This is a genomic window from Marinobacter sp. JSM 1782161 (assembly GCF_011421605.1).
GTDB classification, from domain to species: domain Bacteria; phylum Pseudomonadota; class Gammaproteobacteria; order Pseudomonadales; family Oleiphilaceae; genus Marinobacter_A; species Marinobacter_A bohaiensis.
The window spans coordinates 56,413-171,755 of sequence record NZ_WSSA01000002.1; the positions used below are offsets into that span (position 1 = coordinate 56,413).

The following is a 115,343-nucleotide window of genomic DNA, read 5'->3' on the forward strand; positions in this document are numbered from 1 at the left end:
CGGTTAAACGTGGCCTGCCGATGGTGTTGCCGTCGTCAGACGTGCGGAACAACCGGGATCTGGTATCGGAAATACGCGGCCAGTTCATGGATAGCCTGCGCGCCGAAGCCAGCGGCTATTCCCACAACCTGATGACGGTGGTGAACATCAGCCGGCGCGGCTCGTCCTGGGAGGCCCGCTGGTTGCTGGAAGGCCCTGCTTTCTCCGAGACTGGCGAGATTCGCGGTGAGCCATCGTCGGAAGCGGTCGCCGTGGCGGTGGTCGACGCCTGGTCGGACCTGCTGGCAGACCGTTATTCGGTGGATGCCGGGCAGGTTTCCGAGTCGCAGCGCGTGGATCTGGTGATTGACGACATAGCCACCGTTGAGGACTACGGGGCGGTCATGTCCTCCCTGCAGCGGATGACACCGGTGGTCTCCGCCGGCCCCGTGCAGGCCAGCGTTGATGAAACCACCATGCGAGTGGCGTTTTCCGGTGAGCTTTCGGTCCTGAAGGAATACATCGCGCTGGATAAGCGCTTCGAACCTGTGGCCGGTGAGGTCGAGGCGGTAGGGGTGGCGTCGCAGCCCTCCCAATCCGCAGCCGACACGTCTGCCTCGACAGTCGGTCAGGCGCCGGATGCAGGGCAGCAGCCGGAAGCCGCTGAAAATCCGACCGCGTCCACCGAGGCGGCACCGCAAGAGGGCGATCAGCCCGCCGGTGACCAGGGCGCTGACGTCGGCCTGAACTACCGGCCAGCGGCATCCGATGCAGAGAGCGCGGATGCCGGTTCGGACCAGGACTTCGAGTCCCTGTACCCCGTGCTGCACTATCGCTGGGTCGGCGATGGGGCGGCGCAGGCAGCGGCTGAATGAGCAGGTGGGCACCCAGGTGAGGGAGATCAACCGCTGGCGCTGGATTCCCAACGCGCTGACGTTTCTCCGGTTGCTGCTGATAGTCCCGTTTGCGATTGCCCTGTATCATGAAGAGTACAGGACGGCGCTGCTGGTATTCGTGGTGGCGGCGTTGTCCGATGGCTTTGATGGCTTCCTGGCGCGTCAGTTCGACTGGAAATCGCGCGTGGGGGCCATCGCGGATCCACTGGCGGACAAGGGACTGTTGATAACCGCTTACCTGATTCTTACGCTGACTGGCATCCTGCCGGTGTGGCTTTTCGTGCTGGTGCTGGGGCGGGATCTCCTGATCGTTGGCGGAGCGCTGGCCTTTCACTATTTCATCGGTCGCTTCGAGATGGCACCAAGTCTCCTGGGCAAGCTCAATACGCTGGTCCAGATTGCGGTGGTGCTGGCGATTGTCGTTTACCAGGCCGGCCTGCCAATGCCGGCCTGGGCACTGCCATGCGGCATTTGGCTGGTTACCGCCACCGCGGTCATCAGCGGCCTTCATTACACTCTGGTTTGGGCGCGTCGGGCATGGCAGGCAACTCACTAGACGGTTCACAATTGACACTCGGTGTCCGTCTGCGCGACGACGCCACATTCGCGAACTACCTGGGGCAGCGCAATGCCTTGCCGGCCCGTAAACTCCAGGCCTTGTCAGAAGACGCCAATCTACCGGTGATCGTCGTCTGCGGTGACAGTGGCACTGGAAAGAGCCACCTGTTGCAGGCAGTCTGCCACCACGCCGAGGATCTTGGGCTCAAGGCGCTGTGCCTTAACCTGAAAGAGCTGATGCCGATCGGTCCGCGGGCGCTGCAGGGCATGGAGGCCTTTGCCCGGGTCTGCCTGGACGATATTGAGGCCGTGCTGGGCGATCCGCACTGGGAAGAGGCGCTGTTCCACCTGTTCAACCGCATGCTGGACAACGGCCATCAGTTGATCATTGCGGCCGGATCGCCGCCTGGGCAGCTCAAGGTGGATCTCAAGGATCTGGCATCCCGCTTGCAGCATGGCGTGGTGCTGCAGTTGGGACTGCCGCGCGACGAGGATCGCCTGCTGATCCTCGGTACCCGGGCCGAACGTCGGGGCCTGGTGCTGCCCGACGATGTCAGCCGTTTTATCCTGCGTCGCGCATCGCGACATACCGGAGAGTTGCTGTCGATCCTCGAGCGCCTGGACGAGCGTTCGCTGCGGGAACAGCGCCGCCTGACCATTCCGTTCGTGAAAGCCGTCATGGGGTGGTAGCGCGCACGTCCTTTTGCACGTCAACCGCGCCGGCACCGTGAACCGCCGGCGCGCACAACAAAAGGGAAGGGCATCATGAGACGCGTCGTATTCAACCAGAAAGGTGGTGTCGGGAAATCCAGTATTACCTGTAACCTGGCGGCGATCAGCGCCGCCGAAGGAAAGCGTACCCTGGTGGTGGATCTGGATCCCCAGGGCAACTCGACCCAGTATTTGCTCGGCAAGCCGGCGGCGGACCTCAAGGACACGGTGGCCGATCTGCTTGAACAGACGGTTTCCTTTTCGGTCTTTAATCGCCGGCCCGATGAGTTTGTCCACGCCACCGGTTTTTCCAATCTCTTCGTGATGCCCTCCAGCCCCGAGCTGGATTACCTGGAGCGCAAACTCGAAGCCAAACACAAGATCTACAAGCTGCGGGAGGCCCTGAAGAAGCTGGGCGAGAATTTCGACGAAATCTACGTCGACACGGCGCCGGCGCTGGATTTCTACACCCGCTCGGCGCTGATCGCCGCCCAGCGTTGCCTGATTCCCTTTGACTGCGATGATTTCTCCCGGCAAGCGCTGTACAACATCCTCGGCGAAATCCAGGATCTGCAGGAAGATCACAACCCCGACCTGATCGTCGAAGGCATCATTGCCAACCAGTTCCAGCCCCGCGCCTCACTGCCCAGGCGCCTGGTGCAGGAGCTGGTGGAGGAAGGCTTGCCCATCCTCGGGGTGCGTTTATCGGCGTCCGTTAAAATGAGAGAATCCCACCAGGCGCGACAGCCGCTGGTGCATTATGCGCCCAGGCACAACCTGACGCGTCAGTACCAGGATCTTTACCGCCTGCTCAATGGCGAGAAGGTGGACGTTGAACCCCTTTGACGGGGCGGAGTAACGCATTGACCAAGCAAGCTGAAACCGCCGCCGCGCACGTCGCGGACGGCCTGCTCACCATCGAAGTGGAACTGCGCCGGCTGGAGTACTGGGAGTACCAGCCGCCATCCCCGGAAGCGCTGCAAAGCGCCCAGCCTTTCTGCGTCGACACCCTGACCTTTCCCCAGTGGCTGCAGTTCATTTTCCTGCCGCGCATGAAGGATCTCATTGAGGCGGACAGGGACCTGCCGGCGGTATCGGGTATTGCGCCGATGGCGGAGGAATTTTTCCGCAAAGAGAGCGTGTCCGGCCGTGTCCTGATCAACGAACTGGCGCGGATTGACTCGATCCTGTCCGGCCAGCGCTGACCCCTTCCCATCTCTCCGACAGGGGAATTAGCCGTCGCTGCCTTTCTGTCGGCCGTCTTCCGGCATGCTGATGGAGTAATGATCCTCCGGCAGCAGGCGGCGTCCCTTGCGCACATCCCTGAACAGCTCGCCCAGGCCGGAACTGGGTAGGGGCGGACACAGTCGATGTCCCTGCAAAAGGTGGCAGCCGGCGCCGCGCAGGAACGCGTCTTCTTCCGCCGTTTCCACACCGGAGGCCGCCACCTTCAGGGAAAGCTGGCGCGCCAGGTTGATCAGGGTGTGTACGATGGCTGCCGTGTTTTCCTCGATCGGGGCCTGTTGCAACAGATCCGGATCGATCTTGACCTGGTCGAATGGCAGATCCCGCAGCAGTTTCAGTGACGACAGACCGCTACCGAAGCGATCCAGCACCAGGCCGATGCCGAGCGTGCGCAGCCGATCCAGCGTTTTTGCGGTTTCCTCAAGTCGATCACTGAGAGCTCGCTCGTCGATTTCCAGGGCCAGCAGGCTCGGGTCCAGGTGTGTGTCCTGGATGATGCGATGCAGCCGGGACGCCAGTTGCGGGTGATTGTACTGACGCGACGACAGATTGATGTTGACCGTGACCGGCGTTGGGCTCATCTCCTGGATGGCCCGGGATTGCAGGCAGGCGTTGTGACAGACCCACTCGCCCAGTTGCTGGAGCTGTCCGGTCTGCTCGGCGACATCGAGGAAATCCTGTGGCGTCAGCAGGCCGCGGGTTGGATGATTCCAGCGCAGCAGGGCTTCCAGCGCCACCACGCGCCCGTCGCGGACGTTGATGATGGGCTGGTAGTAGAGGTCCAGTTGGCCAACGCGGATCGCCTCGCGTAATTCCCGCTCCAGATCCATCTGGCGCTGCATTTCCTCGTTCATGTCCTGGCTGAAGAACTGGATGTTGTTGCGGCCGGCCTTCTTGGCGCGGTACATCGCCATATCGGCGTTCTTGAGCAGGTCGTCGTAGGTCTTGCCGTCGACCGGCGCCAGGGTGATGCCAATGCTGGAGGTGATGACCAGTTCGCCACTCGGTACGCGAACGGGCTCTGTGATCGCCGACAGGATGCTGCGGGCCACTTTTTCGCACCCTTCGGCGCCGTTGACCTGATTCAGCAGGATGGCGAACTCGTCGCCCCCCAACCGGGCGATGGTGTCTTCCTGGCGCACGTTGCGTTGCAGGCGGCGGGCCAGTTCCTGCAGCAGCTCGTCGCCGGCGTCGTGGCCCAGGGTGTCGTTGATGCGTTTGAAGTGATCCACATCCAGCGCGATCAGGGCGCAGTAATGGCCGTGGCGCAGTGCGCTGGTGATGGCCTGCCGGCAGCGGTCCTCGAACAGGCGCCGGTTGGCCGTGTCCGTCAGGACGTCGTAATGCGCCAGGTAGTGAAGCTGGTTCTGGGTTTCGCGGATCTCGGAGATGTCCTGGCCAATCAGGATGATGTGCGCCGGCGCTTCTTCATCTTCTTCGTGCAGGCGGTTTAGGTTCCATAGCAGCGTGTGGCTGGTGCCGTCGAAGCTGTTGACCTGGGTTTCGATCTGATCGCGGTCCAGGCCTGTGTGCAGGACCTTGGTCATCTTCCAGGCCAGCTCGTCACGCTGTTCCGGCGGGATAAACGTGTCAAGCAGGTTGCGGTCCAGGGCTTCGTCACGGCTGTAGCCGAACAGCGACTCGGCGGCGCTGTTCCACTGGCGGATAAGGTTGTCCTGGTCCACCACGATGATCGGGTTGCTGGTGTTCTCGAACAGGGCCCGGAAATGCCGGGACGAGCGTCGGAAGGATTTCTCCGCCTGTTCGCGAATGAAGATCTCGTCCTTGAGTTCGAAGTTGGTGAGCTGGAGCTCGCGGGTGCGCTCCTCGACCGTGGATTCGAGGCTGTTCTCCACGCGCTCGCGGTCGGCCAGCAGGACCCGCAGGTAGCAGGTGGTACCGGCGATGGCCAGGATCAGGGTTTCCCCCAGCAGGACTTCCATGCCGCGGGGCATATCGGCGCTGCCCAGCAGGAAAACGCTGGCCAGCGCCGCAAAGGTGGCCAGGGTAATGGCCAGCATGCTGCCGCCCAGGGAAAAGCGCGTCGCCGACCAGGTCATCAGCGGCAGCAGCAGGGTCAGTGCCTGCAGGGCGTTGTGCAGGGTGAGCCCGAGGATGAAGAGCAGGCCGGCCAGCCACAGCAGCCATTCCAGGGGGCGTTGGAACAGACGTGCAACCAATGGCTCTCGCACCAGGCTTAGCAGCAGCGGTGTCACGGTCAGACAGCCCAGGCTGTGGGCAAACCAGGCGAACAGCAGGACTTCGTTCAGCGGCGGGCTGTCCGGAGTGGCGTTGAGCGACGCCAGATAGGTCACCGGCAGGGCTGCGGCGACAGACCCCAGGGTGATGGCGCCGAGCAGCCAGAGGAAGCCAATGTAGTCCGACAGCGGGTTGTGGCTGCGGGACATCTTCCAGAACACCCAGTACGCCAGCCCCGGCGCAAGGCAATAGGAAAGCAGGTTGGCCGCCAGCGTGTTGATGGTGTCGTTATTGGTGGCCCCGGTCAGGTAACCGGTCGCCAGGGCGGACACGATCAGGCCAACGAAGACCGGGAGCGCTGAACTCCGGAATCGCAGGACGAGCAGGGCCAGGGCAAAACCGGACGGCAGCCAGATCGCGGGCACTGGCGTGACGCCCGACGGCAGTTGAATGCAGACGACAGCAAGCGCGACGACGGCCGCTGCAATCAGCAAGTTAGCCAGCAGGGTCCGGGCGGACTCGGCCAAACGAGCTGGTGCGTTCAATTGAAACCCTTCCCTGGTAAGTAACGGGTCCAGGCAAGCTGGGGCCGTGGGGCGGTGCGAAAGCAGGCCGTCCATTCCCTGGCTGCCCGGCGTCCATTACATTTCATACGGTTTTACAATTTACTCACACGTCTCCAAGCTTACTCCGAATTGCATGGGTTGATACACGCTTACGGTTACCGACTGTAAGCCCGGAGTAGCGGGACGCGATGTGTCACAAGCATGCTACATGTTCAGGCGCAAGGAAAGATCGACGGCCTTCAAATCTTTGGTCAATGTGCCCAGTGAAATGTAGTCGACACCGGTTTCGGCGATGGGGACGAGGGTGGTTTCAGTGATGCCGCCGGAGGCTTCGATGCGTGCCCGGCCGTTGTTTTCGGCCACGGCAGTGCGCATGTCGTCGAGGGAGAACTCATCGAGCATGACGATGTCGGCGCGGGCATCAAGGGCCTGGCGGAATTCGTCCAGGTTCTCGGTTTCCACTTCCACCGGGCGACCCGGGGCGATCCGGTGGGCCTCTGCGACGGCATTGGCGATGGAGCCGCAGGCGGCGATGTGGTTCTCCTTGATCAGGAAGGCGTCGTAGAGTCCGATGCGATGATTGTGGCAGCCGCCGCAGGTGACCGCGTACTTCTGCGCAAGGCGCAGGCCGGGCAGGGTTTTGCGAGTGTCGAGCAGGCGCACGGAGGTGTGGGCAACCCGGTCGGCGTAATGGCGGCAGCGGGTGGCCACGCCGGACAGCGATTGCAGCCAGTTCAGGGCGCAGCGTTCTGCCGTCAGCAGGCTGCGGGCATTCCCCTCGGCGGTAAACAGGGTGTCGTCTGCCGTTACCCGGTCACCGTCCTGGCAGGCCCAGGTCAGCGTGACCGTTGGATCCACCTGGCGGAACACTTCCTCGACCCACTCACGCCCGGCGATCACGGCTTCCTCGCGAGTAATGACCCGGGCCGACGCCGTCACATCCGCGGGAATCAGGCGGGCCGTGATATCGCCGCTGCCGATATCTTCCTGCAGGCTCAGGGCAACGGCCTGGGCTCGGGCGGAATTGAGCTGGGCGGGATCAGGGATGGTCATGGGCTCGGGCTCCGGTTATAGGCTGCGGTTCTCGGGGCCGGCCTGGGCCGGGCGTCCGGAAAAGCGGAGTTTAATGGCTCGGCCGGACCGCGCCAAGGTTGATTTTCGCCGCCGGCCCCGTGTTGGCGCAAACGTGAGGCCGGGTGACCGAAAGCGTCAACCTGCGATCGCGACGTTAATGAGTTGCGATTACAACTGATTGAAACGGCGGCAGAATCGTTTGAAAGTGTGACGTGGTTTGGGTCGTCACAATTGGTGACAAAACCTGACACAAGATGACGCGGTTTCCGCCTATGATGCCAGAGTGGATGTAAACTCATGTGAAATGGGCCGTTTGCAATCGTCAGCCAGGACGATGGCATACAGCCAGGTGCTCGGAGGCAGTCGTCATGGTCAGTGACAATCGCGTTGTGGATCTGCGCAAGGCATCCGGAGAACGTTCGTTCTCGTTGCCTGCATCGCTGATCCGGCTGCGTGACTATTCCGGGCAGTCCCTGCGCACGCAGCTCTCGGAATTCTTCGACAGTGCCGACGATGCCCTGTTCGACCTGGCCGACAAGGCCGGTTCCAATCAGGATCAATCCGCCTACTTCGATGCCATGCGCGAACTGCGCCTGCGCCGCAAGGCGATGTCCCTGTCAATCCAGCAGTGGGTGGCCCGGGCTTTCAATGAAATGGGCTCGTTCGATCCGCGCCCCCGCTCCTCCGGCCTCACGGAAATTGATCAGGAGGCTCTCAGTCTGGTCGATCACGGTGATCACGAGCAGCAAGTGGCCATCGACAACCTGATCAACAAGCTGCGTAACCGGCACCAGGAGCTGATCCGCATGCTGGTACACCGTTTCCAGCACTTGGTCCCCGCGGCAAAGCTTGAAGACCGGCATATGCCGCTCAGTCCGGAAGTGATCTGCAGCGGTCTGCAGGAAGCCTGCAACGATCTCGATATCGATATCCGCGCCAAGCTGGTGGTGCTCAAGCTGTTCGACAAGCTGTTTATTCATCGGCTCGACAGTCTTTACCGCGATGCCAACGAGCTGCTGATCAAGCAGGGCGTGTTGCCGGACATGAAGCGCCCGCCGGTGGGCGCACCGATGAAGAAACGACCGGCGCCCAAGGCCTCGGCGTCGGCTCCGCAACAGACCGACGCCGAAGAGCCCTCCACCCGGCCGGATGGTTTTCCTCCCGTCGAGGGCGACCATCAGGCGACGTTTTCCGAGCTGTCGGCCCTGCTGCACACCCAGCAGGGCAGTGCCCAGGCTGACAGTAGCGCCGGTGCGGGCTCGGATATGACGACGACGGAGCTGATGCGCCAACTGGCGCAGCTCCAGAGCCGGTATGACGTCTACGATGCGGAGCACGGCCAGGAGGAAACCACCGGCGGAGGCAATCTGACCCGGCAGGTGGAAACGATGCTCGCCCGCAAGGGACAGGCCATGGCGTCGTTGAACCAGGTGGACGCCGATGTGGTCAACCTGGTGACCATGCTGTTCGATTTCATCCTCGAAGACCGGCAACTGCCGCAGGCCATGAAGATGGTGATCGGGCGCCTGCAGATCCCGATCCTCAAGGTGGCACTGCTGGACCGGAGCTTCTTCAACCGGGGCGGCCACCCGGCGCGTAAGCTGCTCAACGAGCTGGCCATGGCGGGCATCGGCTGGACCGAGAAAGCGGCCGGTCAGCGTGATCCGCTGCGCGAAAAGATCGAGGCGGTGGTGGATCGTCTAGTCGGTGACTTTACCGACAATGTCGAACTGTTCTCCGAGCTGCTGGCGGAATTCAGTCACTTCATGGACCTTGACCGGCGCCGCCGAGAGCTGGTCGAGCAGCGGCTGCGTGACGCCGAAGAAGGCCGCGCCCGGCAGGAGCGCGCCCGTGAGGCGGCCCGCCTGGTGCTGGAGCCGCTGCAGTCCGGTCGCCAGCTTCCTGAAGTGGTTCATACCATCCTGGGCGAGCCCTGGATGAAAGTGTTGCAGTTCCTCTACTTGCGCGAAGGTGAGGGCAGCGATGCCTGGACCCATTCGGTCGAGCTGGCCCGGGAACTGGTGTGGAGTGTTGATCCTGCTCCGGTGACCGATGAAACCCGCGCCCAACTGCTGCGTCGCATCCCGTCCATCGTGGACAACCTGCGCAAATCCCTGCATTCCATTTCCTGGGACCCGTTCGCCAGCGATGCCCTGATTCGGGATCTGGAGCTGGCCCATGTGGATATCCTGCAGCAGCTGGCGTTGCAGTCTCCGGTAGCGGCTCCGGTCGACACGCCGGAACCGCCGGTTGATGCGTCAGTGGCTGAGGCTGTCGCCGAGTTCCAGGCGCCTCAGGTCAGCGAGCCGACGGAGCCGGCACCGGTTGCCGAGGCCGCGAATACCCCGGAGGCGCCTCGGGCGCCGGTTGCTCCGGCAGCGGAAGAAACAGTCGGGACCGAGCATGCCGATGTTGATCCGCGCTGGCAGGACATGGCTCAGAAGCTGCGGGTGGGTTCCTGGGTGGAGTTGCTCAACGACGGCCAGAAGAGCCGCTGTAAGCTGGCCGCGGTGATCAAGGCGACCGGCAAGTTCATTTTCGTTAACCGCAATGGTGCGAAGGTCAAGGAATACACCCTGGAAGATGTGGCCCAGGCGCTTTCCACGGGGGAAGTCAGCATGCTCGATGATGGCCTGATCTTCGACCGGGCGCTGGAATCGATCATCGACAACCTGCGCCATAACCGCCGGGACTGACGGTGTTCCGGGTAGCCGCCTTTGCCCGGTGGGCGGCACTTCGTTGCTTTGTGCATGAATCGACGTAGAATGGCGGACCGGATTTCGGTTTCCTCCTGAACAAGCGATGGATGCATTTTGACTGCCCGGTCCCGTAACCAAACCTTCCAGATTGACGATGCCGGCTGGCTCGTCGACGTTGAACACTGCCCGTCGCCCAACTTCGGGCCCCGTCCTCCCGAGCGCCCCATCTCGCTTCTGGTGGTCCATAACATCAGCCTGCCGCCGGGCCGGTTTGGTGGAGACGCCATCGAGCGCTTTTTCTGCAACCAGCTGGACGCGGCGGAGCATCCTTATTTCCAGGAAATCCGCGACCTGCGTGTATCGGCCCACGCTCTGGTGCGCCGTGACGGCACCTGCGTGCAGTTCGTGTCCTTTCAGGATCGGGCCTGGCACGCCGGGCGCTCGAGTTTTATCGGCGAAGACGAATGTAACGACTTCAGTATCGGCATCGAGCTGGAAGGCACCGATGACTTGCCCTACGAAGCCGGACAATACCGGACGCTGGCGGCTCTTGCCCAGGCGATCCGGACGCGCTGGCCGGCGGTGACCCCTGAGCGCATGACGGGCCACTGCGACATCGCGCCCGGTCGCAAGACGGACCCGGGGCCGGCGTTCGACTGGTCGCATTTCCGGCTGTGCCTGGCGGATGCGGTCCCTCCGGCCGGAGACTCCTGCTGATGGGGTTTGTCATTCTGCTGGTGGCCTATGTGATGCGGCGGTTTCTCGACAGCTCTCCCCGCGAAGGGGCGGAAGGCTGGCTGCGCCGGGCGCTGGCCCGATTCCCCGGGGTGGCGGCGGGCCGTGAGGCGCGCGCAGGGCTTGGCCTGGCATTGCTGGTTCTGCTGGTGGTCGCGGTGGCTGTGTTGAATATCGCACTGCAACGAAGCCCGGTGTGGCCGCTGACCTGGTTGCTCGACCTGGTCGTGCTGCTGGCTATGATGGGTGTGCCGGGCTGGCGTAATCCGCTGGGGGCCTATGGCGAAGCCTGGCGCCGTGGGGATGCCCAGGCCGCCTGGCACCACGTCAATCATCTGCTTCCAGCGCCGGAGCGCGGGTTGGCGACGGAGCCGCGGGAACTGCATCGACTGCTGGCGCGCCAATTTGTGGCGGTGGTGTTCGAGCGTTATTTCCTGGTGATTTTCTGGTACGTGCTGGCCGGCCCGGCGGGCGCCGTCGGTGCGCGCCTGGCGGTGGCCCTGCGGGATCACTGGCCACATCCGGCCGGCCGTGAAACCTTTGCCCGCTTCGTTTTCCCGATTGCCTGGATTCCGGCGCGCCTGCTCAGCATCAGCTTCGGTGTGGCGGGTGATCTGGCGGGCTGGATGGGCGGTGCCGGACGGCGCATCCTGTCACCCGGTATGGCCGCGGCCGACCTATTGTTCGATAGCGCCAATCGGGCGTTGTCGAGCTATTCGCTTGACCCGGACCGCTTCGCCCGGACGCACCCGGACGAGTGGCAGGACTACGGTGAGCGCAGCCTGCGCGCGGTACGCGACCTGATGAACCGCAGTCTGTTCGTGTGGATCTGTGCCCTGGCATTGCTGGCCATTGGCGGGGTGTTTACGTAAAACCGGTGCCGGCCTGTCATGGCCTGAAGAAAAACGATAAAACTCAACTTTATCGAACGCCGGCCGATAATAACCATAACGACGCTATCTCGCGGCTGCCGACACCCAGCACGTTAAGAAGCGTGACATAACAAAAAACAAGAACCCTGGCTGTGGATTGGCCAGCACGCGTGTTAGAGGGGGAACGTGTGAGTCAACTGCTGTATCCTGCCGTCGCGCTGATGAACCGGTTGCCGATGATCTATAAGTTCGGCCTCATCAGTGTCCTGTTCCTGCTGCCGATTGGCGGCCTGTCCTACCTGCTGGTCAGCCAGCTCAACCAGTCCATCGCCGCCATCAGTGAAGAGGCGGAAGGATTGACGCAACTGGACCGTGTTAATGCGCTGGTCCGTGCCGCGTACGACTACCGTGACTACCGCGCCGTTGGCAAGGTGCGCAATGATGACGCGTTCCTGTCCATGAGTGATGAAGCCGCACAGCGGATTGACGGGACCCTCGAGGCGCTGCAGGCGTCCCGGCCCGGATTCGACCACAACGGCGCCTGGAATGCGCAGGTCGCTGCGGTGGGCGAGGCGTGGCAGCAGCTCCGACAGGAAGACATTTTCCAGAGCAACATCGATCCCCAGATTGGTTACTACCAGGAATTCGTGCAGAAGACCCGGGCGCTGCTGGAATCGACGCTGAAGGTGTCCGGTCTGGCCCGGGATGCCGATCCGGACAACCAGATGCTGCTGCAGCTGGCCGCCAACTCGGTCCATGATTCGGCCAGCCTTGAGGGGCGAGTGCGCGCCTTCGGTATCTACGCGCTGGATCAGGGCACCGTGGGCTATGCCCTGGCCGATGTGATGAACGGTCTTTTCGACGAGCTTACGAGTCTCAACAGCCGCATTGAGTCGGAATTCCAGGTCGCGGTTGGCGCGTCCCCGGTCCTGAAGCAGCATGCCGACGCGATTGATTCGGTGGTGCAGAGCAGCGTCGCGGTGCGCGATGGACTGGATGTGAACGTCATTACGCCGTACCGGCTGGAAATGTCCTGGCAGGACTTTGATGCCCTGGTGTCGCCTGAGATCGAGCGTCATTTTGCCCTGCAGGATACTCTGTTCAGCATCGTGCGCGGCAATCTCGAGGCGCGGCTGGCGGATGAAACCGGGCAGCGCCTGACGATCTTCCTGGTGCTGGGAGCGCTGCTCCTGGTGGTGGTCTATCTCTACCTGGGTTTCTTCCTGTCGGTGCGCACGGCGATCAACCGGTTTGGCGCGGCGGCCCGACAGGTGGCCGCAGGTGACATGACCGCTCAGATCCAGCTGGATAACCGTGACGAGCTGGGCGCCCTGACCGGCGAATTCAATAACATGACCCGGCACATGGCGGAGTTGGTGCGTTCGGTCAGCCGCACCACCGGTGACGTGGATGGCCAGGCGGCCCGGGTGAACGACAGCGCCAGCGCCAACAGCGAGGCGGTGACCCGACAGATGGCGGAAACCGACCAGATTTCCGACGCCATGCAGCAGATGGTGGGCACGGTGCAGGAAGTGGCGGAAAGCGCCCAGCGCGCGTCGGACTCGGCCGGTCACGCCGAGAAGGACGCGGAAACCGGTCGTCAGGTGGTCGCCGAAACCGTCGACACGATCCATACGCTGGCTCATGAAATCCGTGGGGCCGTGGACGTGATCAACCGCGTCAGCCAGGACAGCGACAGCATCAGCCAGGTGCTGGTGGAGATCAAGGCGATTGCCGAGCAAACCAACCTGCTGGCCCTGAACGCCGCCATCGAGGCGGCCCGCGCCGGGGAGCAGGGGCGCGGTTTCGCGGTGGTGGCGGATGAGGTGCGCTCCCTTTCCCGGCGCACGCACCGTTCGACGGAGGACATCGAAGAAATGATTGGTCGCCTGCAGGGCGGTGTGCGTGAGGCGGTGAGCGCCATGACCAACAGCCATGAGGTGACCGATGCCACCGTGGCCAAATCCTCGGAAGTCACCGATGCCCTGGAGAAGATTCTGGCGGGGATTTCCACCATCGTGGATATGAGCCACCAGATCGCCCAGGCGTCCGAAGAGCAGTCGGCGGTGGCTAAGAACATCAACACCAACGTCGAGCAGATCACCGACCTGGGCCATCGTACCGCCGGCAATGCGCAGGAAACGCTGTCGGCGGCGCAGGAAATGTCAGGCCTGACCGGCGAGCTGCGCCGGCTGGTGGCGTCTTTCCGGGTGTGAGCGCCGCCGTCCGTCCGGGCGGCGCGCCAAGCGGTCAGTCTTTGGGTTTATCCGGGGAAGGGGACCAGAGTACCTCCTCGCCGCCATTGCGGCGGGCGAGGATGCGGGCAAACACGAACAGCAGGTCCGACAACCGGTTCAGGTAGCGGCGCGAAGCGTCGTTGATGGAATCTTCGTGCCCAAGGGCCACCACCACCCGCTCGCCGCGGCGGCAGATGGCGCGGGCCAGATGACAGTGTGCGGCGTCGCGCCGACCGCCGGGCAGGATGAAGTTTTTCAGCGGCGGTAAGGCTTCATTCCATTCGTCCAGCGTGTTTTCCAGCCACTCGATGTGGCCGTCGCCGATCATGTGGCTGCCCGGTATGGCGAACTCGCCGCCCAGGTCGAACAGATGGTGTTGGATCTGGCGCAGCAGCGTCGCCAGTTCGGCCTCCCCGTCCAGTTCTTCAATCAGCACGCCGATCTGGCAGTTCAGTTCGTCGACGGTGCCCATGGCGTCCACCCGTTGGGCGTTCTTGGCAATGCGGCTGCCGTCCGCCAGCCCGGTGGAGCCGTCGTCCCCGGTCTTCGTATAGATCTTGGAAAGTCGGTAACCCATGAATCCTGTCCTCGTCAGAGTGCTTTTACGGCGTCGGCCAGGGCTTCGTTGACCGGAGCGGCCAGCCCGGCGGCGGCCGAAGCCCGGGCGACGAACCCGTTCATCATGTCTATTTCGGTGCTTCGTCCGGCGCGCACGTCCTGGCGCATTGACGAGCTGTTGGCCGCCGTGCGCCGGGCCACGTCCCGCACCTGCTGTTCCAGCGCTGTCGGGCTGGCGTGGCGCCCCTCGTGCTGCATCAACGCGCTCACCTCGCGACACACCGCGCCGATGCCTTCCTCGAAGTAGGGCGTTCCCAGGATCTCACCGTTGGGGCAGTCGAGCAGGGCGGTAAACGGGTTGATGCCGGCGTTGATCGCCAGTTTCTGCCACAGTCGCGCCTCAACATCCGGGTCGACGTCCAGGCGCAGGCCGCATGGAGTCAGCAACTGGCGCACGGTATCTACGCTGGCGCGACCGGAATCGTTCAGTCCACCCAGCCAGGTGGTGCCGCGACCGGCGTGGACCAGATGGCCTTCCGGTGCGATGTAGGCGCCCTCGGTGGTGGACGCGGCCAGCACCGGGTGGTGGGGCCCGAAACGGTCCCGGATTGTCTGTTGGCTGCCCATGCCGTTCTGGAAGAGAACCAGTGGAAGGTGCGCGGGGAGATCGGCCTGAAGCCGCTCAACCGCGGCCTCGGCGTCTGGCGCCTTGGTCATGACCAGGGCGGCCGAGAGCGACTGCAGGTGATCCCAGAGGGGAATGGAGACGTGGCGCTGGACGCCGTCGGTGTCCGTCATCAGATAGCTGACGGTGTCGCCCGGCGAGCGGCGGGTGGCAAAGACCACGGGCCGAGTGGGCTGCAGATGGGCCGCCCAGGTGCGGCCCATGGCGCCGGCGCCGATGATCAGGATCGGGGAAACGGTCGATTCGGTCATCGGGCGCCGGCTCCAGCGGTTTTACATGGCTTCGATCTTGCCGCGCTGGTCCTGCAGGCGGGTGAGACTGCTTTCGGCGTCGGCCAGCTTGGCTTTCTCTTTCTCCACCACTTCGGCCGGGGCCTTGGCGGTGAAGCTCTCGTTGCCCAGCTTGCCCTCCAGGCGCTTGATGTCCTTGCCGATGCGTTCCAGCTCTTTGTCCAGGCGAGCCAGTTCGGCGTCCTTGTCGATCAGGCCGGCCATGGGCACCAGCACTTCCATCTCGCCCACCAGTTGGGTGGCGGACATGGGGGCCTCTTCGTCGCCCAGCCAGGTCAGGTTCTCCAGCTTGGCCAGGGAGACCAGGAAGCTGCGGTTCTTCTCCATGCGCTGGTGGTCGGCGTCCGGGCCGCGCAGCAGTACTGGAATCCGCTTGGCGGGTGAGATGTTCATCTCGCCACGGATATTGCGCACAGCGACGATGGCGCCTTTGAGCCATTCGATGTCCGCTTCGGCATCCGCATCGATCCGGCTCTCTTCGGCCTGCGGGTAGGGCTGCAGCATGATGGTGTCGCCCGACTTGCCGGCCAGCGGCGCCACGCGCTGCCAGATTTCCTCGGTAATGTAAGGAATGATCGGGTGCGCCATGCGCAACACGGCTTCGAGTACGCGCACGAGGGTGCGGCGGGTGCCGCGCTTGGCTTCGGCGGAGGCGTTGTCGTCGGTCAGTACCGGCTTGGACAGCTCCAGGTACCAGTCGCAGTACTCGTTCCAGATGAACTCGTAGATGGCGTAGGCGGCGAGGTCGAAGCGGTACTGGTCCAGGTGGCGGGTCACTTCTTTCTCGCAGGTCTGCAGGGCGCTGATGATCCAGCGGTCCGCCAGGGACAGTTCCACCGGCTCGTCGTTGGTGCCGCAGTCCTCGCCTTCGGTGTTCATCAGCACATAGCGGGCGGCGTTCCACAGCTTGTTGCAGAAGTTGCGGTAGCCTTCCAGGCGCTTCATGTCCCAGTTGATGTCGCGGCCGGTGGTGGCCAGGGACGCCAGGGTGAAGCGCAGCGCGTCGGTGCCGTGGGCGCTGATGCCTTCCGGGAATTCTTTCTTGGTGCGCTTGGCGATCTTCTGCGCCAGCTGCGGCTGCATCATGTTGCCGGTGCGCTTGTCCAGCAGGTCTTCCAGGGAGATGCCGTCCATCATGTCCAGCGGGTCGAGGACGTTGCCCTTCGACTTGGACATCTTGTTGCCCTGTTCGTCGCGGATCAGGCCGGTGACGTAAACGGTCTTGAACGGCACCTGCGGCTGGCCGTTCTCGTCCTTCATGAAGTGCATGGTCATCATGATCATCCGGGCGACCCAGAAGAAGATGATGTCGAAGCCGGTGACCAGCACGTCGGTGGGGTGGAACGTGGCCAGGCGCTCGCTGTCTTCCGGCCAGCCCAGGGTACCGAAGGTCCACAGGGCGGAGCTGAACCAGGTGTCGAGGACGTCGGCGTCCTGCTCCAGGTTGAGGTCGGCGGCCAGGCTGTATTTCTCGCGCACAGACGCTTCGTCGCGGCCTACATAGATGTTGCCCTCGGCGTCGTACCAGGCCGGGATGCGGTGGCCCCACCAGAGCTGGCGGGAAATGCACCAGTCCTGGATGTCGCGCATCCAGGAGAAGTACATGTTCTCGTAGTTTTTGGGCACGAACTCAATGCGACCGTCTTCCACCGCTTCGATGGCCGGCTTGGCCAGGGTCTTGGCGTCGGCGAACCATTGGTCGGTCAGCATCGGCTCGATGATCAGGCCGGAACGGTCGCCGCGCGGCACGCTCAGCACGTGGTCTTCCACCTGATGCAGCAGGCCGTCGGTGTCCAGGTCAGCGACGATCTGCTTGCGGGCGTCCTCGCGGGACAGGCCGGCGTAGGCGGAGGGCAGGGCGCCGCTGATGTCGGTGTTGGCGGTGCCGTCGCTGTTGAAGACTTCGCCCTCGGCGCGGATATCGGCATCCGGCGTCATCACGTTGATCATCGGCAGTTCATGGCGCTTGCCGACGGCGTAGTCGTTGAAATCGTGGGCCGGGGTGATCTTCACGCAGCCGGAGCCTTTTTCCGGATCGGCGTGCTCGTCGGCGATGATGGGGATCTCACGGTTGACCAGGGGCAGCATGACGGTCTTGCCGATCAGATGCTGGTAGCGCTCGTCGGACGGATGCACGGCGACCGCGGTGTCGCCCAGCAGGGTTTCCGGGCGGGTGGTGGCGACCACCAGGTGGTCCTTACCGTCGCGGGTTGTCTCACCGTGGGCCAGCGGGTAGCGCAGGTGCCAGAAGTGGCCCTTCTCTTCCTTGTTCTCCACCTCCAGGTCGGAGATGGCGGTGTGCAGTTTCGGGTCCCAGTTGACCAGGCGCTTGCCGCGGTAGATCAGGCCCTCGTCGTACAGGCGGATAAAGACTTCCTGGACCGCCTTGTAGAAGCCGTCGTCCATGGTGAAGCGCTCGTGATCCCAGTCCACCGAGTTACCCAGGCGGCGCATCTGGCGGGTGATGGTCCCGCCGGATTCCTCTTTCCAGTCCCAGATACGCTTGATGAACTCGTCGCGGCCCAGGTCGTGGCGGTTCTTGTCCTCTTCCACGGCCAGTTTGCGCTCGACCACCATCTGCGTGGCGATGCCCGCGTGGTCGGAGCCTACCTGCCAGAGCGTGTTGCGGCCCTGCATGCGGCGGAACCGGGTCAGGGTGTCCATGATGGTGTGCTGGAACGCATGGCCCATGTGCAGGCTGCCGGTGACATTGGGCGGCGGGATCATGATGCAGTAGGAGTCGCCTTCGCCCTGCGGACGGAAGTAACCCTTCTGCTCCCAGTTCTGGTACCACTGACGCTCAATATTCTCGGGCTGGTAGGTCTTTTCCATGAAGGTATCTGCTTAATGCCTGGTTAAACGTGAGGGACGTGATTATACATGGCGCGGAACATCCGGGCGAACCCTGGCAGGGTGCCCGGAGGACGCGTAGCCGCGGGGCCTAGTGCCCCGTCTGGTTGCTTCCTGCGGCGCGCCGGGCGTCGTGCACGCGGGCTTCGATGCCCAGCTCGCGCAGCTGGCGGAAATGGGTGCGGGCCTGGTTCAGGGTGGCGGCGTCGGAACTGGCGATCAGGGCCAGACGCTGGAAGCGGTCGGCGTGGGCTGGCAGGGTATTGCCCAGCACGATCACCGTGTCCCAGTCATCCGGCGACGGGTGGTCCGTCATCAAGCCGACCCGCTCCGGGCAGGGATCCGCGCTGCGCGCCAGGCGCCGGTGCGGCAGGAAACTCTCCGGACTGTACTGCCAGAGCATGGTGTCCGCGGCCTCCAGCTGTTCGCCCGGGTTGCACACCAGGCCGATCCGGTCGCCCTGCTTCCACGCTTTCTCCGTCAGGCGGGCGGCGTAGAGCAGGCGCGCGGATTCGGTGTCCTGGGGCAGCAGGTAGAACCAGTGCCGGCCTTGCGGCCGGCCGGATGGATCAGCCGACATTGGACAGCAGGTAGTCGACCAGCAGCGGCACCGGACGACCGGTGGCGCCTTTCTCCTTGCCGGACAGCCAGGCCGTTCCGGCGATGTCCAGGTGCGCCCAGCGGTACTGCTTGGTGAAGCGCGACAGGAAGCACGCCGCGGTGATGGAGCCGGCCGGGCGTCCGCCGATGTTCTGCATGTCGGCGAAGTTGCTGTCCAACTGCGCCTGGTAAGCGTCCCAGATGGGCAGCTGCCACGCCCGGTCACCGGTGGTCTGGCCGGATTGCAGCAGGCGCTGCGCCAGTTCGTCGTCGTTGCTGAACAGGCCAGTGGTTTCCTTGCCCAGGGCGATGATGCAGGCCCCGGTCAGGGTGGCCAGGTCGACCACGGTTGCCGGGTTGTACTTGCCGGCGTAGGTCAGGGCGTCGCACAGTACCAGGCGGCCCTCGGCGTCGGTGTTGAGGATTTCGATGGTCTGGCCGGACATGGAGGTGACGATGTCGCCTGGACGGGTCGCGCCGCCCCCCGGCATGTTCTCTGCGGCCGCCACGATGGCCACCACGTTGATGGCCGGCTTGATCTCGGCAATCGCACGCATGGCCCCAAAGACACCGGCGGCCCCGCCCATGTCGTATTTCATCTCGTCCATGCCTTCGCCGGGTTTGAGGCTGATGCCGCCGGAGTCAAAGGTGATGCCTTTGCCTACCAGTACGTGCGGCTTCTCTTTGGCCTTGCCGCCGCGGTATTCCATCACGATCAGCTTGGCCGGCTGGTCGCTGCCGGCGGAAACGGACAGCAGGCTGTTCATGCCCAGCTTCTTCATTTGCTTCTCGTCGAGGATCTCGGTCTTGATGACGTCGTGTTCCTTGGCGAGGTTCGTCGCCTGTTCCGCCAGCCAGGTCGGGTGGCAGACGTTGGGCGGGGTGTTGCCCAGATCGCGGGTAAAGTTCATGCCGTGGCCGACGGCTTCGCCGGTGGCCAGCGCGGCCTTGAGGGCTTTGTTGTTGGCCGAGGTCGTCACGGAGACCCGGTTCAGCGCCGGCGCGGTGGTCTTGCTGCTCTTGAACTCACCGAATCGGTATTGCTGTTCCTCGCAGACACGGGCGATCAGGCTGACGCGCCAGGCTTCGTCGCGGTCCCGGACATCATTGTCCGCCAGGGCGACCAGGGCGTGTTTGGCGGGGGAGTCCTGCAGCTTGGCAAACGCTGTGTTCAGCAGCTTGCGGAAGCCCAGTGGGTCCTGGGGCGCATCGCTGCCGCTGCCGACGACCAGGAGGCGTTTCCAGGGCTGCTCCTTGAGCGGCAGCATCAGGTTGCTGCCCGCTTTGCCAGAGATATCCCCGTTCTTCTGCAAATCCTTGATCTGGCCATTGAGAGCCGCGTCGGCGGCGGAGGTGGAGGCCGGCCAGTCGCCTTTCTCGGGAACGGACACGACCAGGCAGTCGGCTTTGATGTCGGTCAGGGATTTGCTGTTCAGGGTGTATTTCATGGCAGCTCCGTTTGGTTGATTCTGCATCGGTCGTCGGCTCGGCGACGACGGTAAGGGCGTGGCACCGGCGGCATCCTGTGGCCGCCCGAAAGGCCCCAAGTGTACGTTATGGCTGTCGCCATTGGCTACGCCGGCCCGTGCGGTCCGGATTGCGCTGTGGCTGGCCGGCAGCCTGTCATTCGCCTTCAAGGTTATCTAGAATAGCGCGGGTTCGTAGGGAACCTCCATCCGCTCAGTTTGGGAAGGACATTTTGGGCATCATCTTCCGCTACCTGACCCGCCAGGTCATCGTCAGTATGCTGGCGGTTTCCGGGGTCCTGCTGCTCGTGTTCATGAGTGGCCGTTTCATCAAATACCTGGCCGACGCGGCCGCCGGCGAGCTGGCCGGCGACGTGCTGTTCGCCATCATGGGCTACCGTTTTCCCGGATTCCTGGAGCTGATCCTTCCGCTGGGGCTGTTCATCGGCATCCTGCTGGCGTACGGCCGGATGTATCTCGACAGTGAGATGAGCGTGCTGTTTGCCTGTGGCGTCAGTGATCGCCAGGTGCTGGCCCAGACCATGGTGGCCAGCGTGGTGGTGATGATCATCGTGGGCGCCATGAGTCTCTACGTTTCCCCCTGGGGCATGCAGAAGGTGCAGGACATCATCAACCAGCAGCGCCAGGCGACCGAATTCGAGCTTCTGTCACCGGGCCGCTTCCAGAGCCTGTCGTCCGGTGACCGGGTGACCTACGTCGAAGGGCTGACCAGCGACCGCAAGGAGCTGGTCGGCGTGTTCATTGCAGAATTTGCCGAGGACGGTTCCGGGCTCACCATGACCACCGCGGAATCCGGTTCCCAATACGTGGACGAGAATACCGGTAGCCGCTTCCTGGTGCTGGAGGACGGGCAGCGTTTCGAGGGCAACCCCGGACAGCTCGATTACAAGGTGACGTCCTTCGACGCCTACGGCCTCAAGATCACCGGGCCGGAGTCCTACCGCAAGAAGAGTGACGAGGAAGCCCTCTCCACGCTCGAGCTGATGAACTCGGACGATCCGGAGTTGCGGGCGCTGTTTCATTGGCGCCTGTCGCTGCCATTGATCGTGCCCATCGTGACCTTGCTGGCGGTCCGGCTCAGTCGGGTCAATCCCCGACAGGGGCGCTTCTTCCATCTGTTGCCGGCCATGATGATCTACATCGTGTACCTGGGGCTGCTGATCGTGGCGCGGGATGCCCTGGCCAAGCAGCAGGTGCCCGAGTGGCTGGGACTAACCTGGGTGCACGTGATCTTCCTGTGTATTGCCCTGTGGCTGCAGTTCGGTCCCGACTGGCTGCGTAAGCGGCGCCTGCAGAAAGAGGGGGCCGCCCATGCGTAAGCTGGATCGCTACATCATCAAGACCGTGGGTGGAGCCACCATCCTGGTCATGGTGGTTGTGCTGTCGCTGGACCTGATTTTCGGCTACATCGGTGAGCTGGACGACACCGAAAACAATTACCAGGCGCTGGAAGCGCTGCTGTACATCATCATGACCCTGCCTCGGCGAATCTATGACTATCTGCCGCTGGGGGCCTTTATGGGCTGCCTGATCGGGCTGGGCGCCCTGGCCAGTACGTCCGAACTGGTGGTGATCCGCGCCGCCGGGGTGTCGCTGCGCCGGATTGTCTGGTCGGCGATGAAACCGACGATCGTGGTGGTCATTCTCGGGCTGGCGCTGGGCGAGTTCGTGGCCCCGCATTTCGAGCGTATGGCCCAGAGCCAGAAAGCCGTGGCCACGGGCGCCGGCAGCAACGTGGCGTCGGCGGAGGGGTTATGGCACCGGGAGGGGGATACCTTTATCCATGTCAATGCCGTTCAGCCCGATGGCGTGTTGCACGGCTTGTCGCTGTTCCGTTTCGACGACGACCGCTGGCTGATGTCGGCGACGTTCGCCAAGCAGGCGCACTACCAGGGCGATCACTGGAATCTCGAGGATACCGTGACCACGCACCTCACGCGTGACGGCACCACCCGCGATACGGCCCCGCAAATTCGCTGGGATTCGGAGCTGTCGCCCGATGTTCTGAGCGTGTTGATCGTCAAGCCGGAGGACCTGTCCATCAGCGGCCTGTATACCTACGGCACCTATCTTGATGAGCAGGGCCTGAGTTCCGGCAACTACTGGCTGGCGTTCTGGAAGAAGGTGCTGGGGCCATTGGCGACGGCCGTGATGGTGCTGGTGGCGATTTCCTTCGTGTTCGGGCCGTTGCGCTCGGTGACCATGGGCTTCCGGGTGTTTACCGGCATCATCGTGGGGCTGCTGTTCAAGTACGCCCAGGACCTGCTGGGACCCATGAGCCTGGTTTTCGGGTTCAGTCCGATCATTGCGATCGCCGCGCCCATTGTCGTCAGCGCCGTTGTGGGCGCCATCCTCATGCGACGGGCGGGATAGCGCTCTCCAGGCCGTCAGGCTTTGCGGTCTGACGGCCTGGGCACCGTCACCACCCGGCTTTCCGACGCGCGGTCGGTCCAGCTGCGGTTCTCGCTGTCCCACAGCATCCAAAGATATCCGAGCCCGCCGATCAGCCAGCTGAGCCAGCCCGTCAGGTAGCGCAGCAGCGCCTGATACCAGCGAATCGACGTGCCGTCGGCATTCTCGATCCTTACCCGCCATACCTGCATGCCGAGCGTCTGCCCCGTACGGGTCCAGAAGTAGCCGAAGAACACGAAAAGGGTGACGAACAGGACCGATGTGAGCAGCGGGTCCGACGACAGCCGGCCCGATTCCGCCAGGGCCTTGTATTCCTCGAAACCGATGACCCAGGCCGCCAGCATGGTGTAGGCCCAACTGGTGACGATCAGCACCGCGATGCAGATGAGACCGTCGTAGATCATGGCCAGCAGCCGTTTGACCAGACTGGCGGGCGGCAGGAGTTCGTCGGTGGCATGGAAACGCTGGGGCATGTGTGGACTCCGAATCGGGCGCCATGGCGTTGAGGCTTATGCGTGAAGGACCTGTGGCACGTCGTCAGTATACCCAAACATTCCTAAAGATTGAGGTGTCCGGGCCGCTAAGGAGGAACAGGTGCGGCGGGTGACCAGGCCCGCTACGGGATGACTCGCGGGAGGCCTTATGATCGATTCCATCAGAAGCGGCGGTGCTGATTACCTGGGTCGTCAGCCGCGCCAGGACGGTGCCACCGGCGGTAAGCCGGGCAGCGAGCGGGCAGGCCGGAGTGCGCCTGGCGAATCGAGCGTGCGCACGCCCCAGGATGCCATCGATGTGTTGCGGGCACGTCTTGACCAGCGGCTCCAGGCGGCTATGTCGAGCGGCCGCGACACGGGTGCCTCGGGCCGGACCGCGTCGTCGTCATTCGAGCCGCCCAGCGCCGCTGATGTGGCCGGGCGGGTGCTCGGCTTTGTGCAGAGCCGGTTGCAGCAGGAGGCCGACGCGGGTGCCGACAGCGAGCGCCTGTCCAGTTTGATGGAGCAGGCCCGGGCGGGCGTCGAGCAGGGCTTTGCCGAGGCTCGCGAGCAGATCGAGGCGCTGGGCATGATGAGCGACGACCTGTCAGCGGGCATCGACGACAGTTTTTCCCGCATCCAGCAAGGGCTCGACCAGCTATCCAAGCGCTTCCTGAACGAGCCGGGTGCTACCCCGGCGTCGCAGGTCTCAGCCAGTCGGGTGGAGGCCGCATCCCGCGACCAGTTGGCGTTCGAGGTGCGAACCCGGGATGGCGATGTGGTGACGGTGCGGATGGATGAGCAGCGTTACGCCGGTGTCAGTCAGGCGTCGGTGACGTCGGACGCAGGGCGTGCCAGCCAGTCTTCAAGTGTCAGTCTGTTCGCCGGGAGCTATCAGTTTGCCGTGGAAGGCGAGTTGGACGACGGCGAGCGAGCGGCTCTGACGGAGCTTTTCGAGGATGTTCAGTCCGTGGCCGGACGCTTCTTCGACGGCGATATCCAGTCCGCCTTCAGCGCGGCCCAGTCACTCGGGCTGGACGGAGAGGAACTGGCCAGCTTCAGCCTGAACCTGAGTTCGAGCCGCACGGTGAGCGCTTCTGCCTATGAGTCCGTTGCCGGCGAGACGTCGGCCGCCAGCCGGTTGCGCCCACTCGCCGGGCTGGCCGGTGAAGTGCAGGACCTGGCTCGCCAGGCCAGCGGGCAGGGTGTCGATGGCGCCTCATTGGCAAGTTTAATGGACCAGATTGTCTCGGACCTCGACGCCAGTGCTTCCCGGCCGCTTGAATCCGACACTGCTGACCTTATGAATGAGTTCTGGAAGGCCATAATTGGCGGGCTGGAATCAGGCGCCGACGATTCGGATTCCTGAACCCGACGCGGGTCGCATCTTCCTGACGAGACAGCCCTAACGCCGCCTTCCGGGCGGCGTTTCTCGTTTTTTACACCCTGCGGCTGTGCTAGAGTAGCGGCCTTATGTATGGCGTTTCCGCCGGCCTGGAGGTCTGTCTGATTTCGGGTGGCCAGGCTGGCTCCATTTTCGAACTGAATTTCTGACGAGGCGATCAGGACACGGCTATGAAAACCGCAGTACTGCGAAAGACTTTTCTGGAATACTTCCAGCAGCGGGGGCATGAGATTGTTCCCAGCAGCTCTCTGGTTCCCCATGACGACCCGACCCTGCTGTTCACCAATGCGGGCATGAACCAGTTCAAGGACGTATTCCTGGGCCGTGAAGACCGTGGCTATACCCGTGCTACCAGTTCCCAGCGCTGCGTTCGCGCCGGTGGTAAGCACAACGATCTGGAGAACGTTGGCTACACCGCCCGTCATCACACCTTCTTCGAAATGCTGGGCAACTTCAGCTTCGGCGATTATTTCAAGCAGGAAGCCATCGAATTCGCCTGGAATTTCCTGACCGGCGACGACTGGCTGGGGCTGCCCAAGGAAAAGCTGCTGGTCACCGTCTACGCCTCGGACGACGAAGCCTACCGCATCTGGAACGAAGGCATGGGAGTGCCGGCGGACCGGATCATCCGCATTGGCGACAACAAGGGTGCGGAATACGCTTCCGATAACTTCTGGCAGATGGGCGACACCGGTCCCTGCGGCCCCTGTACCGAGATCTTCTACGACCACGGCCCGGAAATCGCCGGCGGCCCTCCCGGCTCCCCGGAAGAGGACGGCGACCGTTTCATCGAGATCTGGAACGTGGTTTTCATGCAGTTCAATCGCACCGCCGACGGCGAAATGCAGCCGCTGCCCAAACCGTCCGTGGACACCGGCATGGGGCTCGAGCGGATTACTGCGGTTCTGCAGGGCGTGCACAGCAACTACGAAATCGACCTGTTCCAGGACCTGCTCAAGGCGGCGTCTGACATCCTGGGGGGCATTGATACCGAGGAAGCCTCCCTGCGGGTGGTGGCGGACCACATCCGTTCCTGCGCGTTCCTGATTGCTGACGGCGTGATGCCGTCCAACGAAGGGCGTGGCTTCGTGCTGCGCCGGATCATTCGCCGCGCGGCCCGTCACGGCAACAAGCTGGGTGCTCGTGAGCCTTTCTTCTACAAGCTGACTGCGGCCCTGGTTGAGCTGATGGGCGAGGCCTATCCGGAGCTGGTGCGCACCCAGGCCCAGATCGAGAAGGTGTTGCTGCAGGAAGAAGAGCAGTTTGCCCGTACCCTGGACAAGGGATTGCGACTGCTGGAACAGGACATCGAGCGCCTGGAAAGCTCAGAGATTCCGGGGCGGACCATTTTCACCCTGTACGATACCTACGGCTTCCCGGTAGACCTGACCAACGACATCGCCCGCGAGCGTGGGCTGACCCTGGACTACGCCGGTTACGAGGCGGCCATGGAAGAGCAGCGTGAGCGTGCCCGTGCCGCCTCCAAGTTCGGCATCGACTACAACGCCACCGCCAACCTCGAAGGCAGCACGGAGTTTACCGGCTACGAGCGCATCGATGGCCACGAGAAGATTCGTACGGTCCTGGTGGGAGGCGAGGAAGCCAATGCCCAGGCCGGCGATGAGGCCGTGGTGGTCCTTGAGCGCACGCCGTTCTACGCCGAATCCGGCGGCCAGGTGGGCGACACCGGTCTGCTGACCTGGAGCGGTGGCCGCTTCCAGGTGAGCGATACCCGGAAAGAAGGCAGCAACCATCTGCACATCGGGACGGTGATCGAGGGCGAACTGTTCCCCGGACTGGAAGTGGACGCTCGCATTGACCACGGCCGCCGCCAGGCCATTGCCCTGAACCATTCGGCGACGCATCTGTTGCACGCCGCGCTGCGTAATGTCCTGGGCGATCACGTCACCCAGAAGGGCTCGCTGGTCGAGGCCGAGCGCCTGCGTTTTGACTTCTCGCATTTCGAGGCGGTCACTCCGGAGCAGCTCAAGATCATCGAAGCCCAGGTGAACGACCAGATCCTGGCGAACGAGGCGGTGGAGATCGAGGTCACCGATATGGAGCGGGCCGAAGCCAAGGGCGCCATGGCGCTGTTCGGCGAGAAGTACGGCGACGAGGTGCGGGTCCTGTCGATGGGGCGCGACAACTTTTCCGTCGAACTCTGCGGTGGCACCCACGTCTCCCGCACCGGGGATATCGGCGCGTTCCGCATCGTCTCCGAGAGCGGTATTTCCTCCGGCGTACGCCGCATTGAGGCGGTGACCGGTAAGGGCGCGCTGGCCTGGATGGACGACATTGACGCCCGCCTGGGCAAGGTTGCCGGGCTGGTACGCGGTACGCGTGACAGTGTTGTCGAAAAAGTCGAATCCGCGCTGGAGCGCAATCGCCAGCTGGAGAAAGAGCTGGAGCAGCTCAAGGCCAAGCTGGCCAGCTCGGCCGGTTCCGACCTGGCGGGCTCGGCTGTCGACGTGAACGGTCTGAAGGTCGTGGCCTCCGAGCTGGAAGGCGCTGATCGCAAGGCGTTGATGGATACGGCCGACCAGCTCAAGAACAAGCTGGGGTCTGCGGTGGTGGTTCTGGCTGCGAAAGAGGGCGACAAAGTGACGCTGGTGGCCGGCGTGACCAAGGATGCGACCGACCGGGTTCGTGCCGGCGACATCATGAAGAAACTCGCCGCAGCCGTGGACGGCAAGGGCGGTGGCCGGCCCGATATGGCCCAGGGTGGCGGTTCCAGCCCGGACAAGCTGCCTGGAGCGCTGTCCCAGGTGAGCGGTTGGGTCGAGGAGGCTACCAGCCGCTGAGTCGCCGACAACACGGTCGTGGGCGCTGTGGAGCCTTGGAAACAGTATCCTGCGGCCTGAAGTCCCTTTATAATCGCCGCGCTGTGTCTGGTGTCCCTGAACGCTGGTAGCAGCGCGGCATTTGGTTGGAAAACCCGGTCTGACAGCTTGAAATAAGGAAGACGATGGCACTTCTGGTCCAGAAATTTGGCGGTACATCCGTGGGCACCATCGAGCGGATCAATGCAGTGGCCGAACGCGTCGCCCGGTTCCGAAGAGAAGGGCACGACATTGTAGTGGTGGTGTCGGCGATGAGTGGCGAGACCAACCGTCTGATCGGCCTTGCCCAGGAAATGATGGAAGAGCCGACGCCCCGGGAACTGGATGTCCTGGTCTCTACCGGAGAGCAGGTCACCATTGCGCTGCTGTCGATGGCCCTGCAGAAGTATGGGCAGGATGCGCGCTCCTACACCGGTTCCCAGGTTCGCATCGTGACCGATAACGCGCACACCAAGGCGCGTATCCAGAGCATCGACGAGGCGCGCATGCGCTCCGACCTGGATCACGGTCGCGTGGTGGTGGTCGCCGGGTTTCAGGGTGTGGACGGTGACGGCAATATCACCACTCTGGGGCGGGGCGGCTCCGACACCACGGCGGTGGCCCTGGCCGCTGCCCTGAAGGCGGACGAGTGCCAGATCTATACTGATGTAGACGGGGTCTATACCACCGACCCCCGAGTCGTGGACAGCGCTCGCCGCCTGGAGCGGATCACGTTCGAGGAAATGATCGAGATGGCCAGTCTCGGTTCCAAGGTCCTGCAGATCCGGGCGGTCGAGTTTGCGGGCAAGTACAACGTCCCATTGCGTGTCCTGTCGAGCTTCGGGGAAGGCGAGGGGACTCTGATTACGCTTGATGAAGAGGGTGACATGGAACAACCGGTTGTTTCCGGCATTGCGTTTAACCGGGATGAGGCGAAACTGACGATTTCCGGCGTACCTGATACACCGGGCAGTGCGCTGCGTATACTCAAACCAATCAGCGATGCCAATGTCGAAGTGGACATGATTGTCCAGAACGTCAGTGCTGACAATCGCACGGATTTCACCTTCACGGTCCACCGCAACGATTACAAACGGGCCCGGGCGATCCTGGAAAACATCGCCAATGAGCTTTCGGCCCGCGAGGTCAGCGGTGACAGCAAGATCGCCAAAGTCAGCATCGTCGGTGTCGGAATGCGTTCGCACGCCGGCGTTGCGACGCGGATGTTCGAGTCGCTCTCCAACGAGGGCATCAACATCCAGATGATATCCACGTCCGAGATCAAGATCTCCGTGGTCATCGATGAGAAGTACCTCGAGTTGGCTGTTCGGGCGCTGCACAGTGCCTTCGAGCTTCAGCGACAGGATCAGGAAGCCTGACCGGGCAAAGCAAAGCGCCGGTCTGGTCTGGAGTGACAAGGGAACGATTCGGGGCTTAGGCCCTCTCAGGGATTGCCCTTACGGACAATTGCGAGTGTCGAAAACCGCGTCGTCCCGCTATAAAGATAGTTAAGTAATAGTTGAAAGTCGGAACAGGTAGCTCTGGAGAGAAGGAGTAAAGGACATGTTGATTTTGACCCGCCGCGTTGGCGAGACCCTGATGGTTGGCGATGAAGTGACCGTCACGGTTCTGGGGGTAAAAGGCAACCAGGTTCGGATCGGCGTTAACGCACCGAAAGAGGTGGCCGTACACCGTGAAGAAATCTATCAGCGCATCCAGAAGGAAAAGACGGACCCGGATGAAACCGAATCAGGCAACATCTGAATGGCAATAACCCGCCGCAACACCAGGGCGGGTTTTTTGTGCGTATTCTGCTGTCATTGATCACTCACTAAACAGGTTGGCGCGATAGTTGGGTAGTCAGTAATCAATCTCGAAAATGATTGAAATCGATCCCGAAAAAATTCCCGTCAACCCTATGAAAACAGAAAAATTGTGGTACTATACGCCGCGTTCTCAAGGAGAGGTGGGTGAGTGGCTGAAACCAGCTCCCTGCTAAGGAGCCATACGCATTGCGCGTATCGAGGGTTCGAATCCCTCCCTCTCCGCCATTTCCATTTCTGGAAATAAAAGAGAGCAAGCATCCTTGAAGGATGCGTTGATAAGTGTTTCAATGCGCGCCCGCTGTTCAGAGCGGATTCGCTCTTAGGAAGAGCACTTATTGCTTGAATGAGTTTTGATACGCGGCTGTAGCTCAGCTGGATAGAGTACCTGGCTACGAACCAGGCGGTCGGAGGTTCGAATCCTCCCAGCCGCGCCACTTATTCAGGATCGATATTTCGTAACCGCCGAGCAAGCGGTGTCGAAGAGTCGAAAGGGATTTGAGCCGAAAGAGGTTCAACCAAAGCACGCAAAGCGTGCCGAGGAACGTCGGAGCGGTAGCGACGACGACCCTGAAGGGGCGAGGTCGAAGACCCGAGTCATCCTCCCCTGGCAGCGACTGCCAAACTGGATACGAAAGTTTCAAGCGGCTGTAGCTCAGCTGGATAGAGTACCTGGCTACGAACCAGGCGGTCGGAGGTTCGAATCCTCCCAGCCGCGCCATATCAAACAAAGAACCCCGCCGAGTGCGGGGTTTTTTGTTTGTGTAGCGCAGAGTTCCGACGGGATTCGAACCGATAAGAGGTTCGACCGGAGCGTGCCGCGCACGCGTAGGAACGTCGGAGCCTGCGACGACGGCCCGGAGGGCAGGGCCGAAGGCCCGAAGTCATCCTCCCAGCCGCGCCATATCAAACAAAGAGCCCCGCCGAGTGTGGGGTTTTTTGTTTGTGTAGCGCAGAGTTTCGACGGGATTCGAACCGATAAGAGGTTCGACCGGAGCGTGCCGCGCACGCGTAGGAACGTCGGAGCTTGCGACGACGGCCCGGAGGGCAGGGCCGAAGGCCCGAAGTCTCCCGGCCGCGCCATATCAAACGAAGAGCCCCGCCCAGCGTTGCATGGCTCGATCCGCTTCTCCCCAGGCGCAGCCCTTTTCGAGGTGTGCGTCCACCTGTCCCGGCTGCTTGAATTCGGCCGCCTTTCCCTGCTTTCGGCGGCCAGGATGACCGGCATTCGGCTGCTCGATGGACCCCTCGCCGGGTATTTTTCGTTTTTATACAGAGAATCAGTAAGCTGAATGCGCTCGGGCAGGCCGCCAGCCGCGCGGGTTTGCGGCGCTGGCTACGGGTTTGTGCGGATTGCCTTGGTTGCTGGGGTGCGGGGAAAGCGGTAAATTACGCAGGATTTTGCCTTCCGAATTGTAAGCAGCGGCATCTATCGTGCCGGCTGCTGTCGGAAAAAAATCCGCACAATAAGGTAGCACTCCATGAATGACTTGATGACCAAGGCCGTCGAGCTGATGGTTGCCGGCATGGGATTTGTTTTTGTCTTTCTGATAATCCTGGTGTTCGCGACCACCTTGATGTCCAAGGTTGTGGCCCGGCTGGCGCCACCCGAACCGGCTACGCCTGCACGATCCCCACGTGCCAAACCTTCTCAGCCAACATCAGTGGACCCTGATACGGCCGAAGCCATTAAACAGGCTGTTGCGAAATTCCGGTCCCGCCACAAGCGGTGACCCATAAACGATTAGAAACTTCAGAAAGAAGGCTGACACGATGACAGATACAAAAAAACCACTGGGGATTACCGATGTCATCCTGCGTGATGCGCATCAATCCCTGCTGGCCACCCGGATGCGACTGGACGACATGCTGCCCATCGCCGAGAAGCTGGATCAGGTGGGCTTCTGGTCCCTGGAATCCTGGGGTGGCGCCACCTTCGATTCATGCATTCGCTACCTGGGTGAGGATCCCTGGGAGCGCATCCGCGAACTCAAGAAAGCCATGCCCAACACGCCGCAGCAGATGCTCCTGCGTGGCCAGAACCTGCTGGGCTACCGCCACTACGCCGACGACGTGGTCAAGCGCTTCAGCGAACGTGCCGCCGAAAATGGCGTCGACGTGTTCCGTATCTTTGACGCGATGAACGACCCGCGCAACCTGGAAACCGCCATCAAGGCCGTGCGTGAGATGGGCAAGCATGCCCAGGGTACTATTTCCTACACCGTGAGCCCGGTCCATACCATCGACATGTGGGTCGATCTGGCCAAGGAAATCGAGTCCATGGGCGCCGATTCCATCGCCATCAAGGACATGGCGGGGCTGCTCAAGCCATACACGGCCTACGAGCTGGTCACCAAGCTGAAGAAGGCGCTGTCCGTGCCCGTGCACATGCAGTGTCATGCCACGACCGGTATGTCCACCGCGACGGCGCTCAAGGCGGCGGAAGCCGGTATCGACAACGTCGACACCGCGATTTCCTCGATGAGCATGACCTACGGTCACTCGCCCACCGAATCCGTGGTGGCCATCCTGGAAGGCACCGAGCGTGACACCGGCCTCGATATCCATCTGCTCGAAGAGATCGCCGGCTATTTCCGTGAGGTGCGCAAGAAGTACGCGAAATTCGAAGGCAGCCTGCGCGGCGTTGATTCCCGCATTCTGACCGCCCAGGTGCCGGGTGGCATGCTGACCAACATGGAAAACCAGCTGCGCGAGCAGAACGCCTCGGACAAGTTCGATGACGTTCTCGCCGAGATTCCCAAGGTGCGCGAAGACCTGGGCTTCATCCCGCTGGTGACGCCCACTTCCCAGATTGTTGGCACCCAGGCGGTGCTCAACGTGCTGACGGGCGAGCGTTACAAGTCGATCTCCAAGGAGACCGCGGCGGTCCTGAAAGGCGAATACGGTTCCGCGCCGGCGCCTTACAACAAGGAGCTGCAGGAGCGCGTTCTGGAAGGCAAGGACCCGGTCACCTGCCGTCCGGCGGATCTGCTTGAGCCCGAAATGGACAAGTTGGCCGACGAACTGAAGAAACTGGCTGAAGAAAAGGGTATCAAGCTCGCGGCGGACACCGTCGACGACGTGCTGACCTACGCCCTGTTCCCGCAGATCGGCCTGAAATTCCTGGAAAACCGGGGCAACGCCGATGCGTTCGAGCCGGCTCCGACGGCTGAAGACGCCGCAGCCGCTGCGGCCCCGGCGAAAGCATCCGGTCCGGAAACCTACACCGTCAACGTCAACGGCAAGGACTACGTGGTTGCGGTTGAGGCCGGCGGTGAGATCAGCCAGATCCAGTCCCAGGGTGGCGGCGCAGCACCGGCCGCAGGCGCTCCGGCGGCGGCACCCACAGGCGGTGGCGAGCCGGTTCCGGCGCCGCTGGGCGGCAACATCTTCAAGGTACTGGTGTCCCCGGGTCAGGCCGTGGAAGAAGGTGACGTGATGATCATTCTGGAAGCCATGAAAATGGAAACAGAAGTGCGCGCACCCAAGGCCGGTACCATCGGCGAAGTCTTCATCAAGGTTGGTGATGCCGTCGCCGTCGGCGATGAAATGCTGACAATCGCATAAGGGCCAGCATTCCATGGATAAAATGATGACACTATGGACAGGGAGTGGCCTGTTCAACCTGAGTATTGGTCAGGCGGCGATGATCGTCGTTGGCCTTCTGCTGCTGTTCCTTGCGATTCGCAAGGGCTTTGAGCCGCTGCTGCTGGTGCCGATTGGCTTCGGCGGTATCCTGGCGAATATCCCGGAGGCGGGGCTGGCCCTGTCTGCGGCGGAAAACGCGATCCACGTCGCACGCCCCGAGACACTGGCGGCTCTGGCCAGTGCCCTGAACGTGCCGTATGAGGCCGCGCAGAGCGTAACGCCGGACGTGCTGCAGGCGTTCAAGCTGGCCTATAAGGAAGCGAGCCATTCGATGGTTGCGGCGGCAAACGCCGTAGCGCAGGACCAGGGCTACTCCAACGGCATGCTTTACAACTTCTACACCGTGGCGATTGCCAGTGGTGTGGCGCCTCTGCTGATTTTCATGGGCGTTGGGGCGATGACGGATTTCGGCCCTCTGCTGGCCAACCCGAAGACCCTGCTGCTGGGCGCCGCCGCCCAGTTCGGCATCTTCGGCACCGTCATCGGTGCGGCGCTGCTGGATGGCTCGGGCGTTATGGATTTCACGATCCTCGAAGCGGCTGCCATCGGTATCATCGGCGGTGCCGACGGCCCGACCTCGATCTACGTCTCCAGCATTCTGGCCCCGCATCTGCTGGGTGCAATCGCGGTAGCCGCCTACTCGTACATGGCGCTGGTGCCGATGATCCAGCCGCCCATCATGAAGGCCTTGACGTCCCAGAAGGAACGGGCCATCAAGATGAGCCAGCTGCGTCATGTCAGCAAGCAGGAAAAGATCGTGTTCCCGATCGTTGTCCTGATCCTGGTGGTGCTGTTCCTGCCGGACGCAGCGCCGCTGCTGGGCATGTTCTGCTTCGGTAACCTGATGCGCGAGTGCGGTGTGGTGGAGCGTCTGAGCGATACCGCGCAGAACGCGCTGATCAACATCGTGACCATCGTGCTGGGGCTGTCCGTCGGCTCCAAGCTGGGTGCCGACAAGTTCCTGGACCTGCAGACCCTGGGTATTCTCGCACTGGGTATGGTGGCGTTCTGTATCGGTACCGCGTGTGGTGTGTTGATGGCCAAGGCAATGAACGCCTTCACCAAGGAGCAGATCAACCCGTTGATCGGTTCCGCCGGTGTCTCGGCGGTGCCCATGGCGGCGCGGGTCTCCAACAAGGTGGGCCTCGACGCCAACCCGCACAACTTCCTGCTGATGCACGCGATGGGCCCGAACGTGGCCGGCGTGATCGGTTCGGCCGTTGCTGCGGGCGTGATGATCAAGCTGCTCGGCTGATCCTCCCGCCGTTCGTTCCAGAAAGCCCCGCCCTGGCGGGGCTTTTCTGTTTCAGGGGCAGCGGTTCGGAGGCGCGCCGTGTGCGAACCGGCGGGCGGTTGTCTGAGGGGTTATCGGAAGTCCCGCGAATGGATCTTCAGTGTGCCCAGCAGGTGGCTGAGATCGGTCAGCTTGCCGGCCATCACATGCACGATATCGCCTTCCCGTTCCAGCACTCCCTTGACGTGCAGCAGCCGTGCCTTGAGCAGTGGCTGGCGCTGTTGGCGTGCGGTGTTGAGCCAGACCACGACGTTGGTGTTCCCCGTTTCATCCTCCAGCGTCACGAAGGTCACGCCCTTGCCGGAGCCGGGCCGCTGGCGGCCGGTGACCAGCCCCGCAACGTGCACCGGGCGCCCGCTGGTTTCGGCTTTCAGGCTGTCGGTGGTGTGGCAGTGACGCAGGTGCCCCTGTTCCCGTAGCAGGGCCAGCGGATGGCGCTGCAGGGTCAGCCCCTGGCTGTCGTAGTCCTCCAGGATGTTCTGGCCTTCCGAAGGCTCGGGCATGCGCACGCGGTCGCCAGGGACGGCGGGGGCTGACCCGTGCTCCGGTGAGATGCGGTAGGCCGGCGCATCCTCCTGCGCGAATAATGGCGCCGGAGCGTCGTATTCGAGGATATCCCAGCGAGCCTGGTGGCGGTTGTCGCTGAAGCCCTGCAGGGCGCCGGCGCTGGCCAGGCACTCCAGGTCCCGGTTGTCGAGGCCGGCCCGGTGGCGGATCTGCTCGATGGACGCGTAGCCGGCTGCCGGACGCGCGTCGACCAGCCGATGAGCTCCTGCCTGGCTGAGGCCCTTTACGATCCGCAGGCCCAGACGCAGATGCTTGTAGCCGTGTTCCAGGGTGTGATCCCAGTGGCTGTGGTTGACGTCGATAGGCTGAACCGGCACACGGTGACGTCGGGCGTCCTGGATCAACTGCGACGGTGAGTAGAATCCCATTGGCTGGCTGTTGAGCAGCGCGCAATAAAAGATGGGTGCATGGTGTCGTTTGATCCAGGCGGACACGTAAACCAGCAGGGCGAAGCTGGCGGCATGGGATTCCGGGAAGCCGTAGCCGCCGAAGCCGCTCAGTTGCGTGTAGATTTTTTCGGCAAAGGTATCGGTGTGGCCCTTGGCGCGCATGCCGTTGATCAGCTTCTCCCTGAACGGGGTGAGATCCCCGTCGGATTTCCAGGCGGCCATGGCCCGGCGTAGCTTGTCGGCCTCGCTGCCGGAGAAGTCCGCCGCCACCATGGCCAGCTTGATGGCCTGCTCCTGGAAGATGGGGACGCCCTCGGTTCGCTTGAGGACGGCTTCGATCTCCGGGTCCTGGCCGTAGTCGGGGTCTTCCAGCCTGTTCCGGCGCTTCAGGAAGGGATGCACCATATCCCCCTGGATCGGGCCCGGGCGGACGATGGCGACCTGGATGACCAGGTCGTAGTATGTTCGCGGCCTGAGCCGGGGCAGCATGTTGATCTGGGCGCGGGACTCCACCTGGAAAACGCCGATGCTGTCGCCGCTGCAGAGCATGTCGTACACCCGCTTGTCTTCCGTGGGGATGTCGGCCATTCCGAGTGCGCGATCCGTCTTGCGGCCAATCAGGTCGAGCGCCTTGCGTATGGCGGACAGCATGCCCAGCGCCAGCACGTCCACCTTCATCAGGTTCAGGCTTTCCAGATCTTCCTTGTCCCACTGGATTACCGTGCGGTCCGGCATGCTGGCGTTTTCGACCGGCACCAGCTCCGCCAGGGCTCCCTCGCTGATAACGAAACCGCCCACATGCTGGGACAGGTGGCGGGGAAACCCGATCAGCGTCTTCACCAGCGTCAGGAACTGTTCCACAGCCCGTGCGGATTTCGCCAGGCCTTTCTGCAGCAGTTGTTCCCGCCAGTCCTGTTCCCGGTCGCGCCAGTCCACGTTGCCAATCATCTGTTCCAGCAGGTGCAGGTCGAAACCCAGCGCCTTGCCCACATCGCGGATGGCGCTGCGCTGACGGTAGCGGATCACGGTGGCCGCCAGGGCGGCGCGCTCGCGGCCGTAGCGCCGGTAGATGTACTGGATCACTTCCTCGCGCCGCTCGTGCTCGAAGTCCACGTCGATGTCCGGCGGCTCGTCCCGGTCCGCTGAGATGAAGCGCTCGAAGAGGAGTTCCACCTGTGACGGATCGACGGCGGTGATGCCCAGGCAGTAGCAGACCACGGAGTTGGCGGATGACCCGCGGCCCTGGCACAGGATGCCCTGGCGTCGGGCGAACGCCACGATGTCGTGGATGGTCAGGAAGTAGGGCTCGTAGGCTTTCTCCCGGATCAGCGTCAGCTCTTTCTCCACCAGCGCCCGCTTGTCCGCGGGAATACCGTCGGGGAAGCGCCAGCGAATGCCACGCTCGGTGAGTTCGCGCAGGTAGCTTTGCGGTGTATGGCCCTCCGGTACCACCTCCGGTGGATACTGGTAGCGCAGCTCGGCGGGGCTGAAGGTGCACTGGTCGGCAATGATCCGGCTCTGCTCGATCCAGGCGTCCGGGAACAGTTTGCGCAGGGTATCGATCGGACGCAGGTAGCGCTCGCCGTTGGCAAACAGGCGATGCCCCGCCTCGGCGACGGTGCAGCCGTGGCGTACGGCGGTCAGCACATCCTGCAGCGGTTGCCGGCCGCGCTGGTGCATGTGGACGTTGCCGGTGGCCACGACCGGCAGGTCCAGGCGACGGGCCAACTGGTGCCAGCCGGTCATGTTGTCTTCATCGCGGTCGGTCAGGGGGCGCTCGGCCATGATCCAGAGGCGGTCGGGGAAGTGTTGTTTCAGCCAGCGACCGACGTCGAGCTCGTTGGAGTCCACCACCGGCGCGGCTCCCCACAGGGCCAGGCACTCGTCCAGGGGGTGGGTGTCCAGATCGTCCCCGAGGAGCGTGTAGTGCCCTTTCTCGGCGCGGCGCCGGGCGCTGGTGATCAATTGGCAGAGCTGGCCGTAGCCGGTGCGGGTGCGGGCCAGCAGGACCAGCAGGCCGTCCGGCGATTGCAGGCGGAACTCGCTGCCGGTGATCAGCTTGACCGGGCTGTCCTTCAGGGCGGCAAAAGCGCGCGGCATGCCGGCCACCGAGCATTCGTCGGTGATGGCCAGCGCCCGGTAGCCGAGGCGGGCGGCTTCCCCGGCCAGTTCGTGCGGATGGGAAGCGCCGCGCAGGAAGCTGAAGTTGCTCAGGCAGTGGAGTTCCGCGTAGCTCATGGTTTTACCCGAACCAGCCGTGGATGAACCAGCCGCCGGTCACGTCCCGGAACAGCCAGCCGGTCTGGCCGCTGTGCAGCCGGGCGATGTAATAGTCGCGTTGGACGCGCTCGCCGTCCCACCAGCCGGCGCTGATGCGTTCGGGGCCGGCCAGCCAGAGTTGCGGCATTTCCTGTAGCGGCTGGGGCGCACGCAACAGCCACAGCGGTCGGCGTGGCAGGTCGCTGGCTGTTGCCGCCATGGCCCGCATTGGAGACGCGGTCCAGGCCTGCTCGGGGCGGTGGTCGGCCCGCAGGGTCGGCCGATGCAGGGCGTCTTCTCCCAGGCGCGCCTGCAGCCGGCTGAGCAGGTGCTGGCGGGCTTCGTCGCGGGCGTTGGGAGTGTCGCCGAACAGGTCGTCGCCGGTCGGCGCTTCCCGCCCGATAAAGCGCCGCACCTTGAGGGACAGGCCAATGGCTGGCGCCTCCAGGGTGTGCCGGTCCAGTTTCAGGTGCGCCAGGTCGAGAAAGGCGCTGGCACGGTGTTCCGGCGCGGTGGAGCGAAGCGGCAGAGAGGTGACCGGCTGACTGCGGTGACGGATTTCCAGTTGCAGTGTGTCGGTGTGCTGCTGGCGCCAGCGCAACTCCGTTTCCAGTTCCTGCAGGGCGCGCTGCAGGGGAAAGAGCAGGCCGCTGCTGTGTTCCACATCCTCGGCGAAATCCAGGCGGCGGTGAAAGTAGGGTGGGGGTTGCCAGTCTGACTGCGGATCAGCGGCCCGCCCCTCGATCTTCTGCAGCATCAGGCAGGTCTCCGGTCCCAGGCGCCGGGCCAGCTCCCGATCAGGCAGGGTGAGCACCTGCCCCAGAGTGTGCAGGCCCATGCGCTGCAGGCGTTCGATGGTTCGCTCGTCCAGGTCGGTGTGGCCGATGTCTAGGCTATCCAGGGAGTGCCGCAGGCGCCGGGTGTCATCGGTGCAGTGCCCGCTGTTGCTGCGCGCCAGTAGGCGGGCGCCCAGGGGCGTGCTACCGCAGGCCAGCTGGGCACTCAGGTGGCGTCGGCCCAGCTCCGCTTCCAGGGTGCGCCACAGATTGTCCAGGCCGCCGTGCAGGCGACGCAGGCTGCCGGCCTCGACCAGGAGGCCGTCCGGTGGGTAGAGGCTGATGCGGGCGGCCTGGCGGTAGAGCCAGGCAGCTTGCTGCTCCAGAACCCGGGCCTGCTCTTCCATGTCGGCGGGAATCAGTTGCAGGCCGTCCGCCAGGGCGCTGGCGGTCTGGGGGCTCTGGCCAATCGTTACGCCCGCCCGGGCGGCTTCCGGGTTGAGCTGGGTGACCCGTGGCGGGTATCCGCTGACCAGTGCCATGGGGCGGGGCGAGGTCTCGCTCTGGCTGAAATGCTCCAGCAACAGGTGGGGAAAGTGCAGGTAAAGCCACAGCATGCCGGATCTCAGTGCGGTTGGGGCCAGGGGCCGCGGATGACGTTGCCAGGCAGGGCTTCGGCATCCTGTGCCGGAGCCACTGGCGCCAGGGGCAGGGTGAGGCCGTCGACGGGCCAGCCGCCACGGCGTTTGAGGATATTCGCCTGCAACTGGCCGTTCGCCAGGGGGGTCAGCTGCAGGCGCAGGGCAGCGGGGGAGGACTGGTCGGCATAGCGCGCGTCCCGGAACAGGACGCACAGATTATCGCCCGCTTCGGCGGCCAACTGGATTCGGCGGATGTCGCTGCGCCTGGCGGTATCGAGCCAGATCATGGCCAGGCCGGTGGTGTGCGAGCGCAGGCAGTTCTCCAGGGCCCAGAGCCGGTCCTCCCGGCTTTGGGTCTGCATACTCACCACCTGGTTCAGCTCCACCTGCGCCCGGGCCAGGGCCGGTGCGTAGGGTGTGTGGGGCGGGTCGATCCAGAATACGGTCTGCCCGGCACGGGACAGGCGGCACAGGGCCGGCAGCAGCAGGCGCAGTTCGCCAATGCCGGGGGCGGGGGTCAGGCATTCAATCAGGGCGCCACGGGGCCAACCGCCGCCGGGCAGTTGCGCGTCGAGCGCGGCAAAGCCGGTGCTCTCCGCTGCCGCACCCAGGACCTGCTGGTGGCGGCTGGCCTGCCAGATGCGGGCGTTGTCGAGTAGCTGGTCGAGGATCTCGCGCATGCGTGTCTCTCTGCGATACTGTTTATTTATACAGTATAGGTTGAGGGTGGTCGTTTGCAAAGAGTGGGATGGCTTGCAAGGGGGTTGACCTGTTTCGGGGTGGGGCGCAGGCTGTGACTGACCATTCCGGACCAAGGAGGAAGTCATGTCAGAGTTGAAATCCGAGTCCTGCGAAGCCTGTCGTGCCGATGCGCCCGAGGTCACCGGCAAGGAGCTCGATACCCTCAGCGCCGACCTGCCGGATTGGGTGGTGGTGACCCGGGATGGCGAGCGGCAGCTTGAGCGGGTATTCCGCTTCAGGAATTTCGCCGAGGCATTGGCGTTCACCAACAAGGTGGGCGAGTTGGCCGAGTCGGAGGGGCATCATCCGGCCCTGCTGACCGAGTACGGCAAGGTCACGGTTCACTGGTGGACCCACAAGATCGGCGGCCTGCATCGCAACGACTTCATCATGGCCGCTCGTACCGACGACCTGGCGCACTGAGTCTCGGTAATTCCCGCCGGACCGGTGGCTTACGCCGGCCCGGACAATCCGTTATCATGCGGCGTTTCGCTGGAAAGCGGCCGTGCCGCCGTTTTCCGTCTCCGAGATTGAATGAGAGGCTGCCTGCGGGCTTCCGGCGGCGGCCTTTCCGGATGGCTGTGATAACGCATGGAACATACATATCGTCTGGTGATTTCCTGTCCTGACCGGGTTGGCATCGTGGCCAAGGTCAGTAACTTCCTGACTACCTACAACGGCTGGATCACCGAGGCCAGCCACCACGCCGACAACCAGGCCGGCTGGTTCTTTATGCGGCACGAGATCAAGGCCAGTTCCATTCCCTTCGGCCTGGATCAGTTCCGCGCCGCCTTCGAGCCGATTGCCCGGGAATTCGACATGACCTGGCATGTGGCGGATTCCGCCGAGCCCAAGAAGGTTGTGCTGATGTGCTCCAAGGAGTCTCACTGTCTGGCGGACCTGCTGCACCGCTGGCACAGCAAGGAGCTGAACGCGGAAATCGTGGCGGTGATCTCCAACCACGACGACCTGCGCCGCATGGTGGAGTGGCACGATATTCCCTATCACCACGTACCGGTGACCAGGGACAACAAGCCCGAAGCCTTCGCCGAGGTGAATAATCTGTTCGCCCACTACGGCGCGGATGTGATCGTGCTGGCCCGCTACATGCAGATCCTGCCGCCGGAGGTGTGCGAGCAGTACGCCGGCAAGGTGATCAATATCCATCACAGCTTCCTGCCGTCGTTCGCCGGCGCGCGTCCTTACCACCAGGCTTACAGTCGCGGGGTCAAGCTGATTGGCGCCACCTGCCACTACGTGACCCAGGACCTGGACGAGGGGCCAATCATCGAGCAGGACGTCATTCGCGTCAGCCACAGCGACACCATTGAGGACATGGTGCGACTGGGCAAGGATGTCGAGAAGAATGTGCTGGCCCGAGGCTTGCGTTCGCACATTGAGGACCGCGTCATCACTCACGAGAACAAGACCGTCGTTTTCACCTGAACGCAGGTTTGATCCGGAGGTCGCCCGACCTCCGGAAAGCTGACTTCCTTCCTTCATTTAGACGGCATTTCGATGTCACCCCGGGGCCTCGATTGTGGTATCATCGACGGCTTATAAATCCGCCCTGGGGAGCCTCTCACGTGCGAGAGGGGCCATGTTTCCCCGGCGAATAAAGCAGCGTCCGGCAAGGTCGTTTCCGGTGGCCGAAGAAGCCAGTCCGGAAAGCCAGTGTCCGGGAAGCGGAGCCAATGCCGATTCCCGCAAGGACGACTTCCAGCAAACGCAAAGGAATCCTTCTCGATGGGTGAATTAGCCAAAGAGATCCTGCCCGTAAATATTGAAGACGAGCTGAAACAGTCCTATCTCGATTACGCCATGAGCGTGATCGTCGGGCGGGCCCTGCCCGATGTCCGCGACGGCCTCAAGCCGGTTCACCGTCGTGTCCTGTTCGCGATGTCGGAGCTGAACAACGACTGGAACAAGGCCTACAAGAAATCCGCCCGTGTGGTGGGTGACGTCATCGGTAAATACCACCCGCATGGCGATTCCGCGGTTTACGACACCATCGTGCGGATGGCTCAGCCGTTTTCCATGCGCTACCCGCTGGTAGACGGCCAGGGTAACTTTGGCTCCATCGACGGTGATAACGCGGCGGCCATGCGTTACACCGAGATCCGCATGGAGAAGATTGCGCACTCGCTGCTGGCGGATCTGGACAAGGAAACCGTCGACTTCGTACCCAACTACGACGGCACCGAGCAGATTCCCGACGTCCTGCCGACCCGTGTGCCCAACCTGCTGGTCAACGGTTCCTCCGGCATTGCCGTAGGCATGGCGACCAACATTCCGCCGCACAACCTGAAAGAAGTGGTCAGCGGCTGCCTGGCGCTGATGGATAACCCGGATATCACCATCGATGAGCTGATGGAATACATCCCGGGGCCGGATTTCCCGACCGAAGGCATCATCAACGGCCGTGCCGGCATCATCGAGGCCTACCGCACCGGTCGCGGTCGCATCTATATCCGTGCCCGCCACGAGATCGAGGTGATCGACAAGAAGACCGGTCGCGAGGCCATCATCATCACCCAGCTGCCGTACCAGCTTAACAAGGCCCGTCTGATCGAGAAGATCGCCGAGCTGGTCAAGGAGAAGCGCGTCGAGGGCATCTCCGAGCTGCGCGACGAGTCCAACAAGGAAGGCATCCGCGTGGTAATTGAGCTGCGCCGGGGCGAGAACGCCGAGGTGGTGGTCAACAACCTGTTTGCCCACACCCAGATGGAAACCGTGTTCGGCATCAACATGGTGGCGCTGATCAACGGCGAGCCGAAGATCCTCAACCTGAAGGAAATCCTGGAAGCGTTTGTCCGTCACCGGCGCGAAGTGGTTACCCGCCGGACCATCTACGAACTGCGCAAGGCCCGTGAGCGCGGCCACATCCTGGAAGGTCTCACGGTTGCACTGGCCAACATCGACGAAGTCATCGAGCTGATCAAGCAGTCCCCGTCCGCGGCGGAAGCCAAGGAAAAGCTGCTGGCCAAAGGCTGGCAGCCGGGGCAGGTGTCCGACATGCTCGAACGCGCCGGTCAGGACGCCTGTCGTCCGGACGATCTGCCGGAGATCTTCGGCATGCGCGACGGGATCTACCACCTGTCGCCGGAGCAGGCCCAGGCCATTCTGGACCTGCGCCTGCACCGCCTGACCGGTCTGGAAACCGAGAAGCTGCAGAACGAATACAAGGAAATCCTCGACAAGATCGCCGAGCTGATCCACATCCTCAGCGAGCCGGCGCGCCTGATGGAAGTCATTCAGGAAGAGCTGGAAGCCATCGTGTCCGAGTTCGGCGACGAGCGCCGCACCGAGATCACCAGCTCCCGCCGCGACCTGACCATCGCCGATCTGATCGACGAGGAAGACCTGGTGGTGACCATCTCCCACAACGGTTACGCCAAGACCCAGCCGGTGGAGGCTTACCAGGCCCAGCGCCGTGGTGGCCGTGGCCGCTCCTCGACCGCGATGAAGGAAGAGGATTTCATCGAGAAGCTGCTGGTCGCCAACTCCCACGACACCATCCTGTGTTTCACCAACAAGGGTAAGGTGTACTGGCTGCGGGTGTTCGAGATTCCCCAGGCCAGCCGCGGGGCGCGGGGCCGGCCGATGGTCAACATTCTGCCGCTGGACGAGGATGAGCGTGTCACCACCTTCCTGCCGGTGCGCGATTATCCGGAAGACCATTACGTGCTGATGGCGACCTCCGCCGGTGTGGTCAAGAAGACCCCGCTGCCGAACTTCTCGCGCCCGCGCAGCAGTGGCCTGATTGCCCTGTCCCTGGACGAGGGCGACACCCTGATCGGCGCGGCCATTACCGCCGGCGAGTCCGAGGTCATGCTGTTCTCCTCCGCCGGCAAGGCCGTGCGTTTCCAGGAAGAGCAGGTGCGCGCAATGGGTCGGACTGCGCGCGGTGTGCGTGGTATCAAGATGCCTGAGGGCCACCGCGTGGTGTCTCTGATCATTCCGGAAGAAGACGGCATGATCCTGACCGCCAGTGAAAACGGCTATGGCAAGCGCACCCAGCTGGAAGAATTCCCGGCCTACAGTCGTGGCAGCCAGGGCGTCATCGCCATGCAGTGTTCCGAGCGTAACGGTAACCTGGTGTCGGCGACCCAGGTGTTCGAAGGCGATGAGATGATGCTGATCTCCGACAAGGGCACCCTGGTGCGCTCCAGCACCGGTGAGGTTTCCCTGCTGAGCCGGAACACCCAGGGTGTACGCCTGATCCGTCTGGCCCAGGAAGACGAGCGCCTGGTGGCGGTTCAGCGCATCGCCGAAAGCGACGATGAAAGCGAAGAGGGTGAGGGCGATGAAGGCGCCGCGGAAGAAGGCGCGACCGACGCGCCGGAAACCGGAGGCGATGCGGACTGACGGTCCGCATTCCCAGTAACGAGGAGAGAGCAGGCGGTAATGAGCAGAGCGTATAACTTCTGTGCGGGCCCGGCGACCTTGCCGGAAGAGGTCCTCCGGCAGGCCCGGGAGGAAATGCTGGACTGGCAGGGCACCGGCATGTCGGTGATGGAAATGAGTCACCGCAGCGACGAGTTTGTCGCGATTGCCGAGACCGCCGAGCAGGATCTCCGGGAACTGGCGGGCGTGTCCGACGACTACGCGGTGCTGTTCATGCAGGGCGGCGCCAGCAGTCAGTTCGCCACCGTGCCGCTCAATCTGTTGGGCGAGAAGTCGAGCGCCGACTACGTCAACACCGGCATCTGGTCGAAGAAGGCCATCGCCGAAGCCCGGCGCTTTGCCGATGTAAACGTAGCGGCTTCCAGCGAAGCGCAGGGGTTTACGACGATTCCCGGTCAGGCCGAGTGGCAGACCCGCCCGGACGCCGCCTATCTGCATTACACGCCAAACGAAACCATCGGTGGGCTGGAGTATGACTTCGTCCCCGAGTCCGGCGGCGTGCCGCTGGTGGCGGATATGTCCTCTACCATGCTGTCGCGGCCGGTGGATATCTCGAAGTTCGGCCTGATCTATGCCGGCGCCCAGAAAAACATCGGACCGTCCGGTCTGGTGGTGGTGATTATCCGCAAGGACCTGCTGGGGCATGCCCGTCCCGGTACGCCGACCATGCTGGATTACAAGACCATCGCTGACAACGGCTCCATGTACAACACGCCGGCGACCTATTCCTGGTACCTGGCGGGGCTGGTGTTCAAATGGCTCAAGGCCCAGGGCGGTGTGGCCGCCATGGGCGAAATCAATCAGCGCAAGGCTCGCAAGCTGTACGATTTCATCGACACCAGCGACTTCTACGCCAACCCGATCGAGCCGCGCTTCCGATCCTGGATGAACGTGCCGTTCACTCTGGCGGACGATGGGCTCAACGCCGAGTTCCTCAAAGGCGCCGAGGCGCGCTCCCTGCTGAACCTCAAGGGGCATCGCAGCGTGGGCGGCATGCGGGCATCCATCTACAACGCCATGCCCGAAGCGGGCGTTGACGCGCTGATCGACTACATGACGGCGTTCGAGAAGGAGCGGGGCTGATTATGAGCGATGAACAGACCCGGCTGGCGGAGCTGCGCGAGCGCATCGACAGCATCGACAAGCAGATCATGGCGCTGATCAGCGCCCGCGCCGAGTGCGCCCAGGAAGTCGCCCACGTGAAAACGGCGGCGCGTCCGGACGAGGACGTTTTCTTCTATCGACCCGAGCGCGAAGCGCAGATCCTGCGCCGGATCAAGGAAGACAATCCGGGACCGCTGCCGGGCGAAGAGATGGCACGACTGTTCCGCGAGATCATGTCAGCCTGTCTGGGGCTGGAAAAGCCCATGCACATCGCGTTTCTCGGCCCCGAAGGCACCTTCACCCAGGCAGCGGCGCTCAAGCATTTCGGGCACTCCGTGGTCAGTGTGCCGCTGCCGGCGATCGACGACGTCTTCCGCGAAGTGGAATCCGGCGAGGCTCATTACGGTGTGGTGCCGGTGGAGAATTCCACCGAGGGCATGATCAATCACACCCTGGATATGTTCATGGCGTCGCCGCTCAAGATCTGTGGCGAGGTGCAGCTCCGTATCCATCATCACCTGCTGACCGGCGCGGAAACAGACGATGGCGCCATCACCCGCATCTACTCGCACCAGCAATCCTTTGCCCAGTGCCGCCAGTGGCTGGACGCTCACTGGAGCGGCGTTGAGCGCGTGGCCGTTAGCAGCAACGCGGAAGCGGCGCGGCGGGCGGCCGAAGAGCCCGGAACGGCGGCGATTGCCGGCGATATGGCGGCTGAGCTGTACGGGTTACGCAAACTGGCGGGCACCATTGAGGATCGTCCGGACAACACGACCCGCTTCCTGATCATCGGGCGGGAAGAGGTCGGCCCCAGCGGCCAGGACAAATCCTCCATCCTGGTGTCCATGCGTAACAAACCGGGCGCCCTGTACGAGCTGCTGGAACCGTTCCACCGTCACGGCCTGAGTCTGACTCGGATTGAAACCCGGCCCTCCCCGAGCGGCACCTGGGCGTACGTGTTTTACATCGATTTCGAGGCGCACGCCGACGATCCGCGGGTGCAGGCCGTGCTGCGGGAAATCGATGCCGGCGCAGTGGAACTCAAGCGTCTGGGGTCTTACCCCATCGGCGTGCTTTAGGGGTGATCCGGTGACGGGCGGTCCGTGGTGGCTGCCTGAGTGGTAAAAAGTTAGAGCAGGAGTGAGCATGTCGATCGATTTCAAATCCCTGGCCGTTCCCGGCGTGCGGGCCCTGAGCCCCTACCAGCCGGGCAAGCCGATCGAGGAAGTGGCCCGGGAGTTGGGGCTGGCGCCGTCCGAGATCATCAAGCTGGCCAGTAACGAGAATCCGCTGGGCCCTAGTGCCAAGGCCCTGGCGGCGGCGAAGGCCGCGCTCGATGACATGTGCCTGTATCCCGACGGCAACGGCTTTATTCTCAAGCAGAAGCTGGCCGAACGCCTGTCCGTGTCGACCGACCAACTGACTCTCGGCAACGGCTCCAACGATGTGCTGGAGCTGGTGATTCGCGCCTTTGCCGGTCCCGGCGACGAAGTGGTGTTCTCCCAGTACGCGTTTGCGGTTTACCCGATTTCCACCCAGGCGGTGGGTGCCACAGGCATCAGCGTGCCCGCCCGAAACTGGGGGCACGACCTGGACGCCATGGCGGCGGCCATCACCGACAGGACACGGATCGTGTTCGTTGCCAACCCCAACAACCCCACCGGCACGGCGCTGGGGCAGGCGGCGATTGAATCCTTCCTGAACCGGGTGCCGGAACATGTCGTCGTGGTTCTGGATGAGGCCTACGGCGAGTACTTTGAAGGGGATGAGTTCCCCGACGGCGCTTCCATGCTGCCGCGCCATCCCAACCTGGTCGTTGCGCGCACTTTCTCCAAGGCCTGGGGGCTGGCGGCGCTGCGGGTGGGGTATGCGGTGTCCTCGGCGGACATTGCCGATGTCATCAACCGCGTGCGCCAGGCGTTCAATGTGGATACGGTGGCCCTGTCCGCCGCCACCGCGGTGTTGGACGACGACGATTACCTGCAGCGTTCACGTGAGGTGAACCGGGTCGGGCTGCGTCAGTTGGCAGAGGGATTCGAAAAACTGGGGCTGGCATACATCCCGTCCAGCGGCAACTTCATCGCCGTGGATGTGGGGCGTGACGCCGAGTCCGTGTTCCAGGGGCTGCTGCGTCATGGCGTGATCGTGCGCCCGATCGGTGGCTATGGCATGCCCAACCACCTGCGGATTTCCGTCGGTCTGGCGGATGAGAATGCCCGTTGTCTGGACGCCCTGAAACAGGTGCTGGAGTCCGCCGATGGCTGACCCGACGACCCCGGCCTCAAGTGCTGCGCCGCTGTTCCGGCGCATGGCCGTCATTGGGCTGGGGCTGATTGGCGGCTCCCTGGCCAGGGCGGCGCGTGAGCAGGGGCTGGTGGCCGAAGTGGTCGGCGCCGATCAGCGGCTCGACGACCTGAAAACCGGAGTGGAACTGGGCGTTATTGATCGCGGGTCACCCACGGCGGCGGAGGCCGTCAAGGGCGCCGATCTGGTGGTGGTCGCCGTTCCCGTGCGCGCCGTGGGCAGCGTACTGGAAGAGATCCGTGATCACCTGGCCGAGGGCGTTGTGCTGACCGACGTCGGCAGCACCAAGAGCAGCTTCGTCCAGGCCGTGCGCGAGGTTTTCGGCTGTTGGCCCAGTTGGGTCATTCCCGGTCATCCCATTGCCGGCTCTGAGAAAAGCGGCATCACGGCTGCGAATCCCGACCTGTTTGCCGCGCACAAGGTGATCCTGACGCCGGACGAACACAGCGATGCCTCTGCGGTCGAACGACTGAGCGGCCTCTGGTCGGCCTGCGGTGCGACCGTGCTGACCATGCCGGTTGAGCGTCACGACGAAGTGCTGGCGGCGACCAGCCATCTGCCGCATCTTATCGCTTTTTCCCTGGTGGATACCCTGGCCGGGGAAGACGATAATCTCGAGATATTCCGCTATGCCGCCGGTGGCTTCCGGGACTTTACCCGCATCGCTGCGAGCGACCCGGTCATGTGGCATGACATCTTTCTTTCGAACCGGGAGGCGGTTCTTAAAGTCATCGATCATTTCTCGGCCGATCTCGAATCGCTGCGGAGTGCGATCGAACAGGGTGACGGCAAGCAGTTACTCCGGGTTTTCAGTCGCGCCAAGGCGGCCCGCGACCACTTCTCCAAAATGCTCTCAGGACAGGCGTACGTAACGACCATGAGCCAGAAACAGGTAACGTTCAAACTCCAGCCCGGCGGTAGCGTCCGGGGCGATATCCGGGTAGCCGGCGACAAATCCATGTCCCACCGCTCCATTATGCTGGGCGCGTTGGCGGACGGTATTACCGAAGTGGACGGCTTCCTCGAAGGTGAGGACAGTCTCGCCACCCTGCAGGCGTTCCGCGACATGGGAGTGACCATCGAGGGTCCGGACCAGGGGCACGTACGCATCCACGGTGTCGGCCTGCACGGGCTGCAGGCCCCGCGTGGATCGCTCTACCTGGGCAACTCCGGCACCGCCATGCGCCTGTTCGCCGGGCTGCTCGCCGGCCAGGCATTCGATACCCAACTGACCGGCGACGAGAGCCTGACCAAGCGCCCCATGAACCGGGTCGCCGATCCGCTGCGTGAGATGGGTGCGGTTATCGACACCGCCGAAGGCGGGCGTCCGCCACTGACGATCAAGGGCGGTCAGGCGCTGCACGGAATTACCTACAACATGCCCATGGCCAGCGCCCAGGTGAAATCCTGCCTGTTGCTGGCGGGGCTCTATGCCGAGGGCGAAACCGCGGTCACCGAGCCGGCGCCGACCCGCGATCACACCGAGCGCATGCTGCAGGGCTTCGGCTATCCGGTGACCCGCGAAGGAGCCACGGCGAAGGTGAGCAGTGGTGGCCAGTTGACCGGCGGGCACATCGACGTGCCGGCGGATATCTCCTCGGCGGCGTTTTTCCTGGTGGCGGCGTCCATCACGCCCGGTGCCGACCTGACCCTGCGTCACGTGGGCATTAATCCCACTCGGGTTGGCGTGATCAATATCCTCAGGCAGATGGGCGCCGACATCCAGCTGGAAAACGAGCGCGAAGTCGGTGGTGAACCGGTCGCCGACTTGCGGGTGCGTTACGCGCCACTGAAAGGCATCCGGATTCCTGAAGATCAGGTCCCGCTGGCCATCGACGAGTTCCCGGTACTGTTTATCGCTGCGGTTTGTGCCGAAGGCGAAACGGTCCTGACCGGCGCCGAGGAGCTGCGCGTCAAGGAGAGCGACCGAATCCAGGTCATGGCGGACGGCCTCGCCGAACTGGGCGTGGCGAGCAGGGTCACTCCGGACGGTATCGAGATTCGCGGTGGTCAGCCCATGCGGGCCGGCACCGTCAACAGTCACGGTGATCACCGCATCGCCATGGCTTTTGCCGTCGCCTCGCTGCGGGCGGAAGGGGAGATCACCATTACCGATTGCGCCAATGTGGCGACCTCGTTCCCGAATTTCGTGGAGCTGGCGCAGGGTGTCGGCATCCAGTTGAAGGTGGAGGCGTCATGACGTCGATCCCGGTTATCACGATCGACGGGCCCAGCGGTTCCGGCAAGGGCACGATCACCCAGATGCTGGCTCGTAAACTGGGTTACCACCTGCTGGATAGTGGTGCTCTGTATCGCTTGACAGCACTCGCGGCGGAGCGTCACGGTGTAAACTATGAGGATGTCGAGGGGCTGGTCCGAGTGGCCGGCTCCCTGGATGTGGCTTTCGAGCCCACTCCGCCCGGCGAGCCGGCGCGGGTGTTGCTCGATGGAGATGACGTGACCGCGGCGATCCGTACCGAGACCTGTGGCGAGAACGCTTCCCGGGTCGCGGTGTTGCAGCCCGTGCGCGATGCGCTTCTGCAGCGTCAGCGGGATTTTCGCAAGGCGCCCGGATTAGTGGCCGATGGCCGCGATATGGGCACGGTGATTTTCCCCGACGCTCCGGTCAAGATCTTCCTGACCGCAAGCGCCGAGGAACGCGCTGAACGACGCTATCAGCAGTTGCTGGAAGCGGGTGTCAGTGTTAGTATTGACGACCTTTTAGAGGAGATACGGGCACGGGATGACCGGGATATGAACCGGGCCAGTGCTCCGCTTAAACCCGCAGAAGATGCGCAAGTCATTGACTCGACGGGATTAAGCATACAAAAGGTGCTGGAAAAGGTAATGGCCGCAAGTGGTCAGGCCTGACCGCACCCTTTTGTCGTTGGAAGCTGAAAATCTGTGTAGTTCGCCAGCCTTTGGCAGGTTTTTGGCCACTTTGAACAGACCGTGTTGCTGGTAGCACGGAGAACACTTGCGTTGATCACATAGGACACATAATGAGCGAGAGCTTTGCGGATCTTTTTGAAGAAAGCCTGAAAGAAATTGACATGCAACCGGGTTCCATTGTCCAGGGAACCGTGGTTGATATCGACAACGACTGGGTCACCGTTAACGCGGGCCTCAAGTCGGAAGGCGCGATTCCTGCCAGCCAGTTCCTGAACGACAAGGGCGAACTGGAAATCCAGATTGGTGACGTTGTCGATGTGGCTCTCGACGCGGTAGAAGACGGTTTCGGTGCAACCCGTCTGTCCCGTGAGAAGGCCAAGCGCGCTGAAGCCTGGAAAGTGCTCGAGAAGAGCTTCGAGGCGGAAGAAGTCGTTAAAGGTGTGATCAATGGCAAGGTTAAAGGCGGCTTTACAGTCGACCTGAGCGGTATCCGTGCCTTCCTGCCGGGCTCCCTGGTTGACGTGCGTCCGGTTCGCGACACGACTCACCTGGAAAACAAAGAGCTTGAGTTCAAGGTCATCAAGCTGGACCAGAAGCGCAACAACGTGGTCGTTTCCCGTCGTGCCGTTCTGGAAGCTGAGAACAGCGCCGAGCGCGAAGCCCTGCTGGAAACCCTGACCGAAGGTCTGGAAATCAAGGGTATCGTCAAGAACCTGACCGACTACGGTGCGTTCGTGGATCTGGGCGGTGTCGATGGCCTGCTGCACATCACCGACATGGCGTGGAAGCGCATCAAGCATCCTAGCGAGATCGTCAACGTGGGTGACGAGATCAACGTCAAGGTGCTCAAGTTTGACCGCGAGCGTAACCGCGTATCCCTGGGTCTGAAGCAACTGGGCGAAGATCCCTGGGTTGATATCAAGGGTCGCTACCCGGAAGGTTCCAAGGTCAACGCGCGCGTGACCAACCTGACCGACTACGGCTGCTTTGCTGAGCTGGAAGAAGGCGTTGAAGGTCTGGTGCACGTGTCCGAAATGGACTGGACCAACAAGAACATCCACCCGTCCAAGGTTGTTCAGGTGGGTGACGAAGTTGAAGTGATGATTCTGGACATCGACGAAGAGCGTCGTCGTATTTCCCTGGGCATCAAGCAGTGCATGTCCAACCCGTGGGAAGACTTCTCCAGCAACTTCAACAAGGGTGACCGCATCACCGGTAAGATCAAGTCCATCACGGACTTTGGTATCTTCATCGGTCTGGATGGCGGCATCGACGGTCTGGTTCACCTGTCCGACATCAGCTGGAACGAAGCCGGTGAAGAAGCCGTTCGCCAGTACAAGAAGGGCGACGAAGTCGAAACCGTTATCCTGTCTGTTGATCCGGAGCGTGAGCGCATTTCCCTGGGCATCAAGCAGCTGGAAAGCGATCCGTTCGCCGAGTTTGTACAGCTGAACGACAAGGGCTCCATCGTCAAGGGCACGGTTACGGCCATCGACGCCAAGTCGGCCACTGTCTCCCTGAACGACGAAGTTGAAGCGGTCCTGAAAGCCTCTGAAATCAGCCGTGACCGCGTTGAAGACGCGCGTAACGTCCTGAACGAAGGCGACGAAGTCGAAGCGAAGATCATCAGCATCGACCGCAAGAACCGCGTCATCAACCTGTCCGTGAAGTCCAAGGACGTTGAAGACGACAAAGCGGCGCTGCAGAGCGTTCGCGAGAAGTCTGCCGAAACCTCAGGTGCCACCACCATCGGTGACCTGATCAAAGAGCAGATGCAGCAGCAGAATGCCAACAAAGAATAATTGGCAGAAGCGCTGAAATAAAAAAACGGGCTGTAACAGCCCGTTTTTTTTGTCTTTTTTTTGGGTTTGGCTAAACTACTGGCAAGGGGAGGGTTCGCTTTGCTGGTTGGCTCTCTCCGGTAACGATCCGTTTCCTGTATTCGGGAGATCGATGGCCGACACTCAGGCGGCGTGCCGCGTTGTTTGTTCGGTGGGTGCGGAAAGGTGAAATCAGGGGATTGCCTTTCGTGCCAGCGATCTTTACGGTGCCGACTGTTGCAGGCAGAAATCCCGATTAAGCAGGTTTCCAGGGGCTGATATCGCGATAAGAATCAGAAGGAAGAGTCATGACAAAGTCTGAGCTGGTAGAGCTGATTGCTTCCAAGCAGACACAGTTGTCCGTGAAAGACGTTGAGTTGGCGGTGAAAACCATTATCGAGCACATGTCCCAGTCGCTGGCCGAAGGGCAGCGTATTGAGATTCGGGGATTCGGCAGCTTTTCGCTGCATCACCGGTCTGCTCGTACCGGCCGCAACCCCAAGACCGGGGATGCTGTGCAGTTACCCGCCAAGCATGTTCCGCATTTCAAGCCGGGCAAGGAATTGCGCGAGCAGGTCAATGACAGCATGAAGAGTGGCTTTTGATCCGGAGCGGGTCTGGCTTGCCTGGCCTTGACCGGGCGGCAGGCTGGTGTCCGATGTCCGGGCATCCGCCCGTTTTGCTGTGCTACTATATGAGCCCCCTCCGGAACGGAAGCTAACCACTCGGGAGCCCCTAGGTATGGCCTGGCTGCAAAAGGTGATCATCGGCCTCGTCGTGATCTTTCTGATCCTCGTCGCGCTGGTTTTTTCCCTGAATAATCAGGTTTCTGTATCACTTAACTTTTTGTTCTTCGAAACGGCAGCCTATGGCATCGCCTTCTGGTTGATCCTTGCCTTCGTGGCGGGCGGTGTGATCGGAATGCTGTTGACGTCCCTGGCCATGCTCCGCTCGTCGGTGAATCGCCGACACCTTCAGAAGAAACTGGACCAGACCGAAAAGCAGCTCGAAAAGGCCAGGCTGGAAGCTGACCGGAATCCCTGATGGAAACAGTGCTTCATTGGCTGCTCCTTGTTATCGCGGTTGCCGCCGGCTGGTTTATGGGGCGCTGGGGCCGCGATGGTCAGGGGGCCGGTGCCCGCATCGACGATGAGGATGCCGTTCGCGACCGCCTCCAGTTCCTGTTTACCAACTATTCCGACCAGGCCATCGAGAACTTTGTGCAGTCGCTGGTGGTCAATCGTGAGACCGTGGGCCTGCATCTGTCGGTGGGCGCGCACTTCCGCCTGAAGGGTGAGACCGAGCGCGCCATTGTTATTCACCAGAACCTGCTGGCCCGCCCTGAGTTGCCCTCCCGCTTTTCCCCGCAAGTCACCTACGAACTGGCCATGGATTACATGACCGCCGGCTTGCTGGATCGGGCGGAGTCCCTGTTCCACCAGCTGCTGGGTAGTCGCGACTACAGTCGGCAGGCTGCCGACCAGCTGATTGAGCTCTACCAGCAGGAGCGTGAGTGGGACAAGGCGCGGCAGGTTGCCAGTACGCTGACCGTGGGCTATCCCGAGGATGAGCTGAAAAAGCGGTTGGCTTACCTGACCTGCGAGCTGGCCGAAGACGCGCTGCGACATGATGACCGCTGGGGGGCGCAAAAGCTGCTCAAGGACGCACTTGAGCACGACCACACCTGCGTGCGCGCCAGTTTTCTGCAGGCGGATATTCAGAAACGTCACGGGAATCTGTCCGAGGTGTCGCAATCCCTGCTCCAGGTGTTTGATCAGAACCCGGCTTTTGGGCCGGAAGCGATCGATCGCCTGATGCGGCAAGCGCGGGAGAAGGGCGATGTGGCGCGGTTGGCGCGTCGCCTGCGCAAGCTCTACCAGCGTTGGCCATCCACCAGTTTGCTGCTGGCGCTGGTGGAGTCGGTCGAGAAAAGCTCCGGGCGACCCGCGGCCATTGAGCTTTTGAGGGAAGAGCTGGAGATTCGTCCGAGTCTGAAGGGGTTGTTGCGGCTGGTTGAGATGGCCGGCTACGAGAAAGGCATGACGACCGATGAAGGTCGCCTGGTCAGTCGGATGGGGCAGCTGCTTCTGTCCAACCGCCCGGTCTATCGGTGCACCAACTGCGGTTTTGAAGGGCGGCAGCTGCACTGGCTGTGTCCCAGTTGCAAGCGCTGGGAAAAAGTCCAGCCCATCCAGGGTGTGGAAGCGGAATAACGGATTCACCCGGCAGGCGTTTCAGGTGCCTGCCAGAGCAAAGATGAGAACGGTTATGAATGAAACGATGGCGGAGCTGGGCCCGCGCATTATTGTTGCCCTGGATTTCCCGGTTCAGGATGACGCCCTGAAGCTGGTCGACCAGTTGGATCCGGGGTTATGCCGGCTGAAGGTTGGCAAGGAAATGTTCACCCGATTTGGGCCCGACTTCGTGCGCCGGCTCCAGGAGCGTGGTTTCGAGGTCTTCCTGGATCTCAAGTTTCACGACATTCCCAATACCGCCTCCGCGGCGGTGGCGGCGGCCGCGGACCTGGGCGTCTGGATGGTCAACGTGCATGCTTCCGGCGGTGAAACCATGATGGCCGCGTGCCGTGAGCGCCTGGAGGGTTTCGGTAAGGATCGGCCGCTGCTGATCGCTGTGACGGTCCTGACCAGCATGACCGCGACTGACCTGCAAGGTCTCGGGATTGCCGAATCGCCGGAGGCGCACGTCTCTCGCCTGGCAGCGATGACCTACAACGCCGGTCTGGATGGCGTGGTGTGCTCGGCCCAGGAGGCCTCTGTGCTGCGTTCAGAGCAGGGCGAGCGCTTCCGGCTGGTAACGCCCGGCATTCGTCCGACGTTTGCCGTACAAGGCGATCAGCGGCGCATCATGACGCCGTCCGATGCCCTGCGTGCCGGAAGCGATTATCTGGTGATCGGTCGGCCGATTACCCAGGCGGGCAACCCGCTGGAGGCTCTGGAAGAGATTCAGGCAGAGATCCGGCTGGCGGAAGAGTAGGTGTGACGAACTCTCCGCTGTCGCTGTCATAAAGAGCGTCCCGGTCGATATGGCCGGGGCGTTTTTGTTTCGGGGGCGTTCGGGCCTGACGGGGTTGATGCCGGTCCTGCAAGCGGGAGGTGTCGCGATGGTCGCGCACAGGTTTCGGGCATAAAAAAAGCCGCTGGTTTCAGCGGCTTTTTGCAATTTGGCTCCCCGAGCTGGGCTCGAACCAGCGACAAACGGATTAACAGTCCGTTGCTCTACCAACTGAGCTATCGGGGAGTGTCATCGGTGACGAGGCGCGTATATTACGGTGGCGCCCCGTCACCGTCAACCCCTTCTGCGACAAACCTTTTATCTTTTTCGGGCCTGTCGCAGATCGGGCTTATCCCAGGGTTTTCTGCAGGCGCTCGATGGCGTTCTGCAGGTTCTCCATGCTGGTGGCGAAACTCAGTCGCATGTGGCCGGGTGCACCGAACGCCGAGCCCGGAACCAGGGCGACGCCCGCTTCCTTGAGCAGCGTTTCGGCCAGCTCGACATCGGTGTTGACGCCGTCACGGGCGTCGATGGCGCCCTGGAAGCTCGGGAATACGTAGAAGGTGCCGTCGCCGGACAGGCATTCCACGCCCTCGATCCCGTTGAGCGCGTCGACCACGTAGTCATGCCGTTCCTTGAACGCCTTGACCATTTCGCCGACGCAGTCCTGCGAGCCATCGAGGGCGGCCTGGGCGGCTGCCTGTGAGATGGAGCTGGGGTTGGAGGTGCTCTGCGACTGGATCTTCTTCATGGCGCCGATGACCTTGGCCGGCCCAGCGGCGTAGCCGATACGCCAGCCGGTCATGGAGTAGGCCTTGGACACCCCGTTCAGCACGAAGGTACGGTCGTACAGTTCCGGCGTGGCGTTGAGGATGTTGCAGAACGGCTTGCCGGTCCAGAGGATCGGCTCGTACATATCGTCCGTCGCAATCATCACCTGCGGGTGCTTCTTCAGCACCTCGCCGATGGCCTGCAGCTCTTCCATCGAGTAGGCCATGCCGCTCGGGTTGGACGGGCTGTTGATGACGAACAGCCGGGTGCGATCGGTAATGGCGTTTTCCAGCTGCTCGGCGGTGATCTTGAAACGGCTCTCGGCGGAGGTTTCCAGGATCACCGGCTTGCCTTCGGCGACCAGTACCATGTCCGGGTAGGACACCCAGTAGGGCGCCGGGATGATGGCTTCGTCACCCGGGTTCAGGGTCGCCAGGGCGAGGTTGAAGAAGCTCTGTTTGCCGCCGCTGGAAACCAGGATCTGGTTGGCTTCGTAGTCGAGGCCGTTGTCGCGCTTGAACTTCTCGATGATCGCTTTCTTCAGACCCGGCGTACCGTCCACAGCGGTGTATTTGGTCTGACCGCCCTTGATGGCTTCGATCGCCGCGGCCTTGATGTGATCAGGCGTGTCAAAGTCCGGCTCACCTGCGCCCAGGCCGATAATGTCCTGACCGGCCGCTCGCAATTCCGCTGCCTTGTTGGTGACAGCCAGGGTCGGTGAGGGCTTGATGGCTTGCACACGGTTCGAGAGTTGAACGTCCAAACTAGCGCTCCTTAAGATGCGTCATGAGTGGCCCGCCCGGCCGCCGGACCCGATTGGCCGGCGTTTGAATTCGGGAAAGCCTGATAAAAGCAAAACGCTATGATGTTACCATGAAGGCGGCATCAGGATAAGTTGATGCCACGTTGGGGCATCTTCGCACACTGCGATTCACTGCATAAGGGGGCAGTCACGCCACATGTTCAAGGTTGAATCCGCTTACCAGCCCGCCGGTGACCAGCCGACCGCGATCGAGGGTCTGGTCGATGGCATCGAATCCGGCCTGGCGCACCAGACGTTGCTGGGGGTGACCGGCTCGGGCAAGACGTTCACCGTCGCCAACGTGGTGGAGCGGGTGCAGCGACCGACCATCGTCATGGCCCACAACAAGACCCTGGCGGCGCAGCTTTACGGCGAGTTCAAGGAGTTCTTCCCCGACAACGCGGTGGAGTACTTCGTCTCCTATTACGACTACTACCAGCCCGAAGCCTACGTGCCTTCGTCGGACACCTTCATCGAGAAGGATGCCTCCATCAACGAGCACATCGAGCAGATGCGGTTGTCCGCCACCAAGGCGTTGCTGGAGCGGTCCGACTCGATCATCGTGGCGACCGTGTCCTCCATCTACGGTCTGGGCGACCCGCAGTCCTATCTAAAGATGATGCTGCATCTGGATCGCGGCGACGAGATCGACCAGCGCTTTATCCTGCGTCGGCTGGCCGAGCTGCAGTACACCCGCAACGACGTCGAGTTCCACCGCGCCAACTACCGGGTCCGCGGTGATGTCATCGATGTATTTCCGGCGGAATCCGAGAAAGAGGCGATCCGCATCGAGCTGTTCGACGACGAGGTGGAAAACCTCAGCTACTTCGACCCGCTGACCGGTGAAATCCTGCGTCGTGTGCCGCGCGTCACCATCTATCCCAAGAGTCACTACGTCACGCCGCGCCAGGTGGTGCTCGACGCGGTGGAGCACATCAAGGTCGAGCTGGACGAGCGCCTCAAGCAGCTGCGCGACAACAACAAGCTGGTGGAAGCCCAGCGCCTGGAAGAGCGGACCCGCTACGACATCGAGATGATGCTGGAGCTGGGCTACTGCAATGGCATCGAGAACTACTCCCGTTACCTGTCCGGGCGCCGGCCGGGGGAGGCCCCGCCGACGCTGTTCGACTACCTGCCGCCCAACGCGCTGCTGGTGGTGGATGAGTCCCACGTCACCATTTCCCAGATCGGCGCCATGTACCGGGGCGACCGTTCGCGCAAGGAAACCCTGGTGGAGTATGGCTTTCGCCTGCCGTCGGCGCTGGATAATCGCCCCATGCGCTTCGACGAGTGGGAGCGGATTGCACCGCAGATGATTTTCGTGTCCGCCACCCCGGCCAACTACGAAGCCGAGCACGCCGGCCAGGTGGTGGAGCAGGTGGTGCGTCCTACCGGCCTGCTGGACCCGGAAATCGAGGTGCGTCCGGCCTCGACCCAAGTGGACGATCTGCTGTCCGAGATCCGCAAGCGCGTGGACGTGGACGAGCGGGTGCTGGTGACTACCCTGACCAAGCGCATGGCCGAGGATCTGACCGACTTCCTGCAGGAGCATGATGTGCGCGTGCGCTACCTGCACTCGGACATCGATACCGTGGAGCGGGTAGAGATCATCCGCGACCTGCGCCGGGGTGAGTTCGACGTGCTGGTGGGGATCAACCTGCTGCGGGAAGGTCTGGACATGCCGGAAGTCTCCCTGGTCGCCATTCTCGACGCCGACAAGGAAGGTTTCCTGCGCTCCGAGCGCTCACTGATCCAGACCATCGGCCGGGCCGCGCGGAACGTGCACGGCAAGGCCATCCTCTACGGGGATAATGTGACCGGCTCCATGCAGCGGGCCATCGATGAGACCGAGCGTCGCCGCGAGAAACAGATGGCCCACAACGAGGAGCACGGGATCACGCCCCAGGGGCTCAACAAGCGGGTCACCGATATCATGGAAGGAGCTCAGGCCGGCGCGCCGGGTCGTCGTCGCGGTTCCGAACGTCCGGGGCAGAAGGCCGCCGAGGAAGCGGAGGAATACCGCATCAAGGCCCATGGCAAGTCGCCGGAGGAGCTGCTCAAGGAGATCGGCAAGTTGGAGGACGACATGTACAAGGCCGCCTCGGACCTGGATTTCGAGCGCGCCGCCCGCCTGCGTGACGAAATCGCCTCGCTCAAGGAAGCCACCATCCGCACCGCCTGATCGCGCATCAGGCGGCTGCCCCGTCCTCCCGCCTGGGGCCGACGATTACCGCGGCCTGCAGGCGCTGGCGATGGCCATAGGCCGCCATCTGGCCAAACACGCTGCGGTCGATCGGCAGGTACTGCTTGTCGGCGATGGTTTCACCGTCCTCGATACAGACTTCCGGGTCGTGCAGGTAGACGAACTGGTCGTCCATCGCGCACACCGCCACCCAGTGCGGCACCCGGCTGCGGTTCAGCTGCCAGGTGCTGACCAGGATGACCGGCACCTCGCCTCGTGACAGGGCCTGTTCGATCACCTCGATGCCGATGGGCTCGTGGTGCAGGGCGATACCGGTCCGCGCCATGTCGTGAATAAACCCTTCGTGGACCAGCTCCAGCACCCGCTTTTTCTCCGGGCTGCGCACCGTATCCCGGAACAGCGGCCCCTCCTTGCTGATGTGGGCAGAGACGTCGAAACCCCGCTGCCACGCTGCCAGGGCCAGGCCGTGGGGCCCGCAACCCCCGTGCCCGGCCAGCATGAAGATGGTGGTGGCCTCGCGCCAGATGCGCAGTTCTTCCAGCGTGGTCAGTTGCCGGTCGGGGCACTGCGCCGCCATCGCCATCATCAGCGCGGCGGGCCCGCAGGTGAAGTCGGTTGTCTGCGGGTAGTAGGGCACCGGCCGCATCCCGGCCGACGGCTCGAAGAACAGGATGCGCCGTTCGAAACGCAGGGCGTTGCCGTGGTCTTCGTAATAGTCGCGATAGGTGCCGAACTGACGGTAGCCCAGCTTGCGGTAGAGTCGAATGGCGCCGGCGTTGTCCTCCCGCACTTCCAGCCGCATGACGATGCGTCCGGCATCCACCGCGGCCTGCTCGCTGGCGCGCACCAGCTGTTCTCCCAGACCCTGGCCGCGGGCTTCGTCGGCCACGGCGATGGAGTAGATGCGGGCCAGCCGCGTGGCCTTGTGCATCAGCACCAGACTGTAGCCCAGCAGGCCGCCGTCGTTTTCGGCTACGAGCAGCCGGTCCCGGGGCATGTCCAGGAAGCGGCGGAAGCTGCGGCGCGAGATCCGGTCGTCGGAGAAGCTGCTATTCTCCAGGGTGACCAGCGCATCCAGGTCGCTGTTTTGGGCGGTGCGGATAACCGTCGTCATGACTCTGGGCAATACCTGTTGGCAACAAATCGGTTGATGATGCAAGCATCTTGCTTGCGCCGCCATTATGGGGCCAGTCCAGGCGTCGGGAAAGGTGCGTGAAATCCGCTATGGGCGGCCGATTGTGCGGTCTCACGAGTCGGCGTATTGTCGCGCTTTCAGGACCGTTTCAGGAAGGAAACCGGTTTATGTCCCGTCTGTTGATTGTTGTCGATCGCACCCGTGACTGGGCTCCGTACTACCCCAGTTCGGATGTGATGACGTTCGACGATTACGTCCAGTTCTCCGCCAATACCAGCCAGCGCGTGCGCGTGATCAACCTGTGCCAGAGTGCCCGCTACCTGAGTCGTGGCTACTACTGTTCCCTGCTGGCGGAGGCGCGCGGGCATCATGTGGTGCCGTCGGTGATGACGCTCAACGATCTGCGCCGCAAATCTCTGTTCTCGCTGGAACTGGATGAGCTGGATCCCAGGGTTCTGCGCTGGCTGGACGACGCCGCCAAGAGCGCCGGCAGCGCGGATCGGATCAAACTCCGGACCTTCTTCGGCAAGTCACAGCACGAGGCCCTCAAGCCTGTGGCCCGCGCCCTGTTCGAACGCTTCCCGTGCCCCATTCTGGAGGTGGTGTTCCGCTTTCGCGGCAACTGGCAGATTGAGTCCATGAAGCCGGCCTCGCCGGCCGATCTGAGTGAAACCGAGCAGGACACGTTCGCCGAGGCGCTGGACCGTTTCAGTAGCGCCCTGTGGCGCAAGCCGCGTTCGCGCCGCACGTACCGTTATGACCTGGCCATGCTGGTGGATCCGGAAGAAAAGCTGCCGCCGAGCGACGGCAAGGCGCTGGAATGCTTTATCAAGGCCGGCCGTAAGCTGGGCATCAACGTGGAAACCATCACCCGCAGGGATTACATGCGCCTGCCGGAATACGACGGCCTGTTTATTCGCGAGACTACATCCATCGACCACCACACTTACCGTTTCGCCCGCAAGGCGGCAGCCGAAGGGCTGGTGGTGATCGACGATCCGGTGTCGATCCTGCGTTGCACCAACAAAGTGTTCCTGGCGGACCTGCTGAAGAACAACAAGGTGCCCACGCCACGCACGCTGATCCTGTCGAAAGACCAGAAGGACAGCGTCGGGCAGGCTATCGAACACCTGGGCTTTCCCATGGTGGTGAAAATCCCCGATGGCGCCTTTTCCCGGGGCGTGATGCGGGCGGAAAACGAAGCGCAGTTGCAGGGCGCCCTGAAAACGCTGTTCCGGCAGTCGGCGCTGGTGCTGGCGCAGGAATACCTTTACACGGACTACGACTGGCGTATCGGTGTGCTCGGTGGGCGCGCCATCTTCGCCTGCAAGTACTACATGGTGAAGGGCCACTGGCAGATCTACAGCCACGGCGACAACCAGCAGTTCGACAGCGGCGACTTCGATACCCTGCCAACCTACGAAGTGCCGCGAAATGTGATCCAGGCGGCCCTGAACGCCACGCGCCTGATCGGCGACGGCCTGTATGGGGTGGACATCAAGCAGTCGGGCAATCGGGTGGCGGTAATCGAGGTGAATGACAACCCGAACATCGACGCCGGCGTTGAGGACCGTTTCCTCGGGGGCGAGCTTTACACGCTGGTGATGCAGGAGTTCCTGTCGCGCATGGAGGCGCGGCGCCGGGCCTGATTCTATTCCTCGCCCTGCGACCCGTGACGCTTGGTTGAAGGCACCCAGACGCGTACGTCTCCCAGCCAGGACAGGTGGGTCGCGGCCTGCTTGAGCCGGCCGGGTGTCACCGGCTGGCCCAGGTTGTCCGGGTTGTGAACGTACACTTCGACGGAGACGTGCCGCCCCAGGTAATGCAGGCGCAACGAGCGCAGGGTTTCCGGTTCCAGGTGATCGCGCCATGCAGTCTCCAGTGACTGGATGGTCTCCCGCCGCGTGGGCAACTGGATGGCGCTGGGCTCGTTGCCGGCGTCGTCCTCCGCGTCGATATGAAAAGTCACTTCGCGAATGTCGGGGTAAGCTTCACGAATGCGTTGCGTCACGTGTACCCCAATCTCGTGCCCCTCGGACACGGAAATCACCGGGCTGACCAGCAGGTGCAGATCGAGCAGGATGTCGCTGCCCATACGCCGGCTGCGCAGGTCATGGACATCGCGAACACCTTCGGTTTCACGAGCGATCTGGCTGATGTTCCGGGTGGTTTCCGGGTCCAGTGCCGTATCCACCAGCTCCCTTACGCTGCGCCAGGTCAGCGTCCAGCCAATGTGGCCGATGACGATGGCTACGGCGATGGCGGCGACCGTATCCAGCCAGTCGACTCCGGTCATGGCGCCGGCTACCGCGATGAAGACGATGATCGATGACAAGGCGTCCGTACGACTGTGCCAGGCATTGGCCACAATCAGGTCGGAACGGATGGCTTCACCGACCCGTCGGGTGTAGCGGTAAATCCATTCCTTGCTGACCACGGAGAAGGCGGCTACCACCAACACCGGCCATTCCGGCAAGGGCAGGACGGTGGTGCCGGGCAGCAATGTCTGCAGGTTGTCCCAGGCCAGCGCGCCGGCCAGTCCCAGTAACAGGCTGCCCAGAATCATGGTGCCCAGTGTTTCAAAACGCTGGTGGCCGTAGGGGTGATCGGAGTCCGGAGCCTGGCGCGCCGTGCGCATGAGGGCCAGGACCAACAGGTCCGAGGCCACGTCGGAAAACGAGTGAATGCCGTCGACGATCAGCGCCTGGGAATGGAATATCAGCCCCACCACGCACTTGAACAAGCCCAGAACGGCGTCGAGCAGCATGCCGATCAGCGTGACGCGGGTCCCGGCGCGGGCTTCCTGGTTGGACTGGGTCTGGGTCATGAAAATGCTCGTCTGAACCGGCTGGAGTGACTGAATCGTGTATGTCTTATGCACAAAATGCAGGGCTAATGATCGAAATCCGAATCTGTCTCATTTGGCCGTGCACCGCCTTGATGCGCTTTTAACTGTATGAAAATAAACAACAAAATAACTGGTTAAAAAATGATCAATCTGTAGAATGTCCCCGGCCCCAAGGGGTCTGAAAATCCGCAGGGCCATTTTCAACAGAGTTATCCACAGAATTCGTGGAAAAGGTCACAAGAGCTTCACCTTACAGTCATTTACACGTCATGTATGAAGGCCCGGACACCCTGTGGAAAACCCCTATGGGGCAGGGGGCACCATTCCAGTCACAACCGGTTTCCACAGTGGCTGTTTTTCCTGTCGATCCGGTATACTCCCGCAGCATTGAAACCAGGGAGTAAACACGATGTATGGGCTGATTCGCAATCTGTTATTCCGCTTGCCGCCCGAGCAGGCCCATCACATTGCGTTGCGATCCATGGACGTCGGACAGCGCCTGGGATTGTTGGAAAAGTTTAGTCCAGCGGTGGCTGAGGCGCCGGTGGAGGTCATGGGGCTGACCTTTCCCAACCCGGTCGGGCTTGCCGCGGGCCTGGACAAGAACGCCGAGCATATCGACGCGCTGGCGGCGCTGGGCTTCGGATTCATTGAGGTGGGCACGGTGACGCCACTGGCCCAGCCGGGTAATCCCAGGCCGCGTATGTTCCGCCTGCCCGAGCATCAGGCGATTATCAATCGCATGGGCTTCAACAACGAGGGCCTGGACGTGCTGCTGGCGAATGTTCGCCGATCCCGTTTCAACGGTATCCTGGGGATCAACGTGGGCAAGAACAAGGTCACGCCGGCGGAGCTGGCGGAGTCCGATTATCGCAAGGGCATTGCCGGTGTCTACGAGCTGGCCAGTTACATTACGGTCAACGTCTCGTCGCCGAACACGCCGGGCCTGCGCGACCTCCAGTTTGGAGACTCCCTCAAGCGGCTGCTTGAGGCCATCAAGGAAGAGCAGCATACCCAGGCGGAAGTGCATGGGCGGTATGTGCCGATTGCCGTGAAGATCGCGCCGGACATGGACGATACCGCCATCCGCTTTGTGGCTGATGCGCTGCTGGAAACCGGTATCGACGGTGTGATTGCGACCAATACCACCATCGAACGCGAAGCCGTCGCGGGCCATCGCTATGCGGACGAGCAGGGCGGGCTGAGTGGCTTGCCGGTGCGGGCGCCGTCGGTGCGGGTGATCGAAGGGCTGCACGCGTCCCTGGGCGAGCGCGTGCCCATTATCGGGGTTGGCGGCATTGCCGACAGCGAGTCCGCTGCCGAGAAGATTCGCGCCGGCGCCAGGCTGGTCCAGCTGTATACCGGCTTCATCTATCGCGGTCCGTCCCTGATTGGCGAGGCCGTGGAAGGTGTGCGGGCGGCGATGCGCTAGCGTCTGAGTGGTACTTCCGGGCTTTCAGCTGGCTTGCAGGATGAGGCGCCAGCTGAGTGGGCAGGTGTTTCGAAGGGTGTCCGAATCGCAGGAAGCCGCCCAAAAAAGTGGGCCCGCTGAGCGGGCCCGTGCGGGGGATAAACCCCGTGGCGATTGCTTCTTTTTCTGGTAAGGGTCGAGTGGACCCTTTGGGTGTATGGGGTATGTCTTTCAGATTGTGTGGTTAACGCGTGGCTCCTTGCGTTATCAGCATTTTCTGTGCATTTTTCAGCTTTAGGGCCAGTTCGATAAAAGACAGTGGGTTATCCGAATCAGGCCGTAATGTTTGGCAGTTTATGAATCCCCGAGACGCCGGTGAGGCCATCCCAGTGATCCGTTCGTCCTTCCCGCCAGCCATTCAGCCATTCCTGCCGGCTTTCGATGCGATCAAGAGGGCAACTATCTTTGGATTTACCGGAAATTCCGGCCAGATAACCGCGTTTGAATGCACGAGCACTCATATCTCTTTTCTGTCTTTTCATGCTGTTCCTCACCTCATGGATTTTCAGTTCATGAGTGTGCACACGTGCCGAACAACCCCATCGCTGCAGTTCTTCGGGACTCCGCCCGAAGCGTGTAGCCCGGGGTGCGGGCACCAGGATCCTGTGGTTGACTGGAAATCGCCAACCTGAAAAAGACGCGTCATCACCAAGGTAAGACGAAACAGGCTAGCCTGTACACTATTAATTTCATCTAGATGACCGTTGCTTTATGTTTGTGTGACATAAAAACCGCCGCGCTTAGCAGCGCTTGGCGTTTGAATCAGCGGTTTATTGGAGTGAGTTCAGAGCCGTTGCCAAGTTCCTGAAAATTTTCCGGTTTCGGTAACCGTTCGTAACGTGGAGTTTGCTGTGTCCCAGCACGATTATTTTTTGAGTTGTCCCAAAGGCCTGGAATACCTGCTTGCCGACGAGATGGTGAGCCTGGGGATGACGGTCACCCGCAACGCGCCCGCCGGGGTCTGGGGGCGAGGTGACCTTGAGGCCGGCTATCGGGCGTGCTTGTGGTCGCGCCTGGCCAACCGGGTGATCCTGCACCTGGCGACAGTCGACGGGCAAAGTGGCGATGCGCTCTACGATGCGGTCACGGCGATGCCCTGGGAAGATCACCTGGACGTCTCCGGCCGGTTCAGGGTCGCTTTTGTGGGCCGTAACGACGCCATCCGCAACTCCCAGTACGGTGTGCAGCGGGTCAAGGACGCCATCGTCGACCGGCTGCGCAAACCCTCCGGCATACGTCCAGCGGTCGACACGCAGGATCCGGACATCGGCGTATCGGTGCGCCTGCACCGCGGTGAGGCGCAGATTGGCCTCGACCTCAGCGGCGAGAGCCTGCACAAGCGCGGCTACCGCACGGAAAAGGGCGCCGCGCCTCTGCGCGAGAACCTGGCAGCGGCCCTGTTGCTGCGTGCCGGCTGGCCGGAGGTTGCCGCCGGTGGTGGGGATTTTACCGACCCGATGTGCGGTTCCGGCACCTTGCTGATCGAGGCGGCGATGATGGCCTGCGACATGGCGCCGGGCCTGCAGCGCAGCCAGTACGGTTTCAGTCGCTGGCCCGGGCACGATAACCGTCTCTGGCAGCAACTGGTGGATGACGCCCGGGAGCGGGCCCAAATCGGCCAGCGCACCCAGCGTTCGAAATACCGGGGCTACGATCAGAACCCGAAGGTGATCGCCACCGCCTGGCGCAACATCCAGCGTATGGGACTGGAGGATCGTATTCACGTGGAAAAGCGCGATGTCGTCGAGTTCCGGAACGAGTCCCAGGCATCGCGGGGGCTGATTCTCACGAACCCGCCCTATGGCGAGCGGCTCAGCGAAAAGAAAGCGCTGGGGCCGGTCTACGAAGCGCTGGGGCAGGGCGCCCGCGAGCAGGCACAGGGCTGGCGCCTGGGTGTATTCACCGGCGTGCCTGAGCTGTGCCATGGCCTGGGGCTGCGTAGCTACAAGCAATACAAACTGTTCAACGGCCAGCTTCCGGCGCAGTTGCTGCTGTTCGAAGTCTCCCCGGACAACGAAGCCCGGGTGCGCCGGCCCGGTGAGGCGGAGACCGTCCAGCCCCGCATTGCCAACCAGGAGCGGGCCGACATGCTGCGTAACCGTCTGCGCAAGAATCGCAAGCAGTTGGGTTCCTGGGCCCGCAAACAGGGCATTGAATGCTACCGGCTCTACGATGCCGATATGCCCGAATTCGCCCTGGCCATCGACTGCTACGGCGATCGTGTCCACGTACAGGAATACGCGCCGCCCAAGTCGGTCGACGCCCGCGCCGCCCGGGAACGGCTGGGCGAGGCGCTGGCGGTGATTCCCGAGGTGCTGGACATCGAACCGGAGGCGCTGGTGTGCAAGCAGCGTCAGCGCCAGGCCGGCACCGCCCAGTACGAGAAGCAGTCGGCCAGCGGCGACTTCTTTTCGGTGCACGAGGCCGGTTGTGCGTTAAGGGTTAACCTGCGCGACTATCTGGATACCGGGCTGTTTCTGGACCACCGTCCCGTGCGTCAGTGGATCCAGCAGCAGGCGGTCGGCAAGCGCTTCCTCAACCTGTTCTGTTACACCGGCGCGGCGACGGTCCATGCCGGCGTGGGTGGGGCATCGGAGACGGTCAGCGTGGACATGTCGAAGACCTACCTGAACTGGGCGCGGGAGAACCTGGCGCTCAACGGTCTGGAAGACCGGCACCACCGCCTGATCCAGGCGGACTGTCTGCAGTGGCTGCAGTCAACGCCCAGGCAGGGCGAGAGCGGTTTCGACCTGATCTTCATGGACCCGCCGACCTTCTCCAATTCGGCGCGTATGGAAGGGGTGCTGGACGTCCAGCGCGACCACGGGCTTCTGATCCGTCAGGCCATGGCACGTCTGGCCCCGGGCGGGGTGCTGGTGTTCTCCAACAACTTCCGGCGTTTCCGCCTCGAGGCGGAACTGGAAGCCGAGTTCGACGTGCGTGACGTCACCGCGCGGACCATCGACAAGGATTTCGCCCGCAATCCGCGCATCCACCGTTGCTGGGAAATCCGCGAGGCTCAGAATTCGTAGCGCAAACCGCCGTTGAACTGGTAGCCGCTGGCGGATGTGTCGGTGTCCTCGAACAGGCGCCCGCCTTCGAGCACCAGGTAGGTGTCGTCCATCAGCTCCAGGTCGATGCCGGCCAGCCAGCTGAAGGCGAAGGAGCTGCCGGGAAACTCGTCGTCGAAATCCTCGAAGGCGTCGTTGCGCTCCGCGTCGCGGTTCTCCAGCTCGGCTTCCCCCTGGATGTGGGAGAAGCCCAGTTGGGCGTAGACATTGGAGAAGTCCGTCAGGCCGTAGTGGATGCCCATGTACCAGCTGGCGAACCAGTCCATGCTGACGGTCAGGTCATCGGTCACTTCCGACTCGCCGAGCCCGCCGCCGGCACGCAGCTCGACGTGGAACAGTTCGGAAATATGGCTGCCCAGCACCAGGGTGCCTGCACTCAGCCAGCCGTCGCTGTCGGGCAGGCCGCCCACCTTGCGGTATTGCAGGGCCATGCCCTGCAGGCCGACGTAGGTCTTGTCGGCGCGGCTTTCAGCGGGCTCCTGCGCGAGGCAGGGGGAGGCGAGAAGGGGCAGGCAAACGGCGAAGGCGCTCAGCGCACGCCCGGCTGGCAATAGCGTCATCATGGGGAATCCTGGTCTGCGGTTCGTCCGCCTTGGCGCGGCGGTTCTTGTTATGCGGGATCTGTGTCCCGTTGGTTTTCCAGGATTCTGACAAGTGCGGGGGCAGGCTACGTCGACTCAGGTCACAAATCGCCGGTGTCCGTGCCTTCCGGAATAAAGCCTCCGTCGCGGGCCAGCATCAGCAACGCAAAGACACCGCTCTCGGGCAGTTGCGGTTCCAGTCCGTGGGTGAACAGCAGCTCGCGGCGCCAGTCCTCCAGCTCGTCCAGCTCCACGTGCTTGACCAGGTTGTCGATGGTGGCCAGTTCGAAGGGCACCGGCTGACGGATCGCATCGAACAGCAAGTCGACCAGCCCTTCGTCCGGGTCCAGACCGTCCACAAACACCGTCTGGTCGGCCAGGTCCTCGTTGAGCTCGCGCGCCAGCTCGAACAGCGGTACGCCCTGTTCCTGCAGGTAGCGCAGGTCCACGTCGAGCATCTCGGGCTCGTCCGGCAGCCAGCTGTCGTCCGGCTCGATGACTACAGTCTTCATGCTGCCGTCGGCGAGGGACCAGGCGATGGCTGTGGGGAAACACAGCTCCTCGGTGTCGACGAATTCAATATCCAGGAACTGGGGCAGGCGCATGATGGTTTCCGTTAATGCAATGAACTGAACCCACAGGATACCAGTAACCGCCGGCGCTAGGCAGGGCTCATGCCCGCCGTCACCGCTGAATTTCGGCAGGGCGGGCGAACATGCGATACTGACCCCTGATCGATATCCATTCCATTGCAGATAGGTACCCGGATCACGATGGACAACAGCGCTTTCAACGCCAACCTCTTCGAATTCCTGCAGCAGTCGCCGACGCCGTACCACGCGGTCCAGAGCATGGCCCGTCGCCTGGAGAAGGCCGGTTTCGAACGCCTGGACGAGCAGCTGAGCTGGTCCCTGGCGCCGGGGCAACGCTATTACGTGACCCGCAACGATTCCTCGATCATCGCCTTTCAGACCGGGCAGGGCGACCCCGCCGCACAGGGCGTGCGCATGATGGGCGCGCACACCGACAGCCCCTGCCTGCGGGTCAAGCCGAACCCCGAACTGCATCGTAAAGGGTATTACCAGCTGGGCGTCGAGGTGTATGGCGGCGCACTGCTCAATCCCTGGTTCGACCGCGACCTGTCCATTGCCGGGCGGGTCAGTTACGTCGACGGCCAGGGGCGTCTGCACGATGCCCTGGTCAATTTCGAGAAGCCGGTGGTGACGATCCCCAGCCTGGCGATTCACCTGGACCGCGAAGCCAACAGCAGCCGCACCGTTAACCCGCAGACGGACGTGCCGCCCATCCTCATGCAGTGCGAGGAAAAAGACGCCGCGTCGTTCCGTGATTTGCTGGCTCGCCAGATCGGTAAGGAGCATCCCCAGGCGGACGTCGCCCGGGTGCTGGATTACGAGCTGAGCCTGTACGACACCCAGCCGCCGGCCACCGTGGGATTCAACGACGAGTTCATTGCCTCGGCGCGGCTGGACAACCTGTTGAGTTGCTTTATCGGCCTGCAGGCGCTGCTGGACGCGGATCCGTCGCAACCGGCGCTGCTGGTGTGTAACGACCATGAGGAGGTGGGCAGCCAATCCGCGGAAGGCGCGCAGGGGCCGTTCCTGTCGTCCGTGCTGGAGCGCTGGGTGGGGTTGGAAGACAAACCGCGAGTCATTGCCCGCTCCATGATGATCTCGGCGGACAACGCCCACGGTGTGCATCCCAACTACGCCGACCGCCATGACGGCAACCACGGCCCGCTGCTGAACGGCGGTCCGGTCATCAAGATCAACAACAATCAGCGTTACGCGACCAACAGCCGCACGTCGGCGCTGTATCGTCACCTGAGCGATTCGCTGGACCTGCCGTGCCAGGCGTTTGTCGTGCGCAGCGATATGGCCTGCGGCAGCACCATTGGTCCGATTACGGCGGGCAACCTGGGGGTGCGGACGCTGGACATCGGGGTGCCGCAGTTTGCGATGCACTCGATCCGGGAAACCGCCGGGGCGAAGGACGCCCACGTGCTGTACCGGGTACTGCGTCAGTATATCGAACTGGAGCGGCTGGACTGAGCCGTTTGCGGACGGCTCAGACGGAAATGGGCGGCCTGAAACGCAAAAGGCCGCTCGATTGAGCGGCCTTTTGACGGAATTCGGTGGCTCCCCGAGCTGGGCTCGAACCAGCGACAAACGGATTAACAGTCCGTTGCTCTACCAACTGAGCTATCGGGGAACAGCTGTGATCAGCAGGCGCGCATATTAAGGAAGTTGGGGGGAGGGGTCAAGCCTTCCCGGCAGAAAAAGCCACAGGACGTTAACATCGAGCATGACCGGTCATTTTTCCCGCAGTTATCCCGTGCCATCCACTCTCGTTTCCACCGCGCGCAGCTATCGGCCGCCGCTGTGGCTGCGTTCCGGGCACCTGCAGTCGGTATGGCCCACGCTGTTCCGGCGGGTCGCGCTGAACGAGCCGGAAAGCGCTGTGGTGGATACGCCCGACGGTGATCAGCTCCACCTGGACTGGTACCGCCAGGGCAGCGACCGGCTGGCGATTCTGTCCCACGGGTTGGAGGGCCACAGCCAGCGCCCCTATATCCAGGGCCTGGCGCGCGGCCTGCTGGCGGACGGCTGGGACGTGCTGGCCTGGAATTTCCGCTCGTGCGGCGGGCGCATGAACCGGCTTCCGCGTTTTTACCACAGTGGCGCCACGGTAGACCTGGATGTGGTGGTCCGGCACGCGCTGGCGGCGGAGCCGGCGTATCAGTATCTGGGGCTGTCCGGTTTTTCCATGGGCGGCAACCTCACCATGCTTTACCTGGCCCAGCAGGGCGAGCGCATCGATAGCCGTATCCGGGGCGCCGTGACCTTTTCCGTGCCCTGTGACCTGGCCGGCAGTGCCGAAGTCCTGGGCTGGCGCAGCCGCCGGATCTATATGCAGCGCTTCCTGGGGGATCTGCGGATCAAGATGGAAGAAAAGGCGCGCCTGTTCCCGGACCAGATCCGCATGGACGGCTTCGACGACATTCGCAACTTTCACCAGTTTGATGACCGCTACACGGCGCCTTTGCACGGCTTCCGCGACGCCCGGGACTACTGGGCCCAGGCCTCGTGCCTGCCGCGGCTGCCCGATATCCGGGTGCCGTCGCTGATCGTCAACGCCGCCGATGACCCTTTCCTGTCACCGGCCTGTTTCCCGGAGCGGCGCCGCAAGCTGGGGGCCTGGGTGACCCTGGAAGTGCCGCGCTGGGGCGGCCATGTGGGCTTCGTGGAGGTGGCCCGGGACGGTTATTACTGGTCCGAACGCCGGGCGCTGAGCTTCCTGCGCGGGCTTATTGAATGATCTTCAGTTGGCCCCGGTCGTATTCTGTAGCATGGGGTGCAGGTGCGGCCAGACGTTGTCCAGCAGCTGCGGCTGGCCCGCTGCCGTGGGGTGTATGCCGTCGTCCTGCATGAAGCCGTCGCGGTTGTAGATGCCGTCGAGGAAGAACGGCACCAGCTCGGCGCCGCTGTTCTCGGCGATGGTGGGGTAGATGGCGGCGAAGGCCCTGGTATAGCGCTCGCCGTAGTTCGGCGGCATCTGCATGCCCACCAGCAGGACCCGGGCGCCGGCGGCCTGGGACAGTTCGGTCATGCGGGCCAGGTTTTCCTGGGTGACGTTGGGCGGAAAGCCCCTGAGACCGTCGTTGCCGCCCAACTCGATGATCACCACTTCGGGTTCGTGCTGCTCCAGCAGGGCGGGTAACCGGCGCAGGCCGCCGTCGGTGGTTTCACCGCTGATGCTGGCGTTGGCCACGGTCCACTGGCTGAATCCCTCGCGGTCCAGTCGTTGCCGCAGGAGCGATACCCAGGCTTTTTCCGTGTCGACGCCGTAGCTGGCACTGAGGCTGTCACCCATGATCAGCAGGGTCGAGGCGCCGGCCGGGACGGCAATCGTGAACAGGCTGCATAGGGTCAATAAGTAAAAAGTGATTGATCTCAGGAACATGTATACCGTATCCATTGTCAGATAAAACTATTCTCAGTCGATCATGCCGATTGACCGATGATATTCCAATCAGTTCTACCGTCGAGGAGGTTCCGTGGCAACGGAGAACGACATACTCAAGGTAACCGACCTGACCCACGAAGTGGATCTGGGGCAGGATTCTCTGCGCATCCTGCATGGCATCAACCTGTCGATCCGCAAGGGCGAGTCAGTGGCCATCGTGGGCCGTTCCGGCTCGGGCAAGACGACGCTACTCGGCCTGCTGGCCGGTCTGGATACCCCGAGCCATGGTCAGGTCGAGCTCGACGGTCAGCCGATCAGCCGCCTCAGCGAGGACGAGCGGGCCAGCCTGCGGGCCGAGCGGGTCGGCTTCGTGTTCCAGTCGTTCCAGCTGCTGCCGGCGCTGACCGCGTTGGAGAACGTGATGCTGCCGCTGGAACTGGCCGGGCAGAGCGATGCCGCGAGCCAGGCGACGGAGCTGTTGCAGCGTGTCGGTTTGGGCGAGCGGCTTGAGCACACCCCGCGCCAGCTGTCCGGCGGCGAGCAGCAGCGCGTTGCCATCGCCCGGGCGTTCGCCGCGCGGCCCAGAATCCTGTTCGCCGACGAGCCCACCGGCAATCTCGACAACAACACCGGCCAGGCGGTATCCGACCTGCTGATGGCGTTGAACCGCGAACAGGGCACCACGCTGGTGATGGTGACTCACGATGAGCAACTGGCCGCCCGCTGCCAGCGTCAGTTCCACATTGATGCCGGCGAGCTGACCGAGCCGGCCGCCACGACGGCACCGGAGGCGGCGGTTTCATGAGTCAGGGATCGAGCCTTTCCCACACCGGCCGGGACTGGCGCCAGCGCGACGTGCGGGTGCTGGTGGCGGCCCTGGTGATCGCGGTGGCCACGGTGGCCACCATCGCCCTTTACGCCAGCCACCTGGAGCGCACCCTGGTCACCTCGGCCAGCGCCTTCCTGGCCGGCGACCGTCAACTGGAGAGCGAGAACGGCGAGCCCATTCCCCAAACCTGGCGGGACGAAGCCGAACGCCGCGGCATCGCCACCGCCAGGATGGTGGAGTTCTCCACCATGGTGTTTGGCGCCGGCAACTTCCAGTTGGTGTCGGTCAAGGCGGTCAGTGACGCTTATCCGCTGCGCGGGGAAGTCGAGTTCCAGACCGGCCCTGATGCGTCCCGCCAGATGGTGGGGCATGGCCCGGCGCCCGGTGAGGTCTGGGTCAATCCGCGTCTGCTGCGCCTGCTGGATCTGGACATCGGCGGCCAGGTGGAAGTCGGCAACCGCTCGCTGACGGTCAGCGGGCTATTGATCCGCGAACCGGACGGCGGCTTCAGCATGTCGGCGCTGGCGCCGCGCATCATGATGCACGCCGACGACGTGGCCAGCACCGGTGTGATCCAGCAGGGTAGCCGGGTTGAGTACGTCAATCTGTTCGCCGGCGAATCCGATGCCCTGGATGCCTTCTACGCCTGGCTGCAGCCGCGCTTCGGGCCCAGTCACGAATGGGAAAGCATTGAGGATGGCGAAGCGCTGTCGGATTCACTGAGCAAGGCGCGTCGTTTCCTGTTGCTGGGCGGCAGCCTGGCGGTGTTGCTGGCGGCGGTCGCTGTGGCGGTGGCCAGTCGCCAGTACGCGATGGGCCAGCGCGATACCGTGGCCCTGCTCAAGACCCTGGGCGTCCCCGGGCGCCGGATCAGCCGGATGTACCTGGGGCGACTGGTGCTCTGGGGCGTCGTGGGCACCATGCTGGGCATCCTGGTGGCGTTGCCGATCTTCTGGGGGCTGGCATCGTTGACCGCCGAATTGCTGGAGCGGGAAGCGGACTATAGCGTTGACCTTCTCGCGCTGGGGCCGGCGCTGATCACTGCGCTGGTGGCATTGCTGGCGTTCGCGTTTCCGCCTATCCAGCGGCTGCGCCAGGTGCCGGCTATGCGGGTGCTGCGGGCCCAGCCGGGGGAGGCCGGACGCGGCGTGCTGCGGGACGGCCTGATTGCCCTGGTGGCGATCTTCGGACTGGTCTGGCTCTACGCCGGGGAAATCTGGCTGGTGCTTGCCCTGTTGGGTGGTCTGGCGGCTCTGCTGTCGGTGCTCGGCGTGCTGGGCTGGCTGCTGGTGCTGGGCCTGCGCCGGATCGTCGGTGGCGGCAACGCCTGGCGGTTGGCGCTGGTGGGGCTGTATCGCCACCGCAAGGCCAGTCTGTCCCAGATTGCCGTGTTCTCGATGACGCTCATGCTGGCGGCCACGCTGATCCTGGTGCGCTCGTCCCTGCTGGACGACTGGCAGGCGCAATTGCCCGAGGATGCGCCCAACCATTTCCTGATCAACATCGGCCCGGAAGCGGTGGGTGACGTACGCGGCTTCCTGGACGGTCACGACCTGTCCACCGATACCCTGTACCCGATGGTGCGCGGCCGTCTGACCACCATCAACGGCGAACCGGTGCGCGAGGTGGTGAGCAAGGATCAGAGCGTTGGTGCCCTGAACCGCGAGCTGAACCTGACCTGGATGGAGGACCTGCCGGACGATAACCGCATCGTACGCGGACAGTGGTTCGCGCCGGAGGCGACCGAGGGGCTATCGATCGAGGCAGAGCTGGCAAGCGAGCTGGGCGTGGATCTGGGAGATCGGCTGGGCTTCACCATCGGCTCCCAGACCATCGAGCAGCCGGTCACCAGCGTGCGCACGGTGCAGTGGGACAGCATGAAACCCAACTTCTACATGGCGTTCCCGCCGGGTGGCGCACTGGACGGGTTGCCGGCCACCTGGATCACCAGCTTCCATCTGGACCCGTCGCGTAAGCCGATCCTGAACGACTTCACCCGCCAGTTCCCGACCATTTCGGTGTTGGAGATCGACCACATCATCGACCGCATCCGCGAGATCGTGCAGCAGGTGACCCAGGCCATCGAGGCCATCCTGGCGATGATCCTGGCGGCGGCCGTGGTGGTCATGGCGGCGGTCGTCAGCGCCACGCTGCAGGATCGCCAGCGCGAGGGCGCGCTACTGCGTACCCTGGGCGGGCGCCAGCGGCTGCTGGTGAACAGCACGATGCTGGAATTCGCGCTGCTGGGGGCGTTTGCCGGGATTCTCGGCGTGGTCGCGGCGGAAGTGGCCGTCTGGGCACTGCAGTATCGGATGTTCCAGGGGACCTTCCAATGGCACTGGCAGGTGGTGGTGATGTTGCCTCTGGTCAGTGCCGCGGTGCTGGCGGTGTTTGGCCGCTGGCAGCTCAATCCGGTGTTGCGGGTCTCGCCCATGTTGCTGCTGCGGCGCCTTGAGTGAGGCGCGGGGTCAGCGGTAGCTGGTGATGATACGATCCAGCTCGCCGCTGGCGCGCAGCGCTTCCAGTTCCCGGTCGAAGTCGTCGGCGAAACCGGCGATACCGGGGCGGACCATCAGGCGCAGCCCGAAGTCGGTGAGCGCGTTGACACTGGTATTGAAGCGACCTTTCCAGCCGTTCTCTCGGATCAGCCAGTGGCCCACGAGTTCGTCGGCAATCGCGACGTCGAAACGGTTCTCGCCGTAGAGCAGATAGCTGAAAATATCCCGGTCCTTGGGCACGTCGAAGCGCTGGGCGCGTCCGGACTCGAACATCTCTTTCAGATAGGGGTAGCGGTAGCCCAGGTGGGTGAGCACGGTCATGCCCTGCAGGTCCGCCGGCACCTGGTAGTCAAATGGCGCGCCGTCGACCGTGAAGAAGACTTCACGCACCCGCACGATGGGCGCGGAGAACACGAAATGCTCCGGGTGGGCGGTCCATTCCCGGGCCCGCGCCGTGGCGTCGATGTAGCCTTCGAGCAGCATGCGGTCGACCCGTTTGCGCGGGATCATGTGAGGTTCGACCCGGTAGTCCAGGCGCTCGCAAACGCTGGTGATCACATCCCAGACGATGCCGGAAACCTGTTTGTCATCGACGATGATGTAAGGCGGGTAGCCGGCGGGGGATACGTTGAACTTGAGGACGTGGTCGTTTCCGGTGTCTGCCGCTGCGGGCGTGTGGGCGATCAATAGCGTCGCCAGCACGAAGGCCGAGCGAAGGAATACTCGCAGCATGAGTGGTCTAGCCTGCAAAACCATGCCGGAAAGGGCGATGATCGATCCTCGATCGGTCGAATTTTCCGGCGCTTTATCGTTTTTAGGCCTATCCCTGCCATTGCCGCAAGTTTGCCAGATATGACAGATGTCGTCTTGTTGTCAGTTCCCGTCATTGCAATTCGGGCGGACCCGGTGTTGGCCGCCGGGCCGCCATCGGTGTTCAGCCCCAGGCGCGTTTGAGTACGGCCATGGCGTCATCCAGTGTCACCTCCCGCGGGTTGAACATGATGGAGCCATCATCCAGCGCCGTGCGGGCGATCTGTTCGAGCTGTTCGGCCTCCACCTTGCCGGTTTCCTGTAGCGTGCGCGGCAGCTGGCAGCGGCGGTAGAGATCATCGCGCAACTTGCGGATGGTCGAGATGCATTCCTCGGCACGGCGGTTGGCCGGTGTGGTCGCGTAAACGTCGGGGTCGGCCATGTAGAGCAGCAGTTCGCTCAGTGGCTCGCGGATGGTGTCTAGGTTGTACTCCAGGGCGTAGGGCAGGTACAGGCTCATGCACAGGCCGTGGGGCAGGTGGCAGATTGCGCCGGTGGCGTGACCCAGCGCGTGCACCAGGCCCACCATGGAATTGGAGAAGGCGATGCCGGCCATGGTGGAGGCCTGGGCCAGCTCCAGGCGGGCATCGGCATTTTTGGGGTTGTCCATCACCGTCAGCAGGTTGCCGCTGATTTTCCTGATGGCCGCTGTGGCATAGGCGTCGCTCAGCGGGTTCTTGGCCATGCAGGTGAAGGCTTCGGTGGCGTGGGTCAGGGCGTCCATCCCTGTGGCCGCGGTAATGTGCGGCGGCAGTGTCAGGGTCATGCGCGGATCGATGATCGCCGCATTGGGCAGCAGGAAAGAGGACGTAAATGGCAGTTTGACGGATTTGGCGGTATCGGCAATCACGGCGACCGAGGTCACCTCCGACCCGGTGCCGGCGGTGGTGGGCACCACGAAGAACGGTTTCAGTGGGTGCTTGAGGACGCCGGCGCCGGCGTAGGTGGACAGATCGTCACCGCCTTCGGACACCAGGATATTGACCGCCTTCGCGGTGTCGATGGCCGATCCGCCGCCCACGGCAATGATGGAGTCGCATTGCTCGCTGAGGTAGATGCCGGCGATGTCCCTGACCACATGGGTGGAGGAGTCCGGCGGTACATCGTCGTAGATGGTGACGATGTCCTGGCCGCCTTCCTCGCAGGCTTCGATGACCGGATCCAGCAGGCCGGCGGCGCGCACGCCCTTGTCGGTAATCAGCATGGGGCGGCTGGCGGCAAGCCCGGATAATTCGTAGGGAATGTGCTCCAGCGCAGCTTTGCCGGCGATGACTTTGACCGGACAGAAAAACTCGTAGTAGTTCTGGCTCATGATGCTCTCGCTGTTTCCAGGAATTGGCCCGCCACTTTGAGGTAGATGCGGGCGGCACTCAGTATTTTTTCCGGCAGCCTGAGGTTGGCCGGGTATTCCTTGACCGCGCGTTTGGCCACCAGCTTGGGCAGGATGAATGTCTCCAGGCGGTTGAGGATGCGCGTCATACGGATGGCGTAGCCGATGTCGCCGTCCACCAGCATACGGTCGTTGGCAAAGGCCACGGAGGTCTTCTCCTGGAACGAGACCACCAGGAACGCGTGGGCGATGTGCTTGAACTCGATGGACAGGTCCACCGGTCGGGGCGATTCGTCGCCGTGAAAACGGAACTGGCCGTCGCCAATGTGCTCAATCACCAGGGCCGGGCCGTTGGGCCGGACTTTCATCTCGAACAGGAAACCCACCGGCAGCGCCCGGGCTTCCTCCCGCGCGGTTTCGTCGACTTCGCTGATGCCCTGCAACGCGCGTCCCATCACCTGGAACATCAACTCCACATACAGGCGCCTGGCCTGCAGCGCCATCGGTCTGAATGCCTTGCCTTGCATGGTGCTCTACCCGTGTTGTTGTGGTGTTAATCAATATTTAGAGCTTTTACTCTATTAAGTCAACTGGTCGGGCTGATGCGGGGCTGTCGAAACAGGCCAATACATTTGCAGGCCATGCGGCACGTGCGTTCGCCAGGGATCTGCGGTATGTGGAGCTGGTTTAGGGGCGTCTTTTTTCGGAAAGTGCTGAAAGGTGCCGACAGGTTGGAGCAGGGCGGCTGTGCGAGAGAAAAGAGGGGAAAAAGGGCAGCCTGACCAACGGAACAAGCCAGGCCGCCAAGTCTACGATGGTTGGAGCACCACGCAGTCGTCAATAAGAGAGAGTGAGCGGGGCTTACTGGATCGTTGAGCCCACGCGCAGGATTTTCATGGTGTTGGTGCCGCCCTGGGCGTTGACGTAATCGCCCTTGGTCATCACCACTAGGTCGCCGTCCCGGACCACGCCGCGCTCGATCAGTTCTTCCACGGCGCGGGCGTTGATTTCTTCATTGGGCATCGGCTTGGAGTCGAACGGCACGGTTTGCACACCGCGGTACAGCGCCACCTTGTGCTGGGTGCTGTGGTGCCGGGACAGGGCAAAAATCGGCAGACTCGACTTGATGCGCGACATCAGCAGCGGTGTTGCCCCGGTTTCCGTCAGGCAAATGATGGCGGTCACGCCTTCCAGGTGGTTGGCCGCGTACATCGCCGACAGGGCAATGGCCTCGTCCACCCGCTCCATGCTTTCGTGGATGCGGTGCTTGGACTGGTGCATGGAGGGCTGCTTTTCCGCGCCCAGGCAGATCCGCACCATGGATTCCACGGCTTCCTTGGGGTAGTCGCCCACGGCGGTTTCCGCCGACAGCATGACCGCGTCGGTGTAGTCCATCACCGCGTTGGCTACGTCAGAGACTTCCGCACGGGTCGGCATCGGGTTCTCGATCATCGATTCCATCATCTGGGTGGCGGTGATCACCACGCGATCCAGGCTGCGGGCCCGGTTGATGATGTGTTTCTGCACGCCGACCAGCTCGGCGTCACCGATTTCCACGGCCAGGTCGCCGCGTGCCACCATCACCGCGTCCGACGCTTCGATAACGGCATCCAGCTGTTCCGGGTTGTGGGCCAGCTCGGCGCGTTCGATCTTGGCCACCAGCGCGGCGTTCGAGCCGGCCTCGCGCAGCAGGGCGCGGGCGGTATGCATGTCGTCCGCCGTGCGCACGAAGGACACCGCCACGTAGTCGGCATTGAGCGCCGCAGCGGTCTTGATGTCCTGTTTGTCCTTCTCGGTCAGGGCGTCGGCTGACAGGCCGCCGCCGCGCTTGTTCAGGCCCTTGTTGTTGGACAGGGGGCCGCCGATCAGCACGCGCGAGGCGATGCTGTGGTCGTCCACCGATTCTACTTCCATCTCGATGCGGCCGTCGTCCAGCACCAGGATGTCGCCCGGCTTCACGTCGTCGATCAACTGTTCGTAGTCGATGCCCACGCGCTCGCTGTCGCCGGCCTCCTTGTCCATGGCGGCGTCCAGCACGAAAGTCTGCCCGGCCTGCAGCGTGATCTTGTTCTCCGCAAAGCGGGCGATGCGCAGTTTGGGCCCCTGCAGGTCGGCCAGCAGGGCCACGAAGCGACCCTGAGCCTTGGCTGTCTCGCGAACCCGGCGGGCGCGGTCGATGTGGTCCTCGGCGCTGCCATGGGAGAAATTGAGGCGGGTGACGTCAACGCCGGCGGCGATGATGGCGGCCAGCGAGTCGGAAGAATCCGTGGCCGGGCCGAGTGTGGCGACGATTTTTGTACGCCTGAGCATGAAGTGTCCTCTGATACTGGGTGGGGTACCGCGGCGATCCGGCAAGCGGAACGTCGAGCTGGCCGGCGCGGAGCCCCCTGAATGAGTGAAGCGTTTGCTGGTCCGTCCGCGTCTTACTTTTCCGTCGCCATCAGCGCGCGGGTGTTGTCGAGCATGCGGTTGGAGAAGCCCCACTCATTGTCGTACCAGGCCATGACTTTAATTTGACGGCCCAGGGCGCGGGTGTGGTTGGCATCGTACACGCTCGACAGGGCGGAGTGGTTGAAATCAATGCTGACCAGCTTTTCCTCATTGTAGCCCAGTACCGGGTTCTGCTCGGCCGCCTTGCGCACCAGCTCGTTGATCTCCTCGACGCTGGTGTCGCGGCTGGCGACGAAGCTGAAATCCACGAGAGAGACATTGATGGTCGGCACCCGCACGGCGAGGCCATCGAGCTTGCCATCCAGGTCCGGCAGCACCTTACCGATCGCCGCGGCGGCACCGGTCTTGGTCGGGATCATGGACTGGGTGGCCGAACGGGCGCGGTACAGGTCCTTGTGATAGACGTCGCTGAGCTTCTGGTCGTTGGTGTAGGAGTGGATCGTGGTCATCAGACCGGTTTCGATACCCACACCTTCGTGAATCGCCTTGACCACCGGTGCCAGGCAGTTGGTTGTGCAGGAGGCGTTGGAAATGATCTTGTGCTCGGAAGTCAGGGTATCGTCGTTGACGCCGTATACAATCATAGCGTCGGCATCGCCGGAGGGCGCGGAAATGATCACCCGGCCGGCGCCGGCGCTCAGGTGAGCCGCGGCCTTGTCGCGGGATGTGAACAGCCCCGTGCATTCGAGCACCACGTCCACGTGGTAGGCTTTCCAGGGAAGGTCTTCGGGATTGCGCTCGGCGTGGATGGCAATGCGATCGCCGTTGACGGTCAGGGATTCGGAATCGTGGGTGACGGTGCCGTTAAAACGGCCGTGCACACTGTCATACTTGAGCAGGTGTGCGTTGGTTTCGGCGTCGCCCAGATCGTTGATGGCGACAACCTGCATGTCCTCGCGGTAGTCGTTTTCATAAAGGGCACGCAGAACGTTGCGGCCGATGCGTCCAAAACCGTTGATAGCGATGCGAATAGTCATGTCGGGCCTCCGCTGACTCTGATTATTTTGCTGGTCGGCGGCCTGAATGGAGTGAAAGGGTCATTCAGGTCGATTGTTTTTCATCCGATGTAGTAAACATAACAAAATAAATTTCGTCCATGTAGATTTTATCGTGAAATAGACAAAAAAATTACGTAGGATTACGGCCATTAAAGCGGCCGTAGGCCGTAAACTGATTGAAAATTCGACAGCGTCGCGGTCCGGCCGTTCCCGGCCCATGAGAGCGGGCGCTTGAAGAGAGGCGTGAATCGGGCGGACGCGGCGCGGCCGACGTCCGTCGATGCGACAATAATCAGGAGAGAGACATGCATCCGATTGTGGAAAAAGTAACCCAGCGGATAATCGAACGGAGCCGGGCGACCCGTGAGGACTACCTCCAGCGCATGGCCCAACTCGGGGAGCAGTCACCGCAGCGTGGTGTCCTCTCCTGCGGCAACCTGGCCCACGGCTTTGCCGCCTGCGGTCAGTCCGACAAGAACACCCTCAAACTGATGAACCAGGCCAACGTGGCCATCGTGTCGGCTTATAACGACATGCTCTCCGCGCATCAGCCCTATGAAGGGTTTCCCGACCTGATCCGCAAGGCGGCGCACGGTATGGGTTCGGTGGCCCAGTTCGCCGGTGGGACTCCCGCCATGTGTGACGGTGTGACCCAGGGCCAGCCGGGTATGGAGCTGAGCCTGTTCTCCCGCGACGTGATTGCGATGAGCACCTCCGTCGCCCTGAGTCACAACATGTTCGACGCCACCCTGCTGCTGGGCATCTGCGACAAGATCGTGCCGGGACTGTTGATTGGCGCCCTGAGCTACGGCTACCTGCCCACCGCGCTGGTGCCGGCCGGGCCCATGCCATCGGGTCTGCCCAATAAGGAAAAGCAGCGCATTCGTCAGCTCTACGCCGAAGGCAAGGTGGGCAAGGACGAGCTGCTGGAGGCCGAGAGCCAGTCCTACCATAGCCCGGGCACCTGTACCTTCTATGGCACCGCCAACAGCAATCAGCTGCTGGTGGAAGTGATGGGGCTGCATTTGCCAGGCGCAGCGTTTATCCACCCCAACACCCCGCTGCGCGACGAGCTGACTCGCGAGGTGACCGAACAGGTGATTCGCCAGTCCCGCCCCAACGGCGGCACCCGGGGGCTGTGTGACGTGGTGGCGGAGAAGAACATCGTCAACGCCCTGGTGGCCCTGCTGGTGACCGGCGGTTCCACCAACCACACCATTCACTGGATCGCCATCGCCCGGGCGGCCGGTATCCTCATTGACTGGAACGACTACGCCGAACTGTCCTCGGTGGTACCGTCCATGACGCGCATCTACCCGAATGGCCAGGCGGACGTGAACGCCTTCCACGAGGCCGGTGGCACGCCGTTCCTGATCCGCGAGCTGCTGGCCCATGGCCTGCTGCACGAGGACGTGGAAACCATCATGGGCCACGGCCTGGATCGCTACACCCAGATGCCGTCGCTGGATAACGACAAGCTGGTCTGGACGCCGTCTGCCGAGACCTCGGGTGATACCGACGTGCTCAGTTCCGCCGCCGAGCCGTTTGCGCCGGAAGGTGGTCTGCGCGTGCTGGACGGCAACCTGGGTCGTGGCGTGATCAAGACCTCCGCGGTCAAACCGGATCGCCACGTGATCCGCGCCCCGGCGGTGGTGCTCAACGACCAGAACGAGCTGGCCCAGGCGTTTGATGCCGGCGAACTGGACAAGGACTGCATCGTGGTGGTCCGCTTCCAGGGTCCGAAGGCCAACGGCATGCCCGAACTGCACAAGCTGACGCCATACCTGGGCGTGCTGCAGGATCGTGGTTTCCGGGTGGCGCTGGTTACCGACGGTCGTATGTCCGGCGCCTCCGGCAAGGTCCCGGCGGCGATCCACGTCTATCCCGAAGCCCTCGACGGCGGCCCGCTGTCACGGGTCCGGGACGGCGATATCATCTGCCTGGATGCCAGCCAGGGTAAGCTGGACATCGAGGTATCCGATGACGAACTGGCCCAGCGCGAGCAGGCGAAAGTCGATCTGTCGAGCTACCACACCGGTTACGGTCGCGAACTGTTCGGCTGGCTGCGCCGCTCTGCCGGCACGCCGGAAGAGGGGGCGAGCTTTTTCTGGAATCACGACGCATGACTGATCAATCCATGGTAGAGCTGGTCGGCGATATCGGGGGGACCAACGCCCGATTTGCGCTGGCCCGGGAAGGGGACGTGCGCCCCCACGCCATCGAGGTCCTGCCCTGTGGCGAATTCGACAATCTGGACGGTGCCATCCGCGCCTACATGGAGCGGGTCGGTGTCGAGCGGATCAAGGACGTGTGCCTGGCGGTCGCCGGGCCGGTGCCGTCGCCCAACGATCCCAACGCCCAGGTGCGGATGACCAACAATCACTGGCGTTTCGGCCTGCAGGCCATTCGCGAGCAGTTTGGCCTGCGTTCGTTCAAGGTGATCAATGACTTCACCGCCATGGCGCTGGGGGTGCCTCATGTGCCCCAGGAACACCTGATCCACGTCTGCGGCGGGCCGGGCGATGCCTCGCGTGCGCGTCTGGTGATTGGGCCGGGCACTGGTCTGGGCGTTTCCGGACTGGTGCCACTGCGTGATGGCTGGGTGCCGCTGATGACCGAAGGCGGGCACGTGGATTTCGCGCCCACCGACGAGGTGGAGATCGCCATCCTGCAGATCCTCAAGGCCCGCTTCGGTCGGGTTTCGGTTGAACGGATCCTGTGCGGCCAGGGGTTGCTCAACCTGTACCAGGCCCATGCCGAGATACAGGGCGTGGCCGCGCCGCTGGATACCCCCGCCAAGATCACGGCGGCGGCGGTGTCCGACGCCGATGCACTGGCTCGACACGCGCTGCGTCATTTCTGCGAGATTCTGGGTCGCACCGCGGGCAACGCCGCGTTGACCCTGGGGAGCGTGGGCGGCGTGTACCTGTGCGGCGGGATCCTGCCGCGCTTCATCGAGTTCTTCCTGGAAAGCCCGTTCCAGGCTGCCTTTGAGGACAAGGGGCGCATGCGTCCGTTGATGGAGCGGACGCCGGTGCATGTGGTGACCGAACCCTACACCGGCCTGCTGGGCGCGGCGGAAGCGCTGCGTAACCCCGAAGTGTCCTGATTTGCCGACTACGCGGCGGGCCACGGACGGTCCGCTCGCGTTGTTTCCCGTCTGATGATCTGTTCTTATTAGCGTTTGCCTGAAGCCGCCCGGACGGGCGTGCGGACAATGGGAGGCCGATCCGATCTATGAAAGTCGCAGTATTCTGTGGGTCCAGCACCGGTAACGACCCGGTATTCGAGGAAGGCGCCCGCGCCATGGGGCAGGCCCTGGCCGAAGGTGGTCATACCCTGGTGTATGGCGGTGGCAAGGTCGGTCTGATGGGTGTCGTGGCGTCGGCGGTGATGGCACACGGTGGCGAGGCCATCGGTGTGATCCCGCGCATGCTCAAGGAGCGCGAAGTCGCCCACGACGGCCTGACCGAGCTCTACGTGGTCGACGATATGCATGAGCGCAAGGCCCGGATGAATTCCCTGGCCCAGGCCTTTGTGGCCATGCCGGGTGGCCCGGGTACGCTTGAGGAGATCTTCGAGGCCTGGACCTGGGCGCAACTGGGCTATCACGAGAAGCCTTGCGCCTTCTACAACATTGCCGGTTACTACGATCGGTTGCTGGGCTTTTTCGACACCATGTGCCAGCACGCTTTCCTCAAGGAGCCGTACCGCGACATGCTGGTTGTCGGTGATAATGCGGCCGAGATCCTGGCCGGATTCCGGCACTACAAATCGCCCCAGGCCAAGTGGCGCTGAGGCGAGGGGCATGCCGTTCCTGATCGGCGTATCCGTCAGAGGCTGAGTGGCTTGCCGGCTTCCCGGCGTTCCTCCTGCCACTCTTCCAGTGTCTTGGCGGCTGTGTTGCCGTCCAGCGTGTCCACGATTTCGAAGTAGTCCGCGCCCATCGGATCGTCCATCACTTCCTCCCGGGTTTTGCTGCGCACCACGTAGACGGTCTGCACGTTCTGGTGATCGAAGGCGCGCCACTTCTGTTCGTCTTTCAGCAGGCTGTAGCGGTAGTCCTCAAGCGCGCGGATCACCGCCGACGTATCGGTGGTGCCGGCACGTTCCACGGCGTCCCGGTACTGGTGCAGAATGCTGTAGGCGGACGCCGCGGCCGAGGACGGGCGCATCTCGTAGCGCCTTGCGAATTCCTCCACAAACTGCCGGCCGCGCGGGTAGTCATACTGGTAAGGCGCTTCCCAGACCCAGGGCGCCGCGCCGATAACGCCTTCCATTATGGTCGGCCCCACGTCCTGCGCCATGCCCAGGGTGAGGTTGGGCACCACGATCTGCATCTTGTCCTTCAGACCCATCTCGTAGGCCAGGTTGAGGGCGCGCACCATGTCGTCGCCGAACAGCACCATCACCAGCACTTCCGGGTTGGCGGCGTCGGCTTTGTCCAGGGCGGCCTTGAAGTCTTTCAGGTAGGCGTTGGGAAAAGGCGTCTTGACCCCGGGATGGGCCTGGTCGTTACCGGTGTCGGTGAAGCGCCGCATGGAGGATTCGGTGGACCAGCCCCAGGTGTAATCGGCGGTGATGTAGAAGAATTTCTGCCCGGCGTAGCGGTTCTGCAGGTGATGGCTGATGGCCTTGGCCGCCATCCAGGCGTTGAAGGGTTCCCGGAACATGTGGCGGTGCCCGGCGCTGCCGGTCGTGGCGTTGGAGTAGGTGAGGGTGCCGAAGTAGAGACGATCCCGCTTGCGGGCTTCCTCGCCCGAGGCGATGGCCACGGCACTGGATACGCCGCCGAAGACCATGGCGGCGTTTTCCTGGTCGATCAGCTCGGCGGTGTTGGCGGCGCCCTGTTTGGGATCGCTGCTGTTGTTGCGGATGACCAGTTCGATGGGTTTTCCGAGAATGCCGCCGGCCTGGTTGATTTCGTCGACGGCCATGAAGGCGCCGAGCCGTTCCTGCAGGCCCTGGTCCTTGTAGCGGCCGTTCTGCGGGTAGTTGAAGCCGATCTTGAGTGTGTCGGCGGCGTGAGTCGATACCGCGAATGCGAGCACAAGGCACGCACAGCAAAGACGCGTGAGTGACATGATGAACTTCTCCCTGGCCGCAGCGCCTGTCCACGCGCGAGGCCGCTTGTTGTTTTTGGATGGGTAAGTAGTTTCCACTATCGAGTCTGGGTAGGAGTCGACGCGGCATCAATGGGACTAACGTAAAAGATTGAGCAAGGAATTGTGTCGCCGGGTTACCCGATGTAAACATGGCTTGTCAGGGGGATGTGTAGGCGGCGTGAGTGCTGCGGACACGCAGTATCCCCGCTTCAGCCTGTCGCGGGAGATGACGGATGGATTTCAGAACCTACGCGGACACACTGGAAAAGGCGCTGGGCGGCCAGCGCGAGCGGGCGTTTTCAGAGGCGGAGTACGCACGCCGCTGCAGCGCCCTGGATGCGGCCCTCGAACAGGCCGGCCTGGACGCATTGCTGCTCACCAACCCCGCCGAGATCTACTACCTCACCGGCTACAATACCTTCGAAGTCTCCGTGCACACGGCGCTGGTCTATGCGCCCGGGTTTACCGCCCTGCAGGTGCCGTCGATCGAGACCGGCCCGGCGGTGGCTTGTGCCCGGGTGGATCGGGTGCTGGGCTATCGCTGGGAAGACCCGCGCGAAGTGGTCGAGCCGTTGGCCGAGGTGCTGGCCGGGCTGGGCCCGCGCTTGGGCGTCGATCTCTGGGGCGGTGGCCTGCGGCCGGGACTGTTGGCCATCCTGCGGGAGCGCTTGTCGGATCGCCACTGGCAGGACAGCGGCGGCTTGTTGGGGCCCATTCGCCGGGTCAAATCCGCTGAGGAGCTGGCCTGTCTGGAGGCGTCGGCGCGGATGACCGAGGCGGGCATCCAGGCGGCGCGGGAGGCGGTGCTGCCGGGCGTTACTGACAGCGCCGTCGCTGCCGCGGCAGCCGACGCGATGCACCGGGCCGGCAGCGAATTCATGAGCATGCAGCCCATCGTCGTTGCCGGAAGACGCAGCAGCATCATCCACACCAACCATCGGCGTTTTGCCATCCATTCGGGTGAGCCGGTGTTTATTGAACTGGGGGCGGCCTGCGAACGCTATACCGCGCCGATGATGCACACGGTCGTGGCGGGTAGCGAGCCGGTGAACGGGCGCATGGCGTCGCTGGCCGGAGCCTGCCGCGCAGTCTTCGAGGCCCTGGTTGCCCACATGGTGCCGGGCCGGACCTTCGATGCGGCGGCTGTGGCGGCCGAGATGGCCTGGCGCGAGTGGCAGGACCGGGCGTTCTTTTCCGGGGTGTACGGTTATACCGTCGGCGCGCAGTTCCCGCCTTCCTGGGTGGAAGGCAGTGGCTTTATCGCCCGCGGGCAGACGGACGTGTTCGAGCCTGGCATGGTGTTCCACTTGCCGCTGTGCCTGCGCGTGCCGGGGGAATGGGGCATTGGCCTGAGCGAGACGGTGGTTGTGGAGTCCGGCGGCGCCCGGCCTGTCACCGGCAACCGGTGGGCGCTGGAATCAGGCGGTGGTTAGCGGTGCGGTAACCGTCTGGCTGTCCAGGTAGGCCTGGATGCCGCTCAGCTCGGCGGCGGTCAGACGCAGGCCCAGCTTCGTGCGGCGCCAGACGATGTCCTCGGCGTCCACCGCCCACTCCTGATCGCGCAGGTAGTCGATCTCGCGGGCATAGAGGTTGGCGCCGAAATGCCGACCCATGTCTTCCATCGAGTGGCAGCCATCGAGCAGTTTCCGTGTGCGCGTGCCGTAGGTCCGCACGAAGCGGTGGATCAGGCCGGATGGCACCCAGGGGTAGGCCGTCTTGAGTTCGTCACGCAGGTCCTCCTGGCTTCCAAAATCGCCGCCGGGCAGGGTGGCGTCGCGGGTCCAGCCGTCGCCGGCGTCGGTGAAGAACTGGCTGATGCGGTCAGTGGCCGCCTCCGCGAGCTTGCGGTAGGTGGTGATCTTGCCGCCGAATACGGAAATCAGCGGCGCTTCGTCCTTGCCGCCATCGACTTCGAACGTATAGTCCCGTGATGCTTTCTGCGCCGATCCGCCTTCGTCGTCCATCAGTGGCCGCACCCCGGAATAGGACCAGACCACATCCTCCGGCGTCAGCTTGTTGCGGAAATAGTCGTTGACGATACCGACCAGGTAATCCACTTCCTCCTCGGAAATGGTGGCCTTTTTCGGATCCCCCTGATAGTCCACATCCGTGGTGCCGATCAGTGAGAAATCGTCCTCGTAGGGAATGACGAAAATGATGCGATCGTCGGCATTCTGCAGGATATAGGCTTCCGGTTCGGTATGGATGCGCGGCACCACGATGTGGCTGCCCTTGACCATACGGATCTGCTTGGGCGCCTGCATGCCCAGGGACTCCTTGAACAGCGAGCTGACCCAGGGGCCGGTCGCGTTGACCAGCGTCCTGCAGCGCGCCTGTTGCTCGTGGCCGCTGCGCTCGTCCCGTAGTGTCACCTGCCAGTTCATGCCGTCCCGCTCTGCCTTGACGCAGCGGGTTCGGGTACGCACTGTGGCGCCTTTCTCCTCGGCGGCTTTGGCGGTCAGGACCACCAGGCGGGCGTCGTCGACCCAGCCGTCGGAATACTCGAAGCCACGGGTGATCCCGGGGATCAGCGGGCTGTTGCCGTCAAAGCGAATGCCGTTGGAGCCGCGCAGCAACTCCCGTTTGGCCAGGTGGTCGTACAAAAACAGACCGGTACGGATCATCCAGGCGGGACGCAGGTGCGACTGGTAGGGCAGCCGGAAGCGCATTGGCCACATGATGTGCGGCGCGTTGCGCAGCAGGGCTTCCCGTTCCGCCAGAGCCTGGCGTACCAGCTTGAATTCGTAGTGTTCCAGATAGCGCAGCCCGCCGTGGATCAGCTTGCTGCTGGAGGAAGAGGTGGCTGACGCCAGGTCGTGCATCTCGCAGAGCAGTGTCTTCAGGCCCCGGCCTGCGGCATCCATAGCGATGCCCGTACCGTTGACGCCGCCGCCGATGACAATCAGGTCGTAGTCCGTGGTTGCCGATTGCATGCCGATGATCCTCTCGACCGCGCGGGCTGTGGCCGCCGGTTGGCGAAAAAGTGGACAATGCCTGCATTATGCGAAAAGCCGGGTGATTCGTAAAGGAAAACAACCGACAAAAAACGAACATTTTAGAAAACACCCAAACCGTCGGGTGTTTGCATCAGACCACGTGCAGGCGCACGTCGTTGTCGTCCAGCAGTTGGCGGATTTCCAGGGGCGGTGCCTGGTCGGTGAAGAAGTGGTCGGCCTGGGTAATGCTGCCCAGTCTTACCATGGCGTTGCGGCCGAACTTGGAGTGGTCGGCGGCGAGCAGCACCTGCTGGGAATTGGCCATAATGGTCTGGGCGACACGCACCTCGCGGTAGTCGAAATCGAGCAGGGAACCGTCCATGTGGATGCCGCTGATGCCGACGATGCCGAAATCCATCTTGAACTGGTTGATGAAATCCCGGGTCGCCTCGCCGACGATGCCGCCGTCGCGATTACGCACTTCGCCCCCGGCGATGATGATGCTGCAGTCTTCCCGGCTGGCGAGAATCGATGCCACGTGCAGGTTGTTGGTGACGACCTTGAGGTTGCTGTGACCCAGCAGGGCGCGGGCGATGGTCTCGGTGGTGGTGCCGATGTTGATGAACAGCGAGGCACTGTCGGGAATCATCCGCACCAGGCTCTGGGCGATGCGTTCCTTGGCTTCCAGCTCCATGATCTTGCGTGCCTGGTACGCGGTGTTGACGGTACTGGAATCGACGCCCGCCCCGCCGTGATGGCGCCGCACGCGGCTCTGCCGGGCCAACTGGTTGAGGTCGCGGCGGATGGTCTGGGGCGTCACCTGAAAATGCTCCACCAGTTGTTCGGTGGTCACGAAGCCGGTCTTTTCGATCAGCTCCATGATCAGGTCCTGACGGTGTTTCTGTGCCATATCGGTTCGCCTGGTTCGTTTGCGCCGTGCGCAATGCGTGGCATGGAATGCCGGTAAATCATGAGATTACAGGCCAATCATAGCAGCCTGGCAAGTGCCTGGCCGGAATACGGGCGGCACGATCATCGTAAACGAAAAAATATTTGGATTCGTTTGCGAAAAGCGCAAGAATGCCCGCAGGGCTTTCAGGGAAATGGACCGGCGGGCATCCTGGGTCAAACCGCGTCGCCGGCGATTTCCGCGAACCGAACAAGAACGCACGCATTGGTGCGGCAACGTATCGATGCAATAAGACGGTGGACAGGGGGCAAGCATGACGCGTTATATCTTGGCAATCGACCAGGGCACGACCAGTTCCCGGGCCATGATTTTCGATGAAAGGGCCGAGGTCCGCGCGGTCAGCCAGCAGGAATTTCCGCAGCATTTTCCCGAGAGTGGCTGGGTGGAGCACGATCCGGAAGACATCTGGGATTCGGTGCTGCGGACCTGCCGCGAAGCCATGGAAAAAGCCGGCATCGGCGCTGGCGATCTGGCCGGGATCGGCATCACCAACCAGCGTGAAACCACGGTGATCTGGGATCGCCAGACCGGCAAGCCCATCTACCACGCCATCGTCTGGCAGGACCGCCGCGCCGCGACCCTCTGCCGTACTCTGAAAGACGAAGGCCACGAGCCGGCAATTCAGGACAAGACCGGTCTGCTGGCGGACCCTTACTTCTCCGCCACCAAAATTCGCTGGATTCTGGACAATGTGGAAGGGGCCCAGGCTCGCGCCGAGCGGGGAGAGCTGGCCTTCGGCACGGTCGACACCTTCCTGCTGTGGCGGCTGACCGGTGGCCGCAGGCACCTGACCGACGCCACCAACGCCTCCCGCACCCTGCTGTTCAACATCCACGAACAGCGGTGGGACAAGGACCTGCTGGCCCTGTTCAACGTGCCCGAATCGCTGCTGCCGGAAGTGAAGGATTCGGCGGACGACTTTGGGGACATCGAGGCCGATCTGCTCGGCGGGACGGTGCCGGTGTACGGCATGGCCGGCGACCAGCAGGCGGCCTTGTTCGGTCAGACCTGTTTCCGAGAGGGCATGGCCAAGAGTACCTACGGCACTGGTTGCTTCCTCATGCTCAACACCGGCGATAAACCGCTGCATTCCGAATCGCGGTTGCTGACCACCGTGGCCTACCGCCTCAATGGCAAGACCACCTACGCCCTGGAGGGCAGCATCTTCATCGCCGGGGCCGCCATCCAGTGGCTGCGGGACGGCATCAAGTTGATCCGCATGGCGAAGGAAACGGAATCCCTGGCGGAACAGACCCCGGCCAATCACGGCGTCTACCTGGTGCCGGCGTTCACCGGGCTGGGTGCACCCTATTGGGACCCCAAGGCGCGCGGAGCGATTTTCGGCCTGACCCGGGATACGGGGATCAAGGAAATCGTCACTGCCGGGCTGCAGTCGGTGTGCTACCAGACCAAGGATCTGCAGAAAGCCATGGAGCGCGACGGCGTGCGGCCGGTGGCGCTGCGGGTGGACGGCGGCATGGTGGAGAACAACTGGGTGCTGCAGTTCCTGGCGGATATCCTGGGGGCTACCGTTGACCGACCCAGACTGATCGAAACTACCGCCCTGGGTGCGGCCTATCTGGCGGGCCTCAAGGCCGGCGTGTTCGAGTCCCTGGAAGCGCTGGAACAGCTCTGGCAATGCGACCGCAGCTTCACCCCGGAGATGACCAAGGAAACCCGAGACCGGCTCTACGAGGGGTGGGTCGAAGCGGTGAACCGTCTGCAGGACTGACCGACTTCCGCAGCCGGGCGGCGTTCAACGCACGCCCAGCTCCCGCAGCCGTTTGTACACGGTGTTGCGGCTGAAGCCCAGGTGGCGGGCGGTTCGGGACACATTGCCCTGGTGCCGGTTGTAGACTTCCAGCAGCGCGTCGAGCGTCGAGCCGGGCCCGGATCCGGCGGGGCGGCTGACGGCCAGCGCCGGTTCGATGGGCGTCACCGTGGCCAGCTGCAGATCCTGCAGGAAGTCGTCCGGCAGGTGCCAGGTTTCCACCGGTTCCGGGCCGGCCATGGCCAGGGCCACCTGCATCACGTTGATCAACTGGCGCACGTTGCCCGGCCAGGGATGCTGCTCCAGCAGATCGAGGATGGCATCGGGCAGGGCGCTGGGCTGGTCGCTGTCCCGGTAAAGCGTGTGGATGTGGCGGATCAGCGAGCGCCGGTCGGTGCGCTGGCGCAGTGGAGGCAGCTCCAGGGCGAGCCCGCTGATCCGGTAGTAGAGATCCCGTCGGAACACCCCGCTTTCAATCCGTTCCTTCAACGGCTGGTTGGTCGCCGAAACCAGATGGATGTTCACTGGATAGGCTTCGGTGGCGCCAACCGGCAGCACCTCCCGCTCCTGCAGTACCCTTAATAGCCGGGCCTGGGCCCGGGCCGGCATCTCGCCGATTTCGTCCAGGAAAAGTATCCCGCCATCGGCCTTACGGATCAGCCCGGTCGACCCCTGCAGACTGGCGCCGGTAAAGGCGCCCTTGGCGTAGCCGAACAGCTCCGATTCCACCAGCTCCGATGGAATCGCCGCGCAGTTGACGGCCACCAGCGGTTTCTCCCGGCGGGCGCTCGCCTGGTGCAGCGCTTTTACGAACACCTCTTTGCCAACACCGGTTTCCCCCTGGATCAGGATGGGAATGTCCCGGCCCGCCACGCGTGTGGCCTGGCGGATACAGCGCTGGATCTGGGCGTCGCCGAACTCCACGTTACGAAAGCCCGCGGCACGTTGCGGGTGCCGGGCGTGCTGCTTGGCAGCCGGCGCTTCGCCGCTGCGCCGGTCGGGTTTGCGCAGGCTGGCGTAGAGGTGTCGGCGGGTTCGTGCCTGCAGCGGAAAGGTGTGGTCATCCGATTGGTTCAGCAGACTGGAGAGCGACATGTCCACCAGGCCGGTGATCGGCTGGTGCAGGAGGTCGGTGCCCAGCAATTGGGCGGCACGGCGGTTGGCGGCCATTACCTCGCCGTCGGCATCGATGGCGAGCAGGCCCGACCACTGGCTGTCCAGGTTGTCAGCGTTGGTGTTGAAGGTCAGCAGGGCACAACCGCCACCGTACTGGTGCACCAATAGCCGGTTCTCCACGGCGGTGGCCATCAGCTTGACCATGCCCAGGGTGTGGGCCTGGGGAAGATAGGCATCGCTGGATACGTTAAGCACGCCGACCAGGTTCTGTTCCGCGTCCAGGATCGGCGCGGCGCAGCCGGTCATGAAGCGGTTGGCGGTCAGGAAGTGCTCGTTGCGCTGCACCTGCACCGCCTGGCCCGAAGCGATGGCGGTACCGATGGCGTTGGTGCCGTTGTCGCGTTCCTGCCAACTGGTTCCGGTTTCGAACAGGGCTTCCCGCCCCGGCTCGATGAAACGCCGGTCGCCCCAGTGCTTGAGCAGCCGGCCTTCGTGGTCGGCCAGCAGGATCAGGGAGCGGCTGTTGGCAAGTATGTTCTCGTAATAGGGCAGTACTTCCCGTTCGGTGGTCTCGAGCAGCAGGGCAAAGCGCTGCGCCGGTTCCGGAGTGGCTATCCGGTGGGTGCCTGCTGGCGTGGCGTGGCTCAGGCCCATGGCCTGGCAACGGGTCCAGGAAGCGGCGATGAGATCGCCAAAATCGTCGGAGGTGGGCGTCCTGCTCACGGTGATGACCTGCCTTGTTTGTTGTGATTGTTTGCCGAGCGGGTGTGCGCAATTTTTGTTCAGTATTGTGTTCAGGGTGTTCGCTTGTCAATGTTCATATTGAACACAATGATTCGAAAACGAAAAACACGAACGCCTTCCCTGTTCGCGAATCATTTTATTTAGTTCTTTTTAATCAGTGTATTGTGGGATTTTGACGGTTTATTTTGGGACATTGGTATGTTCATTGCGCCATTGTATTCGTATACGAACGTGCGCTGATGCAACCCGGCGCGCGGTGATCCGAAAATAAAAACAAGGATCCAAGGCGCATGTCGCTGACCCTGGAGAACGTTTCCCGAACCGTGGACGGTGTCGCCCATATCGACGCCGCCGACATCACCTTCGAGGCCGGCTCGTTCAACGTGTTGCTGGGCCGGACGCTGGCCGGCAAGACCTCGCTGATGCGACTGATGGCGGGCCTGGACCGGCCTGACGAGGGCCGTGTGCTGGTGGATGGCCAGGACGTGACTGGCCAGTCCGTGCAGAAGCGCAACATCTCGATGATCTACCAGCAGTTCATCAACTATCCGAACCTGACCGTCTGGGACAACATTGCCTCGCCCCTGAAACTGGCGCGCATGCCCCGATCCGAGATCGAGCGGCGGGTACAGGAAACCGCCGCGATGCTGCGCATCGAGCCGCTGCTCAAGCGCTATCCGCTGGAACTGTCCGGCGGTCAGCAACAGCGCACGGCCATGGCGCGGGCGCTGGTCAAGGATGCCAGCCTGATCCTGTTCGACGAGCCGTTGGTCAATCTCGACTACAAGCTGCGTGAGGAACTGCGCACCGAGCTGCGCGCGCTGTTCCGTGAGCGCAATTGCATCGCGGTGTACGCCACCACCGAGCCCAATGAGGCGCTGGCGCTGGGCGGCCACACCACACTGTTGCACGAAGGGCGCATCATTCAGAGCGGACCGGTGACTCAGGTGTACCGCAAGCCGGCCAGCGTGACGGCCGCCGAACTGTTCAGCGAGCCGCCCATCAACTTCATGCCCGGCCGGGTCACCGAGAACGACGTCACCTTCGATGAGTACGCCCACCACCCGCTGACCCGCGAGCTCAAGGCTCTGGAGCCGGACGCCTACCAGTTCGGCATCCGCCCCAGTCATATCAGCCTGGTGCCGCAGAACGAGGACGACCTGGAACTGGCTATGACCGTCGAGCTGGCGGAAATCTCCGGTTCGGAAACCTTCATGCACGTAAAAAACGATCATTTCGAGCTGGTGTTGCAGTTGATGGGGGTTCACGAGTACCACACGGAAACGCCGATCAAGATCTACCTGCCGATTGGCAAGCTGTTCGTGTTCAACCAGGCCGGCGAACTGGTGCATGCGCCGGCCCATGAAACCGGAGCGGGCGAAGGAGGTGCGGCGCATGGCTGAGATCGAGCTGAAGTCCCTGGCGCACAGCTATGAGCGCCATCCGTCCGGGCCGGACGATTACGCCATTCGCCAGATGAGTCACACCTGGCACAAGGGCGGTGCCTATGCGCTACTGGGCCCGTCCGGCTGCGGCAAGAGCACCATGCTCAACATCATCTCCGGGCTGCTGGCGCCGTCCGAGGGCGACGTGCTGTTCGACAACGTGCGGGTCAACGAGCTGTCGCCCAAGGATCGCAACATCGCCCAGGTGTTCCAGTTCCCGGTGGTCTACGACTCCATGACCGTCTACGACAACCTGGCCTTTCCGCTGCGCAACGCTGATATGCCCAAGGCGAAGATTCGCGCCAAGGTGGAGGAGATCGCCGCCATCCTGGAGCTGGAACCGGTCCTGAAAAAGAAAGCCCGGGGGCTGACGGCGGACGAGAAGCAGAAGGTGTCCATGGGGCGCGGGCTGGTGCGCGACGACGTGTCGGCGATCCTGTTCGACGAGCCGCTGACGGTGATCGATCCGCAGCTCAAGTGGAAGCTGCGCCGCAAGCTCAAGCAGATCCACGAACAGTTCAGCATCACCATGGTCTACGTCACCCACGATCAACTGGAAGCCTCTACCTTCGCCGACAAGATCGCGGTGATGTATGAGGGCCAGATCGTCCAGTTCGGTACGCCCCGGGAACTGTTCGAAAGCCCCAATCACACCTTTGTCGGTTTCTTCATCGGAAGCCCGGGGATGAACCTGATTCCGGTCACCGCTAGCGAGCAGGGCGTGCAGTTCGATGGCATCCAGGTGCCGCTCCCGGATGGGGTGATGGCAGAGGTGCGGCGTGTCGGCAGCGACAACCTGAAGCTGGGTATCCGCCCGGAATTCGTGCAGTTGTCCGGTCATACGACGGACGAGACCTTCGCCTGCGAGTTGCTGGATGTAGAGGACCTGGGTACCTACAAGATCCTGACCCTGCGCCTGGGGCAGCAAACCATCAAGGCGCGGGTGGACGAGGATCAGGTGATTGCCGGCGATACGGTTCACGTGGTGTTCCCGCGCCAGTGGCTGAAGCTCTACATCGACGAGTTCCTGGTGGATGCGGACCCGTCTGAGGCGGTTTCGGTATGAGGGAGATTCGAGTATGAGAAAAGTCCCCAATAACCGGGCCTGGTGGCTGGTGCTGCCGGTGTTCATCCTGGTGGCGTTTTCTGCGCTGATCCCGTTGATGACCGTGGTGAACTACTCGGTGCAGGACATCTTCGGCCCTAACAGCGCTTACTTCGTAGGTACTGACTGGTTCCGCGAAGTGCTGCGCAATGACGCTCTGCAGGCGTCCCTCGGGCGTCAGGTGATCTTCTCCAGTGCTGTGCTGCTGATCGAGATTCCGCTGGGCATCGGCATCGCACTGATGATGCCGACCGGCGGTCGGCGGGCCTCGCTGTGCCTGATCCTACTGGCCATCCCGCTGCTGATTCCCTGGAACGTGGTGGGCACCATCTGGCAGATCTTCGGCCGCGGTGACATCGGGCTGTTCGGGTGGGCCGTCAATGCCATGGGCGTGAATTACAACTACACCGCCAATACCGTCGATGCCTGGCTGACGGTGCTGCTGATGGACGTCTGGCACTGGACGCCGCTGGTGGCGCTGCTGTGCTACTCGGGTCTGCGCGCCATTCCCGAAGCCTTCTACCAGGCGGCGGAGATTGACCGCGCCTCGCGCTGGGCGGTGTTCCGCTACATCCAGCTGCCGCGTCTGAAAAACGTGCTGGTGATCGCGGTGCTGCTGCGCTTCATGGACAGCTTCATGATCTACACCGAGCCCTTCGTGCTCACCGGTGGCGGGCCGGGCAGTTCCACCACGTTCCTCAGCCAGACCCTGACCACCATGGCGGTGGGGCAGTTCGATATCGGCCGGGCGGCTGCGTTCTCGCTGGTGTACTTCCTGATTGTGTTGCTGGTGTCGTGGCTGTTCTTCACGGCGATTACCTATCCGGACCGGGACAAGTAGGGGAGACGGATCATGAAGAGCCATCATCGTCGCAAGGGCTTTGGCATCAGTCTCTATATTGTCTTGCTGATGCTGCCCATCTACTGGTTACTGAACATGTCGTTCAAGACCAACCAGGAAATCCTCAGCTCGCTGACCTTCTGGCCGCAGAACTTCACGCTGCATAACTATCAGGTGATTTTCACCGATCCCAGTTGGTACTCGGGCTATATCAATTCGACCATCTACGTGTCGATTAACGTGGTGATTACGCTGCTGGTGGCGCTGCCTGCGGCCTACGCCTTCAGCCGTTACAAGTTCGTGGGCGACAAGCACCTGTTCTTCTGGCTGCTCAGCAACCGCATGGCGCCGCCGGCGGTGTTCCTGTTGCCGTTCTTCCAGCTGTATTCATCCATCGGCCTGTTCGACACCCACATAGCGGTGGCACTGGCGCACTGTCTGTTCAACGTGCCCCTGGCCGTGTGGATTCTGGAGGGCTTTATCTCGGGCGTCCCTCGGGAATACGACGAGATGGCCTATATTGACGGTTACAGCTTCCCGCGCTTCTTCATCAAGATTTTCATCCCGATGATCCGCTCGGGCATCGGTGTGACGGCTTTCTTCGCCTTCATGTTTTCCTGGGTGGAGCTGTTGCTGGCGCGCACGCTGACGTCCGTCGACGCCCAGCCCATCAGCGCCATCATGACGCGGACGGTCGGCGCGAGCGGTATCGACTGGGGCGTGCTGGCGGCGGCCGGCGTGCTGACGATCATTCCGGGCCTGTTGGTGGTCTGGTTCGTTCGCAACCATGTGGCTACGGGCTTTGCCCTGGGCCGGGTATAGGAGGCTCGTGATGATTGCCTGGATGCAGTGGACGATACCCACGGCCATTTTCTTCGCCACCATTGCCGCGATCCTGCTGGTGATGACGGTGTTCGAAGTGGCCAGACCGTGCGTGGAGCGCAAGGGTTTTCTGCCCATCGCCACCACTCGCGGCGACCGCCTGTTTATCGGGTTGCTCAGCAGCGCCTATATCCACCTGCTGTTCCTGGGGCTGACCGAGGCCAGTCTCTGGATTGCCCTGGTCCTTTCTGTGGTTTGGGTGGCGGTGCTTCTGCGCTGGGGGTGAGGGCAGTGCCGCCCCACCAGCGGGCGGTGCGACAAGCGATTTTCGATGGGTGGCCGGTATTCCGGCCGCCGATGGGAAAGGGATCGACCGGAAGCGACTCCCTGTAGCATAAGGCTTCCGCCAAGGGTCGATGATTCTGAAAAGAGCAGACGAGGTTGGCTATGTTAAACAACAAGAAGACTCCGCGAGCCCTGCTGCTGAGTACCGCTGTCGGGGTATTCAGTCTCGGGTTCAGCCTGTCGGCCGGCGCTGACCAGTATTCCGATGCCGCCGAGAAATGGGTGACGGACGAGTTCCAGCCGTCCACCCTGACCAAGGAAGAACAGCTTGAGGAAATGGCCTGGTTTACAAAGGCCGCCGAGCCTTTCCGGGGCATGGAGATCAATGTGGTCTCGGAAACCATCGCGACTCACGAGTACGAGGCCAACGTGCTGGCGAAGGCGTTTTCCCAGATTACCGGGATCAAGCTGACCCACAACCTGATCCAGGAAGGGGACGTCATCGAGAAGCTGCAGACGCAGATGCAGTCGGGTCGCAATATCTACGACGGCTACGTCAACGACTCCGACCTGATCGGCACGCATTTCCGCTACGGCAAGGTAGTCCCCATTACGGACATGATGGAAGGTGACGGCAAGGATTTCACCTCGCCCACGCTGGACCTGGACGATTTCATCGGCCTGGACTTTACCACGGCGCCGGACGGCAAGATCTACCAGCTTCCGGATCAGCAGTTTGCCAACCTGTACTGGTTCCGGGCGGACTGGTTCGAGCGTGAGGACCTGAAGAAACAGTTCAAGGATCTCTACGGCTATGAGTTGGGTGTGCCGGTGAACTGGTCCGCCTATCAGGACATCGCCGAATTCTTTAGCGAGCACGTCAAGGAGATTGACGGCAAGCGGGTCTATGGCCACATGGATTACGGCAAGAAGGACCCGTCACTGGGCTGGCGCTTTACCGATGCCTGGTTCTCCATGGCCGGTGCCGGCGACAAGGGCCTGCCCAACGGCCTGCCGGTGGACGAGTGGGGGATTCGCGTGGAGGATTGCCACCCGGTGGGTTCCAGCGTGACGCGCGGCGGCGCGGTCAACGGACCGGCGGCGGTCTACGCGACCCAGAAGTACGTGGACTGGCTCGACAAGTACGCGCCGCCCGAAGCGCAGGGCATGACCTTCTCCGAGGCCGGTCCGGTGCCGGCGCAGGGCAACGTGGCCCAGCAGATCTTCTGGTACACGGCGTTCACCTCCAGCATGACCAAGGACGGACTGCCGGTGGTCAACGAGGATGGCACACCCAAGTGGCGCATGGCGCCGTCGCCCCATGGTCCGTACTGGCAGGAAGGCATGAAGCTGGGCTACCAGGACGTGGGCTCGTGGACGTTCATGAAGTCCACGCCGGAGAAACGTCGTCTGGCCGCCTGGCTGTACGCGCAGTTCACCACCGCCAAGACCGTCTCCCTGAAGAAGACCCTGGTGGGCCTGACACCGATCCGCGAGTCGGATATCAACTCCGAAGCCATGACCGAAGCCGCGCCGAAGCTGGGCGGTCTGGTGGAGTTCTACCGCAGCCCCGCGCGAGTGCAGTGGAGCCCGACCGGCACCAACGTGCCTGACTACCCGAAACTGGCCCAGCTCTGGTGGCAGTATATCTCCCAGGCGGCCAGCGGTGAGCGTACCCCGCAGCAGGCGCTGGACGGTCTCGCCGATGCTCAGGACAACATCATGATGCGCCTGGAGCGGGCCAAGGTGATGGCGACCTGTGGACCCAAGCTGAACGAGCCGCGTGAAGCGAGCTACTGGCTGGAGCAGCCAGGTGCGCCTAAGCCCAAGCTGGAGAACGAGAAGCCCCAGGGCGAGACGGTGCCCTACGAGGAACTGCTGAAGAGCTGGGAAGCGGCCGAGAACGGTTAGGTCGTCTTCCTGAACGACAAAAGCCCCGGCGGGACATCGCCGGGGCTTTTTTGTGAGCGTCTGCTCGGGCGCGTGTCAGCGGGCGAGCAGGCGCACCAGCATCTCTTCGTAGATCGCCGACAGCGTGTCCAGATCTTCGGCCTTCACGCACTCGTCAATCTTGTGGATCGTGGCGTTGAGCGGGCCCAGCTCCACCACCTGTGCGCCGGTCGGCGCAATAAAGCGCCCGTCGGAGGTGCCGCCTGAGGTTGACAGCTCGGTGGTGCGGCCGGTAACGGAGGCAATGGCGTCGCTGGCGGCATCCACCAGCGCGCCCCGATCGGTGAGGAACGGGCGTCCGCTGAGGTGCCACTGCAGGTCGTACTTCAAATCGTGCTCGTCGAGAATCCCGATCACGCGCTGCTGCAGGCTTTCGGCGGTGTTTTCCGTGCAGTAGCGGAAGTTGAAGTGCACCGTCAGCTCACCCGGAATGACGTTGCTTCCCGTGCCCGCTTCGATCTTGGTGATCTGGAACGTGGTGGCGGGGAAGAACTCGTTGCCTTCATCCCATTGGGTCCGGGCCAGGGCGTCCAGGGCCGGCGCGGCGGTGTGCACCGGGTTCTCCGCCAGATGCGGGTAGGCCACGTGGCCCTGTACGCCGTGTACGGTCAGGTAGCCGTGCAGCGAGCCGCGCCGGCCGTTCTTGATGATGTCCCCCACGGCGTGGGTGCTGGAGGGCTCGCCAATCAGGCACCAGTCGATTTTCTCGTTGCGGGCTTCCAGGGTTTCCACCACCTTCACCGTGCCGTCGTGGGCAGGGCCCTCCTCGTCACTGGTGATCAGCAGCGCGATCGAGCCCTTGTGGTCCGGGTGTTTCTCCACGAAGCGTTCGCAGGCGGTGACAAAGGCCGCCACGCTGCCTTTCATGTCGGCGGCGCCGCGTCCGTACAGGTAACCGTCCCGGATGGCGGGATCGAACGGCGGGTGCGCCCAGTTCTTTTCGGGACCGGTCGGCACCACGTCGGTATGACCGGCGAAGGCGAGCACCGGGCCGTCGGTGCCCCGGCGGGCCCAGAGGTTGTCGACGTCACCGAAGCGCAGCGATTCGCCCTTGAATCCCAGGGGCGCCAGGTGCTCCATCATCAGGTCCTGGCAGCCGGCGTCGTCCGGGGTGACGGATTGTCTGCTGATCAGTTCGATTGCGAGTTCGAGGGTTGGCGAGAGAGACATGAGGGGTTCCGGTGTTCGCAGGGTAAGACAAGGGGCCTCTTGCGAGGCCCCTCCGGGGCAGATCAGTTGTTGGCGTGCAGATCTTCGTTGAGCTCAATGGCCGTTTTGTTGGTCTTGCACTCAACCGCGCCGTTCTGTGAATTACGACGGAACAGCAGGTCGGTCTTGCTCGCCAGATCGCGCGCTTTCACCGTCTGGACGATCTCGTTCTTGTCGTCCAGGACCGCCACCTTGGTGCCGGCGGTGATGTAGAGTCCGGCCTCGACGGTATTGCGGTCGCCCAGCGGGATACCGATCCCGGCGTTGGCGCCGATCAGGCAGTTCTCACCCACGGAGATGATGATGTTGCCGCCGCCGGACAGGGTGCCCATGGTGGAGCAGCCGCCGCCCAGGTCCGAGCCCTTGCCGATCATCACGCCGGCGGAGATCCGGCCTTCGATCATGCTGGTGCCTTCGGTACCCGCGTTGAAGTTGATGAAACCCTCGTGCATGACGGTGGTGCCTTCGCCCACGTAGGCACCCAGACGAACCCGGGCGGTGTCGGCGATGCGCACACCGCGCGGAACCACGTAGTCGGTCATCTGCGGGAACTTGTCCACGGATTTGACTTCCAGCGTGCGGCCGCCGATGCGGGCATCCATCTGGCGCTCCGGCAGTTCGTCCAGGTCGATCGCGCCTTCGTCGGTCCAGGCCACGTTGGGCAGCAGGCCGAAGATACCGTCCAGCCTGAGGCCGTGGGGCTTGACCAGACGGTGGGAGATCAGGTGCAGCTTGAGGTAAACCTCGGGCGTGCTGGAGGCGGTATCGTCGGTTTCCAGCAGCGTCACCACCGCGGGGCGCTCGCTCTTCGCCGCCTTGTCAGCCAGCTTGGCCTGATCCTCCAGGCCGGCGCTGCGCAGCGCTTCGGCGAAGGTCTTCAGTTGCTCCTGGCTGGCCTCGATAGCCTGGTTGCCACCCTTGTAGCCGAGGGTGTTGCCGGCGATTTCGGTCAATGTGGCTTCCGGCATATAGAGCGGCTTCTGGTAGAAGGTCTCCAGCCATTCACCTTTAAGGTTCTGGGTGCCGATACCGATGCCGAATGCAAAACTCATGTGGGGTGTGCTCCTTGGTCTCAATCTGGTGTTGGGCGGGCCTGGCCAGCCACGCATTGAATCTCAGAATCTGTTCCTGGCAGACCTCAGCCGAGCTGGGCTTCCCAGTCGTCTGCCTTGAAGCCGACCAGCACCTGGTCGCCGTTCTCGACCACCGGGCGTTTGATGGCGGAGGGATTCTCCTGCATCACGGTCAGCGCCGAATCCCGGTCAATGTTATCACGGACCTCGTCCGGCAGCTTGCGCCAGGTGGTGCCGCGCCGGTTGAGCAGGACTTCCCAGCCGACCTGGCTTTCCCAAGCGGCGAGGCGCTCGGGGTCCACGCCTTCCTTTTTATAGTCATGGAAGGTGTAGGGTTTGTCGGCGGCGTCCAGCCACTTGAGGGCTTTCTTGACCGTGTCGCAATTCTTGATGCCGTAGATATCCACGGTTACTGCTCCTTGATAAACGTTCGAATACGTTGCGCCGCCTCGATGCATTCCTCCAGCGGTGCAACCAGGGCCATGCGGACCCGGTTTTCGCCGGGGTTATGGCCGTCGATAGTGCGCGACAGATAGCGCCCGGGGAGAACGTGGACGTTCTGGCTGGCGGCCAGGTCGCGGGCGAAAATATCGTCGGCGAACGGCGTCTCCGGCCAAAGATAGAAGCCTGCATCGGGGGCGGACACCCGCATGACGTCAGCGAGAATGGGAACGACCGCGTCGAATTTCTCGCGGTAGGCGGCCCGGTTCTCGCGCACGTGGTCCTCGTCCTGCCAGGCGGCGATGCTGGCCAGTTGATGCTGGATCGGCATCGAGCTGCCGTGATAGGTGCGATAGCTCAGGTACTGCTCCAGGACGCTGGCGTCGCCGGCTACGAAGCCCGAGCGGAGGCCCGGCAGGTTGCTGCGCTTGGACAGGCTGTGGAATACGATGCAGCGTGCGTAGTCATCGCGCCCAATGGCGGCGCAGGTCTGCAGCAACCCTTCCGGCGGGTTGTTCTCGTCCGGGTAGAGCTCTGAATAACACTCGTCCGAGGCGATCAGGAAGTCGTGTCGGTCCGCCAGTTCGATCAGCCGCTTTAGCGTGTCGCGCGGGATCACGGAACCGCTGGGATTGCCCGGTGAGCACAGGAACAGCACCTGGCAGCGGTCCCAGTCGGCGGCCGGTACCGCCTCGAAATCCGGGATGAAATGGTTGTCCGCATCGCACGGCAGGTAGTGCGGCGTGGCGCCGGCGAGGAACGCGGCGCCCTCGTAGATCTGGTAGAAGGGGTTGGGCGTCACCAGTGTGGCGTCCGGCTTGGGATCGATTACGGCCTGGATCAGCGAAAAGATGGCTTCCCGGGTGCCGTTCACCGGAATCACATGATCCGCGGCGGTGAGCGCGCCGGGCTTGAGCTGGAAGCGGGTCGTCGCCCAATCAGCGATGGCCTGGCGCAGCTCGTCCATCCCTTTGGTGGTCGGGTAATTGGCCAGTCGGTCCAGGTTGTCGCGGACCACCTGTTTGACGAATGCCGGCGCCGGATGTTTGGGCTCGCCGATACCCAGAGCGATGGGCGCCAGGTGCGCCGGTGGCTCAATGCCGGCTTTCAGCTCCGCCAGTTTTTCAAACGGGTAAGGGTGTAGGCGATCTAGATTCGGGTTCATGTCTGGATCTCTGAGTGGATTAGACGCCGACGTTCTCGTCCAGCTGGCGGCAGAGGTCGTCCTGCAGCGCTTCGCACAGGGCCGGATCGCTGAGCGGACCGCCCTTGCTGTCGGTGACGAAAAAGACGTCCTCGACGCGTTCGCCCAGGGTGGCGATCTTGGCGTTGGTCAGTCGCACGTCGTGCTCCAGCAGGACGCGCCCGATACGTGCCAGCAGGCCCGGACGGTCCGGTGTAATCAGCTCCATCACCGTGCGCTGATTGACCGTGTCGTTGGAGAAGGTCACCTGGGTCGGGAAGGAGAAATGCTTGAGCTGCCGTGGTGTGCGGCGATGAATGATGTCCGGGTAGTCTTCCGGGTCGTCCAGCTCCTCAATCAGGCGCTGCTTGACACGGGCCTTGCGGGCTTCGTCTTTGCCCAGGGGCTGCCCCTGCTCGTCCAGCACGACGTAGGCGCTGACCGAATAGGGACCTTCGCCACTGCTGATGCGGGCGTCGACGATGTTCAGGTTGAGCTGCTCCAGTACGGCCGTGGTTGCGGCGAACAGGGCGGCCCGATCCTTCATGTAGATGACGATCTGGGAGAAGCCGTCGGTCGGTCCGCCGTGGGTGTCCCGGATCATGACCAGCGGGTCCGGGTGGTCGCCGTGGCGGATGATGGCCGCCGTCTGCCAGGCGATGTCCACCGTGGAATCCTGGAGGAAGTAATCCTCGTCCATGGCGTTCCAGACGGCATCGATCTGCTGGTCGGTGATGTTCTGGGCCAGCAGAATCTCCCGCGCCTCGGACTGGGTCGCCTTGATCCAGGCGTTGCGGTCCACCGGCGTTTCCGAGCCGCGGCGCAGGGCCCTTTTGGCCTCGATGTAGAGCTGGCGCAGCAGTGAGGCGCGCCAGGTATTCCACAGTTTGGGGTTGGTCGCGCTGATGTCGCAGACGGTCAGTACGTACAGATAATCCAGGTGAACCTGGCTGGGTACTGAGCGGGCGAAGGCGTGGATGATGTCCGGATCGGAGATGTCCTTGCGCTGGGCGGTCATCGACATCAGCAGGTGGTTTTCCACCAGCCAGGCGATTAGCTGGGTGTCGCGCTGACTCAGGTGGTGGCGCTGGCAGAAATCGATGGCGTCATCGGCGCCCAGCTCCGAATGGTCGCCGCCGCGGCCTTTGGCGATATCGTGATAGAGGCCGGCGATGTAGAGGTTTTCGAGCTTGGGCAGGCGATGGATCAGGCGCGAGGCCAGTGGAAAGTTCGAGCGAGCCTCTTCCGTGCGCATCTGCGCCATATTGCGGATCACCCGCAGGGTATGGGCGTCGACGGTGTAGATGTGGAACAGGTCGTACTGCATCTGGCCGATGATCTGGCCAAACTCCGGCAGGTAGCGGCCCAGCACGTTGTACTTCTTCATCGCCGACAGGGTCTGGTCGAGCGCGTGCGGCGTGCGCAGCAGCTCCATAAAGAGGGTCGTGACCGCGAGGTCGGAGCGGAAGGCGTCGTCGATCAGGTGACGGTGGGCCCGCAGCGAGCGGATGGTGGTGGCCCGGATGCCGCGGATTTCCGGGTTCTGCGCCATCAGCACGAAGATTTCCATCAACGAATAGGGCGCGTAGGCGAAGACCTGGTTGTTAACGGCCTCGATGTAACGGTTGCGGATCTGGAAGCGCTTGTTGAGCGGACGGATATCGTCCTCGCCGTCGGAGCCCAGGATCGCTTCGTCGTAATACTGCAGGATCACGTCGGCCAGCTCCGAGAGTCCGAGCACGGTGCGGTAATATTTCTGCATCATGCGCTCGACGCCGAGCTTGCGGTCCTGGTCCTTATAGCCGAGCAGTTCCGCCAGGGCGCGCTGGTGATCGAACAGCAGCCGGTTTTCGTTGCGTCCCGCGATCAGCTGCAGGCCGTAGCGCAGCCGCCACAGGAAATTCTCTCCGCTGAGGATGATCTGGTACTCCTCCTCGGTGAGGATGCTGAAGCGGGTCAGGTCGGCGATGGATTCCAGGCCGAAGTGGCGCTTGGTGATCCAGCCGATGGTCTGGATGTCCCGCAGCCCGCCCGGCGACGCCTTGATGTTGGGCTCCAGGTTGTACTCTGTGTCGCCGTATTTCTCGTGACGGCGACGTTGCTCGTCGCGCTTGGCAATGAAGTAGGCGCGGTCGGCACTGATGTCGTCCGAATAGACCTGGCTGGACAGCTCGGCGCGCAGGCTGTCGGGGCCGGCGATGGTGCGGGTTTCCAGCAGGTTGGTCAGGATGGTGACGTCCGACTGCGCAGCCTCGATGCTTTGCTCCAGGCTGCGCACACTGTGACCGATGTCCAGGCGCAGGTCCCACAGCAGCGTAATAAAGGCGGTGAGATCGTCCTGCCATTCCGGCTGGACGTCGTACCGGGTGAGGATCAGAAGATCGATGTCCGAGTGGGGGTGTAGCTCGCCGCGGCCATAGCCGCCGACTGCCACAAGGGCAATATCACCGGATTGGGCGAACGGGTAGCGGTTCCAGAGCAGCGCCAGGATGCGGTCGACTTCCAGCGCCCTGGCAAGCACCAGCTCGCGGATGTCGGCACCATTACGGAACGCCTCCGCGTGGGCCTCGAAGGTGGTGCTCAGGGCCTTGCGAGCCGGACCGATAGGCGAGGGCGCTTCGGCAATCTGGGCTTCAAGGCTTACGGTGTCGATGGCATTGGCTGTTGCCATGGTCGTTATTGCCTCTGCGGCTGGTCTTGGGCCGGCATAGCCGGCCGGGAATCGAGAAGGCGGGATCGGCGTGTCTTCAAAATCTGGCAAATCTCATCAAGGTCTAGAAGGTTTCTTCAGAACGCTTGGTAAGGATTTCGTAGCCGTCCGCGGTCACCAGAATGGTGTGTTCCCACTGAGCGGACAGCTTGTGATCCTTGGTGACCACCGTCCAGCCATCTGGCAGCAGTTTACAATGGAATTTACCCTGATTGATCATCGGCTCGATGGTGAACGTCATGCCTTCCTGCAATTCGAAGCCGGTGCCGGGTTTTCCATAGTGCATCACCTGGGGCTCTTCATGGAATCCCTTGCCGATGCCATGGCCGCAATACTCACGCACCACGGAATAACGGTTTTTCTCGGCGTGTTGCTGGATTACGTGTCCGATGTCGCCCAGGCGGGCCCCCGGACGAACCAGCTCGATCCCTTTATAGAGGCATTCCTGTGTGATGCGGATCAGGCGGTCTGAGCCGGGCTTGGGGTCGCCGACGATGAACATCTTGCTGGTGTCGCCGTGATAGCCGTCCTTAATAACGGTCACGTCGATGTTCATGATGTCCCCGCTCTTGAGCACTTTCTTTTCGCTCGGGATACCGTGACAGACGACATGGTTGACGGACGTACAGACCGACTTGGGAAAGCCCTTGTAGTTCAGCGGTGCCGGGATGGCATCCTGGACGTTGACGATGTGGTCGTGGCAGATGCGATCAAGTTCCTCGGTCGTGACGCCCGGCTTGACGTGGTCGCCGATCATTTCCAGGACTTCGGCGGCCAGGCGTCCGGCGACGCGCATCTTCTCGATTTCTTCAGGGGTTTTGATCGTTACCTGCATGACTGGGACTATCCTTCCTGCTGATTAAGCGACCATTTTAGGGAGGTGCTCGAAAGGGTACAAGGCAGGCCCGTCTACCACCCTTATTTACGTGACCTATACTGACGGTCCCAGGTGCCTGATTTTCGGAAAGCACGTAACAAACAAGTGGCGTCTGGGCTGCGAAATATGGTATAAACGCGCCCGCTGAACGTCATCGTCGAATCCTGTGTTCGAATGATGGCCGGCAAAAACACACATGTGTCATCACGTTGACCCAGGGTGCCCGGACAATCTGAAACGCCGGGTTGGGCAATTGGACACATGGAGGACTAACCCAAACGCTAGAAGGTATTAACCATGGCACAAGTCAACATGCGTGACCTGCTCAAGGCAGGCGCCCACTTCGGTCACCAGACTCGCTACTGGAACCCGAAAATGTCGAAGTTCATCTTCGGCGCCCGGAACAAGATTCATATCATCAACCTGGAACAGACCGTTCCGGCCATGGACGAAGCTCTGAAGTTCGTTCAGCAACTGGCCGAGAGCAAGAACAAGGTTCTGTTCGTAGGCACCAAGCGCGCCGCTTCCAAGATCATCAAGGAAGAAGCCCTGCGCGCCAGCCAGCCGTACGTCAACCATCGCTGGTTGGGCGGCATGCTGACCAACTACAAGACCATCCGTCAGTCCATCCGTCGCTACCGTGATCTGGAAACCCAGAGCCAGGACGGTACTTTCGACAAGCTGACCAAGAAAGAGGCGCTGGAGCGCACTCGCGAGATGGACAAGCTTGAGCGCAGCATCGGCGGTATCAAGGACATGGGTGGCCTGCCGGACGCTCTGTTCGTGATTGACGTTGATCACGAGCGCATCGCCATCAAGGAAGCCAACAAGCTGGGCATCCCGGTTATCGGTGTTGTCGATACCAACAGCGATCCGGACGGCATCGACTACGTTATCCCGGGCAACGACGACGCGATCCGCGCGATCCAGATCTACGTCAAGGCGGTTGCAGACACCTGTGTGGAAGCTTCCCAGTCTGGCGCCGGCGCTGATGAGTTCGTCGAAGTAAGCGATAACGAAGAAAGCGCTTCAACCGCTGAATAACAGCGGAGCAATCGGCTGACATTGATTCAGCATCAGGAAAGGGGGGCTGAGTCCCCCTTTTTTGTAAGGGTTGCACAGTTAACGGTAGTCCGGGGCCGAACACGCTGTCCGGTTTCGGAAGAATAGATGAGGTGGCGCTTTCGCACAGAGCGCCACATTCTGGATACAGAAACGAGAGGATTGAACATGGCTGCTATTACCGCTGCAATGGTCAAAGAGCTGCGTGATCGCACTGGTCTGGGCATGATGGAGTGCAAGAAGGCACTGGTTGAGGCTGACGGCAGCGTTGACAACGCAATCGAAGAGCTGCGCAAGTCTTCCGGCCTGAAAGCGGCGAAGAAGGCCGGCCGTACCGCGGCTGAAGGTGTTGCCGTTCTGCACGTTGCCGACGACAACAAGAGCGCCACGCTGCTGGAAGTCAACTCTGAAACCGACTTCGTGGCTCGTGACGACAACTTCATGTCCTTTGCCAACGACGTACTGGCCGTTGCCGTCGAGCGCGGTGAGACTGACGTCGCCAAGCTGATGGAAGGTGATCTGGAAGGCAAGCGTGAAGCGCTGGTCCAGAAGATCGGTGAAAACATCACCGTGCGTCGTGTCGTCAAGCTGGAAGGCGACGTGGTCGACGGTTACGTTCACAGCAACAACAAGATTGCTTCCATCGTTGCACTGACCGGCGGCAGCGCCGAAGTGGCCCGCGATGTTGCCATGCACGTTGCCGCTGTTAATCCGACCGTCGGCAAGCCTGATGAAATGCCACAGGATGAAGTCGAGAAAGAGAAAGACATCATCCGTTCACAGCCGGATATGGAAGGCAAGCCGGCCGAGATCGTCGAGAAGATGATGACCGGTCGCATCAACAAGTTCCTCAAGGAAAACAGCCTGGTGGAACAGCCTTTCGTCAAGGATCCGGATCAGACCGTCGGTGCGCTGCTGAAATCCGCTGGCGCTGACCTGTCCGGTTTCGTTCGTCTGGAAGTGGGCGAAGGCATCGAGAAAGAAGAAGTGGATTTCGCGGCTGAAGTGGCTGCCGCGGCAGGTACCGGTAAGGCCTGATTCCGCTTGTTATCCGCGTCGCGCTCTGCGCGGCGCGGGTTGTATACGGGGTCGCCCGGTTCCGGGTTACCCCGCATGCAACCCTGACGTGATGCTCGCCTCCCGCTGCAGATTGCCGGCCGGAGGTGTGCCGTCTATCTGCTCTATCACTGTCCGCCTGGACGCCAGTTAAGGGGATCCCTCATCATGCCGAAGCACTCCCAGACCCAGCCCAAGTACAAACGCGTCCTCCTCAAGCTCAGTGGCGAAGCCCTGATGGGTGAGCAGGAGTTCGGGATCGATCCCAAAGTGTTGGATCGGATGGCGCTGGAGATCGGCGCGTTGATCGGTATCGGCGTCCAGGTGGGGTTGGTTATCGGCGGCGGCAACCTGTTCCGCGGTGCCGCCCTGAGTGCGGCCGGCATGGACCGTGTCACCGGTGACCACATGGGTATGTTGGCCACCATGATGAACGGTCTGGCCATGCGCGATGCGCTGGAGCGCTCAAATATCCGCACGCGCGTTATGTCTGCCATCCCGATGAGTGGTATTGTCGAACATTACGACCGCCGTCGTGCCGTTCGCGACCTGAAAGACGGTGATGTGGTGATTTTCTGTGCCGGTACCGGCAACCCGTTCTTCACCACGGACTCGGCGGCCTGCCTGCGTGGTATCGAAATCGATGCCGATGTGGTGCTCAAGGCCACCAAGGTGGATGGTGTCTACTCGGCGGATCCGGTCAAGGATCCGGGGGCCGAAAAGTACGAACGCCTGACCTACGACGATGTGCTGGACAAGAAACTGGGCGTGATGGACCTGACGGCCATCTGCCTGTGCCGTGATGAGGGCATGCCGGTGCGCGTGTTCAATATGAACAAGCCGGGCGCACTGACCCGTATCGTCGTGGGCGAGGCGGAAGGTACACTGATCGAATAAGACCGGCTGACAGCCAGTCTTGAGAAGCATTTTCCGGGCAACGGACTGAATTGAGGAATTCAAAGTGATCAACGAGATTAAGTCAGACGCCGAAAAGCGAATGAAGAAGAGCCTTGACGCGCTGCATTCGGCTTTCAACAAGATTCGTACCGGCCGTGCCCATCCGGCCATCCTGGACAGCGTGATGGTCAACTACTATGGCCAGGAAACCCCGCTGAAGCAGGTGGCCGCCGTCAACGTTGAGGATTCCCGCACACTGGCCGTCGCTCCGTGGGAGAAATCCATGGTTCCGGCGATCGAGAAGGCCATCATGACGTCTGATCTGGGCCTCAACCCGGCCAGCACCGGCGACGTGATCCGCGTCCCCATGCCGATGCTGACGGAAGAAAGTCGCCGCGAGCTAGTCAAGCAGGCCAAGGCCGACGCCGAGCATGGACGGGTTGCCATCCGTAATGCGCGCCGTGATGCCAACAGCGACCTGAAAGAGCTGCTCAAGGAAAAGGAAATCACTGAAGACGAAGAGCGCAACGGCGAGCAGGAAATCCAGAAGCTGACCGACCGCTACATTGCCGAAGTCGAGAAAATCCTGAAGGGTAAAGAAGAAGACTTGATGGCGGTCTGACCCGCTTACTTCGCATGCGCATCAGTGACCAGTCAACAGATCCGGGGGCGGTCAGGAAAGGGAACTCCTTTTCTGACGCCCCCGTGACGTTTCAGAGGAAGGCATGACGGACAGTCTCTCCGCCGAAATACCGATGGCCGCATCGGCTACCCCTCGGCATGTCGCGATCATCATGGATGGAAACAATCGCTGGGCCAAGCTCCGCCGGTTGGCCGGCGTGGCAGGCCATAAAGCCGGTGTCAATGCGGTGCGGTCAACGGTGGAAACATGCGCCCGCAACGGCGTTGAGGTCCTTACGCTATTTGCGTTCAGCAGCGAGAACTGGCGCCGCCCCAAGGACGAGGTCAGCGCTCTGATGCGTCTGTTCCTGATGGCGCTGGAGCGGGAAGTCAGGAAACTGCACCGCAATAATATCCGTCTGCGGATCATCGGTGACCGTTCTCCTTTCAGCGACGTTCTGCGCGACCATATGGCCCGCGCCGAGTCCCTGACGGCAGACAACGACGGCATGACGCTGGTGATCGCTGCCAACTACGGTGGCCACTGGGACATTACCCAGGCGGCACGCTCGCTGGCTCAGGAGGTCCGTGATGGCCTGCTGCAGCCTGGCGACATCACCGACGATCACCTTCAGCAGCGCCTGTGTCTCGGTGACCTGCCAATGCCGGATTTGCTGATCCGAACCGCCGGTGAGCAGCGCGTCAGTAATTTCCTGCTGTGGCATCTGGCTTACACTGAGTTCCATTTTTCCAACGTGTTCTGGCCTGACTTCGACGAGCAGGAAATGCTCGCCGCCCTCAAGGATTACGCGGGGCGCAAGCGTCGATTTGGTCAGACGGACGATCAACTCGATAAACTGGCCGCGACTGGCTCCGACACCGAATAAATAAGAAGAGCGAGCCCCGTTGTGCTCAAAACACGTGTTATCACAGCTTTAATCCTGGCGCCGGTCGCCATCGCCTGTATTTTCTTCCTGCCTCCTCTGGGCTTCGCTATCTTTACCGGAGTGATCATATCGATGGGGGCCTGGGAGTGGGCGAATATGGCCGGCGTATCCCAGGGTGGTTTCCGTATCGCCTTTGCTGTTCTGACGGCGATCCTTCTGTTTTTCCTGCTGCAAACCACGGCCATCACGCTACTGGTCCTGGCCGTGCTCTGGTGGGCACTGGCCCTGTTCCTGGTGAGTTCCTATCCGGCCACGACCGGGCGCTGGCAGGCAACGCCGATCCGCCTGCTGATGGGGTTGTTGGTGCTGGTGCCAGCCTGGGTCGGACTCAACCACCTGCGCTCAGGCTCGTTTCACCTGGCGGCGATCGACAACAATCTCCTGTTGCTGCTTTACGTGTTCTGTGTGGTCTGGGTGGCTGATATCGGGGCGTACTTTGCCGGCCGCGCCTTCGGCAAGGCGAAACTGGCTCCGCGAGTCAGTCCTGGCAAGTCCTGGGCCGGCGTCTGGGGTGGGTTGGTCGCGGTGGCCGTGCTGTCTGTCCTGGTCAGTCTTGCCATAGGAACCAATGCGGCGGATACGGCGTTACTGCTTCTGGTCAGTCTGATCACCGGCGCGGTATCGGTGCTGGGGGACCTCCTGGAAAGCATGCTCAAGCGTTTCCGGGGGATTAAGGACAGCAGTCAGTTGCTGCCGGGCCACGGTGGTATTATGGATCGGATTGACAGCCTGACTGCGGCCATTCCGGTCTTTACGCTTTGCATCACCTTGCTGGGCTGGCTGCATGTCAGTCCGCTCGCATGACGATGCAGGGGGATTGATGCGCCACGTAACCGTTCTTGGAGCGACCGGCTCCATTGGTCTGAACACGTTGGACGTGATCGGCCGTCATCCCGATCGCTTCGACGTCTTTGCCTTGACCGCGTGTCGCCAGGTGGATTCGATGTTGTCGCTGTGTCAGCGGTTTCGGCCGCGTTACGCTGTCATGGCGGAACCGTCTGCGGCGCTGGAGCTGGCCGAGCGCCTGCCCGAGGAGGCAGGCGTCGAGGTCCTGGCCGGGACCGAAGGGCTGGAGGCTGTCGCCTCGTCGCCTGACTGTGACACGGTTATGGCAGCTATCGTCGGGGCCGCGGGGCTGGCGCCGACATTGGCGGCGGTACGCTCGGGCAAGCGGGTGCTGCTGGCCAACAAGGAAGCCCTGGTCATGTCCGGCCGTTTGTTTATGGACGCGGTGGCCGAGAGCGGCGCCGAGCTGCTGCCCATTGACTCGGAGCACAATGCCATCTTCCAGTGTCTGCCGCCGGGGCAGAGCAGGGATCTGCCTGGTGCCGGTGTGCGCCGAATCCTGCTGACCGCCTCCGGAGGGCCGTTCCGGGAAACCTCGGCTGAAGCGTTGCAGCAGGTGACGCCGGACCAGGCCTGCGCCCATCCCAACTGGAGCATGGGCCAGAAAATATCCGTGGATTCCGCCACCCTGATGAACAAGGGCCTGGAACTCATTGAAGCCTGCTGGCTGTTCGATACCCGGCCGGATCAGGTGGAAGTGCACGTGCACCCGGAGAGCATCATCCATTCGATGGTAGAGTACGTGGATGGCTCGGTGCTGGCCCAGTTGGGCAGCCCGGACATGCGCACGCCGATCGCCAATGGCCTGGCCTGGCCGGAACGCATCGATGCCGGCGTCGACAGCCTGAACCTGTTTGATATCGGTCGCTTCCATTTCGAACGGCCGGATCTGGAGCGGTTCCCGTGCCTGCGTCTGGCATCGGAAGCCTTTCGTCTGGGGGGTACCGCGCCGGCGGTTCTGAACGCCGCCAACGAAGAAGCCGTTGCGGCGTTCCTGCGCGGCGAGCTGGGTTTTACCGGGATTCCCGCCGTTATCGAGTCCGTCATGGCGTCGATAGCGACGGTGCCGGCGGACGAATTTCCGGTTATTTTTGAGAAGGATCGAGAATCCCGCGCCCGGTCTGCGGAACAGATTCGCCACCACGCGGTCTCAGTGTCGGGCTTGGGCTGACCGGGTCCCAATGACCGTTTCCAGTGATTATTGTTTCGACCTGATGTCGGAGTAGCATGCAGTTCATTCAAACCGCCCTCGCGCTGATCGTGACTCTGGGCATACTCGTGACCATTCATGAGTACGGCCACTTCTGGGTAGCCCGCCGTTGCGGGGTGCGCGTTCTGCGTTTTTCCGTGGGGTTCGGCAAGCCCATGTTTTCCTGGTACGACCGTCACGGTACCGAGTTTGCGGTGGCGGCCATTCCGCTGGGCGGTTACGTCAAGATGCTCGATGAGCGGGAAGGGCCCGTACCGGACGACCAACTGCACAAAGCCTTTACCCGCAAGTCTCCCGGCAAGCGGATCGCGATAGCGGCCGCCGGTCCGGCTGCGAATTTCATATTTGCTGTTTTCGCGTACTGGCTGCTCAATGTGGTGGGCTTTACCAGCCTGGCGCCGGTGGTGGGCGAGGTTAAGCCGGACAGTGTGGCCCAGCGCATGGGATTGAGTTCGGGTATGGAAATCCGCTCGGTGGATGGCGAGTCCGTTAGCGACTGGCGTGACATCGGCGGCCTCCTGCTCGAGAGGGCCGGCGAGTACGGCACCATCCGCATGGAAGTAAGCCAGGATGGCCGTCTCAGCGAACGCACCGCATCGCTGCAGGGCTGGCGACTCGGCGACGACGATCCCAACCCGATTGATCTGTTCGGCATCGCCCCATATCGCCCGGCGGTGCCTGCCCAGATTGGCGAAATCGTCGATGGCGGTCGTGCCCAGGCGGCCGGTCTGCAGGCGGGAGATCAGGTGATATCGGTAAACGGCGAGCGGATCGACGACTGGTTTGCCCTGGTCAAGCGCATCCAGGCGGCTCCCGAACAGCCGTTGACCATGACGGTGCAGAGGGACGGTGCCACCCGGACCCTGAATGTCACACCCAAGCGCCAGACCACCGAAGATGGCCGTGAGATCGGCTTGATCGGCGCTGGCGTGGCGCCAATTGAGTGGCCTGACAGTATGTTGCGGGAGACCCGGCTCGGGATCCTGGCGGCGATTCCGAACGCGGTCGGGGAAACCTGGGACGATACCCGTTTGACCCTGGTCGCGATCAAGAAGATGGTGACCGGGCTGCTGTCTTTGAATAATCTCAGCGGTCCGATTACGATTGCTCGCGTTGCCGAGGCGAGTGCGACTTCCGGTTTCGAGGATTTTATCCGTTTTCTCGCATACCTGAGCGTCAGTCTCGGTGTATTGAACCTTTTGCCGGTTCCCGTCCTCGATGGGGGCCATATTCTCTTCTACAGCCTGGAGGCTATTCGGCGGAAGCCGCTCTCGGAGCACGTTCAGGCAGTCGGAGTAAGAATAGGAATGGC

General features: G+C 62.6%; 91 protein-coding genes and 5 tRNA genes (2 of these 96 only partly in view). 61 read left to right on the plus strand and 35 right to left on the minus strand.

Features of this window, described 5'->3' with window-relative positions; all coding sequences use genetic code 11:
* The 5 genes from GQB00_RS00275 to GQB00_RS00295 all read left to right on the plus strand — a co-directional run.
* On the plus strand, positions 1-854 hold the 3' portion of the coding sequence (locus GQB00_RS00275) for a DUF2066 domain-containing protein (protein WP_165854843.1). Its footprint begins 490 nt before the window's first position; 854 of the gene's 1,344 nt are visible here — the last part of the coding sequence; its start codon lies beyond the left edge, outside the window; its stop codon occupies positions 852-854.
* Positions 826-1,431 (plus strand): CDP-alcohol phosphatidyltransferase family protein, encoded by a 606-nt coding sequence (locus GQB00_RS00280; RefSeq protein WP_165854844.1) that lies wholly within the window; start codon positions 826-828, stop codon positions 1,429-1,431. The genes GQB00_RS00275 and GQB00_RS00280 overlap by 29 nt, the downstream gene beginning before the upstream one ends.
* A complete protein-coding gene (hda, locus tag GQB00_RS00285) occupies positions 1,413-2,123 on the plus strand; it encodes a DnaA regulatory inactivator Hda (RefSeq protein ID WP_111496651.1) in 711 nt (236 codons plus the stop codon). Before GQB00_RS00280 ends, hda begins: the two co-directional genes overlap by 19 nt.
* A 75-nt stretch (positions 2,124-2,198) precedes the next feature.
* A complete protein-coding gene (locus GQB00_RS00290) occupies positions 2,199-2,990 on the plus strand; it encodes a ParA family protein (protein WP_111496650.1) in 792 nt (263 codons plus the stop codon).
* Between the two features lie 17 nt (positions 2,991-3,007).
* The gene (locus tag GQB00_RS00295) at positions 3,008-3,349 is read left to right on the plus strand and encodes a YqcC family protein (protein WP_111496649.1); all 342 of its coding nucleotides are present in this window, start codon (positions 3,008-3,010) and stop codon (positions 3,347-3,349) included.
* Between the two features lie 27 nt (positions 3,350-3,376).
* Here GQB00_RS00295 and GQB00_RS00300 read toward each other — a convergent pair whose 3' ends face one another.
* Together GQB00_RS00300 and nadC are read right to left on the minus strand one after the other, a co-directional pair.
* On the minus strand, positions 3,377-6,133 hold the full coding sequence (locus GQB00_RS00300; RefSeq protein WP_165854845.1) for an EAL domain-containing protein: 2,757 nt from the start codon (positions 6,131-6,133) through the stop codon (positions 3,377-3,379).
* Positions 6,134-6,358: 225 nt separating this feature from the next.
* The gene (nadC, locus tag GQB00_RS00305) at positions 6,359-7,207 is read right to left on the minus strand and encodes a carboxylating nicotinate-nucleotide diphosphorylase (RefSeq protein ID WP_165854846.1); all 849 of its coding nucleotides are present in this window, start codon (positions 7,205-7,207) and stop codon (positions 6,359-6,361) included.
* Between the two features lie 389 nt (positions 7,208-7,596).
* On the opposite strand from nadC, the gene GQB00_RS00310 reads away from it, so the two are divergent.
* The 4 genes from GQB00_RS00310 (at position 7,597) to GQB00_RS00325 (ending at position 13,750) form a co-directional block, all read left to right on the plus strand.
* Entirely contained in the window at positions 7,597-9,924 is a 2,328-nt protein-coding gene (locus tag GQB00_RS00310; protein ID WP_165854847.1) for a DUF1631 domain-containing protein, read from the plus strand.
* A gap of 117 nt (positions 9,925-10,041) precedes the next feature.
* Positions 10,042-10,644 carry a 1,6-anhydro-N-acetylmuramyl-L-alanine amidase AmpD gene (ampD, locus tag GQB00_RS00315; RefSeq protein WP_207950571.1) on the plus strand — a complete coding sequence of 201 codons (603 nt, stop codon included), beginning with the start codon at positions 10,042-10,044 and terminating at the stop codon, positions 10,642-10,644.
* Positions 10,644-11,534, plus strand: a complete 891-nt coding sequence (gene ampE, locus GQB00_RS00320) for a regulatory signaling modulator protein AmpE (protein WP_111496644.1) — start codon at positions 10,644-10,646, stop codon at positions 11,532-11,534. The genes ampD and ampE overlap by 1 nt, the downstream gene beginning before the upstream one ends.
* Before the next feature lie 188 nt (positions 11,535-11,722).
* Positions 11,723-13,750: a methyl-accepting chemotaxis protein gene (locus GQB00_RS00325; protein ID WP_165854848.1), complete on the plus strand. Its 2,028-nt coding sequence runs from the start codon at positions 11,723-11,725 to the stop codon at positions 13,748-13,750.
* A gap of 34 nt (positions 13,751-13,784) precedes the next feature.
* Here the strand turns inward: GQB00_RS00325 and GQB00_RS00330 are convergent, their stop codons facing one another.
* The 5 genes from GQB00_RS00330 to GQB00_RS00350 form a co-directional block, all read right to left on the minus strand.
* Complete coding sequence (locus GQB00_RS00330; RefSeq protein WP_111496642.1) at positions 13,785-14,348, minus strand: cob(I)yrinic acid a,c-diamide adenosyltransferase; 564 nt, start codon at positions 14,346-14,348, stop codon at positions 13,785-13,787.
* Between the two features lie 14 nt (positions 14,349-14,362).
* Positions 14,363-15,265: a ketopantoate reductase family protein gene (locus tag GQB00_RS00335; protein WP_165854849.1), complete on the minus strand. Its 903-nt coding sequence runs from the start codon at positions 15,263-15,265 to the stop codon at positions 14,363-14,365.
* Between the two features lie 21 nt (positions 15,266-15,286).
* Entirely contained in the window at positions 15,287-18,136 is a 2,850-nt protein-coding gene (locus GQB00_RS00340; protein WP_165854850.1) for a valine--tRNA ligase, read from the minus strand.
* Between the two features lie 109 nt (positions 18,137-18,245).
* Entirely contained in the window at positions 18,246-18,734 is a 489-nt protein-coding gene (locus GQB00_RS00345; RefSeq protein WP_165854851.1) for a DNA polymerase III subunit chi, read from the minus strand.
* On the minus strand, positions 18,724-20,202 hold the full coding sequence (locus tag GQB00_RS00350; RefSeq protein WP_165854852.1) for a leucyl aminopeptidase: 1,479 nt from the start codon (positions 20,200-20,202) through the stop codon (positions 18,724-18,726). Before GQB00_RS00350 ends, GQB00_RS00345 begins: the two co-directional genes overlap by 11 nt.
* A gap of 251 nt (positions 20,203-20,453) precedes the next feature.
* On the opposite strand from GQB00_RS00350, the gene lptF reads away from it, so the two are divergent.
* Together lptF and lptG are read left to right on the plus strand one after the other, a co-directional pair.
* On the plus strand, positions 20,454-21,560 hold the full coding sequence (gene lptF / locus GQB00_RS00355) for an LPS export ABC transporter permease LptF (RefSeq protein WP_111496637.1): 1,107 nt from the start codon (positions 20,454-20,456) through the stop codon (positions 21,558-21,560).
* A complete protein-coding gene (lptG, locus tag GQB00_RS00360) occupies positions 21,553-22,614 on the plus strand; it encodes an LPS export ABC transporter permease LptG (RefSeq protein ID WP_165854853.1) in 1,062 nt (353 codons plus the stop codon). Before lptF ends, lptG begins: the two co-directional genes overlap by 8 nt.
* A 14-nt stretch (positions 22,615-22,628) precedes the next feature.
* Here the strand turns inward: lptG and GQB00_RS00365 are convergent, their stop codons facing one another.
* The gene (locus GQB00_RS00365; RefSeq protein ID WP_111496635.1) at positions 22,629-23,126 is read right to left on the minus strand and encodes an RDD family protein; all 498 of its coding nucleotides are present in this window, start codon (positions 23,124-23,126) and stop codon (positions 22,629-22,631) included.
* Between the two features lie 169 nt (positions 23,127-23,295).
* On the opposite strand from GQB00_RS00365, the gene GQB00_RS00370 reads away from it, so the two are divergent.
* The 10 genes from GQB00_RS00370 (at position 23,296) to GQB00_RS00415 (ending at position 34,076) form a co-directional block, all read left to right on the plus strand.
* Positions 23,296-24,495 carry a DUF5610 domain-containing protein gene (locus GQB00_RS00370; protein ID WP_165854854.1) on the plus strand — a complete coding sequence of 400 codons (1,200 nt, stop codon included), beginning with the start codon at positions 23,296-23,298 and terminating at the stop codon, positions 24,493-24,495.
* A gap of 206 nt (positions 24,496-24,701) precedes the next feature.
* A complete protein-coding gene (alaS, locus tag GQB00_RS00375) occupies positions 24,702-27,332 on the plus strand; it encodes an alanine--tRNA ligase (RefSeq protein ID WP_165854855.1) in 2,631 nt (876 codons plus the stop codon).
* A gap of 164 nt (positions 27,333-27,496) precedes the next feature.
* The gene (locus GQB00_RS00380; protein ID WP_111496632.1) at positions 27,497-28,729 is read left to right on the plus strand and encodes an aspartate kinase; all 1,233 of its coding nucleotides are present in this window, start codon (positions 27,497-27,499) and stop codon (positions 28,727-28,729) included.
* 184 nt (positions 28,730-28,913) lie between these two features.
* The gene (gene csrA, locus GQB00_RS00385; protein WP_111496631.1) at positions 28,914-29,114 is read left to right on the plus strand and encodes a carbon storage regulator CsrA; all 201 of its coding nucleotides are present in this window, start codon (positions 28,914-28,916) and stop codon (positions 29,112-29,114) included.
* Positions 29,115-29,310: 196 nt separating this feature from the next.
* A tRNA-Ser gene (locus GQB00_RS00390) sits at positions 29,311-29,401 on the plus strand.
* Between the two features lie 132 nt (positions 29,402-29,533).
* Positions 29,534-29,610 (plus strand) — tRNA-Arg (locus GQB00_RS00395).
* 207 nt (positions 29,611-29,817) lie between these two features.
* Positions 29,818-29,894 (plus strand) — tRNA-Arg (locus GQB00_RS00400).
* 760 nt (positions 29,895-30,654) lie between these two features.
* On the plus strand, positions 30,655-30,906 hold the full coding sequence (locus GQB00_RS00405) for an OadG family protein (RefSeq protein ID WP_111496630.1): 252 nt from the start codon (positions 30,655-30,657) through the stop codon (positions 30,904-30,906).
* Between the two features lie 40 nt (positions 30,907-30,946).
* A complete protein-coding gene (gene oadA, locus GQB00_RS00410) occupies positions 30,947-32,740 on the plus strand; it encodes a sodium-extruding oxaloacetate decarboxylase subunit alpha (protein ID WP_111496629.1) in 1,794 nt (597 codons plus the stop codon).
* A gap of 13 nt (positions 32,741-32,753) precedes the next feature.
* Entirely contained in the window at positions 32,754-34,076 is a 1,323-nt protein-coding gene (locus GQB00_RS00415) for a sodium ion-translocating decarboxylase subunit beta (RefSeq protein WP_228160589.1), read from the plus strand.
* Positions 34,077-34,186: 110 nt separating this feature from the next.
* Here GQB00_RS00415 and GQB00_RS00420 read toward each other — a convergent pair whose 3' ends face one another.
* From GQB00_RS00420 to imuA, 3 genes are read right to left on the minus strand one after another with little or no spacing between them, the layout of a single operon-like run.
* Positions 34,187-37,309, minus strand: coding sequence for an error-prone DNA polymerase (locus tag GQB00_RS00420; protein WP_165854856.1), 3,123 nt, complete (start codon positions 37,307-37,309; stop codon positions 34,187-34,189).
* Positions 37,310-37,313: 4 nt separating this feature from the next.
* Complete coding sequence (locus GQB00_RS00425) at positions 37,314-38,723, minus strand: Y-family DNA polymerase (protein WP_165854857.1); 1,410 nt, start codon at positions 38,721-38,723, stop codon at positions 37,314-37,316.
* Between the two features lie 8 nt (positions 38,724-38,731).
* Positions 38,732-39,427 (minus strand): translesion DNA synthesis-associated protein ImuA, encoded by a 696-nt coding sequence (imuA, locus tag GQB00_RS00430; RefSeq protein ID WP_165854858.1) that lies wholly within the window; start codon positions 39,425-39,427, stop codon positions 38,732-38,734.
* 145 nt (positions 39,428-39,572) lie between these two features.
* Between imuA and GQB00_RS00435 the strand changes: the two genes are divergently transcribed.
* The 13 genes from GQB00_RS00435 (at position 39,573) to pyrF (ending at position 55,009) form a co-directional block, all read left to right on the plus strand.
* On the plus strand, positions 39,573-39,911 hold the full coding sequence (locus GQB00_RS00435; protein WP_165854859.1) for a 4a-hydroxytetrahydrobiopterin dehydratase: 339 nt from the start codon (positions 39,573-39,575) through the stop codon (positions 39,909-39,911).
* A 168-nt stretch (positions 39,912-40,079) separates the two neighbouring features.
* Positions 40,080-40,934: a formyltetrahydrofolate deformylase gene (gene purU / locus GQB00_RS00440; RefSeq protein WP_111496623.1), complete on the plus strand. Its 855-nt coding sequence runs from the start codon at positions 40,080-40,082 to the stop codon at positions 40,932-40,934.
* Positions 40,935-41,234: 300 nt separating this feature from the next.
* Positions 41,235-43,856, plus strand: coding sequence for a DNA gyrase subunit A (gyrA, locus tag GQB00_RS00445; protein ID WP_165854860.1), 2,622 nt, complete (start codon positions 41,235-41,237; stop codon positions 43,854-43,856).
* Between the two features lie 39 nt (positions 43,857-43,895).
* A complete protein-coding gene (serC, locus tag GQB00_RS00450) occupies positions 43,896-44,978 on the plus strand; it encodes a 3-phosphoserine/phosphohydroxythreonine transaminase (protein WP_165854861.1) in 1,083 nt (360 codons plus the stop codon).
* A 2-nt stretch (positions 44,979-44,980) separates the two neighbouring features.
* Complete coding sequence (gene pheA / locus GQB00_RS00455) at positions 44,981-46,078, plus strand: prephenate dehydratase (protein WP_111496620.1); 1,098 nt, start codon at positions 44,981-44,983, stop codon at positions 46,076-46,078.
* Between the two features lie 67 nt (positions 46,079-46,145).
* Positions 46,146-47,264, plus strand: coding sequence for a histidinol-phosphate transaminase (hisC, locus tag GQB00_RS00460; RefSeq protein WP_165854862.1), 1,119 nt, complete (start codon positions 46,146-46,148; stop codon positions 47,262-47,264).
* Positions 47,257-49,503 carry a bifunctional prephenate dehydrogenase/3-phosphoshikimate 1-carboxyvinyltransferase gene (locus tag GQB00_RS00465; protein WP_165854863.1) on the plus strand — a complete coding sequence of 749 codons (2,247 nt, stop codon included), beginning with the start codon at positions 47,257-47,259 and terminating at the stop codon, positions 49,501-49,503. The genes hisC and GQB00_RS00465 overlap by 8 nt, the downstream gene beginning before the upstream one ends.
* Positions 49,500-50,174 carry a (d)CMP kinase gene (cmk, locus tag GQB00_RS00470; RefSeq protein ID WP_165854864.1) on the plus strand — a complete coding sequence of 225 codons (675 nt, stop codon included), beginning with the start codon at positions 49,500-49,502 and terminating at the stop codon, positions 50,172-50,174. The genes GQB00_RS00465 and cmk overlap by 4 nt, the downstream gene beginning before the upstream one ends.
* Positions 50,175-50,305: 131 nt before the next feature.
* Positions 50,306-51,997, plus strand: a complete 1,692-nt coding sequence (gene rpsA / locus GQB00_RS00475) for a 30S ribosomal protein S1 (RefSeq protein ID WP_111496616.1) — start codon at positions 50,306-50,308, stop codon at positions 51,995-51,997.
* 326 nt (positions 51,998-52,323) lie between these two features.
* Positions 52,324-52,620 carry an integration host factor subunit beta gene (locus GQB00_RS00480; RefSeq protein ID WP_111496615.1) on the plus strand — a complete coding sequence of 99 codons (297 nt, stop codon included), beginning with the start codon at positions 52,324-52,326 and terminating at the stop codon, positions 52,618-52,620.
* Between the two features lie 136 nt (positions 52,621-52,756).
* Positions 52,757-53,059 carry a lipopolysaccharide assembly protein LapA domain-containing protein gene (locus tag GQB00_RS00485; RefSeq protein WP_111496614.1) on the plus strand — a complete coding sequence of 101 codons (303 nt, stop codon included), beginning with the start codon at positions 52,757-52,759 and terminating at the stop codon, positions 53,057-53,059.
* Complete coding sequence (lapB, locus tag GQB00_RS00490) at positions 53,059-54,228, plus strand: lipopolysaccharide assembly protein LapB (protein ID WP_111496613.1); 1,170 nt, start codon at positions 53,059-53,061, stop codon at positions 54,226-54,228. Before GQB00_RS00485 ends, lapB begins: the two co-directional genes overlap by 1 nt.
* A 55-nt stretch (positions 54,229-54,283) precedes the next feature.
* Positions 54,284-55,009 carry an orotidine-5'-phosphate decarboxylase gene (gene pyrF, locus GQB00_RS00495; RefSeq protein ID WP_228276637.1) on the plus strand — a complete coding sequence of 242 codons (726 nt, stop codon included), beginning with the start codon at positions 54,284-54,286 and terminating at the stop codon, positions 55,007-55,009.
* 188 nt (positions 55,010-55,197) lie between these two features.
* Here the strand turns inward: pyrF and GQB00_RS00500 are convergent.
* Together GQB00_RS00500 and GQB00_RS00505 are read right to left on the minus strand one after the other, a co-directional pair.
* A tRNA-Asn gene (locus GQB00_RS00500) sits at positions 55,198-55,273 on the minus strand.
* A 103-nt stretch (positions 55,274-55,376) separates the two neighbouring features.
* Positions 55,377-56,561, minus strand: a complete 1,185-nt coding sequence (locus GQB00_RS00505) for a pyridoxal phosphate-dependent aminotransferase (RefSeq protein WP_111496612.1) — start codon at positions 56,559-56,561, stop codon at positions 55,377-55,379.
* Between the two features lie 196 nt (positions 56,562-56,757).
* Between GQB00_RS00505 and uvrB the strand changes: the two genes are divergently transcribed.
* On the plus strand, positions 56,758-58,782 hold the full coding sequence (gene uvrB / locus GQB00_RS00510; protein WP_165854865.1) for an excinuclease ABC subunit UvrB: 2,025 nt from the start codon (positions 56,758-56,760) through the stop codon (positions 58,780-58,782).
* A gap of 7 nt (positions 58,783-58,789) precedes the next feature.
* Here the strand turns inward: uvrB and GQB00_RS00515 are convergent, their stop codons facing one another.
* Positions 58,790-59,917, minus strand: a complete 1,128-nt coding sequence (locus GQB00_RS00515; RefSeq protein ID WP_111496610.1) for a GNAT family N-acetyltransferase/peptidase C39 family protein — start codon at positions 59,915-59,917, stop codon at positions 58,790-58,792.
* A gap of 188 nt (positions 59,918-60,105) precedes the next feature.
* On the opposite strand from GQB00_RS00515, the gene GQB00_RS00520 reads away from it, so the two are divergent.
* On the plus strand, positions 60,106-61,587 hold the full coding sequence (locus GQB00_RS00520; protein ID WP_165854866.1) for a RimK family protein: 1,482 nt from the start codon (positions 60,106-60,108) through the stop codon (positions 61,585-61,587).
* A gap of 2 nt (positions 61,588-61,589) precedes the next feature.
* On the opposite strand, the gene GQB00_RS00525 is transcribed toward GQB00_RS00520, so the two are convergent.
* Entirely contained in the window at positions 61,590-62,765 is a 1,176-nt protein-coding gene (locus tag GQB00_RS00525; protein WP_165854867.1) for a cation diffusion facilitator family transporter, read from the minus strand.
* A gap of 430 nt (positions 62,766-63,195) precedes the next feature.
* On the opposite strand from GQB00_RS00525, the gene GQB00_RS00530 reads away from it, so the two are divergent.
* A complete protein-coding gene (locus tag GQB00_RS00530; protein WP_165854868.1) occupies positions 63,196-64,218 on the plus strand; it encodes a quinone-dependent dihydroorotate dehydrogenase in 1,023 nt (340 codons plus the stop codon).
* A 311-nt stretch (positions 64,219-64,529) separates the two neighbouring features.
* Here GQB00_RS00530 and rmf read toward each other — a convergent pair whose 3' ends face one another.
* Positions 64,530-64,739: a ribosome modulation factor gene (gene rmf, locus GQB00_RS00535; protein ID WP_111496606.1), complete on the minus strand. Its 210-nt coding sequence runs from the start codon at positions 64,737-64,739 to the stop codon at positions 64,530-64,532.
* 369 nt (positions 64,740-65,108) lie between these two features.
* Between rmf and rlmKL the strand changes: the two genes are divergently transcribed.
* Positions 65,109-67,289: a bifunctional 23S rRNA (guanine(2069)-N(7))-methyltransferase RlmK/23S rRNA (guanine(2445)-N(2))-methyltransferase RlmL gene (rlmKL, locus tag GQB00_RS00540; RefSeq protein ID WP_165854869.1), complete on the plus strand. Its 2,181-nt coding sequence runs from the start codon at positions 65,109-65,111 to the stop codon at positions 67,287-67,289.
* On the opposite strand, the gene GQB00_RS00545 is transcribed toward rlmKL, so the two are convergent.
* The gene (locus GQB00_RS00545) at positions 67,277-67,891 is read right to left on the minus strand and encodes an outer membrane beta-barrel protein (protein WP_207950573.1); all 615 of its coding nucleotides are present in this window, start codon (positions 67,889-67,891) and stop codon (positions 67,277-67,279) included. The genes rlmKL and GQB00_RS00545 overlap by 13 nt on opposite strands.
* Before the next feature lie 119 nt (positions 67,892-68,010).
* Positions 68,011-68,514, minus strand: a complete 504-nt coding sequence (locus GQB00_RS00550; RefSeq protein WP_111496603.1) for a hypothetical protein — start codon at positions 68,512-68,514, stop codon at positions 68,011-68,013.
* A 168-nt stretch (positions 68,515-68,682) separates the two neighbouring features.
* On the opposite strand from GQB00_RS00550, the gene GQB00_RS00555 reads away from it, so the two are divergent.
* Positions 68,683-69,978, plus strand: coding sequence for a M18 family aminopeptidase (locus tag GQB00_RS00555; protein ID WP_165854870.1), 1,296 nt, complete (start codon positions 68,683-68,685; stop codon positions 69,976-69,978).
* A gap of 84 nt (positions 69,979-70,062) precedes the next feature.
* Here the strand turns inward: GQB00_RS00555 and GQB00_RS00560 are convergent.
* A tRNA-Asn gene (locus tag GQB00_RS00560) sits at positions 70,063-70,138 on the minus strand.
* A gap of 123 nt (positions 70,139-70,261) precedes the next feature.
* Between GQB00_RS00560 and GQB00_RS00565 the strand changes: the two genes are divergently transcribed.
* Entirely contained in the window at positions 70,262-71,245 is a 984-nt protein-coding gene (locus GQB00_RS00565) for a YheT family hydrolase (RefSeq protein WP_323127223.1), read from the plus strand.
* 3 nt (positions 71,246-71,248) lie between these two features.
* Here the strand turns inward: GQB00_RS00565 and GQB00_RS00570 are convergent, their stop codons facing one another.
* Entirely contained in the window at positions 71,249-71,890 is a 642-nt protein-coding gene (locus tag GQB00_RS00570; RefSeq protein ID WP_228276638.1) for an arylesterase, read from the minus strand.
* Between the two features lie 94 nt (positions 71,891-71,984).
* On the opposite strand from GQB00_RS00570, the gene GQB00_RS00575 reads away from it, so the two are divergent.
* The gene (locus GQB00_RS00575) at positions 71,985-72,698 is read left to right on the plus strand and encodes an ABC transporter ATP-binding protein (protein ID WP_228160586.1); all 714 of its coding nucleotides are present in this window, start codon (positions 71,985-71,987) and stop codon (positions 72,696-72,698) included.
* Entirely contained in the window at positions 72,695-75,181 is a 2,487-nt protein-coding gene (locus tag GQB00_RS00580; protein WP_165854873.1) for an ABC transporter permease, read from the plus strand. Before GQB00_RS00575 ends, GQB00_RS00580 begins: the two co-directional genes overlap by 4 nt.
* Positions 75,182-75,190: 9 nt before the next feature.
* On the opposite strand, the gene GQB00_RS00585 is transcribed toward GQB00_RS00580, so the two are convergent.
* From GQB00_RS00585 to gap, 5 genes are all read right to left on the minus strand, one after another.
* Entirely contained in the window at positions 75,191-75,952 is a 762-nt protein-coding gene (locus tag GQB00_RS00585; RefSeq protein WP_228276639.1) for a substrate-binding periplasmic protein, read from the minus strand.
* Between the two features lie 202 nt (positions 75,953-76,154).
* On the minus strand, positions 76,155-77,342 hold the full coding sequence (locus GQB00_RS00590; protein WP_165854875.1) for an iron-containing alcohol dehydrogenase: 1,188 nt from the start codon (positions 77,340-77,342) through the stop codon (positions 76,155-76,157).
* A complete protein-coding gene (locus GQB00_RS00595; RefSeq protein WP_165854876.1) occupies positions 77,339-77,887 on the minus strand; it encodes a hypothetical protein in 549 nt (182 codons plus the stop codon). Before GQB00_RS00595 ends, GQB00_RS00590 begins: the two co-directional genes overlap by 4 nt.
* Before the next feature lie 334 nt (positions 77,888-78,221).
* On the minus strand, positions 78,222-79,670 hold the full coding sequence (pyk, locus tag GQB00_RS00600) for a pyruvate kinase (RefSeq protein ID WP_165854877.1): 1,449 nt from the start codon (positions 79,668-79,670) through the stop codon (positions 78,222-78,224).
* A 113-nt stretch (positions 79,671-79,783) separates the two neighbouring features.
* Positions 79,784-80,788 (minus strand): type I glyceraldehyde-3-phosphate dehydrogenase, encoded by a 1,005-nt coding sequence (gap, locus tag GQB00_RS00605; protein WP_165854878.1) that lies wholly within the window; start codon positions 80,786-80,788, stop codon positions 79,784-79,786.
* A 326-nt stretch (positions 80,789-81,114) separates the two neighbouring features.
* Here gap and edd point away from each other — a divergent pair, with 326 nt between their 5' ends.
* The 3 genes from edd (at position 81,115) to GQB00_RS00620 (ending at position 84,607) form a co-directional block, all read left to right on the plus strand.
* Positions 81,115-82,935, plus strand: coding sequence for a phosphogluconate dehydratase (gene edd, locus GQB00_RS00610; RefSeq protein WP_111496593.1), 1,821 nt, complete (start codon positions 81,115-81,117; stop codon positions 82,933-82,935).
* Complete coding sequence (locus GQB00_RS00615; protein WP_228276640.1) at positions 82,932-83,918, plus strand: glucokinase; 987 nt, start codon at positions 82,932-82,934, stop codon at positions 83,916-83,918. The genes edd and GQB00_RS00615 overlap by 4 nt, the downstream gene beginning before the upstream one ends.
* A 128-nt stretch (positions 83,919-84,046) precedes the next feature.
* Entirely contained in the window at positions 84,047-84,607 is a 561-nt protein-coding gene (locus GQB00_RS00620; protein ID WP_165854879.1) for a TIGR00730 family Rossman fold protein, read from the plus strand.
* A gap of 35 nt (positions 84,608-84,642) precedes the next feature.
* Here the strand turns inward: GQB00_RS00620 and GQB00_RS00625 are convergent, their stop codons facing one another.
* On the minus strand, positions 84,643-85,893 hold the full coding sequence (locus GQB00_RS00625; RefSeq protein WP_165854880.1) for an ABC transporter substrate-binding protein: 1,251 nt from the start codon (positions 85,891-85,893) through the stop codon (positions 84,643-84,645).
* 254 nt (positions 85,894-86,147) lie between these two features.
* On the opposite strand from GQB00_RS00625, the gene GQB00_RS00630 reads away from it, so the two are divergent.
* The gene (locus GQB00_RS00630; RefSeq protein ID WP_165854881.1) at positions 86,148-87,347 is read left to right on the plus strand and encodes a M24 family metallopeptidase; all 1,200 of its coding nucleotides are present in this window, start codon (positions 86,148-86,150) and stop codon (positions 87,345-87,347) included.
* Here GQB00_RS00630 and glpD read toward each other — a convergent pair.
* Both glpD and GQB00_RS00640 read right to left on the minus strand, forming a co-directional pair.
* Positions 87,333-88,847 carry a glycerol-3-phosphate dehydrogenase gene (glpD, locus tag GQB00_RS00635; protein ID WP_165854882.1) on the minus strand — a complete coding sequence of 505 codons (1,515 nt, stop codon included), beginning with the start codon at positions 88,845-88,847 and terminating at the stop codon, positions 87,333-87,335. The genes GQB00_RS00630 and glpD overlap by 15 nt on opposite strands.
* A gap of 154 nt (positions 88,848-89,001) precedes the next feature.
* Positions 89,002-89,760, minus strand: coding sequence for a DeoR/GlpR family transcriptional regulator (locus GQB00_RS00640; protein ID WP_165854883.1), 759 nt, complete (start codon positions 89,758-89,760; stop codon positions 89,002-89,004).
* Between the two features lie 313 nt (positions 89,761-90,073).
* Between GQB00_RS00640 and glpK the strand changes: the two genes are divergently transcribed.
* Entirely contained in the window at positions 90,074-91,552 is a 1,479-nt protein-coding gene (glpK, locus tag GQB00_RS00645; RefSeq protein WP_165854884.1) for a glycerol kinase GlpK, read from the plus strand.
* 24 nt (positions 91,553-91,576) lie between these two features.
* Here glpK and GQB00_RS00650 read toward each other — a convergent pair whose 3' ends face one another.
* Positions 91,577-93,361: a sigma-54-dependent Fis family transcriptional regulator gene (locus GQB00_RS00650; protein ID WP_165856474.1), complete on the minus strand. Its 1,785-nt coding sequence runs from the start codon at positions 93,359-93,361 to the stop codon at positions 91,577-91,579.
* 380 nt (positions 93,362-93,741) lie between these two features.
* Between GQB00_RS00650 and GQB00_RS00655 the strand changes: the two genes are divergently transcribed.
* The 6 genes from GQB00_RS00655 (at position 93,742) to GQB00_RS00680 (ending at position 99,860) form a co-directional block, all read left to right on the plus strand.
* Entirely contained in the window at positions 93,742-94,854 is a 1,113-nt protein-coding gene (locus GQB00_RS00655) for an ABC transporter ATP-binding protein (protein WP_111496585.1), read from the plus strand.
* Positions 94,847-95,962: an ABC transporter ATP-binding protein gene (locus GQB00_RS00660; protein ID WP_165854885.1), complete on the plus strand. Its 1,116-nt coding sequence runs from the start codon at positions 94,847-94,849 to the stop codon at positions 95,960-95,962. The genes GQB00_RS00655 and GQB00_RS00660 overlap by 8 nt, the downstream gene beginning before the upstream one ends.
* A 13-nt stretch (positions 95,963-95,975) precedes the next feature.
* Complete coding sequence (locus GQB00_RS00665) at positions 95,976-96,842, plus strand: carbohydrate ABC transporter permease (protein WP_165854886.1); 867 nt, start codon at positions 95,976-95,978, stop codon at positions 96,840-96,842.
* Between the two features lie 12 nt (positions 96,843-96,854).
* The gene (locus tag GQB00_RS00670; RefSeq protein ID WP_111496582.1) at positions 96,855-97,664 is read left to right on the plus strand and encodes a carbohydrate ABC transporter permease; all 810 of its coding nucleotides are present in this window, start codon (positions 96,855-96,857) and stop codon (positions 97,662-97,664) included.
* Between the two features lie 10 nt (positions 97,665-97,674).
* Positions 97,675-97,950, plus strand: a complete 276-nt coding sequence (locus GQB00_RS00675) for a DUF2160 domain-containing protein (RefSeq protein WP_204355780.1) — start codon at positions 97,675-97,677, stop codon at positions 97,948-97,950.
* Between the two features lie 161 nt (positions 97,951-98,111).
* Complete coding sequence (locus GQB00_RS00680) at positions 98,112-99,860, plus strand: ABC transporter substrate-binding protein (RefSeq protein WP_111496581.1); 1,749 nt, start codon at positions 98,112-98,114, stop codon at positions 99,858-99,860.
* Positions 99,861-99,935: 75 nt separating this feature from the next.
* Here the strand turns inward: GQB00_RS00680 and dapE are convergent, their stop codons facing one another.
* The 6 genes from dapE to map all read right to left on the minus strand — a co-directional run bounded on the left by dapE (position 99,936) and on the right by map (position 107,350).
* A complete protein-coding gene (gene dapE / locus GQB00_RS00685; protein WP_111496580.1) occupies positions 99,936-101,069 on the minus strand; it encodes a succinyl-diaminopimelate desuccinylase in 1,134 nt (377 codons plus the stop codon).
* 62 nt (positions 101,070-101,131) lie between these two features.
* Positions 101,132-102,160, minus strand: a complete 1,029-nt coding sequence (dapD, locus tag GQB00_RS00690) for a 2,3,4,5-tetrahydropyridine-2,6-dicarboxylate N-succinyltransferase (RefSeq protein ID WP_165854887.1) — start codon at positions 102,158-102,160, stop codon at positions 101,132-101,134.
* Between the two features lie 86 nt (positions 102,161-102,246).
* Positions 102,247-102,588 (minus strand): ArsC family reductase, encoded by a 342-nt coding sequence (locus GQB00_RS00695; protein WP_165854888.1) that lies wholly within the window; start codon positions 102,586-102,588, stop codon positions 102,247-102,249.
* 2 nt (positions 102,589-102,590) lie between these two features.
* Positions 102,591-103,787: a succinyldiaminopimelate transaminase gene (gene dapC / locus GQB00_RS00700; RefSeq protein WP_165854889.1), complete on the minus strand. Its 1,197-nt coding sequence runs from the start codon at positions 103,785-103,787 to the stop codon at positions 102,591-102,593.
* Positions 103,788-103,806: 19 nt separating this feature from the next.
* Positions 103,807-106,476 (minus strand): [protein-PII] uridylyltransferase, encoded by a 2,670-nt coding sequence (locus GQB00_RS00705; protein ID WP_204355779.1) that lies wholly within the window; start codon positions 106,474-106,476, stop codon positions 103,807-103,809.
* 103 nt (positions 106,477-106,579) lie between these two features.
* The gene (gene map, locus GQB00_RS00710) at positions 106,580-107,350 is read right to left on the minus strand and encodes a type I methionyl aminopeptidase (protein ID WP_165854890.1); all 771 of its coding nucleotides are present in this window, start codon (positions 107,348-107,350) and stop codon (positions 106,580-106,582) included.
* Positions 107,351-107,689: 339 nt separating this feature from the next.
* On the opposite strand from map, the gene rpsB reads away from it, so the two are divergent.
* From rpsB to rseP, 8 genes are all read left to right on the plus strand, one after another.
* Positions 107,690-108,436 carry a 30S ribosomal protein S2 gene (rpsB, locus tag GQB00_RS00715; protein WP_111496575.1) on the plus strand — a complete coding sequence of 249 codons (747 nt, stop codon included), beginning with the start codon at positions 107,690-107,692 and terminating at the stop codon, positions 108,434-108,436.
* A 186-nt stretch (positions 108,437-108,622) separates the two neighbouring features.
* A complete protein-coding gene (gene tsf, locus GQB00_RS00720) occupies positions 108,623-109,492 on the plus strand; it encodes a translation elongation factor Ts (protein WP_165854891.1) in 870 nt (289 codons plus the stop codon).
* Between the two features lie 186 nt (positions 109,493-109,678).
* On the plus strand, positions 109,679-110,407 hold the full coding sequence (gene pyrH / locus GQB00_RS00725; protein WP_111496573.1) for a UMP kinase: 729 nt from the start codon (positions 109,679-109,681) through the stop codon (positions 110,405-110,407).
* A gap of 64 nt (positions 110,408-110,471) precedes the next feature.
* Positions 110,472-111,029 carry a ribosome recycling factor gene (gene frr, locus GQB00_RS00730; protein ID WP_111496572.1) on the plus strand — a complete coding sequence of 186 codons (558 nt, stop codon included), beginning with the start codon at positions 110,472-110,474 and terminating at the stop codon, positions 111,027-111,029.
* 103 nt (positions 111,030-111,132) lie between these two features.
* Positions 111,133-111,915 (plus strand): polyprenyl diphosphate synthase, encoded by a 783-nt coding sequence (uppS, locus tag GQB00_RS00735; RefSeq protein WP_111496571.1) that lies wholly within the window; start codon positions 111,133-111,135, stop codon positions 111,913-111,915.
* Positions 111,916-111,936: 21 nt separating this feature from the next.
* The gene (locus GQB00_RS00740; RefSeq protein ID WP_165854892.1) at positions 111,937-112,779 is read left to right on the plus strand and encodes a phosphatidate cytidylyltransferase; all 843 of its coding nucleotides are present in this window, start codon (positions 111,937-111,939) and stop codon (positions 112,777-112,779) included.
* Between the two features lie 16 nt (positions 112,780-112,795).
* Entirely contained in the window at positions 112,796-113,992 is a 1,197-nt protein-coding gene (gene ispC / locus GQB00_RS00745) for a 1-deoxy-D-xylulose-5-phosphate reductoisomerase (protein ID WP_165854893.1), read from the plus strand.
* A gap of 56 nt (positions 113,993-114,048) precedes the next feature.
* A protein-coding gene (rseP, locus tag GQB00_RS00750; RefSeq protein ID WP_165854894.1) for an RIP metalloprotease RseP crosses the window boundary here: on the plus strand, positions 114,049-115,343 show its 5' portion. The gene runs 55 nt beyond the window's last position; the window shows 1,295 of its 1,350 coding nt (coding positions 1-1,295); the start codon lies at positions 114,049-114,051; the stop codon falls past the right edge of the window.

Excerpts from the sequence above, each read along its gene's own strand:
- GQB00_RS00480 (WP_111496615.1), top strand. The coding sequence starts at position 52,324 with ATGACAAAGTCTGAGCTGGTAGAGCTGATTGCTTCCAAGCAGACACAG.
- ispC (WP_165854893.1), top strand. The coding sequence starts at position 112,796 with ATGCGCCACGTAACCGTTCTTGGAGCGACCGGCTCCATTGGTCTGAAC.
- serC (WP_165854861.1), top strand. The coding sequence starts at position 43,896 with ATGAGCAGAGCGTATAACTTCTGTGCGGGCCCGGCGACCTTGCCGGAA.
- GQB00_RS00435 (WP_165854859.1), top strand. The coding sequence starts at position 39,573 with ATGTCAGAGTTGAAATCCGAGTCCTGCGAAGCCTGTCGTGCCGATGCG.
- GQB00_RS00615 (WP_228276640.1), top strand. The coding sequence starts at position 82,932 with ATGACTGATCAATCCATGGTAGAGCTGGTCGGCGATATCGGGGGGACC.
- GQB00_RS00345 (WP_165854851.1), bottom strand. The coding sequence starts at position 18,734 with ATGTCGGCTGATCCATCCGGCCGGCCGCAAGGCCGGCACTGGTTCTAC.
- GQB00_RS00680 (WP_111496581.1), top strand. The coding sequence starts at position 98,112 with ATGTTAAACAACAAGAAGACTCCGCGAGCCCTGCTGCTGAGTACCGCT.
- GQB00_RS00665 (WP_165854886.1), top strand. The coding sequence starts at position 95,976 with ATGAGAAAAGTCCCCAATAACCGGGCCTGGTGGCTGGTGCTGCCGGTG.
- cmk (WP_165854864.1), top strand. The coding sequence starts at position 49,500 with ATGACGTCGATCCCGGTTATCACGATCGACGGGCCCAGCGGTTCCGGC.
- purU (WP_111496623.1), top strand. The coding sequence starts at position 40,080 with ATGGAACATACATATCGTCTGGTGATTTCCTGTCCTGACCGGGTTGGC.
- rmf (WP_111496606.1), bottom strand. The coding sequence starts at position 64,739 with ATGAAAAGACAGAAAAGAGATATGAGTGCTCGTGCATTCAAACGCGGT.
- tsf (WP_165854891.1), top strand. The coding sequence starts at position 108,623 with ATGGCTGCTATTACCGCTGCAATGGTCAAAGAGCTGCGTGATCGCACT.
- dapC (WP_165854889.1), bottom strand. The coding sequence starts at position 103,787 with ATGAACCCGAATCTAGATCGCCTACACCCTTACCCGTTTGAAAAACTG.
- GQB00_RS00420 (WP_165854856.1), bottom strand. The coding sequence starts at position 37,309 with ATGAGCTACGCGGAACTCCACTGCCTGAGCAACTTCAGCTTCCTGCGC.
- GQB00_RS00350 (WP_165854852.1), bottom strand. The coding sequence starts at position 20,202 with ATGAAATACACCCTGAACAGCAAATCCCTGACCGACATCAAAGCCGAC.
- GQB00_RS00415 (WP_228160589.1), top strand. The coding sequence starts at position 32,754 with ATGGATAAAATGATGACACTATGGACAGGGAGTGGCCTGTTCAACCTG.
- GQB00_RS00290 (WP_111496650.1), top strand. The coding sequence starts at position 2,199 with ATGAGACGCGTCGTATTCAACCAGAAAGGTGGTGTCGGGAAATCCAGT.
- GQB00_RS00580 (WP_165854873.1), top strand. The coding sequence starts at position 72,695 with ATGAGTCAGGGATCGAGCCTTTCCCACACCGGCCGGGACTGGCGCCAG.
- dapE (WP_111496580.1), bottom strand. The coding sequence starts at position 101,069 with ATGTCTCTCTCGCCAACCCTCGAACTCGCAATCGAACTGATCAGCAGA.
- csrA (WP_111496631.1), top strand. The coding sequence starts at position 28,914 with ATGTTGATTTTGACCCGCCGCGTTGGCGAGACCCTGATGGTTGGCGAT.
- glpK (WP_165854884.1), top strand. The coding sequence starts at position 90,074 with ATGACGCGTTATATCTTGGCAATCGACCAGGGCACGACCAGTTCCCGG.
- GQB00_RS00280 (WP_165854844.1), top strand. The coding sequence starts at position 826 with ATGGGGCGGCGCAGGCAGCGGCTGAATGAGCAGGTGGGCACCCAGGTG.
- GQB00_RS00585 (WP_228276639.1), bottom strand. The coding sequence starts at position 75,952 with ATGCTGCGAGTATTCCTTCGCTCGGCCTTCGTGCTGGCGACGCTATTG.
- GQB00_RS00425 (WP_165854857.1), bottom strand. The coding sequence starts at position 38,723 with ATGCTGTGGCTTTACCTGCACTTTCCCCACCTGTTGCTGGAGCATTTC.
- GQB00_RS00640 (WP_165854883.1), bottom strand. The coding sequence starts at position 89,760 with ATGGCACAGAAACACCGTCAGGACCTGATCATGGAGCTGATCGAAAAG.
- edd (WP_111496593.1), top strand. The coding sequence starts at position 81,115 with ATGCATCCGATTGTGGAAAAAGTAACCCAGCGGATAATCGAACGGAGC.
- GQB00_RS00370 (WP_165854854.1), top strand. The coding sequence starts at position 23,296 with ATGATCGATTCCATCAGAAGCGGCGGTGCTGATTACCTGGGTCGTCAG.
- rpsA (WP_111496616.1), top strand. The coding sequence starts at position 50,306 with ATGAGCGAGAGCTTTGCGGATCTTTTTGAAGAAAGCCTGAAAGAAATT.
- glpD (WP_165854882.1), bottom strand. The coding sequence starts at position 88,847 with ATGCAATCGGCAACCACGGACTACGACCTGATTGTCATCGGCGGCGGC.
- GQB00_RS00335 (WP_165854849.1), bottom strand. The coding sequence starts at position 15,265 with ATGACCGAATCGACCGTTTCCCCGATCCTGATCATCGGCGCCGGCGCC.
- ampE (WP_111496644.1), top strand. The coding sequence starts at position 10,644 with ATGGGGTTTGTCATTCTGCTGGTGGCCTATGTGATGCGGCGGTTTCTC.
- GQB00_RS00330 (WP_111496642.1), bottom strand. The coding sequence starts at position 14,348 with ATGGGTTACCGACTTTCCAAGATCTATACGAAGACCGGGGACGACGGC.
- GQB00_RS00515 (WP_111496610.1), bottom strand. The coding sequence starts at position 59,917 with ATGACGACGGTTATCCGCACCGCCCAAAACAGCGACCTGGATGCGCTG.
- gyrA (WP_165854860.1), top strand. The coding sequence starts at position 41,235 with ATGGGTGAATTAGCCAAAGAGATCCTGCCCGTAAATATTGAAGACGAG.
- GQB00_RS00670 (WP_111496582.1), top strand. The coding sequence starts at position 96,855 with ATGAAGAGCCATCATCGTCGCAAGGGCTTTGGCATCAGTCTCTATATT.
- GQB00_RS00310 (WP_165854847.1), top strand. The coding sequence starts at position 7,597 with ATGGTCAGTGACAATCGCGTTGTGGATCTGCGCAAGGCATCCGGAGAA.
- pyrH (WP_111496573.1), top strand. The coding sequence starts at position 109,679 with ATGCCGAAGCACTCCCAGACCCAGCCCAAGTACAAACGCGTCCTCCTC.
- GQB00_RS00465 (WP_165854863.1), top strand. The coding sequence starts at position 47,257 with ATGGCTGACCCGACGACCCCGGCCTCAAGTGCTGCGCCGCTGTTCCGG.
- oadA (WP_111496629.1), top strand. The coding sequence starts at position 30,947 with ATGACAGATACAAAAAAACCACTGGGGATTACCGATGTCATCCTGCGT.
- lapB (WP_111496613.1), top strand. The coding sequence starts at position 53,059 with ATGGAAACAGTGCTTCATTGGCTGCTCCTTGTTATCGCGGTTGCCGCC.
- GQB00_RS00485 (WP_111496614.1), top strand. The coding sequence starts at position 52,757 with ATGGCCTGGCTGCAAAAGGTGATCATCGGCCTCGTCGTGATCTTTCTG.
- GQB00_RS00595 (WP_165854876.1), bottom strand. The coding sequence starts at position 77,887 with ATGCAAGGCAAGGCATTCAGACCGATGGCGCTGCAGGCCAGGCGCCTG.
- gap (WP_165854878.1), bottom strand. The coding sequence starts at position 80,788 with ATGACTATTCGCATCGCTATCAACGGTTTTGGACGCATCGGCCGCAAC.
- GQB00_RS00365 (WP_111496635.1), bottom strand. The coding sequence starts at position 23,126 with ATGCCCCAGCGTTTCCATGCCACCGACGAACTCCTGCCGCCCGCCAGT.
- pyrF (WP_228276637.1), top strand. The coding sequence starts at position 54,284 with ATGAATGAAACGATGGCGGAGCTGGGCCCGCGCATTATTGTTGCCCTG.
- dapD (WP_165854887.1), bottom strand. The coding sequence starts at position 102,160 with ATGAGTTTTGCATTCGGCATCGGTATCGGCACCCAGAACCTTAAAGGT.
- alaS (WP_165854855.1), top strand. The coding sequence starts at position 24,702 with ATGAAAACCGCAGTACTGCGAAAGACTTTTCTGGAATACTTCCAGCAG.
- pyk (WP_165854877.1), bottom strand. The coding sequence starts at position 79,670 with ATGCTCAGGCGTACAAAAATCGTCGCCACACTCGGCCCGGCCACGGAT.
- GQB00_RS00555 (WP_165854870.1), top strand. The coding sequence starts at position 68,683 with ATGGACAACAGCGCTTTCAACGCCAACCTCTTCGAATTCCTGCAGCAG.
- GQB00_RS00340 (WP_165854850.1), bottom strand. The coding sequence starts at position 18,136 with ATGGAAAAGACCTACCAGCCCGAGAATATTGAGCGTCAGTGGTACCAG.
- rpsB (WP_111496575.1), top strand. The coding sequence starts at position 107,690 with ATGGCACAAGTCAACATGCGTGACCTGCTCAAGGCAGGCGCCCACTTC.
- hda (WP_111496651.1), top strand. The coding sequence starts at position 1,413 with ATGGCAGGCAACTCACTAGACGGTTCACAATTGACACTCGGTGTCCGT.
- imuA (WP_165854858.1), bottom strand. The coding sequence starts at position 39,427 with ATGCGCGAGATCCTCGACCAGCTACTCGACAACGCCCGCATCTGGCAG.
- GQB00_RS00620 (WP_165854879.1), top strand. The coding sequence starts at position 84,047 with ATGAAAGTCGCAGTATTCTGTGGGTCCAGCACCGGTAACGACCCGGTA.
- lptG (WP_165854853.1), top strand. The coding sequence starts at position 21,553 with ATGCGTAAGCTGGATCGCTACATCATCAAGACCGTGGGTGGAGCCACC.
- GQB00_RS00630 (WP_165854881.1), top strand. The coding sequence starts at position 86,148 with ATGGATTTCAGAACCTACGCGGACACACTGGAAAAGGCGCTGGGCGGC.
- hisC (WP_165854862.1), top strand. The coding sequence starts at position 46,146 with ATGTCGATCGATTTCAAATCCCTGGCCGTTCCCGGCGTGCGGGCCCTG.
- GQB00_RS00525 (WP_165854867.1), bottom strand. The coding sequence starts at position 62,765 with ATGACCCAGACCCAGTCCAACCAGGAAGCCCGCGCCGGGACCCGCGTC.
- nadC (WP_165854846.1), bottom strand. The coding sequence starts at position 7,207 with ATGACCATCCCTGATCCCGCCCAGCTCAATTCCGCCCGAGCCCAGGCC.
- uppS (WP_111496571.1), top strand. The coding sequence starts at position 111,133 with ATGACGGACAGTCTCTCCGCCGAAATACCGATGGCCGCATCGGCTACC.
- GQB00_RS00520 (WP_165854866.1), top strand. The coding sequence starts at position 60,106 with ATGTCCCGTCTGTTGATTGTTGTCGATCGCACCCGTGACTGGGCTCCG.
- pheA (WP_111496620.1), top strand. The coding sequence starts at position 44,981 with ATGAGCGATGAACAGACCCGGCTGGCGGAGCTGCGCGAGCGCATCGAC.
- GQB00_RS00675 (WP_204355780.1), top strand. The coding sequence starts at position 97,675 with ATGATTGCCTGGATGCAGTGGACGATACCCACGGCCATTTTCTTCGCC.
- GQB00_RS00625 (WP_165854880.1), bottom strand. The coding sequence starts at position 85,893 with ATGTCACTCACGCGTCTTTGCTGTGCGTGCCTTGTGCTCGCATTCGCG.
- GQB00_RS00545 (WP_207950573.1), bottom strand. The coding sequence starts at position 67,891 with ATGATGACGCTATTGCCAGCCGGGCGTGCGCTGAGCGCCTTCGCCGTT.
- GQB00_RS00655 (WP_111496585.1), top strand. The coding sequence starts at position 93,742 with ATGTCGCTGACCCTGGAGAACGTTTCCCGAACCGTGGACGGTGTCGCC.
- GQB00_RS00590 (WP_165854875.1), bottom strand. The coding sequence starts at position 77,342 with ATGAGCCAGAACTACTACGAGTTTTTCTGTCCGGTCAAAGTCATCGCC.
- GQB00_RS00650 (WP_165856474.1), bottom strand. The coding sequence starts at position 93,361 with ATGGGCCTGAGCCACGCCACGCCAGCAGGCACCCACCGGATAGCCACT.
- GQB00_RS00570 (WP_228276638.1), bottom strand. The coding sequence starts at position 71,890 with ATGTTCCTGAGATCAATCACTTTTTACTTATTGACCCTATGCAGCCTG.
- map (WP_165854890.1), bottom strand. The coding sequence starts at position 107,350 with ATGCAGGTAACGATCAAAACCCCTGAAGAAATCGAGAAGATGCGCGTC.
- uvrB (WP_165854865.1), top strand. The coding sequence starts at position 56,758 with ATGTTCAAGGTTGAATCCGCTTACCAGCCCGCCGGTGACCAGCCGACC.
- GQB00_RS00660 (WP_165854885.1), top strand. The coding sequence starts at position 94,847 with ATGGCTGAGATCGAGCTGAAGTCCCTGGCGCACAGCTATGAGCGCCAT.
- GQB00_RS00550 (WP_111496603.1), bottom strand. The coding sequence starts at position 68,514 with ATGCGCCTGCCCCAGTTCCTGGATATTGAATTCGTCGACACCGAGGAG.
- GQB00_RS00405 (WP_111496630.1), top strand. The coding sequence starts at position 30,655 with ATGAATGACTTGATGACCAAGGCCGTCGAGCTGATGGTTGCCGGCATG.
- GQB00_RS00530 (WP_165854868.1), top strand. The coding sequence starts at position 63,196 with ATGTATGGGCTGATTCGCAATCTGTTATTCCGCTTGCCGCCCGAGCAG.
- GQB00_RS00380 (WP_111496632.1), top strand. The coding sequence starts at position 27,497 with ATGGCACTTCTGGTCCAGAAATTTGGCGGTACATCCGTGGGCACCATC.
- GQB00_RS00705 (WP_204355779.1), bottom strand. The coding sequence starts at position 106,476 with ATGGCAACAGCCAATGCCATCGACACCGTAAGCCTTGAAGCCCAGATT.